This window comes from Nostoc sp. C96 (assembly GCF_059384975.1).
This window is the reverse complement of record NZ_CM182020.1, coordinates 1,593,015-1,708,357: the sequence shown is the minus strand read 5'-3', so window position 1 is coordinate 1,708,357 and position 115,343 is coordinate 1,593,015. Positions and strand designations below refer to the sequence as shown.

The following is a 115,343-nucleotide window of genomic DNA, read 5'->3' as shown; positions in this document are numbered from 1 at the left end:
TGAAACGGCTGAAGACCGTGTATCGATGTTGCACACCCTGGCAAACCTCAATCCTCATCCAGAGTCAGTTCCAATTAATATTCTTTCCCAAGTTGAAGGTACACCCTTAGAAAATCAACCAGATGTCCCCATTTGGGATGTTGTGCGGATGATTGCTACAGCACGTATTGTTATGCCAACTTCTGATGTACGTTTGAGCGCTGGCCGTGCCAGACTTTCTCAAGTTGAGCAAGCTTTCTGTTTTATGGCAGGAGCTAATTCTATATTTTCCAGTGACGACAACAAAATGCTCACTGTCACCACTCCTTGTCCAGATTATGATGCTGACCAGGAAATGTTGAACTTGCTGGGTTTAGAAATGCGTCCGCCTGTGCAAAGAGCAAATCAGATTGCTAGTCCTGCGGCTGTGGGATAAGTAAATCGAGTGTAAGGGTGTAGAATTTTGCCTAACTTATACCCTTACACCTTTATACCCTTAATTTTTAGAGGATTTTAGCAGCACGTAGACCGAACAACAGACCAGCTGCGATCGCTGTAAATAAACCTAAAAAACCGACGTAAGCAACTATTGCAAACATTTTGATGCTTCTCCACAATACTTCACTAAATCTATTGAACCATTAGTCAAGGGTCAATGGTCAATGGTCATTTGTCCTTTGTTATTACTTCTCCACCCTACTCATCTGCCTCTCTTTTGTTCCCAGATTGCGTTAAAATACAAGCCCACGGGCGCTTTTTAGGGTTGGGCAATGACTTCTACTATTAACGTTAATTTACCGCAGCAGTCTTACGAGATTGCGATCGCACCTGCCAGCTTAGATCAACTTGGTCAAAGTATGGCCAATCTCAAGCTAGGGCAGAAAGTAGTGTTGGTTTCTAATCCATCTATTTTCAAGCATTATGGCGAAAGAGCGATCGCATCACTCAAATCCGCAGGATTTAACGTGGCGAGTTATTGCTTACCAGCCGGGGAACGCTACAAAACCCTCAACTCCATCCAAAAACTCTATGATGTCGCCTTAGAAAACCGCCTAGAACGTTCCTCGACAATGGTAGCCTTGGGGGGAGGCGTGATTGGTGACATGACTGGTTTTGCGGCTGCTACTTGGCTACGAGGAATTAACGTTGTCCAAGTACCCACCACGCTTTTAGCAATGGTAGACTCTGCTATTGGCGGCAAAACAGGCGTAAATCATCCCAATGGTAAAAACTTAATTGGCGCATTTCATCAACCGCGCTTAGTTTTAATTGACCCAGAAGTATTGAAAACTCTACCTGTGCGTGAGTTTCGTGCAGGTATGGCAGAAGTTATCAAGTATGGTGTGATTTGGGATGGGGAATTATTTACCCAAATGGAAGCTAGTAAACATCTCAATCAACTCCGGTACATGAAGCCGGAACTGTTGAATGAAATATTAACTCGTTCTTGCCAAGCTAAAGCCGATGTTGTCGGTAAAGATGAGAAAGAAGGTGGACTCAGGGCAATTCTCAATTATGGACACACTATCGGTCATGCGATCGAAAGCTTGACAGGTTATCGATTAGTTAATCATGGCGAAGCAGTTGCGATCGGTATGGTAGCGGCTGGACAAATTGCTGTCAATTTAGGTATGTTGCAACAAGCCGAAACTGACCGACAAAATGCGATCGTTCAAAAAGCAGGTTTACCCACCAAATTACCTGCGGGTGTGGATATTGCCGCAATTATCGACGCACTGCAACTAGATAAAAAAGTCAAAGCAGGTAAAGTGCGGTTTGTGTTACCGACTCAAATTGGTGTAGTTACAGTTACCGACCAAGTACCAGCAGATGTCATCCAGCAAGTATTACAAGGAATGCAATAGATTAGCTAGATAAATTGAGCAAGGAGAATGTACAGGGGCAATTCGAGGATATGAGCTTTATTGCCTGTTTTTAGGAAGCAATTAGTTATAGAATCAATCCTGAAGATAGCTTAAGCTCTTCTTTATTATGTCTTAGGTTTAGGGGTCAGATTGGTTAGATTGTATACTTTGAAGAAAATCTGGTGATTTAGAGAAATCCTGAAAAGCTGTCAAAGTCTCTCTCAGTGACGTTAGAATCCACATGAGTTCTTCCAGTTGAGCTAATAGACGGGGGTTTTGTTCATCTAAAACAGTGATTAAATTACGGTAATCTTTTATAGAGCTAATATCAATCAATGCTAAGTCTTGATGAATTAATTTATTTCGCTCAGTCACAATGTTTTTAAGCGCACGTTTTTGCTCTTTTAAGAAATCTGGATTATTATAATTAACCTTCAATGAGACAGAAATACCTACTTCAGAAAAGTCTGTTGTAGGCTCGGATTGATTAGCATCTGCCAAAATATTTTTATGAAATTCCTGAACTAAACGACCCAATGTTTGTTTTCTGAGTCTGGTCTGATTTTTACGTAACTGTTCGGAAATAGTTTTTTCTTTTCCTTCTAAGTGACCCACAGAAAGCAAGTATTTTAATCCAGCTTCGATTTTAGAAAAATTAACTATGTTCCTGCCAAGTTTTCTTAGTGCTTCAGATCTAATTACTTCAATATCCACTGACTCATTCATCACAGCTAAGTAACATCCTATGAAGCAATTCCCAAATAAATTAATCGAATAAGTGTAGAAGTTTATCAAACCTATTCTTCTTCCCAAGAAAAATAGAATTACGTTTCCAGTGTATGCCGAAATCAGTCTAGTTACAATTAAACTAGCTAACAGATGGTTTGCACCATGATTCTTCAAAGCAAAAATCAATTAACTTTACAAGAGTTTTTACATCTTCCTTCTGGTGAAGGAGATACTACCTATGAACTTGTGGATGGTCAAGCTATTGTCAAAATGTCACCGAAAAAATTTCACTCTAAACTGACTCGCGTCCTGCTCAACTTGATTGAACAATTGTGTGGCGCTAATGGAGAAGTATGCCCAGAATTAGCTGTTTCTTTAACTCGTAGGGGACAAGATTGGGTTCCTGTACCTGATATTTTATACATCTCGAACGAACGTTTGCCCTCGGACTGGGAAGAAGAAGGAGTATGTTCTGTTCCGCCAGATTTAGTTATTGAAATAATTTCACCAGGGCAAACCTTTGGTCAAATGATAGCTAAAGCCCAAAATTATTTAGATGCAAAAGTACTGCGAGTGTGGGTAGTTGATAGCAAAGCCAGAAGTATTACTGTGTTTTTCCCAGATGCAGCACCACAAACATATATGGGAGATGAAATTCTCAAAGATGCGCTGTTCCCAGGGTTGGAATTTACAGTTGAGCAAGTATTTCTACAGGCAAAAATTCCGTTAAAGTAATTATTTTGCAGTTATGAATTATTAGTAAAGTGCAAGATTCCCGCTTTTTAAAAGAATTCGGAGATCTGATAGATACAACCTCAGTACAATTACTAATACTAGTAAGAAGAAATGATTAATCACCCCATATTTAAGGTTATGGCTGTTACCCTAGTGTATATATGACATGAAGTGAAAGAAAGCATAACACTCAGGGATTACTCCATGAAAACATTCATTTACGTATCGATAATCTCTTCTTCATTGATGAGTGTGGGATGCCAAGTAGCTCTTTCTCAAAGTTCCAATCATGATGTTAAAGCGGGGTTAATTACTTCACAAACATTATCTGAGTTAAATACAGCTAATATTGTGAAATTTGCTGAATTGACTAACAAAATTGATGAAGATAGAGCTTTGAATTTAGTGTGGAAGTTACCACAAGTACAACGCAAAGCTAAGGAAATTGAACGGCTTTCTAAAGGCACTATTAAATTAGGTGCGATCGTTGACGGTTCTCCTACTCCCAATGAACCTTACTATAAAATTCGGATATTTGAAAATCAATCAGACTATGATTCCACAATTTATTGGTTTCGGGTGTTTAATAACAGCGGACTAATAGAAGTTCTCGATGTGATAGAGAATAAGTATATTAGTTTAGATGAATGGCGAGAGCAATTAAAGCGATAAAGAACGTTATTATCTTCGCTTACATTATCTTTCACTATCTACTTGATTGCAATTAAAGTCAGGTGGACAATGTAGAAACTTCGCTTGATGCTTGAGTTTTATGTGGCAGATATTGCCCACCTGACCATTACTGAGAATAGTTCAAGATGTTATTTCAAGTATAATTTTGCCGATCGCAACTGGTGAAGTATAGTCACATAAACAAATTACATATTAATCATGAGTAATTATTAAGTTATTTATTACTTTTTCTTGGCAATTAGACTTTGTGCTTTATCTTCCATTTCTAAAAGTTCTGGAACAGTCACAAAACGGTATCCTTGCTTGCGAAATCTATTAATAATCTCTGGTAAAGCTTGCACAGTGCGGGAACGATTTCCACCGCCATCGTGCATCAGGACAATACCCCCTGGTTTAGCTAACCGAAAGACATTATCAATCAGCTTTGGTACAGTAGGCTGGGAATAGTCAATCGAATCAGACGACCACATCACAATGGCATACTTGGCATTTTTAGCGTATGCGGCTACGCCATTGTGCATTATTCCTCCAGGTGGGCGAAACAAATTTGTTTTGATACCTGTAGTCTGGTAAATCATGTCTGTTGTATGCTCAATTTCATAGGCCGCTGCCTGTTGATTCATAAAATGATACCAGTGATGCCAAGTGTGGTTAGCAATGACATGACCTTCAGCACTTACCCGCTTGAGTAAGTCTGGGAAATTTTTGACGTTTTGACCAACGACGAAAAATGTGGCTTTAATATTATTCTGTTTGAGAATTTCTAGTACTTGAGCCGTACTTTCAGGCCAAGGCCCATCATCAAACGTTAGTGCGATTACTTTTTGATTTGGACTGAGTTTAGCCTCTTTAATTACTGCCCCTTGAAAGCGTGTAGCTAAAGCATAACCAAGACCTTTAGCTTGTGCTTCTTGTTGCCAAGTCGTTAGCATTGCAGCTTTTAAGCCCTCAATCCGCTTTTGAGTACCAACTTTAGCAACTAAATTATTATTTATATTTATACGCTGATTGCTTTGTGCTTCAGAAGCATTTGGTCTCAGAAGCATCATAACAGCAATGCTTAATGTAGCACCCAAGGCAAGCAAAGCAATCAAGATACCTTGCGGCCAAAGTAACGATTTATTTTGTTCCACTTCATAACTCCTTCAAGGGTCGAACCATTATGTATGGTTCTGACGGTAATTTATAGCACACTTTTATCTAAAATTTAGATACTCAAATACTTTCCCTTAATCCTGAAAATTGAGTTCAGTTTTACAGAAGTTTATCTTTGAGTTATCCAGATAAAAAGGTAGTTACACCATAAGTAATTTTACTTAGTGCCAATACTCATTGCAGTGACAGCCATTACATAAACACTGATTTTTGTTGCTAAATTGTTATTTCCCATACTGACAAGCAAAAAAATTCTACTTTCATTGAGAAACTAATCAATTTCTTTAGCTTCGAGAAGCTTCCTAGAGAATTTCTAGAAATGAAGAAAAACTCATGTTCTACAAAATTTTTATCTATATTTGATGATTTCGTGAGAGTTGGTTATTTACCCACAAGCTCCGCCAATAAATACCCAGTTTTTATTTAATATTGTATATTTTACTGCTAAAAAATATTCTTTAATGTTGAAGAAAAAATTAACTTCTTGCTTTAGCATGAGTTTTTCTGTGCTTTTCATCGATCTATATGCTGGCAATCAACAAAAGCTAGTTTCTCATTATTAAGGAATCATAAGCCGTTAGTTTATATACTCTTTAATCATTCATTTTAGATGATATGAGTAATTCATGATTTTAAATATATTTTAGTCTAATTATAATACTATTTAAATTCGTTTTTTATAAAAAGTTAAACAAAATTTAATATTAATTCACTCTATGTGTATAATATAGATAAATCAATTAGCTCTATTAATAATTAGATTTTCACAATTTATTATCTAACCATGTAATAACCTCATCAACTAGAGATTTTATTTCCGCCAAACTACTAATATTACACCCACTACAATAAAGCCCAAACCAAACAAACGTATTAGAGAGATAGGTTCTTTCAATATCCAATATCCTAGCAAGACAGAGAAAATATATCCTATAGAGATAGATGGGCCAGCAACACTGAGATTAACTCGTGTGAGCAGCAGAATATAAAACATAGCACCTATGCCATAGCAAGTTAATCCGATTAAAAGTTCTGGTATGGTTATAATACTGAAAATGTGATTAATTGCGTTCCCTAGATGAACCTTCCCTAATTTGTTTGCACCTATTTTCAAAAAGAATTGTCCTGCTGAACTGATGAGGACTGATATAATTAATAAACTAAATTCTTGCGGGGTCATAAGTTGTTACATACCTCAATTTGACGTTCAAACCGCAGGGTAAATAAATTGACGTTTTTCTCCTAAATTAAAAAATGCAAGTTAAATATGCAGCAGTTTAGGCAGGTAATTGCTGTTGCTTAACTGGATTTAAAGGTGACTATTTAGACTGCATTTCTGAGATTTTAATCAAACCACCAGTTTCTTTGACTGTATATATAGGGCGGGCTTTAACTTCTTCGTAAATTCGCCCAATATACTCGCCTAAAATACCAATACAAATTAACTGTACAGAACCGAGAAAAAATATAGCAATTGTAATCAAGCTGTAGCCAATTAAAGGACTAGTATGGTCAAATAAACGCCAATACAGTACTAGGAGGATCATCAATAGAGCGATCGCAGCTGCTACCATACCTAAATAAGTAGCTAACTTTAATGGCACTGTGGAAAAGGAAATAATGCCATCAATGGCTAAAGCCCAAGACTTACCAAAGGTATACTTAACTTTGCCAGCAAAACGCGGTTCTCGTTCAAAAAGTACAGAAGTTTGGCGAAAACCCACCCAAGCGCGTAAACCGCGAATGTAACGGTTACGTTCGGGCATAGCATTGAGAATATCTACAACCTGTCGGTCTAGTAAACAGAAATCTCCTGTATCTGTTGGGATATCGACATGAGATAAACGCCGGAGAATACGGTAAAAAGCATAAGCAGTAAAGCGTTTTAGCCAACTTTCTTGTTTACGCGATAGACGTTGAGCATACACTACTTCATAGCCTTGTTGCCATTTTTCCAGCATCTGGAAGATTAGCTCTGGGGGATCTTGCAGATCCGCATCCATAATAATTGCACATTTGCCTTGAACAAAATTTATCCCAGCGGTGACAGCGATTTGATGACCAAAATTTCGCGCAAAACTGAGGTAACGCACTCGACTATCGAGATGGCGGAGTTCTCGAATCATACTCAAAGAGCGATCGCGGCTACCATCATCCACTAAAATTAACTCAACTTCACCGTCTAATTGCTCTGCCACATGATGCAGACGACGATACATTTCTGTAATATTTTCTTCTTCGTTATAAATGGGAATTACTAAAGAGTATATTGGTTGAATCACAGTTTTTATCAAATTATTCAATCAAAGCAGCAATACAAGGCAAGTTTTCCGACAGATATGTACTATAAAATTATTTATATAGTTTTTTATATAAAAATCCTTCTGAAGTAATTGAATCTCAAAATTATATCTAGTTATCGCAATCAATAAACACTCGATTAAATAATTACACTAAATTTCTATATGCGCCCATTCCGAGAAAAAGAATGGCTATTTTGCTTGCTACTGGGTTCTTTACTTCTGTGGCTGCTGTGTTTAGGAAATTCACCCTTACGAGACTGGGATGAAGGTACAGTGGCGCAAGTCGCCCGTGAAATTTGGCGTGCATCTTTTGGTTCTTTGCATTGGCTATATCCAACTTTATCTGGTGAACCTTATCATAATAAGCCGCCCCTAATGCACTTGTTAATTGCTTGGTCTTACTCTTTGGGAGGTGTGAATGAATGGACAACACGCTTACCAGGTGCTGTGTTAACAGCGTTGGGAGTGCCTTTACTTTATTTAGTGGGGGGTTTGCTGTTTAACGATAGTTTATCAGCTTTGTTTGCGGCGTTAGTTTACTTAACAACTTTGCCTGTAGTGCGTCATGGACGCTTGGCAATGTTAGATGGTACCAGCATTACGTTTTTTTTACTATTGTTATTTTGTTTATTAAAGTCACGTCAGCAGAAACCTTGGGCTTTAGGTGTGGGATTTTGTCTGGGATTAATTACTCTGATTAAGGGAATGCTAGTTTTGTTGCTGGGTGGTATTGCCGGATTATTTATTTTGGCATCATCGCAATTAGCTGTATTTAGTAACATTTATTTATGGACAGGAATTTTGTTAGGAATTGCGCCGGCGATCGCTTGGTATATTGCTCAATGGCAGTATTATGGTGGTAACTTCTTACAAATCAATCTACAAGCCCAAACTTTTGACCGCATATCCCAACCTGTTGAGGGTAATACAGGCGCTCCTTGGTATTATTTACTGGAGCTATTGAAATATGCTTTTCCTTGGTTGTTATTTTGGCCAGAAGGATTTTATCTAGCTTGGAAAAAACGGTATTCTAGCTGGGGTAGCTTAGTTTTAGTAGGCACGACTATTTATTTTCTAGCTATTTCTTTCATCACTACAAAACTGCCTTGGTATGTTGTGCCTATATACCCATTTTTAGCATTGGCAATTGGCGCAAAAATCAGTAAAATTTGGCAAAAAAAAGCATTTAATCCTAGAATTTGGTTAGTATTTATAGTTATTATGGCGCTTGCAGGTTTAGGCGGTATTGTTTACTTTACTGTTGCACAAGAAGAGCCTGTATTAATCGCTATGAGTATTGTTTTAACAATTAGTATGAGTGTGGTTGCATGGTTAATTTATAATCGCGATCGCAGATTTATTCCTGTGTTATTTTCTGGGATGTATTTCGTCTTATTACTATTGATGAGTTCCCAATCTTGGATTTGGGAATTAAATGAAAATTTTGCTGTCAAACCAGTTGCAAAATTGATTAGCAAACATGTTTTACCAGGAACAACAATTTACACATCCTTTGCTTATAGTCGTCCTAGTTTAAATTTTTATTGTGATTGCAAAGTTGTACCTCAAAATCCTGGGGAATTAGAAAAAATGTTGTCTCAATCATCTTATTTACTTATAGATAACACCACTTTAAAAAAAATTACTTTAGCTAATAGTCAAAATCTTGGTACGGCTGAAGGATTTAATTTAATTGCACCAGCTAATAAGCTATAAATTAGACTTTTGAAATAACAAAACATCATCACGCTGATATGTCAGTTTAAAATCTTGGCGGCTTTGCAATAATTTAAATAAATCTTGGTCAAACTCTGGTTTACTCGATAAACCAGGATGACGCAGGTTTAGCAATACATAATCAAATATATTTAAATTAATTTGTGCTGCTGGAGTAGCTATTAACTTAATTAATTGCCTATGAGTTAAATGAGGCGCAATTTCATCTGTAGTAAGAACACTTTTATCTGGCTGAATTTGAACGATGGCTTCTTTTGTAGCTTGCCAAGTATCCAAAGATTGCAGATATTTGCCACCAAAATAAGTAAACTTTGCCAAACTCAAAAATGCTACCATTGACCACATAATAATTGCACGTTTATTTTGGAACAATCCTTTACCTAAAGATAAACTTGCAATCACTGATAATATCAAAAATGGTAAAGCCGGAACAGAATATTGATGAATCAAATCTTTTTGTGGTTGATAGTCAGCCAATAAGTTTAGCATTACACAAGGCAATGCTGCAATTAGAGGTGCTATTCCTTGCCAGCAAATACCCCAAACAATTGGGATAAGTAATAATATTAAATATGCCAAATTATCCCAAGAAAAAAGTTTTGGCAAAACTAATCCAGGTTGAAACAACAAATTATTAATTAATTCTGTAAAAGATTTTCCCAAGTATTGATAGCGAAAAAGATAACGGTCTATTGAAGCTGCATCGCCACCAATTAGAGGAATAATAATTTTGTTAGCGATCGCATACCAAGCAACACCACTAATAATTGCGATTGCTCCATATAAACGCTTTTCAAATAATAGTAACCAAATGCCTAATCCGACAACTGTTAAAGCTAATATTGCCTTACATCCCAACACCAATAAAATACTGAAACAAAACCACCCAAGTTGTTGATTTCTCATTGCTAAAACTGCCCATAAAAGTACTGGTACAGCTATAACTTCTGGATGAAAATCAAACAAGTTAACATTAAATACTAAAGGATACAGTAGGTAAACAGCAGCAATAGTTAGCCCTTGGCTTTCGTTCAATTTAGCTTGGCGTGCTAAATGGTAGGTAGGTAATGCACCTAAGGCTAATGCAATTGCTTGCACAGCAAATAACCAATAAACACTGGGGTAAATTTTGTATAGTAACGCCAGTGGATACCAAATCCAAGCTGCATGATCACCAAGAATATGGTAATTAGTAAAGGAAGAAATTGGTGTTTTGCCTTGACTAATTAAATAAACACCTTGGTCAAACATACCTAAATCTAAAGCAGTTGATTGAAATAACAAATGTCGTAAGCTGCTACATAAAAATAAAATTACAGCACTCGTACCAATCATCAACCAGAGAGTATCAGCTTTACGTATTTTTTTCATAAAGTTATTTTTTAATGAATAAATAAACATGATTACGCTGATACTTTAAATCAAATATTGTGGACTTTTTTAGTTGATTTACTATGCTAATAGCCGCATCTGAAAAATCTACCCAGCCAGGATGACGGAGATTTAGCAATACATAATTAAAAGTATTTAAGTTATCAATATTTGCCTCATTAGCTGAGGTTGTTTGAATTAATTCTCTATGAGTTAAATGTGAAGCAATTTTTTCTGTAGTTATTACACTACCTTGAGTTTTCACTAAAGTGATCGCCTGTCGCGTAGCTTGCCAAGTATCAAGGTAATGAAAATATTTGCCAAAAAAATGCGTATATTTTGCTAGACTTAAAAATGCTATCAATGACCATATAATAATTGCTCGTTTATTTTGGATTAATCCTTTTCCTGCTGCCAAACTAGAAATTAAAACTAACAATATAAATGGTAAAGCTGGTAAAGAATACTGGTGAACTAAATCTTTCTGTGGTTGATAATCAGCAATTAAGTTAAGTGCCAAGCAAGGAATAGCAGCCACTAACGGTTTCAGTCCTACAAATGAAAAACCCCAGATTACAGGTAACAATAGCAGTAATAAATATTCTAAGTTGCTTAAGACAAATACTTTTCCTGCAATTAACCCTGGTTGATAAATTATATTTTTAGCAATTTCTACAACTGAGTTACCTAAATAGCTATAACGTCCAACTGCTGCTGCTTCTGCACCGCTAAAATTAGGAATAATTAATTGAGTTGCAATTAACAACCAAGCCACTCCAGAAAAAATGGCGATCGCACCATGTAACCGCCGCTTTTCAAACAACAGTAACCAAAAACCCATCGCAGCAACTGTAAATGAAAGTACAGCTTTACACCCTAATATGAGAAATATCTCTAAGCAAAACCACCCTATTTGATTAAGACGTGCTGCCAAAGCTGCTGCTAATATTAGCGGTAAAGCAATTACTTCTGGGTGGAAATCAAACAAATTAACATTAAACACTAAAGGGTATAGCAAATATACAGCAGCCATTGCGATCGTTTGACTGTCTTTTAACCCAGCTTGACGCGCTAACATCCACGTAGGTAAAGCACCTAAAGCCAATGCAATTGCTTGCACAGCGAATAGCCAGTAAACACTAGGATAAATTTTATAAAGTAAAGCCAAGGGATACCAAATCCAAGCTGCATGATCGCCAAGAATGTGATAACCCATGATTGTAGAAATCGGTGGTTTTCCTTGACTGATTAAATATGCTGCTTGGTCAAAAATTCCTAAATCAAAAGAGTTGGATTGAAACAATTCGTGCCGTAAACTGCTAGATGCAAACAAAATTATGGCACTAATGCCCATCATCCAAGTTACAGGATGATTTGTTGGCGATCGCATAATATTTTTCAATTATTTTTTACTGAAAATTTTTATAATTTCAATTAATTTTTCTGTGCCATTAGCACAACAGATACCCCAAAAGGTAAACTGAACCGATTCAACAAGTAACGTTCACTGGCAAATAACAAAGTTAAAAACTTATTGATAGGTTTTGCAGGTAAATTTAAATCACTACTGGCAACAGATTTCTGATCAATTTTCAAGATTTTTTTTAATAAACGTACTCCAGCAACTAAGGGAAATAACCAAGTATTAAAATAGCTACCATAGCAGACAGTATAGCCAGCTTGTTTCACAACTCGTTGTAATTTTTTCAATGTATAACGGCGTTTATGATGATTAATTTCATCATGGTAACTCCATAAAAATTGATAAGCTGGCACTGTAATTAATAACCAACTATTTGGATTTAATCTACTAGACAATGCTTCTAAAGCAGCTAAATCATCATCAATATGCTCTAAAACATCTAAGATCACAATTAAGTCATACTGGCTAGTAAACGGAATTTTATCAGGTAAGCTACCTTGTTGTACTGTAGTGACTCGCCGTTCGTTAGCCAACAGACAAGCAGTTTCATCTAACTCCATTGCGGCAACTTCACCGTAACGAGCTAACATACTTAAGTTACCACCAGTGGCACAGCCAGCCTCTAGAATTTTGGCTTGTTTGGGAAGTTTGAGTTGACGAATCAATGCCTCTACAATTCGACGGCGACCAACAAACCACCAATGTTGATCCTCAACGGCAGCATACTGTAGATAAAAATTTTTATCCATTCAGATATTTGGTGTCTGAGCAATAATGCCAATATTTTCACACTTTTTCGTAGCACTTAGAACTTTTGATGAATGATTGTAGGGATTGCTGTTATATCTGAGTCCCAAGCAATTTATAGTGGGAGTTATCTGTAAATCCTTAAGCAATTGTGAAAGCTATTACTCTTCTTGGTTCCACAGGCTCAATCGGTACTCAGACTTTAGATATTGTCGCTCAGTACCCAGATAAGTTTCGGATTGTGGGATTGGCAGCAGGGAATAATGTGGAGATGTTTGCGGAGCAAATTCGGCAGTTTCGGCCGAGTATAGCAGCGATCGCAGCTGAAGATAAATTACCCGCACTCCAAGCAGCCATCCAAAACCTCAATCCCCAGCCGATTTTACTAGCTGGTAAAGCCGGAGTGATTGAAGTTGCTCGCTATGGCGATGCCGAAACTGTTGTTACGGGTATTGTTGGTTGTGCTGGTTTATTACCAACTATCGCCGCCATTGAAGCGGGTAAAGATATTGCCCTCGCCAACAAAGAAACTTTGATTGCTGGTGGCCCTGTAGTTCTACCCTTGGTGGAAAAACATGGGGTCAAACTCTTACCTGCTGATTCTGAGCATTCAGCTATATTTCAGTGTCTGCAAGGCGTTCCTCAAGGCGGCTTACGCAAGATTTTACTGACAGCCTCCGGTGGTGCTTTTCGTGATTGGCCTGTAGAAAAGTTGCCAGAAGTCACAGTGGCGGATGCACTCAAACATCCTAACTGGTCAATGGGCAAAAAAATTACGGTAGACTCGGCTACTTTGATGAATAAAGGTTTGGAAGTAATTGAAGCTCACTTTCTGTTTGGCTTAGATTACGACAATATCGAAATTGTCATCCATCCCCAAAGCATCATTCACTCGTTAATCGAGTTACAAGATACATCAGTCTTAGCCCAACTTGGCTGGCCGGATATGCGTTTACCCCTGTTATATGCTTTATCTTGGCCTGATCGCATTTACACCGATTGGGAACGCCTTGATTTAGTCAAAGCTGGCAGTTTTACCTTCCGTGAGCCAGATCATCAAAAATATCCTTGTATGCAGTTAGCATATAGCGCAGGTAAGGCAGGTGGCTCTATGCCGGCTGTGTTGAATGCCGCTAATGAGCAAGCTGTAGCTTTATTTTTAGCAGAGAAAATTCGCTTTTTAGATATTCCTCGTTGTATTGAATGGGTATGCGATCGCCATCAAAATGATAACTGTACAAATCCTTCTTTAGATGACATTTTGGCAGCCGATCAATGGGCAAGACAAGAAGTTTTAACAGCAACTAAAAATTTAGTAACTTCCCCACAGATGATTTCTTTGCCATAAAAACTCAGATATAGCAATCCTATTTGATTTGTAAAAATTCAGAAACTCAGATCCCCGACTTATCCCATGAAGTTGGGGATCTTGTTTTTATAAATTTTTTCTAAAGAATAGCACCAGTCATGAATTACTGTTTCAATTTCCGGTATTATTACCAAACAATAGTTTTATAATCTTTCCCCATTACGACTTATAAATTACGAATTACAAATTATTATGATTCCCACTTTAATTATTGCTTGGATTGTATTTACAATATTGTGGAAGATTGTCAAAACAACTGTGAGTAATGCCTTAACTATTGCGGCAATTATTGTTTTACTACAAGTGGGTTTTGGCATTACACCACAAGATATTTGGCATCAAATAATTCAGTTTACTCAAACTCTTTCGCAGATTCGTGTTAATAAGTAATCAGACTTTAAGCAAAAAGTCTGACCATCTTCTTTGGGTACAGGGAACAGCTTTGAAAACCCACCCGAATATTAGATACAAGCTCACACCAGTTTATGCAAGTCGGGAAACCCGTCCATACAAATGGCTCCCTAATTTTCAGATGGGTATTTCCCTATTATCTGTTGTCCGTTCCCTGTGCCTTGTTAATTAAGAATTCTAACTTCTGAATTCTTAATTAATTACTATGTAACGCAGAAATCCTAGCCAGTGCATCCTTAACGCTTACAGGTAGCTGACGCATAATCTTACCTCTTTCTCGATCTAAAGCTACCAAGGTTACTTTAGCCGTGACATACAATTGCTGTCCATCAACTGAGACAATTGCATAATCCCAGTTAATGCGGACACCAGTCACTTCAGTCATACGAGTTTTAACTACAGCCTGCATACCCAATTGAATGGAACGGTGATAGCGTACTGAAAGTTCTACCACTGGTAAATCGCAGCCTAGTGCAACTAAATCAGCAAATTCAATCCCAATAGAACGTAAACACTCTACTCTTGCTTCTTCCATCCAAGTTAGATAAGTCCCATGCCAGACAATACCTGCATAGTCTGTATGATGGGGTTGCACTCTGATGGGATATTCAAACCAGCTTTCAAAAGCACGACTATCTGTAATTTCGATAGCATCGGTTGGTGGTAGTGCTGGGTTTGGTTGTGATTCAGACATTTTCCAGTTTGTGAAAAATTATAGTTTTCCACATCTGGGATATCACAAAAAGGAGACATCTATGCCACAAAATCGCCAAAATTATCTGGCGATCGCAAGGCATAATTCTCATCACCATCCTGCAAAATATATCTCAGTTGCCTGACGCTAACATCACAGATACAGCAACCAAAAATTCAATGATTTTCAATGTCACACAAAACAATGACATCACCAATAGTACTTGCTTGGTAAATTCGCCATTTTTTTCAAGATGACAGTGATTTATCTTCACTATCGCAGATGCACAAAATCTGAAAAATTTTTTCTATCTTAGTTCACGGACACAAAACATTTCACAATCTAGTCATTAACTAATCTTATTGAAGGTAATGGTGAATAGGTAATGGGGGATGAAAAACCCTGCCACAATTACCAATTACCAATTACCAGTGAGCCATTGTTAATGAGCAATTTATTCTGGAAGTTTGTTAGAAAATAACCCATCCGATCTAGAAATCCTTAACTCTTTTTGGCTAAGGCTTTACCACTCGTATAAGCTGGTGCGGATTGCTTCACAAGATTTGCCAGTTCCTGTAACTGGTTAATTGCTTCTGCTCCTTCTAACTTCATTAATTCGCGGTCATCCCGCATTTCTGTCCAAGTAATCCCATAATCTGATACCAAAAATCTAATCAGATGGTTGTTTCCTAGACTCACCATAAATGAAGCACTATTCATTTGGTCGCCACAGGTATAACAAGACGCAGGATAACCGCGTCGTTCTAATACAATAGCCAAGGCTTGCAGGTTCATTACCAAGTCTTGAACAAATTGTCTATGTTGATGCGCTAGTCTCAGAAACACGTTTTTCCTCCAGACACCACAGTCATTTTAGTCACTTTTATATTTTTTTTAGATTTTCTCACCCACTGGTATTGTAAACTATTCATTACAATTCCCGGATATATTTGCAGTAGTTAATTAACTACCTAGCTTAGGGTATGAGATAACTGTTAAGTTTGCCGTATCAAACTATTCAGTTTGCAAGTTTAATCTTTCAGACAGAAATCCAAAAATTATTGTTTCTTCATGTACTTCTGTGAGTAAAGATGATACCTTGCAGCGATCCGCTTTAAGAGTACCCAGATTTAGTACTAGGCAACCACAGAGAAGTTACGGATATCGTGTTTACCAGCTATGTGTAGCCTAACCTATGATGGGCAAAAGCTTTAATACCCTTTAATGTTCTTTACGCCTTTGTTTGGCTAGTCAATGAAGAGTATAGTTAAGTCCTAGTTTAGTACTACCTAAATGTTGGGTAATAAATAATTTACGCCTCCTAAATAAATATATGGAGTTCGGTAGAAAAACTTGCAGAGATGAGATGCTGATTTCTATCGATATTAATAGATTGGCAGAAAATTTTGATACAGAAAGTGTTCTGAGACACTAAGATAATTTTTTACCCAACTATCTCTAGACTAAACCCAGAGAATAACGAAACTCAGAATAGGGATGTTGCCATTTTGCCAGGTTGTGATCAAAACAGAATTAAAAATTGAATTTTGCGTGCCTGGCGAAAGAGTAAGCGGGTGTACTTATGTTCCTTTAAATAGGAGAACTTATTTTTACAGAAATTCTGTTATCCTATAGTATTTGAGACTTAAGGTTTGTCACTCTAACAATAGTTAGAGATTAATGCAACAAATCTCTGTATAACTTCAGCAAATCTTGATTAATCAAAATTCTATATTTTTAGAGGGCGATCGCCAAAAATTTTCTCTCAAAGCGTTTTTAGGCATTTTCTCAGGCGATCGCCAAACTTAATGAAATAATAGGACATCACTCAAGAAAATTTCTGCGTTCACAAATATGTGAAACACATCACCGCTTACTAACCAGGAAGTTGCTTTTTCAATGCTTCCAAACCAGCCCAGCGGTTATCAACAGGCTTTTCTGAACTCTCATCAACACTACTCAAAATACCTGGACAATTCAGGTCACACAACTGTCGCTGAGGTATTTCTAAGCACATTTGCTCATAAAGCCATTCACTAGGAGAAAAATATCCATTGGGTGACAGGGTTTCTAGCAAGTCTTCCAGAGCTATTTCCCGTTCTAGGGGCAAGTCTTGTGGTTGATTGGCGGCCTCATCCAACCAAATAATTTCTTTGGTGTTCAGCGCTAACCGACGATTGTACTGTTGCAAACAGCGGTTACATGTACAAGTAATAATAGTTTCTGCCTGACCGGACACTTCTAGGTAATTGCCATGATGTTGTACACGGACACGACCTCGAACTGGTGTCAACGTTTCTAGTCCAGGCAGAAACTCTTGAACCTGAATTTCCTCTGTCCGCTCCGGGGCTTTGGTGAGCTGCGGAATAAAAATTGCGTCCATAGGATTTGTGAGACATCCTCACTAAACAGTTATGTTTCTCATCAGCAATTGTGCTGATATTACATCTTTATTTTAGCTCTTAGAGGAACAGTCAAAATTGTTGACTGGGTGAGCTTTCATATTCCCCAGCCGGACGCACAACCAAATGACGATGTGGTTCTTTGCCACGGCTGAAGGTTTCTAAATCAGAAAATTCCTTGAGGAAGGTGTGGATTTGCCGCCGTTCAGCTGAACTGAGGGATTTAATTTCCACTTCTCTAGCAAAGGTTCGCACTTCGTCAGCTGCTGCTTCAGCTAAAGCGCGAATTTCTGCTTGTCTTTTGACGCGATAACCATTCAACTCAATAGTGTAGGATGCTTGTTCTTCCTGTGGTTGGTTCAGGTTAAGGACAGAATTAGCTAGATACTGAATTGCATCTAGCACAGAACCATCAGCACCGATGAGAACTTGAATTTGCGTCGATGTTAAGTTGGTTTCTTCAATTGTCAACCAGTAATTATCTGGTTCTGGGGCATCGTCATATTGAGGTTGGGCTACTTCTATATCACCCCGAATCTCCGCAGAGACCCCAGTAAGCTCCAGCAGTGATTTTAACCACTGCTGACCTCGCTGCATGGAACTGTTACTCATCTATCAACCTGTAGCCTTTTTCTTAGAACTTTTTGGTTCAAAAGGTAATGACTTTTGTTCTGCTACTGTTTCTTTCTCTTGGATAGCTACAATTTTTTGCAGTTCCTCTGATAAGGGTTCACGAGAGAGAATATAAGTTTGCAGAGTTTGAAAAATATTACCAATCACCATATACATCAGCACCCCAGCAGGTAAGGGGAAGAACAAAAACATTCCCGAAAAGATCACTGGGGTGATTTTGTTGACTGTATCTTGTTGTGGGTTGCCACCGCTGGAGTTCTGCCCTGAAAGAATTTGGCTAACGTAGAGACTGATACCAAAGAAGATCACCATAGCTACAATATCCCAGTGGATCGTACCGTCGGGATCAACTGCGCCAACTCTACCCAAGGCATCGATAAACAAAAATCCTTTGTCTGCTGCTAGTCCGGGAATTGTGCCTTGAAGTGTCACATCTCCTGGTTGTAAGGCTTCGATGTTACCTTGAGCATCAACTGTGATTCTTTCTTCCCCTTTAATGATTTTCCATTCTGGGGTGAGTTTTGTTTCTGGATGTTCTGTCAATAAGACATCAAAAGGTTTGCCTTCTAAAGTCTGATATTGTATTTTTGTTTTTTCTCCCACTGCTAGTTTGTTACCGCTAGGGAGGATAGCAGTTACTTTATGGTGTTCTCCATCAGCCACATAAATGTTTTGTGGGGCAGTAGCAAAGGCTTGTGGTTGAATTCTTTCTATTTGTTCAGATGGCAAGATTTGGAGGTTAACGGAGTAATTCACGCCTGCAAAAGGTGATCCCCGTAAAGTGGCAAACAGCGCTAACAACACAGGCATTTGTAACAGCAATGGCAAACATCCTGCTAAGGGGTTGCCGAACTCCTTTTGGACGTTCATCATTTCTTCTTGCTGCTTTTGTGGGTCGTCTTTATAACGCTCTTTGATTTCTGCCATCCGCTTTTGCATGAGAGGCTGCACAATTCGCATCCGCCGCATATTGCGGATTGAGCCAGCACTCAGGGGATAAAGCGCAAAGCGGACTATCAATGTCAAGGCAACGATCGCCAATCCATAGCTCGGCAAAATGCCGTAGAAAAAGTCTATGATTGGCAACATGACGTTGTTTGAGAGGAAGCCGATACCAAAATCCATTATTCTGAATTCAACCTGAGGTACTGTAAATTTAACTGAATCTAATTTATCTAAATCGTGATTCGGCTGCGACTATATCTCGCTACGGATAGCCGCACATTAAGAAATTTGGGGAGTGGGAAGTGGTGAGTAGGTAGTTTTTGATAAATGGGAAGTTTTGAATTTTTTATTTTATACAAAGCAGTTATTGCTTTCCCTGTTCCCTACTCCCTACTCCCTACTCCCTATTTTTTATTTAGCACCAGTGTAAGTGGGGTTTTTAGTAGCAATTCTTTCATTGATGTAGTCATATACTTCGCGGAAGTTGGGAACTGCCCGCATTTCTAAACGACTGCCATTTCTGAGGGTGACTACCATGTCTCCCCAAATACCAACGCCACGGGGAACTTTGACGATTTTGACAATTTCTGAGTAAATGATGTCAGTGCGATCGCGCCCCATCCAACCGCCTGTCAAAGAAATTCGACGATCTGTAATTCGGTAACGCAGCCACAATGCTCTGACAATCGCCCCAACTGTTAAAGGGATACCTACAACAGTTAATCCAATCAGTAAGTTGAGAATTAAGTCCCCAATGTGAGGGCCGCCTTCATAATAAACTTCTTCACGAATGCCCATTTAGTACCTCAGCTTGTGCCAACAACTGCTCTAATTCTTGCAGAAATTGTTGGCTTCCGCACTTAGATTCTGCTGCTGTGGGTTTTACCACAAATACCAACCGCCATCCTGGAGATAATTTTGGCAACAACTGATGCAACGCTGCTGCCATTTGACGTTTTATTCGGTTACGCACTACGGCCTTTTTACTGACTTTAGTGCTGATCGATATGCCAATTTGTGTACTAACAACTTTTTTAACTTCAGTTGCTAGTGTAGTTGTTGTGGCAGTATCACCAGAAGGTTCTGGAGAATATCTCGGTCGTAAAGCTCTCAAGGTGAAGTGAGAGCTTTGTCGCCGAATTCCTTCTCGGAAAACTGCCTGAAAATCTTTGCGAGATTTTAATCGATTCGCCTTGGGCAAAGCCACAGCCCCTCTAGTTGCTGAAAACGCTCTAAACGCTCAGACGATAACGTCCTCTTTTTCTTCTAGCTTTAATCACGTTTCTTCCGTCTGGTGTCCGCATTCTGGCACGAAAACCGGAGGTTCTTTTTCTCTTACGGCATGTGCCGCCCAGGGTTCTTTTCATACTGTTGTCCTCTAAGGCGATTCTTATAAAAAGTCACAATCTATAATCTTACTATTGTGTATAGTCAATAGTCCAGAGTCCAGAGTTAAAAAGCAGAAAGTTGGGAAGCTAAGAATACAACAGCTAACAAGTGACTATTGACCATTGACTCGTGACTTAGCTGATACTTAAAATCCAAGACCCTACATAACGCAGTAGTGGGGTATCTCCTGGTGAGAGAACCTGACAGTTGAAATAGTAAACTCCACCGAAGGAAGGGTTCTGCACATTAGATAAAACTAATTCAACGCTGCGACCTGCGGGGACTGGTTCTTGGGGAAATATTTCGATAATTCGACCTTCTTTATCCCATTTAACTTCCGAAAGAGGCACTTTTTTACCTTTGACGCGCACTTCTATTTTTTTGGGATCAAAACTGCCTTTGTAGTAATTGGGATAGGTAATGGCAAATTGAGCCACTGCCAATTTCATTTTTTGTTGGGGAATCCTCAGAATGTATCTATCGGTGCTGTTAGTTTGTCCACCAAAATCTAACCGGAAAGGCAGCTGGTTTTCAGCTTTCACGCCGCTGAATAGGGTTAATCCAGGTAAACTTTGTGCAAAGACCTGAGTTGTCAATCCTGTGACTAGACAGCTAGTTACAGCTAAAGCCGAAAGAATTGCTACTTGCGGCTTGCGTCGAATCCAATTGCCAAAATGTAAACTTTGCATAGTTAGGCTCCTCTAGCAGATATAGCTGGTTGATGTAAATACTTTAGTTGAGTATTCGTAACTAAACTTTACTACTGAATTCTTGACAATGGACGACTAGCGAAAATAAAAAGTGCCATAGGAGGCTGATAGCAGTCCCTATTGGGACTAGATACTAGTCTGTTTACTCAGCACTCAGCACTTTTAAAAATGTGTATGTTGCTAAATATGTACGAGTGTATCTAAATTTTGAGAGCTTTGTTATAAAAATTGAGCTATAAAATTAGCGATCGCTCTGGAGATTGAGCTAAATTAATAAAAATAAGTAGCCATCAATGAAATAGTAATCTTTAAAAAATCATCAAATTATTAAGCTTTAAAACTTTTACGAAGATTCCACTGTGTAAGTAAGGCAAAATTTTTCAATCTGGAAAATAACCTAAAGACAAAGATGTAAACTGGGGAATCAACATAGCATTAGCAATATGTAAACCTATCGGTCACGATCAGCAAGTGTGACCTATACCAGGGGAAAAATCCGGCTTTAGCCTGAGAACTAAAAGTAGGAAAGATAAAGTTCAAGGTTCAATCTACAAATTCAAGCGATCTCTAGCAATAATGGCAGCTTCACTAGGTAGGAGTAGGAGACATCCCTAAATAGGGACACAGATTTTGCAGAGATGTAAGTATTTATCTCTAGGAGATTTCATGAGAATAGCAGTTGCTAAAGAAATAGAAGTTTGTGAACGTCGTGTGGGATTAAATCCTGACACTGTTGCTCGATTAGTTAAACAAGGTTTAGAAGTCTGGGTAGAAAAAGGTGCAGGAGAACGTTCCTTTTTTAGTGATTCTGCATATCAAGCAGCAGGCGCTAAAATTATTAGTGATACTGTTCAATTGTGGAACGAAGCCGATATTTTATTAAAAGTTAGTCCACCGCAAGAAAGAGAAGATGGACGCTCAGAAATTGATTTATTACGAGAAGGATCTATTTTAATTAGCTTTCTCAATCCTTTAGGAAATCCGGTGGTGGCGCAGCATCTAGCCAACCGCAAAGTCACAGCTTTGAGCATGGAATTGATCCCCCGCAGCACCAGAGCGCAAAGTATGGATGCTTTGTCTTCACAAGCTTCACTAGCAGGTTACAAGGCAGTATTAATCGCCGCCGCCGCATTACCAAAATATTTCCCGATGCTGACAACAGCCGCCGGCACGATCGCCCCAGCAAAAGTATTTATTATGGGTGCAGGTGTGGCAGGATTGCAAGCGATCGCCACCGCCAGACGTTTAGGCGCAGTTGTCGAAGCCTTTGATATTCGTCCCGCTGTGAAAGAAGAAGTCCAAAGCTTAGGGGCAAAATTCGTCGAAGTCAAACTCGAAGAAGAAACCACAGCAGCTGGTGGTTATGCCAAAGAAATTTCCGAAGCCAGTAAACAGCGGACTCAAGAAGTTGTGGCTGAACACGTCAAAAATGCTGATGTCGTTATTACTACCGCCCAAGTTCCAGGAAGAAAAGCCCCATTGTTAGTCACAGAAGAAATGGTGGCACAAATGAAACCCGGTTCGGTGATTGTCGATTTAGCAGCGGAACAAGGTGGTAACTGTGCTTGCACCGATCCCGGCAAAGATATTGTCTGGAATGGCATAACCATTATTGGCCCGATTAATCTCCCTTCATCCATGCCAGTTCACGCCAGCCAACTGTATGCCAAGAACGTGACATCGTTGATGCAACTTTTAATTAAAGATAAAGCTTTGCAGATTAACTTTGCTGACGACATCGTTGAAGCAGCTTGCATTACCCATGCAGGCGAGATTCGCAATCAACGTGTCAAAGATGCCCTGCAAGCCTTAAGCAGCGTAGGTGCAACTTAATGAAGTTTGTCAGTTGTTAATAGTTAGTTGCTATTGACTATTAACTGTTGACTATTGACTATTGACCAAGGAGTTTTTATTTCATGACAGAAGCATTACTTGCTGCTTTGTTTGTATTTGTTTTGGCATCTTTTATCGGTTTTGAAGTCATTAACAAAGTCCCTCCAACCCTACATACACCCTTAATGTCCGGTTCAAATGCAATTTCTGGCATTGCGGTACTGGGGGCGATAGTGGCGGCTGGTGCTAGAGAAACAAGTGTTTCGGTAATTCTCGGTTTGATTGCGGTGATCCTCGCCACAGTCAACGTTGTGGGTGGTTTCCTCGTCACCGACAGAATGCTGCAAATGTTCAAGAAAAAGGAGATTAAGGCGTGAGCGACTTTTTACCAACTGGAATTCAGCTGACGTACTTAGTCGCTGCATCCTTATTCATTTTCGGTTTGAAAAAGCTGGGTTCCCCCGCCACAGCCCGGAATGGGAATGTGATTGCCGCTGTGGGTATGCTGTTGGCAATTGTGGCAACAATGCTAGACCAGCATGTGTTGAATTATGAAATGATTTTGTTAGGCTTGGCGATTGGTTCAGGCATTGGTGCGATCGCAGCTTACAAAGTCCAAATGACCGAAATGCCCCAAATGGTGGGGTTACTCAACGGTTTGGGCGGTGCAGCTTCGGCGTTAGTCGCTGTGGCAGAATTTTGGCGGTTACTAGAACACTCCCAACCCATCCCTCTAGATGTCAACATTTCCATGTTATTGGATGTGTTAATTGGGGGTGTTACCTTCACGGGTAGTTTTCTCGCATTTGCTAAATTACAAGGTTTAATTAGCGGTTCCCCCATTACCTTTCCCTTCCAGCAACCATTTAACTTGTTGCTGCTAGGTGCTTATCTAGCTGGTAGTGCTTACTTAATCGTCACACCAGATAGCCTACCCATATTTTTGGCGGTGACTGCTGTTTCTTTAGTATTGGGTGTAATGTTCGTCATCCCCATTGGTGGCGGCGATATGCCTGTGGTAATTTCGCTGCTGAACTCCTTGTCAGGTGTAGCAGCGTCCGCCGCCGGGTTTGTGGTAATGAACAATATGTTAATTATCGCCGGCGCATTGGTGGGAGCCTCTGGACTCATCCTGACAGAAATCATGTGTAAAGCGATGAACCGTTCGCTATTCAGCGTGTTGTTCAGTGCTTTTGGTACAGGTGGTGCGGCTGGTGGTGCGGCTGCGGCTGGTGCAACAGATCAAACTGTCCGCAGCATTGATCCCGAAGAAGGCGCGATGATGTTGGGTTATGCCCGGAACGTGGTCATTGTACCTGGTTACGGTATGGCAGTTGCTCAAGCCCAACACAGTGTGCGGGAATTGGCAGATCAATTAGAACGTATGGGTGTAGATGTGAAGTATGCCATTCACCCTGTAGCGGGAAGAATGCCCGGACACATGAACGTGTTATTGGCAGAGGCGAATGTGCCTTACACCCAGTTGTATGACATGGATGATATCAATCCCCAATTTGAGCAAGCCGATGTAGCTTTGGTAATTGGCGCGAATGATGTGGTAAATCCAGCGGCGCGTAGCGATAGTAATAGCCCCATTTACGGAATGCCAATTTTGGAAGTAGATCGGGCAAAACAAACAATTGTAATTAAGCGCGGGATGAGTGCAGGTTTTGCTGGTGTAGATAATGAATTGTTCTACAAAGATAAAACCACAATGTTGTTTGGTAGCGCGAAAGATATGGTGGCGAAGTTGGTTTCGGAAGTGAAACAACTGTAATGAACCGCCTATTACGCTAAAAGCATGAATAACGAATAAGAAAGTTAGCTTGCCTTAGGAATGTATGCTCCTGAGGCAAGTTTTTTATGCAAAAAATATCTATATTAAATGAGCTATGTGTAATATAAAAGACTTTCTTAGTTAATACTGTTAAACTGAAGTAAAATTATTTCCTAACTCTGTTTTAGTTCTTGTAAATCTAAAGTGTAAATTTTATCTAACTTAGTCTAGAATAGTACAAAAATATTGTATTAATTATAGTGGCAAAAAGTTTATGATAAGAAATACTTATTATGATACAGCACAAATTTGTTTGAACGGACATGTAATGAATACAAGGGCTGTTACATCTCCACAATATAACCAAAAATTCTGCGAAAAATGTGGTGTGGAAACTATTACTAGTTGTCTACATTGTAAAATCAATATTAGGGGTTATTATCATATTCCAGATGTAGTTTATATTTCTGATTTTGATTGTCCAAAGTTTTGCCAAAATTGTGGAAAACCCTATCCTTGGACAGAAACTCAACTAGAGGCAGCTAAAGAATTAGCAGATGAAACCGATAATCTAACACCAGAAGAGAAAGCTGCTTTAAAGGTGAGCATTGATGATTTAGTAAAAAATCCTCTGAACGTAGAAGTTGCTTCCTTAAAGTTCAAGAAGTTAGTGGCTAAAGCAGGAGGAGTTACAGGGGATCTTTTTCAGAAAGTTTTGATTAATATCATTAGTGAAACAGCTAAAAAACTTATATGGCCTTCTTAGTATTAATTCAATAATTTTCAAAATGCTAGGAATATACTAGTACTTATACAAAGAGTTTTTGCCCTAAAAAATATTTACGCTGTGAGCGCTTCCTTTTCCTCTGCGTCCTCTATGCCTCTGTGGTTCGTTAAAAACAGCGATCGCTCATCAGTAACATGATATAAATCTAATCATGATAGACCACGATCGCCTGTTCAAAGAACTACTCACCACCTTCTTCTGGGAATTCATCGAGTTATTCTTCCCAGAAATTACTGCTTATCTGGAAAAAGACACCATCACCTTTCTTGATAAAGAAATATTTACTGATGTTACGGCTGGCGAAAAATATGAAACTGACATAGTAGTTAAAGCAAAATTTAGACAACAAGAATCGTTTTTCTTAATACATCTGGAACATCAAGCATATTATCAAGAAGCATTTGATTTACGGATGTATCGCTACTTTGCCCGATTGTATGAGAAATACGGCTTACCAGTTTATCCTATTGCTTTATTTTCTTACGAGCGCCCCAAAAGAGCCGAACCAGATTTTCATCAAGTCGCATTTCCCAATAAACTTATCTTGCAATTCAACTATGATGTGATTCAGTTAAATCGTCTGAATTGGCGAGAATATCTGCAACAGCAAAACCCCGTAGCTAGTGCGCTCATGGCTAAGATGAATATAGCGCCACAAGACCGCCCCAGAGTAAAATCTGAGTGTTTGCGTCTGTTAGCTACATTGCAGTTAGATCCCGCGCGGATGCAGTTAATTTCTGGGTTTATTGACAGCTACCTACGCCTAAATGCCCAAGAAAAAGAAATATTCCAGGCGGAAATTGCCCAATTTGAACCAACTCAACAAGAGGTAGTTATGCAAATCGTCACTAGTTGGATGGAGGAAGGGATACAACAAGGGCTACAACAAGGAGAATTGAAAGTAATTCAGCGTCAATTAACAAGACGCGTTGGTACAATTACTCCTGAATTACAAGAACAACTGCGGGGATTATCGTTAACTCAGTTAGAGGATTTAGCAGAAGCTTTACTGGATTTCTCTAATGAAGCTGATTTAGTAGCTTGGTTGCAACAGCAATAAGTCGTTTATTTTAGCAGGCGATCGCTCTTCTGTGTTCTCTGCGCCTCTATGATTCGTAAAAAAAGCGATCGCTTTGCCAATTGTTTGAATTTTTCCTACAAAGTGCGATCGCAAGCTAAACTGTGACATGAGAAATCCAATTAATTAAAAATAAAAGGACTAGATTAACCAGTCCTTTTGGAGAATTATTTAATTTTTTATTTTAATAACGGGATTTTTTGTTTTTGAGTTTTTGCTTTTGCTTTCGTTTTGCAGAAGCAGCAACTGCCAATTCTACCGGATAACCGACCACAGGAATTACTTGATACTTGCGCTCGTCTTCTAAGTTTCTTAATTCTGTGTAATCTACCCAATGGATGCAATCAACGGGACAGGTGTCAATTGCTTCTTGGATAACTTCTTCTGCGTCCCCATCTTGACGAATTACGCGCGATCGCCCGTAATCTGGTTCAATGTAAAAAGTATTTCGTGCTACATGGGCGCAGTGTTTACAGCCAATACAGGTAATTTCATCAACATAAACACCTTTTTGCCGCAACACTCCACCCAATTCCGGTTCCAAACCAGAACGTTCTGGGTCATCCCGCAAAAAACCGCCTAATTCTGGTTCCAAACCGGAACGATTATCTTCCTGTTCTTCCGGCGAAGGCAGAAAATCAGCCATTACGCACTCCAGCGTTGTACTACTAAGCGAATAGAACCGTCGGCATTTTTCTGTTGTTCAGCAACTTGAAAGCCAGCCAGCGCAGTTTCTTTCACAACTGTTTGATAAGCATAACGCTGGGTTACTTGGCGTAAGAAACCATCTACAGACAGATTTTGTTGCCAATATTGCAAGTCAGCAACTAGTTCATATTCTTTGCCATTCCATCTAAAGCCGATGTCATAGCCATTTTCTTGCTCGATGGTCACTTCCGCAGGATGGGTTTGACCACGATAACCACGTACCTCACGGGGGCCGGGTTTCCAGTCGATGCCCAATTCAGTCAGTGCATCTTTTAAGGAATCAAGGTTACGGATTTGAGTCTTAATTTGGCTAAAGTGTGACATGGTGGTTGTAAATCAACGACAATAAACTGCTGGAAAACTTACCATTCGCTGTAAGTAGCTTGCGTATTCGCCAGATTGGATTGTTGTACTTGATTGGCGAAAAATTCTGAGGTTGGCTCTTGATTAAGTACTTGCCCCAGTTGTGCTTCAATTGCCGCTGTTACCTCAGCACAAGAAGCACCCACAATGCCAGTGACTTTCTCTTGTACGCGACCGTCTGGATAAATTATGAATTCTAATGTCTCCATGCTCTTGGCCAACCACGATAGTAAGCTTAGACTTTACTCCTTAGCACAATGCTAAAAAGCCTGTCCAGGGAACATTGTTACTTAGACACAAACTTGCCATTTTTTAACTAATGTTCCATCTCTCAAAATAAATATCTCAGAAAATTTACAAAAATTATTAGTTTAATAAGTCCGCACGTCTGTCATTAGTTAGTTTCTCTTAACCTTCTGGAATAGTCAAGTTTATAACTGAGCTTGTAAAGTCAGGGATAAATGCTTGATAAATCAGCACTCTTCGGTAGTATAGCTAGATAGGTTAGTCATAAAACTATGTAATTTATTGAAAAAGTTTATCATTATTATTAAATTAAACCTATTCTCTCTAGGGGTATAAATTATGAGAGTCAGAGGATGAAATGATTTTTGATGACAGATTGAGCATCAAGACAGCAGGTGAGGATGAAGTGCTTTGCTTGCTGCCATAACCATCGTCTAGGGCTTATTTTTGACTAATGAGTTTAGCGATCGCCATTGCTAAGTCAAGGGGATCAACGGGTTTGGGGATATGTCGTTGAAAACCTGCGGCCATTGCTTGTTTGTAGTCGATTTCACCAGCATAGGCTGTTAGGGCGATCGCGGGAATCTCCCCGCCTTTGTCTGGGGGTAATTGTCTCACTTGGCGCAGCAACATATAGCCATCCATAATGGGCATTCCAATATCACTTAATAAAATATCTGGCTGCAATTTCACGAGTGCTTCTAATGCTTCTGCTGCGGAGGCGACTGCTGTGACTTCCGCCCCATATTGTTCTAAGGCAAAGCTGAAAAATTCCAACACATCAGCTTGATCATCAACAAACAAAATTCGCACTCCCGCTAGTAATATATCTTGGGTTGCTAAATCCATCTGTACTGAGTTTGTCGTACTGACAGATTCAGCACTTTTATGTAGAGGGAGTCGGACTGTAAAAATTGCCCCTTGTCCTTCACCTGGGCTATCTGCAAAAACTGTACCACCGTGGAGTTCTACTAAATGGCGGACAATCGCCAGTCCTAACCCTAGCCCACCAAATACTCTGGTGGTTTTGCCGTCGGCTTGGCGGAAGTATTCAAAGACGTAGGGTAAAAATTCCGGGGTGATTCCCTTCCCGTTATCAATGACTTGAATTTGCGCTTCCATACCAACTTGCGCTAAACGCACTTCTACCCATCCCTCAGCCGGGGTAAACTTGACAGCATTGGATACTAAATTCCAGACAATTTGTTGCAAGCGATCGCCATCACCCATCACTTCGACGCTATGCTGCGACAGTACTGTTTGCAGTTGAATTGACTTGGCTTCGGCGGCTAAACGCACTGTTTCTAAGGCGGCGGTAATTGTGCTGTTTAAATCTACGGTGCGGATATGTAGACTCAATTTACCCCGCAAAATCCGCGACACATCTAATAAATCTTCTATCAGCTGGGCTTGTAACTTAGCGTTGCGCTCAATGGTTTCTAAAGCCCGAACTATTGTGGCTTCGTCGTTTTTACGGGTGCGGAGTAGTTTTGCCCAGCCCAAAATCGGGTTGAGGGGTGTTCGCAATTCATGAGAAAGCACCGCCAGAAATTCATCTTTGATGCGGTTAGCGGTTTCAGCTTCCGAACGGGCATAACTTTCGGCTTCGTAGAGTTGAGCGCGAGCGATCGCCTGAGCGCATTGTTGCCCCAATGTCAACATAAATCCTTGATCTGCTTCAGAAAAAATTTGGGTATGACTAAAGCTCAAGCCTAATGCCCCAATTACTTGTTTTTCTAAAATCAAGGGAATGCAGGCAAAGGCAGAATTTCCTGTGACTGAAGGCAGTTCTGCTAAGTGGGGATAATTTGCGGCGAAGGCTGCTGAACTTTCGATAAAAATTGGCTTTCCCGTTCTGACTGCTGCTGCTAAAGGTACAGCCGCCATCACAGAAAAACTTTCCCAAGCCTCAAGCACTGATGACGGATAGCCAGTGGCTTGGACAACTTTGAGACAACTGCCTTTTTCTGCTAACAAGCTAACAGAACCAGCACTAGCACCCAAGGCGGCAATTCCCTGGTTGACGACAACATCAGCCACCTGTTGCGGTGTGATGGCTTCGGAAAGGGCGGCGGTGATTTTTTGTAAACGTACAGTCCGGTTAACAGCTAATTCTGCGGCTTGTTTTGCCTGCTGAGTTTTTTGGTAAAGTTTAGCGTTATCAATGGCTGTGGCTGCACGATGAGCCAAATCTTCGGCTAATGTCAAGTCTGCTGAGTTGTAGGCACAGCTAGATTCGCCTCTGACTAAAGAAATTACGCCAAATACTTTCCCGCGTAAATGCAGGGGAATAATCATTAAAGAATTCATCCCCAGGCTTTGGAGTAATTTTAAATGCTCCTCGTCTTCAGCCATCTGTGCCAGAAGCTGATCTGGCAGTGCGGGATAAAAGACTGATTGCCTGCGTAGTAATGTTGCTCGAAATGGGCTGTTGTTTTCGTACTTGGGGGGATAAAGTCGTCGGAGTTCTGTTAATATTTCTTTCTGCGCCGGATTGGCAGAGATCATGGCTATTTGTTCAATGACATCATTTTCTCCCAGCACATCAACCACACACCAATCGGCTAGGGTAGGCACTAGCAAACTAGCCACATTATTGAGAGTGACTTGATAATCTAGAGAGGCAGCTAGTAAGCTACTGGCTTCTACTAAAAAAGTTTGAGCTATTTCTGCTTGTTGGCGATCGCGTAGTGCGGCTTGTCGTTCGCTAATATCTTCAATAATGCCGACTGCATACTTCGCTTGTCCATGAATATCCCAAACTGCGGAAGAAGTCAAATTCACCCAAACTACTGAACCATCTTTGCGGATGTAACGTTTCTCTAAAGAATAACCACTAATTTCTTTAGTTAGCACTCTCCCAGCTTGTTCCCAATCAATTGCCAAGTCATCAGGGTGGGTAATATCTTGAAAGCTCATCTGGATTAATTCTTCTTGGCTGTACCCGGTAATGTCACACAACGCCGGATTCACTTGCAAGAATTTGCCATTTAAAGCTACCAAAGCAATCCCCACTGCGGCTTGGTTGAACATAGCCCGAAATCTAGATTCACTTTCGCGCAAAGCAACCTCGGCAACTTTGGTGGCTGTGACATCCGACAGCATAATCCCAATACCCACAGTTTCATCTAAGGCATTGCGAACCGGATAATAGTTACCCAACCAATAGCCATATATTCCCTGTTTTCCTGGTATTTCTCCACTAATTTCTACATTTAGTAAGGGTTCGCCTGTTTCTAGCACCTGCTGTAACTGAGCTTCAAACTCAGTTGCCATGCTGGAAAAGACATCGCCAAATTTGCGTCCTAGATGTGCTTCGATGGGGAAACCATTAATGTCAGCTAACACCTGATTAATTCTGACATAACGCAATTCGCGATCTAAAAAGCAGACAGCCACAGGTGCGCCGGCTAACAAAGCATCTAACAGCGAGAGAGATTCGGCATAGTTAATTAAAGCTTGATGATTATCTCGATACAATTGGGCATTTTCTACGGCTAAGGCGGCACGATAGGCGATATCTATGGCCAAATTTAAATCAGCTTGATCGTAGCAACGATTGGTATGGGCGATCGCAAAGCTAATACAGCCCAGCACTCGCTGATGGGCGATTAATGGCACAACCATTGCCGACTTCACCCCCATTTGCCGGACAATTTCTAAATGTTCCTCGTTCTGTGTAGCTTCTATCAACACAGAATCAGATACTTCCGCAATTAATTCGGGAATGCCTGTTTGCAGTACTCTAGCGATCGGATGTGTACTTTGAGTATTCGGCACATACTCCTGAAGTTTTTGGGCTAAATCTGCCTGAGATGGATCTGCATAAGCCAGAGGTAAACGGCGAATTGTCCCCTCGTCTGTGATAATTTCCACACTGCACCAGTCAGCTAGTTGGGGGACAGAAATTTTGGCAATTTGCTGTAAAGTCTCTTCATAATCTAATGAAGTAGAAAGTAAACTACTAATTTCCGCTATGTAACGCAGTTGATCTTCCGCGTGCTTGCGCTCTGTAATATCAATTACAAAAAAAGCGCCTCGTTCTAAAGTTCCTTCATGGCGGCTACCACCGATTAAAACAGGGAAGCGAGTACCATCTTTGCGGATATATTCTTTCTCAAAGGGAATGCAAAAGGAACTGTCTGGAAATTGCGCCAGTGCTTGTTCATCTAGTCGTCGATACTCAACAGGTGTTAAATTTCGCCAATCAAGTTTTTTGTCAACTAATTCTTGGCGGCTGTAACCTAACATCTTCAGCAAAGCTTCATTGGCATCTGTGATTCTGCCATCACCCTCCCAAAAGCCAATCCCAATCATATTAGACTCAACCACACTGCGAAACTTGGCTTCGCTTTCTCGCAATGCTTGTTCAGCTTTTTTTACAGCAGTGATATCAACACCAGTGATCCCCACTCCCAGCAATTTTCCATCTGGTAAACTGACCGGATAGTAACTCACCAAACCATAACGATACACCCCAGATGGATAAGTTTCACCGTTGATTTCTTGGTTAAGTAATGGCTGTTTGGTTGTGATTAATTCTTGGAAAATCGGCTCTAGTTGCGATGCCCAGTCTGGTAATACTTCTGAGAGTGTACGACCAATATGTTGATTTTGTGGTATGCCGTTAATTGCCGCTAAAGCTTCATTAACATAAACATAGCGCCATTCCGTATCCAGAAAGGCCAGTGCCATTGGGGAACTCATTAACCAAGCATTCAGTAACGCTAAAGTTTCATCTTTTTGCTGAAGGGCTTGCTGAAGTTGGCTTTGTAAGTTCGCTTTTTCTAGTTCTGTTTGCTTGCGCTGGGTAATATTTACGCCTACACAAGTTACGCCACCGTCGCCTCCGAGGGGTTCTACAAGCAAGTCGTAATAAAGGACTTTTCCTCGCAGCGTTATACAAACTTCTTCACGAGCCGAAATATTTTGTTCTACAGCCCTCCGTTTAATGGCTGTTAATTGCTGCGCTATGGCAACTGGAAACAGTTCATAATCAGTTTTACCCAGTAATGCCTCGGCGGTGCCTATACCCTGAAGATTATGAACCCACTGATAACGAAAATCTCGATCTTGCTGAAAAACAACAATATCTGAATTACTCAGGGCTACCCGAAATCGCTCCTCGCTGAGTTTAAATTTCTGGAGATTAATTTCCGCTTTACGTTTAGCGTGCCTTAATTCTTCACACAGAAAACTAAACAGTAGTCCCTGTACTGCAAATAAGAGTATCTTTACCCCATTAGATACGCTTAAGCTGAGGGCGTAATGCTCAGAAAGAAAAAAGTAATCGCTGACTATGACTGATAAAAAGGTTGCCAAAACTCCTGATTTCATCCCACCGTGCCAAGCACTCACCATCACAGCACCAAAAAATAGCAGGAATGGCGTTCCCTTCATATCTAATAGAGGGTCAAGTAATAGCATGATTACTAGTGCTGTGGCGACAATTACCACCACAAAGCCATAACGTAGTAACTGCGAATAAGGAATGTAGGGCATGAAAACACTTGCAAACAACCAATACTTGTGGTGAGGGCTATACATACCCTAAGCTAGTTTACAAGTTTTTATAATTCGTCTTCAGATAGATTCTTTATTAAGATAAAAAGTATCTTTTGCTAGTGGTAATTTTCTCGATAATATTGTATGTGTATTAGGAAAGTTGTAATAGTACAAAATTTTATTAATAGTCAGTTATTAATTTTAAACAAACTCATTTTTCTATATTTATCTTAAATTATATAGCAGTCATATATTATTTCATATCTACTAGGAAAGACAGATAATAGTGAAGAGGCAAAGTGTTGGGCAACATTGCCTATTTCTTGAGTGAAGTTCGTTCATTGGCAGTAGATAAGGCTTGCCATAAAATGCCAAATTTTGCTTTAACAGCAATAAATTTGGTACTGATTTTTATTTGTCGGCTGTTATCAGATGGCTATTTACTAAAAAAATTCATCCTATGTCTAGATATTTTTTCCGTTTTCCTGTTTCTTGAATACACAAATAGTTTCGTTAATCAAACCGGATGCTTATATTTAGGATGATCAAACATTACGAGTTAATCAGTATTTCTTAATACAGCAACTAATTTTTCTATCTGTGCTGTTGTATGAGTAGCCATCATAGAAATTCTGATGCGACTAGTAGGTACGGTGGGCGGACGAATTGCCGGGGCAAAAATGCCTGCATCTTTAAGGTGTTGAGCAACTCGGAGTGCATCACCTGGACTGGGTAATTGAAAACAGAGAATGGGTGATTCTGTAGGTAGCAATTTGAGGTGAGGTAGCTGCTGTTGCATTAAACTTTTCAGGTAATCTACATTACGCCACAATTGAATCCGCCTTTGAGGTTCTTGCTGAACAACTTGAATTGCGGCTAAGGCTGCTGCTGTATCCGCAGGTGAAAGTCCGGTGGTGTAAATCCAAGTTGGGGCGCGATTGCGGAAAAAATCAATCAGATTGGCACTTCCAGCTACATAACCGCCTAAACTACCTAAAGCTTTGCTCAAAGTCCCAATTTGAATTAATGGTTTACCAGTACAGCCAAAATGTTCCACACAGCCAGCGCCAGTTTTGCCTATTACCCCAGTGGCATGAGCTTCATCAACTAGCAGCATACAGTTAAATTCTGCGGACATTTCTAACAATGCTGGTAATGGACATAAGTCGCCATCCATGCTGAAGACGCTATCGGTAATAATTAAACAACGGCGGTAGTTTTGTCGCTGTTGGCTGAGTTGAGTTTTTAAAGCCACAACATCACAGTGGGGATATTCTATGATGGCAGCACCACTGAGAACTGCACCATTTTTTAGGCTGGAATGATTATATTGGTCAGAAAGAATTAAATCGCGTTTACCAACGACAGATGCGATCGCTCCTAAGTTTGCCAGATATCCTGAACTAAAGACAATAGCATCTTCTGTTTGTTTGAGGGATGCGATCGCCATTTCTAATTCTCGATGTAATTCTCGATGTCCACTAAGTAATCGAGAACCAGTGCTACCAGTACCCAATTCATGAATAGCCGTTGTAGCAGCAGCAATTAACCTTTCATCTCCAGCTAATCCCAAATAATCGTTACTAGCAAAATTAATTACCTTTCGCCCCGCCAAAACCACAGTTGCACCAGGGCGATCGCTTAATGTCTGTACTGAACGATACCAATCTGCCCGCTGAATGGTTATTAATGATTTTTCTATCCAAGCATAAGGGTCTGTGGTCATAGACTAAGGATGAAAATTATACTCCACACTTTTGTAGCTTAACTAAATATTGACACTCAGCACTCTTGATTACAGTGCTTCAGGTGGGGCAATATCTGAGCCTATACGAATTCCGTTACTAGTGGACTTGATACCTGGTTTGGCATTTGTTTCTGGAGTTTGGGTTGATTGGGAAATCGACGAAGACGGGGTGACATCTGGATTAACAGTTGTGTCAATTTTTCCTGGCTGAGACACGACAGATAATCCTCCCACAGTTCCAGCCACCAGTGCTGTATAGCCTAAATACAAATGTATGGGTCGTACTTCTAAACCCGATTTTGGGGAATTATGTTTAGGCTGAGACCAAGAAGGTATAACGGATGGTACGGTGTTAACCATAGGTAAAGTATTCGCTAAACTTGTGCCATTTAGCCCCAAAGCGTTACCCATCACTCGGATAAAGCCTCTCACTAAAATATCCTCTGGTAATAAATTTAAGTCGCCATTTTCTACTGCTTCCATTTGATGGATTGGTAGGTGAGTAAAGAGACTCAAATCTCGCAAACGAAAACCTTTGGCTTCACGGGCTTGACGCAGTTGTTGACCAATTTGACCCATAATGGCTAAACGTTGTTCTGCTAACTTTTGCTTGGCTAGTTCAGCGTTAGCAGTTTTTTGATTGGGTTTTAGCCAATTCATTAGTGCTGGGAAATGATGTTTATTCGCTGAACTGTCTGCATTCTTTATCGAAGTATTGCTGACATCTTCAATTACCACAGATGTTGATGATGAATCTGTTAGATGATTAGTAGTCAGGTTAGTTTTGACATCACTAGAGTGTGCTAATTCTGTATCTGTCTGTTGGTTGCTATCGGAAATTTTGGCATGATTGGCAAATTGCTGAAATGCTAAACCAATCGCTTCTCTACCTACAGCTTTCAACAAAGTTTTAGCTTCTTCGGAAGAATCCAGTAACTTTTGAAATGTCGCTATAGCTTGGCGATAAACCTTACTGCGATGGAGTTCTGCCTCAATTCCACCCAAGAGCGATCGCAGTTCCTCTTGGGAAATTTCCATAGCAGGATTTCCCAGAATTTTGAATAAATATGCAGGTGTATTAGCCATGATAGAATTTGCTCCTCATACCGCAATATAGCTGTATAAATTCTCCTTTGAGGAAAATCTTATATCCGGATATTTATGTATGAAACTAGCTAATTTTTGGTTGTGATGATGTTAGGGTTGAGAGGTGTAAAGGAAAGAATTCACAACTCAGTAATCATACAGAAAAATTCTGGCTAATCCCTAACATCTCTGCGTTTATTTAGAGTTAAATATGAGAATGATTACGTAACTGAACTTTTTGAATAAATGACTGTACCCATTGCAGATATTTGCCACCAGAGACTACAGCTACATCGTTATGTTCTGCACCGGGAACTAAAATTAACTGCTTTGGTTCAGGCGCAGCATCATACAGTTTTTGACTCATCAAAGACGGGACAGTAGAATCACCAGTTCCGTGAATAAATAAAACGGGCATTTGTAACTGTGATACTTTTTTGATAGATTCAAAGCGCTGTGTCAGGATTAAATTGATGGGGAATATCGCAAACCATTTCCGAGTCGATACCATATCGTACAGAGATGTAAACGAGCTTTCTACAATCAACCCAGCGGCTTGGGGGTGTTTAACTGCCAAATCAATAGCGATCGCACCACCTAAAGAATGACCATAAATAAAAATGTCCTGGGGGGGAATCTGCTGTTGTTGGGTGAGATATTCCCAAGCTGTCGCAGCATCTTGATATACCCTCATTTCATTAGGAAAATCCCCTTGACTGCGACCATATCCCCGATAATCAATCAGCAGCACCGAAAATCCTAGTTGATAAAATCGATGGGTATGAGCTATATTTGCGCCAATATTAATGCCGTTCCCGTGCAGATATAACAACACCTTGGCATCAGGCTGATTAGCTTTAATCCACCAACCGTGGATTTTTTCCACCTTTCCCAAGCTAGTTTTTACAGGTAGCCAAACTTCTTGATAAGGCAGATTGAATAACTCTGGTGTTTTTTCGATGACACGGGAGGGAAAAAAGATGAACTTAGGTTGCTGGACAAAGAGAAATATACAGATGCTACAGTAAGCGATCGCTACAATTATTCCAACAACAAGTAGCCGCCTCAACCCTAATAACAATAACAATTGCTGCTTGTGGATTTTCATGTGGGCAATTTTATGCTTTAAAGAATCCTTGTATAGCAGTTTTTGCTTTTTTCGTATAGGGGCAAAAGCAATTTTAGATTGACCTCCTAGATTTATCTGGAGGCTGATTGAGCATCTTCACAAGCAAATAAATAACTTAAAAGTTTAATATATTGTTTGCCAATTAGAATTAAAATAGTCAAAAAATTGGTATTAATTTAGTAATTCCTCTGTTAAATGGTAAACATGAGTCAATTTTAGGAGAAGATTGTGAGCCTCTTACAAGAAAATCAAAAAGAACAGTTGCAAAAAATAAGTAATACTTTAAGACAAGTAAGACAAGAAAAATCTATCCAACTCGAAGAGATAGCACTAAAGACAAATATTCGACTTGCTTGCTTAAAAGCTTTAGATGCTGGTAAATTCGATGACTTACCTGAACCTGTTTATATTCAAGGATTTATCCGTCGTTATGCAGATGTTATCGGATTAGATGGTGCTGCTTTGTCCAAAACTTTTTCAACTGAAGTTAATCCTCTCGCACTTGATAAAAATTTTAGTCAAAACGTAGAGAAGAACTCAAGATTTTCTTTACCGCTGTTTATTCCTTACTTCGTCTTGTTATTAGTTGCGGCTGCTGGGCTTATGTATGTACTTAATCCCCAATTTTCGGCAGAATCTCTCGTAAAAAAATTCAACTTTGGCACACCCAAAAAACAAACAACCGCAGCATTATCTACACCTGCATCATTACCAACAGAGCAATCTTATCCATCTGCCAATCAGGCATCAACCTCAATATCTGCTCAAAATCCCCCAACTCCGTTACCTGTCATCGCATCGCCTAAAGACAGCCTGAGTCAACCTGTAGCCGTCACCTTAGAGCTTCAAGGTAAATCGTGGTTACAAGTCAAAGTTGACGGCAAAACTGAATTTGTGGGCAACTTAAAAAAGGGAGTACGTAAAACCTGGACAGCAAAAAAACAGTTGACTGTTCGTTCTGGGAATGCGGGTGTTGTCTTAGTTTCTGTAAATAATCAACCAGCAACACCCCTAGGAACTCTGGGTAAAATCAAAGAAGTCACATTCACTCCAGAAGTAAACAGTCAAGGATCAAAGATCAATGGTCAATAGTCAATGGTCATTTGTCCTTTGTAATTATCCTACAGTACTCAGCACGGGCTGAGCGCCCCGCTACCACTAACAGCACTCAGTACTATAGTTCCGGTTGACGTAGATGCCAAGTAGTTGATTGTTCATAAGCGTAAGCTACTTGAAGAATTTGGTCTTCTCTGAGAACATTACCAATTACTTGCAAGCCAATGGGTAAGCCATTGTCATCAAAACCACAGGGTACATTTATCCCAGGTAAACCAGCCAGATTGACGGGAATCGTCATCAGGTCATTTAAGTACATACTCAAGGGATCTGTGGTTTTTTCCCCAGCTTTAAATGCTGTAGTGGGTGCGGTAGGAGTAACTAACACATCAACTTTTTTAAACGCATTTTCAAAGTCTTGCTTAATGAGGGTGCGGACTTTTTGAGCTTTGAGATAGTAAGCATCATAATACCCAGCAGATAGGGCATAAGTGCCAATCATAATCCGGCGTTTGACTTCTGTACCAAAACCACTTGCACGGGTACGAGTGTACATAGACAGCAAATTATCTGCATCTGGTGTACGCAAGCCATATTTTACGCCATCGTAACGAGCGAGGTTGGCTGACGCTTCAGATGGGGCAATTATGTAGTAGCTAGGTAAGCCATAGCGGAAACGCGGACAAGAAATTATATGAATTTCTGCTCCCAACATTTGTAATTGATCGATGGCTTTAGTCACAGCCGCCTCCACAACTGAGTCTAAGCCTTCACCAAAAGTTTCTGTAATTACCCCAATTCGCACCTTTCGTCTAGCTTTGAGGTCTGGTTTTAGGGTAGCAGCATAGTCAGGAATTTCTACTTTTAGGCTGGTGGAATCTTTGGCATCATAACCTGCGATCGCTCTGAGCAAAATTGCTGTATCTTCAACAGAGCGTCCAAAGGGGCCAATTTGATCCAACGATGAAGCGTAAGCCACCAAACCGTAACGAGAAACTAGCCCATAGGTGGGTTTCATCCCAACTACGCCACAAAAAGATGCAGGTTGGCGAATGGAACCACCAGTATCAGAACCAAGGGAAACAACACATTCTCCCCCGGCGACGGCTGCGGCTGAACCTCCAGAAGAACCACCTGGAACCCGTGTTAAATCCCACGGATTTGCTGTGACTTGGTAGGCAGAATTTTCTGTGGAACTACCCATCGCAAATTCATCTAAATTGGTTTTACCAACCATCACAGCCCCAGCATCTAGCAGTTTTTGTGTCACTGTTGATTCATAGGGTGGCACAAAATTTTCTAAAATCCGAGAAGCACAGGTGGTGGGAATTCCCTTGGTACACATATTATCTTTGATGCCAATAGGAATCCCTGCTAGGGGGCTAATTGCTTCACCAGCAGCGATTTTGGCATCTACAGCACGAGCTTGATCTAACGCCTGTTGTGCCGTTATGTGCAGGAAACTGTGCAGTTTCGGCTCTAATGCTTGAATTTTGTCCAAAGCTTCTTGGGTAATTTCAACGGCAGAACGTTCTTTTTTAATTAGCTGTTCGTGCAACTCGCGTATGGATGCCATGACTGCTCTCTTGGTAACTCAAGTCATTGATTTTAGTACATATTGCGGGCTATTAGGAAAGTCTGAAGTCTGAAGAGTGAAGTCTGAACTGGAGAAATACGCGATTATCTCCCAACCCGCCAGCGTGAATTTTGTTGGTATAGCCTCAGACTTCAGTTTGACGGGCTATTTATTTCATACTTTCCCAAAACAGCAAATACATACTTGATAACCGCATGTTTGCAAATTATAAAATTTGGACTATTAACTTAGCTATAAATTTCAGTTATTGTCGTGTAAGAGGATAGTAGTGCAACTTAGGCAAGCAAACTTTTAAGTCTAGCTATTGATGGCTAATTGAAGTAATATTATGCAATTTTATTAATTTTGTTGCGAGGGAAAGGAAGATGGTCAAAATAATTACTCGTAAATATATTGGTCAAGCAAATGTCTATGATATTGGCGTAGAGCAAGACCATAATTTTGTCATTGAAAATCGTTTAATAGCATCTAATTGCTTTAATAAATCGCACTCAACGGCTTATGGATATGTGACGTATCAAACTGCATATTTAAAAGCGAATTATCCATTAGAGTATATGGCCGCCCTGTTAACTGCTAACAGTGGGGATACAGACAAGGTACAGAAATATATTTCTACTTGTTTGAGTATGAATATTCAAATAGAGCCTCCGGATATTAATCGCTCTGGTGTAGATTTTACACCCGTGGGGGGCAAGATTTTATTTGGATTTTCCGCGGTACGGAATGTGGGACAAAACGCCATCGCCTGTATTTTAGAAGCCCGTGAGCAGCAAGGCGAGTTTAAATCACTGTCTGATTTTTGCGATCGCGTCGATTTGCGTGCAGTTAACCGTCGGACTTTAGAATCGCTGATTTATTGTGGAGCTTTTGACAAAATAGACCTCAATCGCCACCAATTAATTAAAGACCTAGAGCTTGTTTATGATTGGGCGCAATCCCGTGCTAAAGATAGAGCCAGTGGCCAAGGTAATTTGTTTGATTTATTAGGCGGTTTTGCTCCTACTGCTAAACCAGTTAATAATGTCTTTGATTCTGTCCCCAAAGCTCAACCTGTACCCGATTTTCCGCCGCAGAAAAAGTTGCAGATGGAAAAAGAAATCCTAGGATTTTATGTCTCAGATCATCCGCTGAAATCTATTAAACACTCATCTTCTATTTTAGCGCCAATTAACTTATCACAACTAAGTGAGCAGAAAGAAGACACGCTACTTTGTGCAGTTGTGATGTTAAATAACGTCAAGAAAGTCATGACCAAAAAAGGTGATCCAATGGCAATTTTGCAGATAGAAGATTTAACTGCACAATTAGAAGCAGTCGTCTTTCCTAAAACTTATGAACGAGTCAGTAATTCCCTAGAAGTTGATGCCAGATTAATTATTTGGGGTAAAGTCGATAGAAGAGATGAACAAGTACAATTAATTGTGGAAGATGCTGAACCAGTCGAAACAGTACAACTGGTGATGGTAGAGTTGACTCCTCAGCAAGCAATCACAATTGAAGAACGCCATAAATTAAGAAATATTCTGAAAGAACTGTCAGGGGATAAAGAAAATGCCAAAGTCCCTGTGATTGGAATTGTCCAGACTGGAAACTCTCGTCAACTTGTCCGGTTTGGACGACAATTTTGGGTGCAAGATTCACGCTCAACAGTTTTAGCACTACAAAATGCTAGATTCCTGGCTCATGTAAAACAATTGACTAGTAGTTGAGCAGAGATTACGAAATAAATTGTGTAATAAAAATTACCTGGATTTAAATCACATAAACTACTTAATATCTAAAATACTGCTTCGTCAACAGTATATTGTCGTAGCAATACTGTCGTTAACTCGTTTTTTTAGTGACTTATGCGGATGATGTTTTCTGGGAGATAATGGTATTTTTTTATGCCATAAGGAGTTGAATATTGCTAAGTGAAGGAGCTAAAGCTGGATGATTGCAAATGACTTACATAGATTTGTTTCTTATTGTAAAAAAATTCAACCACAAACCCAAGAAGACATCAAACAGTTTTTTGAAGGGGTAATAGTTTTTCCTTACGATAAGGAACTACTGTTACAAGCTTATCTATTTTTAAATATCAAGAATTTGTTTCCTGAATGTTGTGAATTACTTTTATTTGAAAAGTCGCCAATTGCCGATTACACCGATTTAGGAAAATGTGATTTTGTCTATCTGACATTACAAGGAAATCTGTTGCTGATCGAAACTAAATTTATTGATACAGAAGCAACTGGTGCCACAGAAAGAAAAAGACGCAATAAACATCGCAACAAAGTATTTGAACAAGTCATTACTTTGAAAAACCGATTTAGTGAATATTGGGATATTAAGCTGAATCAATTAGAATGTGGTGTTTTCACTACGGATGCAGACGTTGAATGGCGAGGTAATGGTATGAATGTAATTACTAAGTCAATAGCGATTGATCAACTAGAAAAGTGGCGTAGAACCTACAAAAGAAGCATTTAACTATTGTTTTAATCCTATTAATTTTTCACTTAATTTGTATTAAACTATATTTTGATTTTATGTTAATAACAAATTCCTAGAGACGCGAAACTTCGCGTCTCTAATGTTTTGATTAATCTTTTTTATATATACGTAGTGGCTAAAAGAGATAAACAAGCGTGTTTAAGCACTGTTAACTAAACACAAAGACTATCCTAGAAATAGGAGATAAATAAAGTGATAACTGAATATTTATGACAACTATCTCAATGACCGATTCTCTAGTTCCTAATCCTGTACCAAAATCGGCAATCATTCGTTTAGAAAATATCTTTAAAGTCTACGGTAGTGGCGAAACTGAAGTCAAAGCCCTGAATAATGTTAACTTAATTATCAACGAAGGCGAATATTGTTCAATTATGGGGCCTTCTGGTTCAGGTAAATCTACAGCTATGAATATTATTGGCTGTTTAGATCGTCCCACAGATGGACATTATTATTTAGATAACGTCGATGTTGCCCAAATGAATGATCAAGCTTTAGCACATATCCGTAACAAAAAGCTGGGGTTTGTCTTCCAACAATTTCACCTTTTACCCCAACTTACCGCCTTAGAAAACGTGATTTTACCAATGGCTTATGCTAATGTTAACCCGACAGAAAGACGCGATCGCGCCGTTGTTGCTCTCACACGCGTTGGCTTAGAAAAACGCCTCAACAATAAACCAAATCAACTCTCAGGCGGACAACAACAAAGAGTAGCGATCGCTCGTGCAATTGTCAACCGTCCCGTGGTTCTCCTCGCAGATGAACCCACAGGCGCACTTGACTCTCGCACCACTCAAGAAGTGTTAGATATTTTCACCGAGTTAAACGCCAGTGGTATCACCGTTGTCATGGTTACTCACGAACCAGAAGTAGCCCGTCAAACCCAACGCATCGTTTGGTTCCGTGATGGTGAAGTCATACACTCTCATCTCACACCAACCGATTTGACTAAATTGGCTGTTTGAGCAAAACTTAAGAATTCTTTTTGTCAAGCTCCCCGACTTCTTAGAGCAGTCGGGGAGCTTGTTTCTCTCGAATGATTAAAGACTTGAAGTTTTGCCAGTTTCTGCTTGTGTTTCAATTGGCTTCACGTCACTATAGCCCATTTCGCCCGCAATGGTTCTAAAAACTGACATTTGCGCTTCAAAATCTAATCCTTCAATTTGAGACAGCAAATCATTAATTGCCTTACCTGGTTCATAATCATCGGGAAAATCAACTACAGATTCACCCATAGCTACTGCCCAAACATACCAAACTAACAATTGGTTATTTTCTTTTAATGCACCATAGGCGCGAGAATATTCTGTGTCTTTGCGGTTAACTATGTCCCGCATAACATTTAATTGCTCTTCCTCAGAAAGTAGCAAATAGTCATTTAATAAAAGAGGTGCTAATTCAGGTTCTGCCGCAGCCGGAGCCGCAGGAGTAATGGAATCACCCATGTTTTCATAAACAAAATAAAACCATGCTAATTTAGCATCAGTTTCTAACTTATTAAAGGCTTGTACAACATTTTGGGTTTCATTACTTAATGCTTGAGGAGCGCTTTTATCGTAACTTGCAGTCATAATTTATCACCGGGAAATTAACATATCAAACTAAGAGTTAACAAATTTTGATAATTATGATCTCCCTCCTAGAGAAAGACTTATTTTAATTTGTAATTAAAACTTATATCTATCTTTTAATAGAGGTTAGAATCCCTCCCTAGATGGCAGTAGTTCAGTAATTTATCTTGCTAGAATCGCCCCAGCATTTAATAAAAATTACACAAGTGTTAAATTATGGCTGATACAATAAAACCGAATCCCAATGAAGCTACTACCCACGATGCACAATTAGCCGCAGAAAATATGGCTAGTGGTGAAGAAAAAGTACAAAAAGTAGATTTTGATGCAGATTACGCCGCCGCACAACAATTTAGTGTCAGTGAAATAGATCGTACTCCTGAAGGAGCCGCCGCTGCTGAAACAGCAACCGCACCTAAATTTGAAGTTCCAGAAGCAGAAGATAGAACTACTGAAGCGCAGCCTACAGGTAATCCTGATGATTATTTAGACTTAGCTAAAGAAGTTGGTGGTTCTCGTAACGAAGGTGTCTCAAATGTTAGCGATGATTTAGTCAAACAAGCTATCGAAAAGGGTCAACCTCAAAAATAGTTAATAGTCCAAAGTCAATAGTCAATAGTCCAAAGTCATGAATGATTGCTTCTCTTCCTCATTTTAATTTCTTAACAAAGAAAAAATGACGGAGGACTATTGGCTAATGATCAACAATTTTGTACAACATCTAGTAGTTCACTTGGATGGTGAATTAGAAAGTCAGGCTTTTGCTTTGATAATACTTCTGGAGAATTAAATCCCCAAGTGACTGCAACTACTTTAATATTAGCCTTCCTGGAAGCTTCTATATCTCTAGTTTCATCACCAACATAAATCACGGCTTGAGTTGAGAGTTGCTTTTGCTTTAATACGTTATTTATGATTGTAGTTTTGCCAAAAATAGTTACTCCTGAATAAATAAAATCAAAGAGGTTATCTAAATCGTGATTTGTCAGGAAAGCTGTAACATTTTCCTTAGAGTTAGATGTGATAATCCCTAACTTATAACCTTGATTTTTCAGTTCTGTGAGTGCTTCTTTAATTCCTGGAATTGGATGAAATTCGTGAATTTTATTTTTCAGTTCTGATTTAACTTTTTTGAGTAAAAAGGGAATTTTTAGTAGAGAAACACCTGAATATTTAATAATTTCTCTAGAAGTTAAATTCCTTAAATAAGCGAGTTGTTCAGGAGTGATTTGTTTATAGCCAAACTCTGTAGCTAAACGATTGGCAATACCTATAAGAGCATCTACTGTATCTGCAATTGTGCCATCAAAATCAAAAACAATTACTTTCTGAGTCATTATTTTGCTGGGATGCGTCAAGATTAGCACGGGCATTCCGTCTTAACATTTCTGGCTTAATCCGCCGCAACGCTGATGCCGGAAATTGTCTGTCCCACTCCTCATCTGAGATTTTTGCTAATTCTATCAGCTTGGGCGCAATATTCCCAGGATAAGGCTGAAAATCTGCTACGTCAGTTGTCTTGGCAAATCGTTGATTCCAAGGACAGACATCTTGGCAAATGTCGCAACCCGCCACCCAGCCTTGTAAGTGTGGTGCGATCGCTTCTGGTAATTTTTCCCCCCGATTTTCAATTGTATGATAAGCAATGCAGCGATTAGCATCCACGACAAAGGGTTGGGTAATTGCACCTGTGGGACAAGCTGTTAAACAACGAGTACAGCTACCGCAATGTTGTGTATGGGGGCGATCGCATTCTAGTTCTAAATTTGTCACAACTTCCCCTAAAAACACCCAAGAGCCATACTCTCTAGTAATCACATTCCCATTTTTGGCAATCCAACCAATTCCCGCTTTTTGCGCCCAAATTTTATCTTGTACCGGGCCAGTATCTGCATAGTATCTTGCTTTCACGTCTTCACCTAGTGATTCTAGCCAAGTCGTCAACTGCTTGAGTTTTTTGTGCATCACCTTGTGATAATCTCGCCCCCAACCATAGCGAGATATTTTGGCATATTCTTCACCTTCTGGGCGCTGATGTGGGGTGTAGTAATTCAGCGCCACACACACAAGCGATCGCGCCTCTGGCATAACTAAACGAATATCTTGCCGCTTGGGGTTATCCATCCATTTCATATCAGCGTGATAACCTAGCGCTATCCATGCTTGCAGTCTCTGAACTTCTGTATTATCTACTTCGTCTACAGCAGCAATTCCAACTTTGTGAAAGCCTAAATCTAAAGCTTGTTCTTTTACTGTCCTACTGCTGGTTGCAGAACTTTGATTCATGTTTTTGAGCTAAATTCTGCCCACATTTGGGACATTTAATTATACAGTATACAGTCAAATCTGCCATAGAAAATTTACCTTCTAACCTATTTGTAAATTTTATTTGCAATTTGTAAATAAATGATGCAACATTGGAGAGTAAGAGGAAAAGTAACAAAAAGTAATGTGAACCTCCAACTATTGCCAGATCCTCCCAACCTCAATGATTTACCAAAAACTGTTCCCGGATTTTTATCTGGGAACAAGTTCTTTCTTAAGAAATAGCCTAAATTAATAATTTACCTCGACAGTTGCTTTTTTATCTTGACTTTTAGATTCAAAATAATTTTCAGTACGTTTAATATCTGGTACTTTTATGAAAACTGCTGAATCTATAGAAGCAATTAAAATTGCAGGAATTTCAGAGCCTTCTATCTTAAATTATTTTGCTACTTTAAATGCTGGTCAATTTCAACAAACAGCTTCACTGTTTGCCGAAGATGGTGTGATGTATGCGCCCTTTGAATCTGGTATTGTGGGCGAAGCTGCGATCGCAGCTTATTTACAACAAGAAGCCCAAGGTATTAAAGCCTATCCCCAACAAGGAATTATTGATAATTTAGAAAATAACCAAATTCAAGTTCAGGTGACAGGTAAAGCTCAAACCTCTTGGTGTGGTGTGAATGTCATCTGGCTATTTATTTTGAATCAACAACGACAAATTACTTATACCAAAATTAAACTATTAGCTTCTCCCCAAGAATTATTAGCTTTGCGGCCAGAAAAATAGCTTCCGTCCGCTGCAAGGGGTTTGTTATGCAGCATCATTTCAAGCTGCCAGACCTGTCAGCTGCGTTTGCATTTATATTTTAACTAAGTCAATCGCTACTTACTTTATCTATAGACAGCAGGAATTAATTCGCCGCAGATTGAGCTTCTTGATACATGATTTCCTGAAACTGGATCATGTCTTTTTGTGGATCAGCGATGCTCACTTTTACTAATAACTGTTCGCCTAATGTCGCCGAACGTTTAAAAATCATTGGTAACTGCAAGCCCAAATCTTCTAATAAAATTAGTGCTAAGTTACTGTCTTCTCGCAACCACATTAAAACTGTGACTGACCAAACTTGTTCTGGATGACGACGGAGATATTCTAAAGCCCAATATCTATTAGTTTGTCGTTCTACCATTGTTACTTCTTGGGTAATGGTAGATACGGTCATCATCACTTCTTTGAGTTGGTCGGCGGAAAATGGCAAAACTTCACCCCGCAAGTGGGCTTTAAGTTGAAAATGGGTGAGTAAATCACTGTAGCGACGGATGGGAGAAGTTGCTTGAGTATAGGTATCTAAACCCAAACCTGCATGACGAAGAGGTGTGATACTCATTTCACTTTTGGGCATACACCGCCGCATTGCACAAGCACGGACAAACCCGGCTGGTAGCTGAATTAACTCTTCTTCTGGCGGTAATTCTGGCTGTGGCTGACCGCGAAAAGGTAAGGGTATATTATGAGTTTTACCGTAACGCGCTGCTACTTCACCTGCAAGAATCATCATTTCTGCTACTAATTGCCGCGATGATGAATCATCTAAAATATCAATACTAATATCGTCGCCTTTGACTTTAATCATCGCCTCTGGCATATTAATGCTGATGGCTCCTTGGTTGTAACGCCAAGACTTACGTTTTTTTGCCCAATTGGCGATCGCTTCAATTTCTGGTTCTGCTTGCACGCCTATTTGCACCATCTCATCCACATCTTCATAGGTGAGGCGATAAGTTGGTTTAATCAAGCTGGCATGAATGCTGTAATCTTCTACTGCTCCATTGCTATCTAAAATAATTCCAAAGCTTAGAGCGCAACAAATTTTTCCCTGTACCAAACTCATCGGCCCAGTCGCCAATATTTCTGGGAACATAGGAACCATACCTGTGGGCAAATATACTGTACTGCCCCGTTTTCTGGCTTCTAAATCTAAATCATCTTCTGGTTCTAACCAGCGTGTGGGGTCAGCAATATGTACCCATAATCTTTCTCTACCATCAGAAAGTGATTCCCAACTCAGACCATCATCTATCTCAGTTGTACTTTCATCATCAATTGTGTAAACCTTCAGATGAGTCAAATCTAGGCGATTTGTATCTAAGTCTGTTGTTGGGGAATCCAAACGCTGTTGCGCCACTTCTAATACCTTGCTAGGAAACTGAACTGGAATTGACGAACGACGCAGGAACAAGTTTTCATAAGGACTCCACCAGCCCAGGTCTATTAATAATTGAAAAGCTCCTTGAGGGGTGGCCGGCCGCCCCAGCATATTCATCGTTTCTAAGACTGGTGCTGGAGGAGGGTAAGCCCTCGCCAGGGCATCATATTTTACTCCCTCCCGCACAATATCTGCCATTAAGGCTGCGTATTTTTCTAATGCTTCTAGGCGATGGCGATCGTGCCGTTGCCATTCTACCGCTTCACCTTTGAGTGCTTCTTCTACCCGCACTAAAAATTCTTGCTGTCCCTTAGCTTTGAGGGTTTCTACTTCTATTTGGTGTTTTCGTTCTGCTACCTGCGCCGTTGTGCGCGGTTCGTAAGCATCACCTTTTTGCTTGAAGTAGAGTTTATCATCTGATAGCAAGCAATGGGCTGCATAACAAGGGGCTGGTTCTGATTCGGAAAACAGCAGATTCGCCATTTGCGATGGTGTGACTGCCTCTCCGTCCTCCACCAATAATTCCCAAGCCACTTCTAAACTAGATGGGTCTAAATAAGGCTTGATTTCTTCTAGAAATTTAGGAATTTCAGCGGACTTATAGGTTTGTCCGTTAACTGTATATGTAATTTGTCTCGGCGCGAGGCTGTGGGATTGACCGCGTTCATCTACCACAAACCAACGGGTCTTCCCATCTGGACGATCTACCACACCCAGACGGCGATCGCCTTGAACCCTAAATTCAACTAGCGTCCCCTTCTCCACAACTCTCGCACTCTTATAATTTTAGATTTTGGATTTTGGGTTTTAGATTAAATAATCTCGAATCCCAGAATTTTTATGTAGGAACCAATTTTACACTTTATTATTCAGATTTGAGATTTTGGACTCAGAAAGACAAAGCTATTAAATCAGCTTTCCCTGTTAATCCAAAATCTAAAATCCTAATTTTAAAATTGATTTAGGCTTCAGCGTTGATGAATGGCAACAATGCTACAATCCGCGCCCGTTTAATTGCTAATGTTAGCTCTCGCTGTTGCTGACAAGTCAGCCCAGTAATCCGCCGAGGTAAAATTTTTCCTCGTTCGGTAATGAACTTACGCAATAAATCAACATCTTTGTAATCGATTGGTTCCCCTGGCTTAATTGGAGACAGACGACGACGATAATAACTCATCTTTACTTGATTTCCTTGTGAACGGTATGTTTGTTGCAGTGGGTACAGAACTTGTTCAGTTCTAAGCGGTTGGTCGTATTACGACGGTTCTTCATGGTGGTATACCGGGACACACCAGGAGAACGCTTGTCAGGATTACTACGACACTCGGTACATTCTAGTGTCACAATTATGCGGACACCTTTACTCTTAGCCATAATCTTACAAACAATAAAGCCTGAAGAGAAATTTACACAAATGACTATCTTCGCACATTTCGTTGCAAAGTATCAACTAGACGCTTGATTTTTATATCGAGCGAGTAGCCCCGACGCGACGAAACTATGAACGTTTTGGCATAACGGTCATGCAACGCTTGTCGCAACTGGTTATCAGAGAAAGCTGCACCACAGTCTATTGCAAGAGGAAGCAATAGCAGTATAGCAGTGGGATTAGCTCGAATGTTGCCGAGGGCGATCGACACCAACAAAGCACCAAAGCCAATTATAGCTTCTCGCTTCACCAGTGCCAGCAACTCTGGAATTCTCCCCACGACTTGGCCATTTTCCACTTCTAAGATTTTCAAGTCAAAAGCCCAGCGTCCTAAACTTTGCCCTCGATTGTTAAATACCACTACTACCCGCAAAATCAGCCAACAAAAGATAAAAACTAATATTTGAACAAATTGAATACCGAAACTATTACTACCAAATAACGAACTGATTAACCAAGCACCCAAGAAATCCAGCCCCAAAGCCATACCGCGCCGCCAAATCTCAGCTTTGGGATAGTGTTTTTGCGGAATCCTTTCGATAGTCATATCAATAGGTATTTTTATTTAGAGGTTGGTAAATAATCTATGCTTCTGCTTTTAATATTAAGGTGATATTTTGCAGGTGCAGTACCGGAGTCTTTCGTTATGTTGCCAGTTAGTGATGCAGAAGTAATTATTTTAAATTTGGTGCAACCGTTAGATGATCAGCAGGATATAGAAATTGTAGATTTATTGGCAGCAGGCGATCGCATTCTGGCAAATCCTATCACTAGTCAGCTAGACTTTCCCCATTGGGATAATTCCGCAATGGATGGCTACGCAGTCCGTTACGCAGATGTACAGCAAGCTAACGCCCAGCAACCAGCTATCTTAGAAATCGTCGAGGAAATTCCCGCCGGATATCAACCTAAAATCACAATTCAGCCAGGACAAGCAGCACGAATTTTTACTGGTGCGGTGATTCCAGAGGGTGCAGATACCGTAGTGATGCAAGAAAGGACAAGCCGCGAGGAAAATCGAGTTTTTATTCAAGCCGCACCCCAACCGCAAGAGTTTGTCCGCCGCAAAGCATCTTATTATCAAGCTGGAACCCAACTTTTACCAGCAGGAATCAAATTAAAAGCGGCGGAAATTGCTGTATTAGCAGCAGCCCAGTGTCCCCAAGTCAAAGTTTACCGCCGTCCTAAAGTAGCAATTTTTTCTACTGGTGATGAATTAGTCACACCAAATACACCACTAAAAACAGGCCAAATTGTCGATTCAAATAATTATGCCCTGGCGACTTTAGTTAAAGAAAGTGGTGCAGAGCCTTTATTATTAGGCATTGTGAAAGATAATCCAGTTGCTTTACAAGAAACAATTGCTTACGCCATAGCGAATGCTGATATTGTGCTTTCTTCGGGTGGAGTTTCTGTTGGTGAATATGATTATGTTGACAAAATTCTTGAAGCTTTAGGAGCAGAAATTCAGATTCGGGCTGTAGAAATGACACCAGGTAAACCATTAACTGTGGCGAATTTTCCTAATCAAAACTCAGCAATTTATTTTGGTTTACCAGGGAATCCTGTTTCAGCTTTGGTAACTTTTTGGCGATTTGTACAACCAGCAATTAAAAAATTGGCTGGGCTTACTGAAGGTTGGGAGCCACAATTTATAAAGGTGCGATCGCATCATGAATTACGCGCCAATGGTAAACGCGAAACTTATATTTGGGGTCGTTTAAATTTAGTTAACGGCGTTTACCAATTTCATAAAGGTGTTGGTAGTAATAGCTCTGGCAATTTAATTAACCTAGCTCAAACTAATGCCTTAGCTGTTTTACCAATAGGTCAAACATTAATTGCAACAGAAGAGGAAGTGCAAGTTTTATTAATTACTGAGATGTAAATTATGAGCTACGACAACGTTTGTAAGGTATTAGCTGAAAAATATCCAGTAGAATTTGTTAATTGGTTACTTCCTGAAGAACCGACAAAAGTTAAAGTATTAAAAACAGAATTAAGTTTAGAACCAATTCGTGCCGATTCTGTTACATTTCTGCAAACTACTAATCGAATTTTGCATATCGAATTTCAAACCCGCACCATCTCAAATCCTCCGCTACCATTCAGGATGCTAGATTATTCAGTGAGATTAATACGTCAATATAATGTTCCTATAACCCAAGTAGTAATTTTTTTGCAAGAGACAAATAACGAAGTTGCTTTTATCGAAGAATATGTAAATGAGACAACTACTCACCGTTATCGAGTTCTACGAATGTGGGAGCAAGACTCAGCAATATTTCTCGATAACCCTGCATTATTACCTTTAGCACCATTAACACGCACAACCTCACCTCAACGGTTGCTGTCACAGGTGGCCCAGAGTCTTGCTAGAATTCCTGATAGGAATACTAGGCAAGACATTGTAGCTTACACAGAGATTTTAGCTGGTTTGAAGTTTGAAAAGGGATTGATTCGTCAATTTTTAAGCGAGGATGTTATGCAAGAGTCAGTAATTTATCAGGATATTTTACAGAAGGGAGAAGAACGAGGAAAGCAACAAGAAGCCTTTCGGTTTTTGATGCGTCAGTTAACTCGACGTTTTGGTGAGATAGATTCGTCGATTATTGAGCGTATGCGAGGATTAGCTACTGAACAATTGGAAGTATTGGGAGAGGAATTTGTGGATTTTTCTACAATATCTGATTTGGTTAATTTATTAGAACAGCAGGAAAATAGTTAAGAAAGTAACAATAATTTAAACGCAGAGTATCGCTGAGGTAAACGCAGCGAAAAGTTGCGTGCGGAGGTTCCCCCCGTTGAGCAAACTTTTCAAGACAAAGGCACGCGGAGTTTGGTTTAATTTTTTTATTGCACTAAGGCTCTCACATCATTTGCAGAATCTAATTGTAAGGCTGTTGCTACGATCGCCTGGGCTTGAGCTAAAGTTAATTTTGCGATCGCCTGTTTAATTATCCCAATAGCTTGGGGATTGACGCTCAATTCATCTAACCCTAAACCTAATAAAATTCCTGCGGCTGAAGGATCGGCTGCTAATTCTCCACATAATCCTACCCAAATTCCGGCAGCATGGGCTGCTTGTACAGTTTGCTGTATCATTCGCAACACGGCAGGGTGTAAGGCATCGGCTAAATAAGCTACTCTGGGGTTATTGCGATCGCCTGCCATGACATACTGACTTAAATCATTAGTCCCAATACTGAAAAAGTTGACTTCTGCGGCTAAATGATCAGCTATGACGACTGCTGCGGGGACTTCTATCATTACACCCACTTCCATATTTTCATTGAAGCCTATACCAGCCTGCCGCAATTCTGCTTGTACTTCACCTAAAATTGCCTTAGCTGCACGTACTTCTGTCACACTGGCAATCATCGGAAACATTACCTTAATATTGTGTTCTGCACTGGCGCGTAAAATTGCCCTCAACTGAGTTTTAAACAATTCTGGATGATCTAAACAGAAACGGATACCCCGCCAGCCTAAGAATGGGTTAGCTTCGTGAAAACCAACTCGCAAATAAGGTAATGGCTTGTCACCGCCGACATCTAAAGTGCGAATAATTAACGGACGGTTATCTAAAACTTGGGCGATCGCTTGATAAACTGCTAGTTGTTCTTCTTCTGTTGGATCTGTAGTTCTATCTAAATATAAAAACTCTGTCCGCAGCAATCCTACGCCTTCAGCACCACCAGCTACCGCCGCTTGTACATCTGCAATGCTGCCAATATTGGCAAGGACATTTATCTGTTTGCCATCACGGGTAATTGCTGGTTGATGTGCCTTGGCAAGTGCTTCTTGTTTAGCAGTTTGCCAAGCTTCTCGTTTCATTTCCAGTGTAGTAAGAATATCTGCTTCTGGTTCTACCCAAGCTTTGCCGCTTTCACCATCCAGTGCCATCAAAGTACCATCTTGCAACCGCAACACTTCAGGATTGACACCCAAAACGGCGGGAATTCCCAATGTCCGAGCAATAATCGCACTGTGAGATGTGGCACTTCCAGCAACCGTACAAATACCGATTACCTTGCTGGGATCTAATGCTGCTGTGTCTGAAGGTGTCAAGTCTGAGGCTACGACAATCGCTGGTTCCGTAAGATGCAAGCTAGTAGCAGTATTTCCAGCTAACAGTCGCAGCACTCTTTGTCCGACATCTAAAACATCTTCTACTCGTTCTCGCAAATACGCATCTTCTAGGGTGCGGTAGGAAGTTGCAACTTCATCAACTGCGGCTTGCCAAGCTGCTTCTGCATTTAAGTGATGTTCCATGATGCGTTGCTGCACACTTTCTAGCAACACAGGATCTTCTAAAACTAGTAAATGAGCATCAAAAATTGCGGCTTCAGTGTCACCAATTTGCAAAGATGCTTGCGAAAAAATTGTCTGAATTTCTTGTTGCGCTGTGTGAATTGCTGACTGTAAACGTTGCCATTCTGACTCCGGGTCATTGACGTGGTATTCTGTAACCGTCACCGGGGCTGGTTGATAATGAATTACAGGTGCGATCGCAACTCCCGGAGAAGCCGCAATTCCTGAAAGTTCGCCACTAGTTGCTGGCTTTGCTTCCTGCTGTGTTGTTGGTGGAGATACAACAGCAGTATCATCTTCGCCAAAGTTATTAGCAAATAAGGTTTGTAATGCTGCTAGTGCTGCATCCGCATCAACACCAGCCGCAGTAATCAATACTTCATGTCCTTGACGCACACCTAAAGTTGTCACTTGGTTAATACTGTCACCTCGGACAACGGCGGTATTTCTCGTTAAATTCTGCACATGAATTCGAGATTGAAATTTCGCGGCTGTCGCGACAAACTGCGCCGCCGGACGCGCGTGTAAACCTAAACGATTGCTCACAATCAGCCGAATTTCTTTACTGAGGTAAGCCGCGTTCGTTGGTAATTGTGTATTATTACTTGTTTCTAAGGTTAGATTAATAACACCTAATTGTGTAGCTTTGGCGGTTAATGCTCCTCTGGCTTCTGTTATTACCTGTTCGATATTTTTACCTATGGCTGAGGCGACGGCGGCGGCGATCGCACCTTCTACCAGTGGTGCTTCACAGAGGTATACTTTTTCTTGATGTGCTTCTGGTAGGAACTCCACAGCCATTTCTGCATTCATGACAGCACTACCGAGATCCATCAGCACTACTACACCATCATCGCTAAATACAGATGCGATCGCCTCATAAATCTTCAGCGCATCCGTACCAAGTGGATTTTCCGCATCGTCAATACCAGCCGCCACCGCAATCGCCACTTTGCTCTGAACCATTTGTGCAGCGAGTTCCTGCACACCTAGAGCCAATTGTTTACTATGAGAAACAATAACTATTCCGACCACTGCAACACCATCAACCTTGTTGAGAGTCTAATATTTAGCCAATTACCCGTTATATTTACCCTGGCGCACCACCAAAATAGCATCAATACTTCATTGCCATTGCAATTGTCCAAAAATTTTTAGAATGATGGGTTGGTTAGGGTAAAGATGCGATTTTGATCAGCCTATTCTTCTACTAAATAACTAGCTTCTAATTGGTAAAATTCTTACTCTTGAACATCGCTCGTCTTGCTTGGAAAAAATACATAGCGATGTCTTACGACAAGCCACTTCGTGTCTACGCCATTTTTAACACATCCCACAAAGTGGGAAAGTATGACCTATGATATCAACCTTAAAGCCAAAATCAAATAGCCGTCTTAATTTTCTTCCACTACTTCCATCAAATCTTCTATCGATACACTAAAGACACGCGCCAACTTCAGCACAGAAATTAAATTAACCATCGTCATTCCTGGAGAGTTTGCGTAAGTTGCGACAGTGCTGTAAGGAAGTGCAGAACGCTCAGATACTTCCTTGAGTGTCCAACCCCGCGCCGCCGCAAATTCTTTAATTCGCAATTTAAACACGCATCATCCTGACTTGACAGTATCGAGATTTCGATTTTTAATAGTTTTAACCTCAAAAAATCGAGATTTCGATTTTTTGAGTAAACACATCAAAAGCGATCGCTCTCAAGTTTTCCAGGCAAGACGAGCGATCGCTATTCCTAACACATCCCACAAAGTGGGAAAGTATTCACCTATGATATCAATCTCAAAGCCAAAATCAAATAGCCATCCTTGGTGTATTATTCGGCAACTACCAAATATGCAACGGATGGTAGTAGCTAGATTTCATCGTCGCCATGATGCAGATGCTTATCGGCAAATTCTTCAGCGATTATTACCCACAGCTAACCATGTGATCATCTTTGATCCAACAATTTCAGAAATAGCAGAAGACATTGAAAAAACTTTAGTAAAGCAAATGTCTTAGAACTTAAGCAAAAATTTTCTCAACTTCTCATTCCTCCGTGATCCTCTGCGCCTCTGCGGTTCGATTTTCCATTAGATTTCTGACATAAATATTGTTTCGCGCAAAGGCGCAAAGACGCAAAGAAAAGTACATAGTTTTTGATAAATTACTAAGTTCAACAAAAAACCGAGAAACTGTTATGTTTCCCGGTTTATTTTTAATATTAAAACCCTCAGTTTAAGGAAACACAAAAGTGTCCCCTATAAATTTTTAGCTAAATTAAACTTTAGCAGCAGCCTTGGTGACAGCGTTTAATTCACCTTTAGCATATTTAGCAGCAAACTCTTCCAGAGAAACTTGTTTAATCTTGCTTGCGTTACCAGCAGTACCGAACTGTACATAGCGTTCAGCACAAACCTTCTGCATATATGTAATAGAAGGCTTGAGGAAGTGACGGGGGTCAAATTCCTTGGGATTTTTTGATAAAGCTTCGCGCACAGCTGCGGTAATAGCCAAACGGTTGTCGGTGTCGATGTTCACCTTACGAACACCACTCTTGATACCTTTTTGAATTTCTTCTACAGGTACACCGTAGGTTTCAGGAATAGCACCACCGTACTCGTTAATCAAAGCAATTAAATCTTCAGGTACAGAAGAAGAACCGTGCATTACCAAGTGGGTGTTAGGTAGACGACGGTGAATTTCTTCAATGCGGCTAATTGCTAAAATTTCGCCAGTTGGTTTGCGGGTAAACTTGTAAGCACCGTGGCTAGTACCGATAGCTACAGCCAAAGCATCTACTTGGGTTGCTTCTACAAAGCTAACAGCTTCATCGGGGTCAGTTAGCAATTGGGAATGGTCAAGAGTACCTTCAAAACCGTGTCCATCTTCAGCTTCACCCGCGCCGGTTTCCAGAGAACCCAAGCAACCGAGTTCACCTTCTACACTTACGCCCAAAGCATGAGCTACATTTACAACTTCGCGGGTAACATTAACGTTGTACTCGAAGCTGGCAGGGGTTTTAGCATCAGCTTCCAAGGAACCATCCATCATCACGCTGGTAAAGTTGTTCTTGATAGCTGAGTAGCAGGTAGAAGGAGCATTACCATGATCTTGGTGCATCACAATGGGAATGTGAGGATAGGTCTCTACAGCAGCCAAAATCAGGTGGCGCAGGAAGTTTTCACCTGCATAGTTACGAGCGCCACGGGAAGCTTGCAAAATTACGGGGCTATCTGTCTCGGCAGCAGCTTTCAGGATTGCCTGAATCTGCTCCAAATTGTTAACGTTGAAAGCTGGGATGCCGTAACCGTTCTCAGCTGCGTGATCCAAGAGCAGCCGCAATGGTACAAGCGCCATAGATAGTCCTCCTAATAGTGATTTTCAGCTAGTCGTTATGAGACAAGCGTAATCTTTACGCTAATCTTAAGAGTTTTTTCAACTTATAGGAAATTATAACTAGTGTAGGGTGTTTATGTTGAAAAAGTTTGCGCCACCTCTCATCAAGATGACCTATTTTTGACCTAAACTGCTGTCAAGTATGCTACGTTACAGTTATTTGCTTTGGTAGTGTGGTAGTCCAGATAGGTAATTAATCTACTGCTGATTATTTAAACAAATATACAGGCGATGCCTGCGGCTGGCTTTGCCTACACACCTCATTTCAATTCCAGCTTCTTAACAAACGCTTGGTGTTCAGGAGATTGCAAGCCTGCTTGTAAAGCATTCAACACAGCCAGCATATTTCCAACTAATAACTCTGTTACCGCTAACCACAAACCTGGAAAAACCTGACTTCGTAGAATCTCATGATTATCAGGTACTAATTCCAAATATTCGCCTTTTTCCAAATAAAACCAACTCAATTTCTGCTCAAGTACTTGCCAAACAATATATTCTTTGACACCATTGCGGCGATAAGCCTGTTTTTTAGCATGAAGGTCAATAGCCACACTACTAGCAGCAATTTCAATAATTAACTCTGGAGCGCCTTCGATATAATCATCTTCGTTCAGTCTTGTTTGACCTCCCGCTTCTGGTGCGATGAGCAGAACTGCATCTGGTTGAGGTTCGTTATCTAAGTCTAGACGCACAGTTGGTTCAACTCCCAAAGCTACACCAGGTGTAGCGGCTTCGTAAGTAAATAACCAACCAGTAATCCAACCATGCGGTTGACCGTGGCTTCTAAAACGTAACGCAGCAGGCATTATATATACAATTCCTTCGATTAATTCAGCTTTTTTGACGTTAGGCGTAGCGTTGTAGCGACGCTCAAATTCATAGCGGGTTAGTTTGTCGCCGTTTTCTAATTGGTGAATTGTTCTATGTTGCGGAGGTGTTTTTACCATGACAATGGTATCTGGGGTTAGCTTATGCCTATCCTACCGAATTGAGAATATTTCTTGTAGCTTGTGTGCGTAGACACAAAGCGGTAAGGTACTCGCAGTCTTGGCTGTTTCCGTTGGTTGCGAACTACCGTTAGCGCAGATCGCCTATTCAAAACTCCTACATACAAAAAAAACTTGCCGCAACTTCAAAGTCTTAGCAAGCGTTTTTTCCTTTTATATGGGTCGCCCGGGATTCGAACCCGGAACTAATCGGTTAAAAGCCGAGTACTCTACCGTTGAGTTAGCGACCCGTGCGTTTCTTTTCGCAACTTTGCCATCATAGCACAAACATCGGTAGAATTGCAAAGGTTTTTTAGAAAAAGTTTGCAGTGAGTCTAACAGATGCGGTGTAGCTGGCTCCTGGTTCTACCACAGTCAGGTTTTCGCCTGTGTTGAGGGAGTTGCGGGGAGCGCTCCAAGGTTCTAGACAATAAAATTCTTTTCCCTTGACTGTCCAAAATACCACGACGGGAAAATCATCGCCGTAATCTAATGTCAATTTTAACCTACGGCTATTGTCGGTGACTGTAGCTGATTTAGCAGTTAAGTGCTTGAAGGCAGCATCAATTTCATCTAAATTAAAATCAAAATTACCGTTAAAGGTTCTGATTTCCTTGGTTATGTTGTCTTGATACTCGTGACCTGCAATTTCTACCTCTAGCTGTGTTTTATCTGGTGCTTGGAAGTAAGGATGAAACCCAGTGGAAAAAGGTATGGATGTTGCAGAAGAGTTATGTAAATATTGCTGAATTTCCAGGGTATTGCCGTTGATTTTGTAACTAAAACGCAAATGAAAATCAAAGGGATATACAGCTTTTGTTTGCTCATTACTAGCTAAATGAACTTTGAGATAGGACGTATTTTCCGCAGATACTTCCTCAACGTCCCACGGTAAGTCACGGGCAAAACCATGCTGTTTGAGAGTGTATTGCTGCCCGTTGTGAGTATAGGTGTTATCTGGCAAGTTGCCACAGATAGGAAACAATATGGGATTCCCACCCCTAACACTCAAATCAGGGTGAGTAAAGCGCTCTTTATCCAAATAGAAAATTTCTTGACCTTGAACACGCCAACCAGTAATAATCCCGCCACGTTCTGGGACAACTTCTATTTGAGTGTCGGAGGTTTCATCAGAAAGGATATAGGTTTTGTACTGCTGCTGTTGAATGGTAATTGTCGGCACAAGATTATTCCTTAGAGGTGAGAAGTGAGAAGTGAGAAGTGAGGAGTCTAAACATAAATCATATCTAGCCCCTACTTCTCACCCCTTACTCTCTAACATTTACTCGTCTTCTGCAAATATAAAGCGATACAATTCGCTAGGATCAGGTTCAGGACTACTTTCGGCAAATTTTACAGCTTCATCAATGACATCCTGAATCTTCTGGTCAATGGCTTTAAGTTCTGCTTCACTAGCCAAATTTTGTTCCACCATATAAGCAGCCAGTTTCTTAATTGGGTCACGGGAGAACCAAAATTCTTTTTCGGCTTTGCTGCGTAATTCATCTGGGTCTGCTAAGGAGTGACCACGGAAGCGGTAGGTGAGGGCTTCAATTAATGTTGGCCCTTCTCCAGCACGGGCGCGGGCGACGGCTTCTTGAGCAACAGAATGTACTGCGAGTACATCCATTCCGTCTACTTCCACACCCACCATGTTAAATACGCTGGCTTTCTTATAAATTTCTGGCTGGGAAGTTGCCCGTTCGTGAGCCATCCCAATTGCCCACTTATTATTTTCTACCACGAAAAGAATTGGCAGTTTCCATAAGGCTGCCATATTCAAGGTTTCAAAAAACTGTCCGTTGTTAGCAGCACCATCACCAAAGAAGCAAGCGGTTACTTGGTCTGCTTTTGGGTCTCCCAAAACTTCGCGGCGGTATTTGCTTTGAAAAGCTGCGCCAGCCGCAACCGGAATGCCTTCTGCGACAAAGGCATAGCCACCTAATAAGCCATGTTCGGCAGAGAACATGTGCATGGAACCGCCGCGTCCTTTGCTACAACCTGTAGCTTTGCCAAATAACTCCGCCATGACTTCTCTGGCGGGAACTCCTGCACTCAGGGCGTGAACGTGGTCACGGTAGGTACTGCTAACAAAATCTTCCCCCGGACGCATTGCCTTGATAACGCCAGACGAAACAGCTTCTTGACCGTTATATAGGTGGACAAAACCAAACATTTTGCCCCTGTAGTACATTTCTGCACATTTATCTTCAAAAAAGCGTCCTAACACCATGTCTTCGTAAAGCATTAAGCCTTCTGCTTTGGTGATTTGAGCGCTGGCAGTATCAAATTTAGGTAACGTCCGTTCTTGAACCATTATTTTTTTAGTATCCCTGTTGTAAAACTGAAATTTACCATGTTAAATAGGCCGCTTTGTGACAAATCTGCTGGTTTGTCTAAGCTAGGTTGTGCTAGAGACCAAAACTAAAAATTTATGCACTAAGGAGAATTATGGGAAAAGAGGAAACAAAGGGTCTAATTTTGGCACTTTATCAGTCACTATCGGCGATTTTTACACCCTAACTGCAATAAATAAAAATGATTCTATTCTTTGATGGTAAAAGCCCCAGGATTTATCCGTGGGGTCAATCCAAAATCTAGAATCTAAAATCCAAAATTGTCTGACCTCTCATGATGCTGCCCTTTGAGGATTTTCAGTCCCAACTCCTGGAGAAATGCTATCAATCAGGATAGCTCGGTTTCTGCATATCTATTAACAATTTCCCACAAATAAACATCGAAACTGAATTTATCTTGCGAAATAGTTGTCATTAAGATTTAAGCATGGTAGCATTTTATTCCTTGATATTATTAACATCTACCATTAGCAGTATTACTATTATCACCGCATAGCCAGGGCAAACACTTACGTAAAAGTCAAGCAGATAAGCTTATAAGTTAGGTATGACTAGTATGATTAACCATCGCAATACAGTTTTGCTGTGTCTCATGGCTGATAGCAGTTATACACAAGTAAATACTAAGAATTAAGACAAAGTTTCCCTCTGACCTAGGCGAAGTCAAATTAATAGTACTAAAATGTGTCTCAAAATTTCAGGGGGAACAAAATTAATTGTTGCACTATACACTTATAGTGTAAGTCCGGCACGGTATTATTCACCGTAATATTGTGGCACGGTTTTACAGGCCTGGAATGCTCTAGGTGGGTTATGTTGATCACGGTGCAGGGGAAGTAGGCTGTGCGAATTCCGCTAGATTACTACCGAATTTTAGGACTACCGTTAGCGGCAAGTGAGGAACAGTTGCGACAAGCGTATAGCGATCGCATTGTACAATTGCCGCGACGGGAGTATTCTCAAGCAGCAATTGCTTCTCGTAAACAATTTATAGAAACAGCTTACGTGGTTTTATCCAATCCGAAAGAACGTAGCAGTTACGATCAGCTTTATCTGTCCCACGCTTATGATCCTGATGGCACTGCTACAGCTACAGTTACAGCAGGCAAACGCACAGAGACTAATCGCGATCTTGATAACCAAGGTCTCAGTATTGAAATTCCCCAACAGGAATTAGTTGGTGCGTTATTAATCTTGCAAGAGCTAGGGGAATACGAGCTTGTACTAAAACTAGGTAAAACATATCTAGCTAATCATAGTGTCACCTCTACCAAAATCGGCACGAATCTCCTTGAGGAAGATTTTCTCGCAACTAGTGACCATCCTGATATTGTCTTGACTGTAGCTTTGGCTTGCCTAGAATTAGGCCGGGAACAGTGGCAACAAGGCTATTACGAAAATGCCGCAGTGTCTCTAGAATCTGGGCTAGAAATGTTGGCCAGTGAAGGGATATTTGCGAGTGTGCAAGCAGAAATCCAAGCTGATCTCTATAAATTGCGTCCTTATCGGGTTTTAGAATTACTCGCACTACCTTTAGAAAAGACTGTACAACGCCACCAAGGCTTGGAATTGTTGCAAAGCATCCTGGAAGATCGTAGCGGTATTGATGGAACTAACAACGATCAATCGGGCTTAAGTATAGATGACTTTTTGCGATTTATTCAACAAATCCGCCACTACTTAACAGTCGCCGAACAACACAAGCTATTTGAAGCTGAAAGTAAGCGTCCATCTGCTGTAGCCACTTATTTAGCAGTTTATGCCTTGATTGCTAGAGGATTTGCTCAACGTCAACCAGCCCTAATTCGTCAAGCAAGACAAATGTTGATGTATTTGGGTAAGCGCCAAGATGTACATCTAGAACAGTCACTCTGTGCGCTATTGTTGGGTCAAACCGAAGAAGCAACCCGTGTTTTGGAAATGAGCCAGGAGTACGAAGCCTTAGCTTTTATTCGGGAAAAATCCCAGGACTCTCCTGATTTGTTACCGGGGCTGTGTCTGTATGGTGAACAATGGTTACAAAATGAAGTTTTTCCCCATTTTCGTGATCTGTCAAGACAGCCAGCGGCGCTTAAAGATTACTTTGCCAACCCCCAAGTGCAGGCTTATTTAGAAGCACTACCGACTGATGCGGAAACTAGCAACGAGTGGGGTGTAATTAATCGCCAACCTTTTGCTTCTCCACAATCTCAGAATCAGCATCCACAAAATCATTCTGCGGGAAATTCTCGCCAGAATCACGGAAAAATTCCTGATCTGGATTTACCAGAACCAAGTAATTATAAAGTACCTGATTATTCTAATTCGTCACTGCCTAGAACGAATCCACCACCTGCACCACCTACAGCTAATCATCACCAACCGCCAGAAATACCTGTAGCATCGTTTACGCCACCAGAAAGAACCAGCAGCACAACCAGCCATAATCTCAATGGTAAAACTGCTACACCTCGTCCTACCCAAAAACGCAGACGGCGTAAGCCTCCTAGTCAACCTGTTAACCGAGAACATAGGTTAGATAATAATAGCGATCGCCCGACACGGCAACGGCGTACAGTCAGCAGCAGTCTAGATAGGAAAACCAGATTAGTCTGGACGGTATTTGCTTCCTTAGCGGGAATATTAGTCTTCTGGTTAATAGTGTCCACAACCTTTGGTTGGTTAAAAGATATCTTTTTCCCCCGTCCCGGTGTGGAAGGTCAACCTTTAGCCATCCAACTCAATCAACCACCTGTAGAAATTCCTAACGGCTATAGCGATGTACTCCCACCGGATGGCCCTTTAACAGATCAAACAGCCGAAGAAGTGATTCAGACTTGGCTTTCTACCAAAGCTATAGCTTTAGGCCCAAACCATGATATTGACAGTTTAAACGGCATTTTGACTGGTTCATCTCTATCTCAATGGCGATTAATTGCCCAGCAAGATAGAACCGATAACCGCTATCGCAGGTACGACCACAGCGTTAAAGTAGAATTTGTGACTAAAAATGACCTAGACCCAAATCGCGCCGTCGTTTTAGCTACTGTCAAAGAAGCAACACAATTTTATGAAAACGCTCAAAAGAAAAAGTCTTCTAACGAAAGTTTGCGGGTTCGCTATGATTTAATTCGCCGAGAAGGTACGTGGCGAATTCAAAGTATGTATGTTGTGAATCAAATTAGTATGAGCTTTTAATGCCATTTAAACTTAATTAAGTGTGAATGAATTCTGCACTAGGTAAGGTCGCCAGATTTATCACAACTGTTGTAGAGATGTATACAAATATCTAGCAATCTGTTGCTTAGTAGCAAAAAAATTTGTTTGCTGTTTACATCCTTTACGGAAATTTTATCAATCCCATAAAATTGCTATCTGTATATTTAGTTTAGTTAACTGAGATGAAAATATTTGCAGTTTGTAACATTAATCCCAGAGCTTATTGCAGTTTGTAAATATTTTGTGTAACTGAAAGGAATATTCCTTTAGACTGAATCTCAATCGGAAAATATTGGGATCGAGGCAAATGCAGTCGATGAATTTTTTGTGTCATGAATTTGTAGTTGCTGTCTCATTTGGTGCTTGTATTCTTGGTTTAGTAATGCTTTGGGATGGTAAGCAACCAAAAGATGACATAGAAGAAACAGAGAAGATTTTATTTAGAATGAGTTTTTCTTACTGGCTCGTATACTGTGTTGCTTTTGCGTTAGAAAAAGTAATTTTACCTGATTGGGAATCTGTAATGGTTTCTTTGAAAATCACAACAGCACTGTCATATTTTTTAACTTTTTCTTGTATTTTGAGTTTACCGCTACATAAATTTGCAGTACATAGAGTTGAAGAATAGTCAGATCAAGTATGAAGTGTGAAATGGAATCAACTAGACAAAAACGGACTAGTAACTGTTAAGTTGATTGATGTTTCATGGCGATCGCGATCGCTGTTTGCAGTTCATCCTGGACTAAACTAGTCAGGATGAACACCTCTTGGACTGTCTTACCTTGTCTAGCAATGACTTTGTAACCGCCGCGAATTGGTACAGATATACGCAATTGCATTTTTGGGCTATGACCTCTCACCCTGCCAATTACGCCTGGGGTAACAGTATAAATACCATCTTGCTGACAGAGAAGTTCTAAAATACGGATAAGACCGGGAAGATGGGTAGAGTGATTCCAGACTAGTCTGCCATCTTTGCGGTTATTTGGTTTTTGGGACTCTGGCTGAGATTTATTCATGATAACTAAGCTGCTTCTAGGGGAGCCATCGTTAAACCGGCTCGCCGCAGCTGTTGGTGATACAATTCTGCTGGTTCTTGGGGGCCTACCCACACTATGGCTTGCCCTTCATAATGTACTTGATTAGTTAAATCCCAAGCGCGATCGCTGGTCATATTCGGTATATACTTCATCAAACACTCAGCGACATGTTGAAAAGTATTGAAGTCATCGTTTAAAACGATAACTTTGTAATTAGGATACGGTTTACTAATAGTTTGACTAGACCGTTCAGGCGTAACAGTTGGTGCGGTACCCATCCCGTACACAGCTGCTGAAAGTCTTGTAAGCATAAGACAGTTAGCTACTAGGATTTTACAGAACTACATTATAAATAAATAGTTTAGTCCATAGAACGTATGAAACGTTGTCTTTTAAGCTGTTGACTCTGGACTGTTAACCAAAAATAGATAAACCTAGCAGGTAGCACATCACAAACCGCCTGCTAGGAGATAAAAATCTATATCTCGCCATGTTTGAAGGGTAGAGCTTATTTGTAATTAATAATGCCTATCCTTAGTTAGAATAACCAAATTGCTGAGACAACAGGGTTAAGAAAAGTCAATCAATTAGTTAACTCTTGGAAAAAGGGAACAGGTTCCCGACTGCCCCAATAATGGCAAGATCATAGAGTGAACAATACCTCATAATATTAAACAGGCGCTTCATACTTCTTAACTATTTAGTTTTATTAGAACAATGGCGAGAGATTTGCGGGGATTCATCAAAATTTTAGAAGAAAGAGGACAATTACGGCGGATTTCTGCCTTAGTTGACCCAGAATTAGAAATTGCGGAGATTTCTAACCGGATGCTGCAAAAAGGCGGGCCGGGGTTGTTGTTTGAAAATGTCAAAGGTGCTTCTTTCCCGGTGGCGGTGAATTTGCTGGGGACTGTGGAAAGAATATGCTGGTCGATGAATATGCAGCATCCGCAGGAGTTAGAAACTCTGGGGAAAAAGCTGAGTATGCTACAGCAACCGAAACCACCGAAAAAGATTTCTCAGGCGATAGATTTTGGTAAAGTGCTGTTTGATGTCATCAAAGCCAAACCCGGAAGAGACTTTTTTCCCGCTTGTCAGCAAGTGGTAATTCCAGGCGATAATTTGGATTTAAATACTTTACCCTTGATTCGTCCTTATCCTGGTGATGCTGGCAAGATTATCACCTTGGGGTTGGTAATTACTAAAGATTGCGAGACAGGTACACCAAATGTTGGTGTCTATCGCTTGCAACTGCAATCTAAAAATACCATGACAGTTCATTGGTTATCGGTGCGGGGTGGGGCGAGACACTTGCGAAAAGCGGCAGAACGTGGGAAGAAATTAGAGATAGCGATCGCTCTTGGTGTAGATCCATTAATTATCATGGCAGCTGCTACACCCATCCCAGTCGATTTATCAGAATGGTTATTTGCTGGGTTATATGGTGGTTCTGGTGTGCAGTTGGCAAAGTGTAAAACTGTTGATTTAGAAGTTCCGGCTGATTCTGAATTTGTGTTAGAAGGGACAATTACCCCAGGGGAAGTTTTACCAGACGGGCCTTTTGGCGACCACATGGGTTATTACGGCGGTGTGGAAGACTCGCCCTTAATTCGCTTCCAGTGTATGACGCACCGCAAAGACCCGATTTATTTAACCACATTTAGCGGTCGTCCACCCAAAGAAGAAGCGATGATGGCGATCGCACTTAACCGTATATATACCCCAATTTTACGACAACAAGTCTCAGAGATTGTGGATTTTTTCTTGCCAATGGAAGCTTTGAGTTACAAAGCCGCCATTATTTCCATTGATAAAGCCTATCCCGGACAAGCACGCCGCGCCGCTTTAGCCTTTTGGAGCGCTTTACCACAATTTACCTACACCAAATTTGTGATTGTCGTTGATAAAGATATCAATATCCGCGACCCCCGACAAGTTGTTTGGGCAATCAGTTCTAAAGTTGACCCCACCCGTGATGTGTTTATTCTGCCAAATACACCCTTTGATACTTTAGATTTTGCCAGTGAAAAAATTGGTTTAGGTGGACGGATGGGAATTGATGCTACTACCAAAATTCCCCCAGAAACCGAACATGAATGGGGCGCACCACTAGAATCAGATCCAGATATTGCTGCAATGGTAGAAAGAAAATGGGCAGAATATGGTTTAGGAGATTTACAGTTAGGAGAAGTTGATCCTAACTTATTTGGTTATGACATGAAATGAGTTTTAGGAAATAAAAGATAATACTGTATTTTCCTACCTGAATCAGGTAGGATTTTTTCTATCAATCAAAAGCTGGCGAACATAACCGAATATAAATCTCTCTTTTATCATCTGTAAATGCGCGTCTCCCGTGCATAATTCTTGTATTATCTATCATTAAAATATCTCCTTTTTTCCAGACAATATTTGTAGTTAGTTTTTCAGCAATTAGATTTAGTTCAGCAATAACCTCAGCCGGAATTTCTGAATCATCCTCAAATTTCAGGACTTGAGGATTTAACTGTATTGTTGGCAAAAGGCTATTAATAAAAGCTTGGTATTTACCACATTTACTAGTACTTACTGCGAAAAAAATATATTCAATACGAATTGATTCATCTGGGTATATATGGAGATAAGTATAGTTCTGATTACAAATTTCTTTAAGTGTATTAATATCTTCTGTTTTGTATTTTTTCTGCCATTCTGCTTTATCCATCAGCACAGTAAATTTCAATTTCTTCTGAAGAAATAAACTTTTTAGCTCATCACTAAGAGTTTCAAAAAATTGCCTACCATCACAGACAGTTGTTTCACCATTTTCGGAGGCGGGGTGAGCGCAGAAAAACCACAACATCAATGGTATCTGCTTTTGGTAGTACATTTCTCCATGTAACTTAATATCAAATTGATAATCGTTCACACTTAAAATAGTTTTGTCACCATTAATAACCCGTCTATTGAAAGCACCGCCAGCATAATCAAGAAAATCTGTACTAAATAAATTAGTAAACTCTCTAAAAATACTCGTATCAGTTGTGAATCCTCGAAATAGTAACACACCATAATACTTAAATAGACTGATAATTTCTGCTTTATTAAGGTCTAGAATATTTTTATAATTAGTATTAATAATTTGCTGACCTATGGTTGCTGAGATTGGCTGTTTAGAAAAATTCATATAATTCAACCAAAACAATATTTACTATTTTTTATTGCTGTAGACTCTTGATGAGAATTTCGCGTCTATCAGAGAATATCGGCAATTGATTTATGATTAACTACAGACATTAGTTTAATTGTACCTAATCGATGCCATCTTGCAAGAAAGTTAAATCTAAATGATATAACTCCAAACATAAGTTATAAATAAAGCAGATTTTCTCGCCAGTCTAGTAAAAAGAAAGTAAATATGCAGAAAAACATCTATTATTCCCTATCAAAACTAGTAATTACATTAGGGCTTACGAGTATAAGTGTATTTGTAAATACTGGAGTCTTTGAGCAAATTGTTTTCGCAAAATCAATTAATGTTAAAAAATGCGACATTTCCGCTTATGTGACTGATCCAGATCCGCAAGGCTTAAATGTGCGGAATGGTGCAAGTTTGCGGCACAAAATTTTGGGACAAGTACCCATCAACGAAACAGTTCAGATTATTGCAACTGCCAAAAATTGGGTAAAAATTACGAATGCAAGTGCTGGTTTTTCTGGAACAGGATGGGTATCTGTAGCAAAATTAGGCTTATCAAGTCGTGGTTACGCTACTAATGGTGTGAATCTTTACGCTAGTGCTAATCAGCAAAGCTTAAAAATAGGCAAGGTTCCGGCTAATGCGACAATGAAATTATTAGGCTGTCAAGGAGATTGGGCGCAAGTAGAATATCAAGGTAGCAAGGGTTGGTTAGTTAAAGAAGATCAGTGCGGTGCAGCCTTAACAACTTGTTCGTAATATTGTCGGCAGTGAAGAAGGCAATTTAAACTAAGTTTTAGTGGGGAGAAGTTTATCTAGAACTATTTAGCTACTATAAGAATTAGTACTTATAGTCCCATATAATTACGTTTGAGGTAAATAAATGCCTTCTCCCTTTCCCGGAATGAACCCATATTTAGAACATCCTAACTTGTCGCCAGGATTACATCACTGGCTAATTATTGAAATTGCTAGACTACTATCTCCTCAGTTACGTCCCAAATATCGGGTAGCCGTAGAAGTTAGGATGTATGAAACAAGTGGGGGAAATTCCCTGTTTGTTGGTATTCCTGATGTCACAATAAAACGCCTATCAAATGTGACAGATTCAACAAAAACAAATGTCGCAGTTGCAGAACCAATCACCAAACCTATAAAAGTGACAATTCCCAGAACGGAAATAATCAAAGAAGGTTATTTAGAAGTGCGAGAAGTTGGAACTGAAGATGTAGTTACTACCATAGAAATTTTATCACCAACTAATAAACGCCGAGGTAAAGGACGGGAAACTTATGAAGAGAAACGTCAAGATGTACTAGGCAGTAAAACTCATTTGGTAGAGATTGATTTACTGCGAACAGGGGAGGCAATGACATTTTTTGATACTGATATTGAAAGTCATTATCGCATTTTAGTTTGTCGTGGCGATCGCCGTCCTTATGCTGATTTATATGCTTTTAATTTACAAGAAGTAATTCCAGCTTTTCCCTTACCTTTACGTCAAGAAGATACGGAACCAATTATTGATTTACAAAAATTGTTAAATGAAGTATATGATATTTCTGCCTACGATTTAGTTATAGATTACAATCAAGCGCCATTTCCACCATTGTCAGAGGCAGATGCAGCCTGGGCAAATGAAATGTTACAGGATAAAGGATTACGCTCAACAGCCGACAGTCCAGAAATCCCCAACTAAAATTTAAAGTTAGGGATTCTCTTAACTTAGACTCATGACATTTTCTGCTCGTTTGCTTTTGCTTTGTAGCCTAGTCAATACATTAGGACTAGCATTCACACTGCCAAACTTAGAAATAGCTCAGGCGCAAGCTGCTAACTGTCCGACTCCGGCGTTAAATCGCTTTCAGCGCCATAAAGTTGCTCGTGGTGAAACATTAGAGAGCATAGCACAAAGCTACAATCTTGCTCCCGAAACACTCATTGTCATGAACCCGAATGTGAATAATGGGCGTGTGAGCGTGGGTAGTGAATTGCAAATACCTCCCTACAACGGCATTGTTGTAGAAGTGCCGAGTGGGCAAAATTGGCGAGAAATAGCAGCAAAATATAAAGTCCGTCCTGATGCACTATTTGAAATTAATGGTTGTCAACAAAACCCTAAAATTGTCTTTGTACCGGGGTTAAATTGGTTGCCAAATCCTCCGCAAACAACATCTCTAATACAAGCAAATTCAAATACACAAAGCGGTGTGTCTATCAGTGGCTATCCTTTAACGCAAGCGGCAACAGTGGGGTTAGGGTATGGTTGGCAAATTAGTCCTAAGAATGGAGAGGTGTTTTTTCACAGTGGTGTAGATTTGTTAGCCGCAGTGGGTAGTCCGGTAGAGGCGATCGCACCTGGTAATGTAGTATTTGCTCAAGAGCAAGGTAGTTATGGTCAATTGGTGATTGTTAACCACAGTGGCGGAATGCAAAGCCGCTATGCTCATCTTGGTACTATTAAGGTGAAGGTCGGTCAGCAAGTCAAGACCGGAGATTTATTAGGAACTGTAGGAACAACTGGCGAACCTTCTGCTAAAGAGCCTCATCTCCATTTTGAAATGCGTTCTAGTTCATCTCAAGGATGGGTGGCGCAAGATCCTAAGAGTTATTTGAGGAAGTGATTAACGCAGAGTGGCGCGGAGGTTGACGCAAAGGAGCGCAAAGAGGAGATGGAGAATTAGATGAAATCGGTTGTTTTAATGATGTGCATCCCGGCTTCAGCAAACCTCGAAAAAGCTGCGTCTGCTTGTTCGGTATAGTCTACAACTCCTGGAACTACAACCGGGGAAGTGGAATCTTCTAAGAGATAAACTTTTTTGGCAAGGGCAGCATCTACCTGTTTAATTTCTGTTAATAAATCGTCAATTGTCCAGGCCACACAATGGCTTTTTGCTTGACCGCCAATAATCACTACATCAAATTCTAAAAGTTGTTTGATGAGTTTTGTATTCTTGTGGGCGAGGGGATTTTGATCGTAGCCAATTAAAACTTCTGGACGTAATATGGAATAGTTTTCTGTTAAGGCATTCTCACCTTTCAGTTCAAATTGTGTTTGGCTTTGACGGGCAATACCATGAAAGAATATTGCTTCTTCCACAGAGGAAACTAAAGCATGACCAATTCCCCCCAACATAGAATGGTAAGGCCAAACAATTAGCGGATATTTACCATTTTGACTTAGCTGATTAACGTAGTGATAAGCTTGTTTTTCTAATAGTTCGTAGTCGCCATTGGCGATGCTGACAACTGCGGGGTTAACTTTCCAAATACCTTGGTTAATATCGGCTGGAGTAATATTTGTAGCGGCTGGTATTGGGTGTTTTCCTTCAGGATTCACCCAAAAAATCGGGTGAAAAATTTGCATTGCTGTATGTGTATCTAGGGTAGGAATAATTGTGGTGATTTTGCCTAAGTTGCGATAGATGAATTCACATAATCGCTGATTATCTTCAACTGCTGCTTGTCCAGATTTGCCCCCAACAAATAATTCAAATCCTGGAATACAAAAGGTATTTTGGACATCAATTAATAGCAGGCAAATTCGAGTTTTATCGGCAGATGATGGTGATATATTATATTGCTTCGCCCAATTTTCGGCTGTGTCTGCACATTCTTGGTAGGGTACGCGCCAAACTTCGCCGACTTTATTGGGGTTGAAGTGGGGGGGGATAGGTAGTGTCTGTGGAATTGTTGGATTCATAGTTTAGCTAGTGGTAAATGCGATTGAATTTCTGCTGCTGTGATAGCCGAATATTTTCATAAAGTCAACGCTTTTAACGCCACAAGCAATAAACATGAATAAAAATATTACGGAGAATTAAAATATTGCTATTGGCAAGGTGAAATAAAATGTGCTGCCTTCACCAAGGGTACTATTTGCCCAAATACTACCACCGTGTTGTTGAACAATACTTTGGCAAATAGCCAAACCAAGACCTGTTCCGCCTTTAGCACGTGCATCGGAGACATCAACCTGTTCAAAACGCTCAAATATTGTGTCTAGTTTATCGGCGGGAATACCTCGACCTTGGTCTTTGACTTGAAATAGTACCCAGTCGGCTTGCGGTTGAGCAGATAAAGTAATGGCTGAGTTGCGGGGAGAAAATTTGATGGCGTTGCTCAATAAATTGGTGAGGGTTTGGATAATTAAATCAGGATTAGCCCAGACACAAACAGTGGTAGGAATCATAGAAATTGTCAAGGCGGCTGTGAGGATGATAGGTTGTACTTCTTCTACGGCGCGTTGCATTAAATCTGTAGCATTGCAGACTTCTTTGACCAGCTGTACTTGCCCGGAAGATAAGCGTTCTAAGTCGAGAATATCATTGACCAAACGCACCAGGCGATCGCTATTTGTTAAAGCCTGCTGAATCATCCGTTTGGCTTTTTCTGGTTTATTATCGTAAATTCCCGTATTCAACAACCCTAAAAATCCTTGGATGGCGGTGAGTGGAGTCCGCAGTTCATGACTGACAATGGAAATAAATTCGTTTTTTATCTGCTCAATAGCTTGCTGTTCGGTGATATCTTGAATTTGCAGCACATAGTATAGTGGTTGATTTTGAAAATCTTGTACCAAGGATAAACTCGTTAGTCCCCAAGCAACTCGCCCGCCATTGCACAAGTAACGCAACTGAACTTGCAGACTGCGATTTTTGTTGTTCAAAACTTGCTCTATACCTTGTCTCAGATGATCAACATCTTCTGAGTGAACTAATTCAAATAAACTCAAACTGAAAAACTCTAATTCAGAATAACCCAGCATTTCACCTAATACCGGATTGATTTGCAGCCAGCGTAGATCTAATCCCAACAACGCCATTCCAATAGGCGCATCATAAAACGCATGGCGAAACCGTTCTTCACTCTCACGCAACGCTAACTCGGCTTGTTTGAGGTCAGTAATATCTAACAATACTCCATACCAAGCAACATCACCATTTTCCCGGCGTTCTGGGCGGGAGTTAGCGCGTACCCACTTCATCTTGCCAGAAGGGGTAACAATCCGCCATTCATGAGCAAATGCTTGTAGAGTTATGAGACTTTGAGTAGTTAACTGATTGTAGAGCAGCAAATCATCAGGATGCACTTGCTGATAGGTGAGTAAAGGATCTGTTAAAACTTGTTGGGGTTCTAATTCTTGAATTTCGCGTACACCTGAACTGATGTATTCATAACGCATGTCATGGGTATCTGGGTAATAGGCCAGAATGTAAATCTGTGCGGGTGAAGCAGCTGCAATTTTTTGAAAGCGAGCTTCACTTTTTAACAGTGCTGTTTGTGCGAGTTTGCGCTCATCAATTTCTTGTTGTAATTGCTGGTTAACTGTTACTAATTGGGCGGTTCTATCTTGTACTCGCTGTTCCAGTTCTTCTTGCAGTCGCCTCAGTTGGTTCTCAATTTGTACGCGTTCTGCAATTTGGCCTTGTAATGCTTTGTTTGCTTGTTTTAATTGCAGTGGGCTAGGTAGTGCTAGTGCTTGTGGCATTAATTGTACAAGTTCCATTGCTGTAAACAATGAAACAATTGCTGTCACTGCTTTCAGGATGCCTGATAGCCAATATGTAGGATGCCATAATGTCCAGATTTCGGCAATATGTGTTGTGCCACAAAAAATTATAAAAGCCGCAAATAATAAAAATATCCACGAAAAAGGTAAATCTTGTCGTTTGCGAACGAAGTAGAACAAAGTTAAGGGAATCGAATAGTAAGCCAACGCAATGACTGCATCAGAAATTATATGCAGCCAAACTAACCCAGGTTGCCATAGATAACAGTGACCATGAGGAATAAATAAGCGATCGCTAAATAAATTTACTATAAAATCTTGCATACCACACAAAACTAAGCTGGCGGAAATAATCAACCTCTTATATGAATTAGATTATCAACTTTTAAACAGATAAATTTATTGTTAATCTCTTCGCCTCTGCGTAAAATTAAAATTTTTGTGCAAGATATCGATTTTGTATTTTTATCTAAAATAAAAACCACAGATGAGTATCCATCTGTGGTCTAATTCTGGAAAAATCTGGTTTTATTGAATATTTTGATATCTTCCTAAAGCTATTAAAGGAAAATACTGCTGATACAGATGATATTTGAGATAAAAATGACAGGGGAAGCCAGTCCCAGTAAAGTCGGCTTCAAACCAAGTACCATCTGGTTTTTGTGTTGATACTAGATAATTAATACCGCGTTCAATTGCTGACATCGCAAAATTACCAGTCGCTTCACCTGCGGCTATTAGCCCAATTAACGCCCAAGCAGTTTGTGATGCGGTGCTGCGTCCTTGTCCTTTGAGGCTAGGATCGTTGTAAGTGCGACAAGTTTCGCCCCAACCCCCATCAGAATTTTGGCATCCGACTAACCAAGCCGCACCTTGTTCTATATTGGGCTGATACTTTTGCGGGTTAATTAAGGCTAAGGCGGAGAGAACACCGCTGGTACCGTAGATATAATTTACGCCCCAACGCCCAAACCAACAACCTTCCGGTTCTTGTTCTGCTAGGAGGTAAGAAAGGGCGCGTTCTAGGTTGCGAGAATCAATGGAAAGGTTACAAGCACCCAACATTTCTAAAACTCTGGCGGTGACATCAGCGGTGTTGGGGTCAATCATGGCTTTTAAGTCACCGTAGGGGATGGAATTCAGCCATTCTTGATCATTATCTAAATCAAACGCAGCCCAACCACCTGGGCGACATTGCATAGATGCAACCCAATTTAAAGCACGGGCGATCGCAGCTTGTTTTAAACTTTCGTTAGGCAGTTTGGCAAGGTGTAAAGCCATAACTACCACGGCTGTATCATCCACATCGGGATAAAAGCGATTGTCAAATTCAAACGCCCAAGCACCGGGTTTACCTTGACGATTTTTTACCGTCCAATCACCATAATCAAGAATTTGCTTTTGTAGTAACCATTCTCCGGCTTTGACAATCGCCGGATCATCGGGTGCATAACCAGAATCTATCAACGCCCGCATTACCCAAGCTGTATCCCACACCGGAGACACACAAGGTTGAATACAGTAGTTTTCTTCTGTTTCTATGGCAAAGTTATCAATGGCTTGAAATCCGCGTTCGACAATTGGGTCGTTTTGGCTATAACCCAAGCATTTCAACGCCAGCATCGAATTCAGCATCGCCGGAATAATCCCGCCCCAGTCACCGGTTGCTTCTTGGCGTTCTAAAATCCATTTTTCGGCAGCTTTAATTCCTTCTTGGCGGAAAGGAACTAAATTCAGACTTTCGGCTAATTTAAAACCTTGATCTAATGTCAGGAATAAATCAGTCCAATCACCTTGGCGGGGTAATTCATACTGGACTTGATCAACACCTTCAACGTATAACTCATCTAAATTAATCGCTTGATCAAGTTGAAAAATAGGTTTGCTGTCACACACAATTAACAGCGGTACAGTGCTAGAACGCGCCCAGCTAGACATTTCATAAATGTTGACAGGGAAAGCTGGCGGTAACAGCATAATCCACGGCGGAAGAGAAGGAATACCACGCCAGCTATAACAGCCAATCAAGGCTAAGTGTAATTTGGTAAAAATGCGAGTTTTGCTGATACCGCCCCGTTGGAGAATAAAATCCCGCGCCCGTATCAAGGCTGGGTCGGTTGCGGGTACACCCAACAGCCGTAGCGCCATATATGCTTCTACGGAAGTGCTGATTTCGCCACCGTCATCATAAAAGAGTTCCCAACCGCCATGCTGTCGTTGCTGAGAACGCAAGTAGGTTTCAATTTTATGTAATGGGCGAGTTTTGTCGGTTCCCCAAATTTTATGCAGTAGAACAACTTCCGCCGTAATGGTGACATTAGATTCTAACTCCGCCCACCAGTAACCTGCGGGATATTGCATCGACAGCAGGTATTTTTGGCTGGCTGCGATCGCATCTGCAACTTGATTGACTTGTACCCTGTCTTGTGTTTGCATCAACTGAAGTATGAAGTGTGAAGTCTAAAAGTATGAAAGAAAGATACCACGGATAGTTTTTCTGATTTGTGAAAGGTATAAAATACCTAGGTTTAATTCTTCATCTTTTCTTTAGTCATGGTGGCAATTGTACTAGGGTTGATGGTCTTATCCTTAATCATTTGGTTAGGATTACTGAGTTTAAGAGGACAGTTTTGGCGCTTAGACCAGCAATTAGAACTTACAACTCCTCCGCTAAAATCTTTACCGCAAGTGTGTGCGGTGATTCCCGCCCGGAATGAAGCGGATGTTCTGCCTATTAGTCTGCGATCGCTGTTACTGCAAAATTATGATGGTACTTTTAATGTATTTTTAGTAGACGATCGCAGTACTGATGGCACATTTGGCTGTGCAGAAGGAGTCGCTCACGCTGTAGACAAACCTCAGCAATTGCAAATTATCTCCGGTGAACCGTTACCTACTGGTTGGTCTGGTAAACTTTGGGCAGTTGAACAAGGTATTCAACAAGCACAAACCCTCGCCCCTGACTATTTTCTACTGACAGATGCAGATATTGAACATGATGTCAATAACCTGCGCCGACTTGTTGCCAAAGCCGAACAAGAAAATTTAGACTTGGTTTCGGTGATGGTGCGGTTGCGCTGTGATAGCCCTTGGGAAAAATTTTTAATTCCCGCTTTCGTCTTCTTCTTTCAAAAACTTTATCCTTTTCGCTGGGTGAATCATCCCCAAAATCCCACAGCGGCGGCGGCTGGCGGGAGTATTTTAATTCGGCGCACAGCTTTAGAACGAATTGGTGGTATTTCCAGTATTCGGCAAGCTTTAATTGATGATTGTGCTTTAGCTAAGGCAGTGAAATCAACTCAAGGACGTATATGGTTAGGGTTAAGTAGCTTAACTCGCAGTTTGCGACCTTACAATTCCCTCGAAACGATTTGGGATATGATAGCGCGGACTGCCTATACTCAATTAAATTATTCGCCTGTATTATTACTGGGAACTGTTGTAGCTATGACCTTGATTTACCTGATGCCCCCTTTGGGTGTGATTATCGGTGTAATTTTAGGTAATTGGCTCATCATAATTACAGGTTTAGCTACATGGTTATTGATGGCATTAGCTTACTTTCCCATTATCCGTTTTTATCAATGCTCACCTTTATTAGCTTTTAGTTTACCTGCGATCGCCTTTCTCTACACTTTAATGACAATAGACTCAGCTATCCGTCATTGGCAAGGACGAGGGGGCGCGTGGAAAGGACGAGTTTATCCTAGTTAAATTTGCCCCCTCGTCACTTGCTCACAACTCCTCGACAGCCTCACCGCTGCGCGTCTACGTCTCACTCGTAATGATGGAGTTATACCATTTCACGAAAAAAATGAGACAAATTTATGGGTTTTTCATTCTTTCCCCCTGCTCCCTGCCCCCTGCCCCCTGCGGTCTATTTGTATCAAACTTAAAGTGAAACGGTATTACGTTATTTTTGCGTAAGTCCTGAAATTATCTAATTAGCTCTTCTAAGGAGGGAAACAAAATTTTCTCCGCTTGATTGCGATCGCCACATTCTTCTGCTGGTAAATTACACATACAAGCAGATGTAATGTCGGTAATTTGACCGCGCAAACATTTAACACTCTCAATCAATAAATAAGCCGCAAAAACAGCAATCAGCACCGCCACCAATAAACTAATAACTCCATCCGCCCATGTCCAATTTAGCCAAATAACAGCGATCGCCGCTAACACCGCACCAACAGAACTGGCGACATCCGCCACCAGATGCAGAAATGCACCTCTAATATTCAGATCTTGATGACTGCATCCATGTAGATAAAAAGCGTTAAAGCTGTTAATTCCTAAGCCAATCAAGGCGGTTGTCAACATGGGTAAACCCATAATCTCAATATCGGGAGATTGCAGCCTTACCAGAGCTTCTTTGATAATCCAGCCAGCAATACAAGCTAGGCTGATCCCATTCACCAAAGCTGACAAAATATCTAATCGATAGCGTCCAAATATATTGTGTTTTGATATGGATTGAGATAGCCAGGATGCAATTAGGGCTAGACCCAACGCTGCTACATCCGTCAGAATGTGTTCAGCATCTGCTAGTAGAGACAGACTGTGGCTCCAAATTCCTACACTTAATTCCACACAAAAAAAGACACTGAGTAAAACTAAAGCAGTCCACAAAGCCTGAAATTTTTGCTTTACCTGGCTTGATTGCATTGAATCTGACCTGATACACCTACTGAAGTTTATCTCCAATGATAAGCTATAGCAGAAGGCAGGAGACAGAAGGCAGGAGGCAGGAGGAAAAGTCTTACTATTCCTCGCATTCAAGCTTTCAAGTTGTCACAACATATCTGACTATCGCTATATCAGTTACATACTCTCCGTCGGAAAGCATCATTCTAAGATACCTGAATACTTGGACATACCCGCATTTAATGTACCAGTACTCAGGTTAACGGTTAGGTAAATCAGGTTTAATGAAGGGTAAACGACAGTAAAAACTGGTAGATGTTATGTAACAATTATTATATTGCTTATAAAATATGGCGATCGCATCAATTAAGCTTGAGAAAATCGCCACATCACAAAAAATTAGCCCAAGATTTTGATTACGTTGAAGAAATACCCAGTTACTTATCTGTCATAGCGATCACTTCGGTTATATCTGTCGTTTCTGTCATAGCGCTCATTTCGGTTATATCTGTCGTCTCTGTCATAGCGATCGTTTCGGTTATATCTGTCGTCTCTGTCATAGCGCTCATTTCGGTTATATCTGTCGTTTCTGTTATAGCGATCGCTTCGGTTATATCTATCGTTTCTGTCATAGCGATCGTTTCTATTATTGCCAACTGCAAACTCAGCGCGGCAACCATTTCGCACCCAAACCCTATTTCCTCTCAAACCCCAATTGTCTCGACAACTGGCGTTAGACAATTGCCTCACAAATCTGACTCTACCTCTACCGGGTACTGTACAAGTATTTCTCTGATTATTCTGGCTGGAACAAGTTATAGTCTCTTGGGCTGAAGCCGGGGTAGAAAAGCCTAAAAGTGTACCGATGCTAACGCTGGCAGCCATAAAAGTAGCTGCAATGATAGGAAAACGTATAACCATATCAACTATTAAACTTCTTCAAGAGTTTTCAACAAGAACTATAGTAATTGTAGCGAATTCTATTAATAGGTAATTTTGCTATAAAATTTAGCTGCAAAGAATATTTGCATTCTGAAAACCATAGACTTTCGTAGCTAGGTATTTATCTATATCTAAGCATTAAATATTATTAACTACGTTTAAGCAACAACACTTTTTCCTAAATTAATAGTTATCTTGAACCTGACAGCAAAGTAGATTTGTGCTGCTGAGATATTTGAGCTTGTGCAAATTTAGCAGAGATATTATAAAAGGTATTTTAAAAAATAGCAGGTAAATTTGATTGAGATTTATGTAGAATTATTTGCCCATATTCTGGAATAAAATACCAAATTTAATATTTTGCTGCGGTGTGAAATATAAATAAAAAACTATCAATTGAGGAGTCTGCTATGGAACCGCTTGACCTGAAATGGATACGTAGCCAGTTTCCAGCATTAACGCAAAAAATCAACGGTCAGCCTGCTATTTTCTTCGATGGGCCAGGTGGTACTCAAGTACCTGGGGCGGTCTTAGATGCGATGAATGACTATCTGGTGAGGTCAAATGCTAATGCTCATGGGTATTTTGTCACCAGTGCGCGTACAGATGCTACCATTACCTCTGCTCGTGCAGCGATCGCCGATTTTCTGGGATGTCATAGCGATGAGGTGGTATTTGGTGCAAATATGACCACCCTCACCTTTGCTTTCAGTCGGGCAATTGGTCGAGAATTACACCCAGGTGATGAAATTATCGTGACGCGGCTGGATCATTACGCTAATGTTTCTTCTTGGTATGCCTTAGAAGAACAAGGTGCAACTATTCGCGTTGTAGATATTAATGTTGATGATTGCACCCTAGATATGAATGAACTAGAGCGGTTAATTAACCCAAAAACGCGGTTAGTTGCCGTTACTTGTGCTTCTAACGCTGTGGGTACAATTAATGATATTGCCGCGATCGCCCGTTTGGCTCATAGCGTTGGTGCTTGGGTATTTGTTGATGCAGTCCATTATGCCCCCCATGCACCGATAAATGTACATAACTTAGATTGCGACTTTTTGGCTTGTTCGGCGTATAAATTCTTTGGCCCCCACGTTGGCATTTTGTACGGAAAAAGAGAACATTTAGAACGATTGCAACCTTATAAGGTGAAACCTGCACCAGATGAAGTTCCCTCACGTTGGGAAACCGGAACTCTCAATCATGAAGGTTTAGCTGGAGTAGTAGCGGCGATTAACTATTTAACTAAACTCGGCTGTCATGTTTCGCCTGCAATTGATAACGAACTAGTTGCGGCTTTGATTGAAGCTGACAAAGAAGGATTACAAACATTTAGTTGTCCCCGCTTTCTCAAATCATCAGAACAAACAAGTCTTACCTCGGCTTATCACAGTCGCCGTGCGGCTTTAGTTACAGCCATGTCCGCCATTCAGCAATACGAACGCGAACTAAGTCACAAATTAATTTCTGGACTGTTAGAAATTCCTGGGTTAAGCTGCTATGGCATCACCGATCTGACTCGTTTTGCTTGGCGGACACCAACAGTAGGTGTAAGACTAGCTAAAAAAACGCCTGAAAGTATCGCTAAAGCATTAGGCGATCGCGGTATTTTTACATGGCATGGTCATTTCTATGCTCTAGGTTTAATAGAGAAGTTAGGTGTAGAAGCTAGTGGCGGCTTACTGCGAATTGGATTAGCGCACTACAACACCGTCGAAGAAATTCATCAGTTGTTGTATATGTTGCATGAAATAGCAGCGCTTCCTGATGATTAATTCTTCTTTTAAATATGCGGGGTTATTGTAACCCCGTGAGGCTTTATGGAAAATTATATAAAATATTACGATTTAGTACTACTAGATGCTTGGGTAATTGACCCCAGTCAATCACTCAATGGGCGTTTTGATATTGCTATAAGTGATGGTAAAATTGCTGCAATTTCCCGACAGTTGAAAACTTATAAATCCAAGTTAAAGTTTGCGGCAGGTAATTATTTAATCTGTCCTGGCTTTATTGATTTACACGCTCATGTTTATGAATGGAAGACAACTTTTGGTTTACCTGCGGATGATGTGGGAATTAATGCTGGAGTAACAACAATTGTTGACCAAGGTAGTAGTAGTCCGTTTACATTTTCTGGGTTTAAGTCAGATATTGTTGAGAAATCACAAACAGATGTCCGCAGTTTTCTGTTAGTTAATCATGCAGCTACCCAAACTATCGGTAACACCGTTTCCGGTTTAGAAAATCCCGCAAAAATAGATAAAGAAACCTTAATCAAAGTAGCGCAAGCTAATCCAGAGATTGTCCGTGGCTTTAAAGTACATGCTGATTCCGGCTCAATCTCACGTTGGGGAATGGGCGTACTCAAATTAGCCAGAGAAGTAGGCGATCGCACTAATTTACCTTTATATGTTCACACAGGCGAATTATTTCCGGTAGACGAATCTAATCGCCCCAACCCAGAAAAGGTAGTAGAAAATGCCTTGTCATACATGAAAGCCGGAGATATTCTCGGTCACTGCTATAGTTGTCAACCAGATGGTTTGATGGGAAACCGTCATCAAGTTCCAGAGTGGTTGTTTGCAGCCATTGAGCGAGGCATATTATTAGATTTAGGACACGGACTAAAATTTAGCTTTGAAACTGCACGGCGGATGATAGCCCAAGGAGTTTTACCCCACACTATTAGCAGTGACGCTCACGGTAATTTTAAACAAATGCACGATGATTCAACGCTGAATTATAGTTTATGTGGGGGAATTTCTAAACTCTTAGCGTTGGGCTTAAATTTAGCAGATGCGATCGCTGCTGTCACCATCAACCCTTCCCGCGTTTTAAAAGCCGAAGCAGAACTTGGCACGTTAAAAGTTGGTTCCATTGCAGATATCACAATTCTCAAGTTAGTAGAGGGTGATTGGTTATTTGTTGACGCTTTAGAAAAGCCATTAAAAGCTAAACACAAATTAATTCCCATTGGGGTGATACGTTCAGGAAAGTTACTTCAACCTAATTGTCGCTTGTTACGAGACTTAGTGGCGATCGCTTGACTTTCAAGATAGTCGCTAAATCTCTACGATATCACCACACTCAACCAATCATTTTCTTAACTGCAATTGAATTGCATCGACTCACAATTGAATTGCGTCAACTCGCAATTGAATTGCATCAACTCGCAATTGAATTGCATCAACTCACAATTGAATTGCATCAACTCACAATTTGATTGTATTGCCCCGCAATTGAATTGCATCGCCCCGTTGTTAGCGATGAAAGCATTGCAAAGGCTTTTATCGTTTAATGTCTTCACCCCTACACATTTCTACAGTTAATTGTTGCATTTTTTGCAACAACAACAGAAATATTTCCACAAATTAGTAAGATAACAACAGATTTTCCGCAATATCTCTGATGATAAGTAAATAGCGGTAGTCAGATCCCCGACTTCTTTAAGAAGTCGGGGATCTCTTAAGCCATTATCAAATTATGAATTACTAAACTTATACTGAGCGTAGCCAAAGTATTATGAATTACAAATTATTATTTTTGCCTTTACTGCTGAGTTCACTGCTGCTATCCGATGCAGTCAGAGCAACATCAAAAACACAAGACTTGCAGATAGCACAACAACCAACCCAATCAGACACAACCCGCGCCGCAGCAGAACAAGCATACAAAGAAGGATTTGATTTATACAAGCAAGGCACAGCCGAAAGCTTACGACAAGCACTGGCAAAATGGCAAATTGCCTTACCTCTGTGGCAGAAACTAGAAGATAAATCTAACGAAGCTGTGACTCTACTGTTTATTGGTCGAGTCTACGATTTATTAGGAGAAAAACAGCAAGCACTGTCATATTACAACCAAGTCCTGCCCCTGTGGCGTGTCGTGGGTGATCACTTTGGGGAAGCTACGACTCTCAATAACATTGGTCTAGTCTACGACGCATTAGGAGAAAAGCAAAAAGCCCTGTCATTTTACAACCAAGTCTTGCCCCTGTGGCGTGCCTTGGGCGAGCGCACTGGGGAAGCGACAACTCTCAATAACATTGGTGTAGTCTACGACGCATTAGGAGAAAAGCAAAAAGCCCTGTCATTTTACAACCAAGCCCTGCCCTTAATTCATGCGGTGGGCGATCGCACTGGAGAAGCTAGGACTCTCAATAATATTGGTCGAGTCTACGACGTTTTAGGAGAAAAGCAAAAAGCCCTGTCATTTTACAACCAAGCCCTGCCCCTGTGGCGTGCCTTGGGCAATCGCTCTGGGGAAGCGACAACTCTTAATAACATTGGTGTAGTCTACGACGCTTTAGGAGAAAAGCAGCAAGCTCTGTCATTTTTCAACCAAGCCCTGCCCTTAATTCGTGCGGTGGGCGATCGCACTGGAGAAGCTAGGACTCTCAATAATATTGGTCGAGTCTACGACGTTTTAGGAGAAAAGCAAAAAGCCCTGTCATTTTACAACCAAGCCCTGCCCCTATGGCGTGCCGTGAGCGATCGCTCTGGGGAAGCGACAACTCTCAATAACATTGGTGTAGTCTACGACGCTTTAGGAGAAAAGCAGCAAGCTCTGTCATTTTTCAACCAAGCCCTGCCCTTAATTCGTGCGGTGGGCGATCGCACTGGAGAAGCTAGGACTCTCAATAATATTGGTCGAGTCTACGACGTTTTAGGAGAAAAGCAAAAAGCCCTGTCATTTTACAACCAAGCCCTGCCCCTATGGCGTGCCGTGAGCGATCGCTCTGGGGAAGCGACAACTCTCAATAACATTGGTGTAGTCTACGACGCTTTAGGAGAAAAGCAGCAAGCTCTGTCATTTTTCAACCAAGCCCTGCCCTTAATTCGTGCGGTGGGCGATCGCACTGGAGAAGCTACTACTCTCAATAATATTGGTCGAGTCTACGACGCTTTAGGAGAAAAGCAAAAAGCCCTGTCATTTTACAACCAAGCCCTGCCCCTATGGCGTGCCTTGGGCGAGCGATCTGGGGAAGCGACAACTCTCAGTAACATTGGTCTAGTCTACGATGCTTTAGGAGAAAAGCAAAAAGCCCTATCATTTTTCAACCAAGCTCTGCCTCTATTACGTACCGTGGGCGATCGCACTGGGGAAGCGACAACTCTCAATAACATTGGTGCAGTCTACAACGATTTAGGAGAACAGGAGAAAGCCCTGTCATTTCTCAACCAAGCTCTGCCCCTATCTCGTGCTGTGGGCGATCGCACTGGTGAAGCTAGAACTCTCGCCAACATTGCTTCCGTAGAACAAAGCAAAGGCAACTTACAAACTGCACTCACCCAAATCGAAGCATCTATCAAAATTATCGAAGAATTACGCACCAAAATCGACAGTCAAGAATTGCGGACTTCCTACTTCGCCACAGTACAAGGCTATTACCAGTTTTACATCGATTTGCTGATGCAGTTGCATAAAAAAGAACCATCCAAAGGTTACGCCGCCCAAGCAATACATATTAGCGAACGCTCCCGCGCCAGGGTTCTATTAGAACTATTAACAGAAGCTAATGCCAAAATCCGCAAAGGCGTTGATCCTAAACTATTAACACAAGAACAAAGTCTGCAAGAACAAATTGATGCCAAAGATAAACTGCGTCGAGATTTAATCAGCAAAGCAGCACCCGCCACCGCAATCCAAAAACTCGAACAAGAAATTGCCAATCTTCTCAGCCAATATCAACAACTGCAAACCACAATTCGCACAACTAGCCCAAAATATGCCGCACTAAAATATCCTGAGCCATTAAAATTAGCGCAAATTCAGCAACAACTCGATGCAAATACTGTGCTGTTGCAATATTCATTAGGTCAAGAACGCAGTTATCTTTGGGTTGTAACTCCCAATTCCCTCGACAGCTATGAACTCCCGCCACAAGCACAGATAGAAAAAGCAGCAAATGATTTTCGCCAAAGTATAGTCAGAGTAGTAGCTTCCCCTAAACAACAAGCAGCCGCCGCAAAACAACTGAGTCAAATTATCCTCGCTCCAGTCGCCAACAAATTAGCAAACAAACGGTTGGTAATTGTCGCGGATGGTGCTTTACAAAATATTCCCTTTGCAGCCTTAACTGAACCAACTACTCAAGAATCTTATCAACCACTGCTAGTCAACCACGAAATTGTCAATCTTCCTTCAGCTTCAACCATCGCCATCCTCAGACAAGAAACGCAAAAACGCCCAAAAGCACCCAAAGCTATAGCTATTCTCGCAGATCCCGTATTTAGTGCAGATGACTCACGGGTGACAGGGAAACCAGAAAACAATTCCATTACTCCTGATTTAGACTTACAACGTTCTGCACTCTCCAGATCAGCAAGCAATCTTAACCGCAACGGTTGGGATAGATTAGACGGAACTCGTGAAGAAGCTCAAGCAATTCTCAAACTCAGTTCAGCAAAAGATAGCTTATCAGCATTTGATTTTGATGCTAATTATGATTGGGTAACAAACTCAAAACTAAGTCAATATCGTGTAATTCACCTTGCAACTCATGGTTTCGCTGATGATACTAATCCAGAGTTATCAGGCATTGTACTTTCATTAATAGACAAGCAAGGTAAACCCCAAAGAGGATATCTGCGGTTAAACGATATCTTCAACCTCGATTTTCCCGCTGATTTAATCGTGTTGAGTGCTTGTCAAACCGGACAAGGTAAAGAAGTTCAGGGAGAAGGATTAGTAGGATTGACAAGAGGATTGATGTATGCAGGTTCACCCAGACTTGTATTGTCTTTATGGAATGTGGATGATGAAGGAACGAAAGAATTGATGAGTGAATTTTATCGCCAAATGTGGCAAGAAGGGAAATCGCCTGTTGCTGCCCTCCGCGCCGCACAACTAAGTTTATGGCAAAATCCAAATTGGCGTAAACCTTTGTATTGGGCTGCTTTCACTCTGCAAGGCGAATGGCGATGAAGGAAATTCTGTTTTGCGACTTTGAAGAGAAATGCCAAGATAGATTTAGAGGTTTCAGAAAGTCTTATGTCTCTAAATATCCAAGACTTGGAGAAAATGCAGGTAGATTACCCTGACTATCGTATGGAATTGGTTGATGGGAATATAGTTGTCATGAGTCCATCAGGTTATGAGTCAGAAGAAGTCGGAACTGAGTTTGCAGCGTTGCTGAGAAACTGGGTAAGGCCACGCAAGTTAGGACGTGTAGTTGGTTCTAGTGCTGGCTTTAAATTACCTAACACAAATTTACGCGCTCCTGATGTCTCTTTTATTAAAGCCGAACGACTCAAACGTTCTACTGAAGATTATGCCGAATTGGTTCCTGATTTAGTAGTTGAAGTGAAATCAAAAACTGATTCTATAGATAAACTCCGTGAGAAAATTCAGGAATTTATCGGACTGGGGACACAAATCGGGATTTTAATTAACCCCAAAACTAGAACTATAGAAGTCTACGACGGTTCCGGGGAACAAGTCATATTACGAGATGGCGATGTGTTGACACTTCCAGATTTATTCCCTGGTTGGGAAGTTGCGATTTCGGAGATTTGGTCGCCAGTGTTTGAGTAGAGAGTGGAGAGTTACGATTTTAGATATTTCAGGAATTGTTATGTCTTTAAATATCCAAGACTTGGAGAAAATGCAGGTAGATTACCCTGACTATCGTATGGAATTGGTTGATGGGAATATAGTTGTTATGAGTCCATCAGGTTATGAGTCGGAAGAAGTCGGAACTGAATTTGCCCGAATTTTGGGTAACTGGGTGAGGCCGCGCAAGTTAGGACGTGTAGTTGGTTCTAGTGCTGGTTTTAAATTACCTAACACAAATTTACGCGCTCCTGATGTATCGTTCATTCGCGCCGAAAGACTCAAACGTTCCACAGAAGATTATGCCGAATTGGTTCCTGATTTAGTAGTTGAGGTCAAATCAAAAACTGATTCTGTAGATAAACTCCGCGAGAAGATTCAGGAATTTATCGGACTGGGGACACAAATCGGGATTTTAATTAACCCCAAAACTAGAACTATCGAAGTCTACGGTTCTGGAGAACAAGTCATATTCCGAGATGGCGATGTGTTGACACTTCCAGATTTATTCCCTGGCTGGGAAGTCACAATTTCGGAGATTTGGTCGCCAGTGTTTGAGTAGAGAATCAGGATTTGAGAAACAAGCTGCTTTCATGTCACTATGGACAATTGACCATTGACCATTGACCATTTAGTTATGACAAATCAAGCTCAGATTCCCGTAATTATCAACGGTGCTGCTGGCAAAATGGGTCGTGAGGTAGTCAAAGCAGTAGCACAAGCACCTGATTTAACTTTAATGGGTGCAATTGACCGTAACCCGGAACATCAAGGTAAAGACGCTGGGGAATTAGCAGGTTTAACGGAACCTTTAGAAGTGCCAATTACTGACCAATTGGAACCAATGTTAGGTTACGTGGCTGGTGAAAGACAACTGCCGCCTGGGGTAATCATCGACTTTACCCATCCTGATTCAGTGTATGACAATGTGCGGAGTGCGATCGCCTATGGTATTCGTCCGGTTGTTGGTACTACAGGCTTAAGTCCAGAACAAATTCAAAATTTGGCAGACTTTGCCGAAAAAGCCAGTACAGGTTGCTTGATTATCCCTAATTTCTCCATTGGGATGGTGTTATTACAGCAAGCCGCCATTAGCGCATCGCAATATTTTGACCATGTAGAAATTATTGAACTGCATCACAACCAAAAAGCTGATGCACCTAGCGGGACAGCAATTCAAACCGCGCAGTTACTAGCAGAGCTAGGTAAAACTTTTAACCCAGCCCTTGTAGAAGAAACCGAGAAAATACCTGGAGCTAGAGGCAGTCTAGCCGATGAAGGCATTAGAATTCATAGTGTACGCTTGCCGGGACTAATCGCCCATCAAGAAGTTATTTTTGGGGCGGCTGGTCAAATTTATACATTACGTCATGATACAAGCGATCGCGCCTGCTATATGCCCGGCGTATTACTGGCAATTCGCAAAGTCTCACAGTTAAAGTCGTTAGTGTATGGTTTAGAAAAGATACTCTAAACACTAGCACTTAACATCCAGCACCCATGCTTGTCCCACTGACTCGCCAGAAATTTGAACAAGTTATCCCCCTCATTGCTACTGGTCAGCAGTACAAGTACTATTGGGGGAAATTTTCTAATTTTTTACAGCGACTATTAGTTTCTGTAGTTTCTGTAGTTGTGATTTTACTAGTAAAAGCTCTATTTGGGCTGGATTTTGGCCCCATCCTGTTTTTTTTGGGTGTACTTGGGGCAATGTTTTGGCTGTGGTACCCCGTATTTCAGGCAAGTATTCGGAATGCAAAATGCCGGCGTTATAAGTACTGCGGCTTTTTTCGGGGGCGAATTATAGATTGGTGGATTACAGACAAATTGATGGGTAAACAAGAAACTGTCAACAGCAAAGGAGAGTTAGTAATTGTTGAAAATCGAGAAAAACGGATAAATTTAGAAGTTGGCGACGATACTGGATTCAGCGTCGAGTTAGATGCACCACTACGGCCTTTTCATAAAGCGATCGCCCGTGGTCAAATCGCTGAAATGATCGTTATGTCAAATCGTCCAGATTTAAGCACCATTGAAGATTTCAGCGATGTTTACATTCCCAACCGTGATATCTGGGTAAACGATTATCCCTATCTCCGCAGAGACTTCTTTTCTGAAGTCAGTCGCCGCTTACGGGAAGGACAAAATGACAGACCACGCCGTCGGCGAAAATATGAAGATTAAAAAAGTTAAAATTCAAAAGTTAAAAGTGTTACTTTTGCCTTTTGCATTTTTACTTTTAACTTTTCCTAGCTTTGCCGATTCGCATTCTGCCCATAAGCTTGCCAAGCCAGATCTACTAATCCATCAACAACCGCAGCCGCTACAACAGCATTGCCTTTGCGACTTTCAATTGTAATACAAGGAACTAATGAGTCTTGCAGTCGGCTTTTAGCAGTATCCACATCCACAAATCCCACTGGAGTAGCAATTATTAAAGCTGGCAGAATTTCTTCAGCTTCAATCAAATCCACCAGTGCTGTTAATGCGGTTTGTGCCTGACCAACAACAAAAATCCCCTCTGGATAACGCTTGGCTAGGGTTTCAATTCCCCACGCTGCTAAAGTTTTTTCCTTTTGAGGGCGTGTGACAGTTTCCATACTGCAATAGACTGGGTTAGCGAACGTGTTCTGGATGTCGTAAGCGATACCTACTTGTACCATTGGCACATCTACTACGATTGTGGTGCGTGCTGCTAACGCCGCTGCACCAGCTTGCAAAGCATGTTCCGAAAAGCGGATTAAAGACTTATATTCAAAGTCGGCTGTGGCGTATATTACCCGCCGCACAATTTCATACTCTGCGGGTGAAAAGGCATGATCGCCAATTTCACTATCAATGATTGCTAAACTTTGAGCATCAGTTACGTGCCATTCCATCACTATTCAGCGCTGATATACCAGCTTTCAGCTTATCAGCTTCAGTGAGTGCTGAGTCATTTGAGGTCAAAAGTCAATGGTCAAAAGTCAATGGTTTTTACTCTGGACTGTTGACTCTTGACTAAAGACTCAGCAATCACAACTCAGGACTAGAAGAAGGACGACTGAAAACAGGAGACAGATAAGCAACTAAAGCACCGATAAAAAAGCCAGAAATATTCCGAACTAACGGTAGCCAATCACTAGTGCGAGTCACTACTGGCCCAATACCAAAGGCTATGAATAACATTCCCCATAAAGGAGAGAAAATTAATGCCCATTGCCAAGCCACAATTTGTTTGTCGTTGCGGGGTTGGGCGGCAAATCCACAAATTATCCCGCCAATGACGGAGGTAACTAGGGTGAGAATCCATTGTTCTCTGGGGAGTCCCGGTACAACATTACAACCGCCTTTGATTAAGCAGCCTTTAACTGAGTCTAAGGCTTGTAAAATTGATTGGTCTTCACCTTGTTCTCGCACAAAGTACAAGTTACCAAAGCGAGTTTGTAGTTCTATCCAAAATGTACGGGGTAAAAGTTCGTAAACTGCATCACCAACGCTAAAGCTGAGAATATTCCCGCCACGAGAGTCAGCAACGAGCAGGATACTTTTGTCATCTAAACCCCAATAATTGATCACTGCTCGGCCAGGAGTGCGATCGTACTGTGTCAATACTCGCAGTTTCCAGCCAGTTTCGGTTTCAAATTGCTTTAAATCGGAAACTAGCTTGTCTTCTTGAATGTCAGTGAGAGTTTTTGCCAAATCAATAACTGGAGTTTGGAAATTAGGTAACAAGTCAGGGTTGTCATAGGCTAGTGCTGCGGAAGGATTGGCTACCCAAATTGACCCAGCCACGAAAAATATTGCAATAGATACGAGAATTCGTCGCCAAAAACAAGACTGCATGGATGCTCTTATACAAATATAAACAGTAAAAGTGAACAAGTTGTTTTAAAAAGTAGGAGAGAAAAGTGATACTTCTTTACACTTGTTTACTTTACTCTAATATTAGGGTCTAAGAAAAGTATTGAGTGTGAGAGATTTGTGGCCTATCGCCCAATAACCATTAAGACCATGATAGCGATCGCTGTTTCTCGGTTTAGTGCTTTGTAATGCTGAAATTCAGATTTATTGTTTACCCAGTCCAGCAAAATCACATTGCAGACGACTGTAGGCGATCTCCTATTCTCTACATTCCCAAACAGCGATCGCACTTTCCATCGGCGTTGCATAATAGAGGGATGACTTGAGGGTATCTACTGTGCAATGTCCATACTGCGGATCTACGAAAATTCGTAAGAACGGAAAGCGAAGAAGTAAACAAAATCACATTTGCGTATCATGCGCTCGCCAATTTATTGATTTGTACGAGCCACCAAAAGGATATTCTGAGGAATTGAAACAAGAATGCTTAAAAATGTACCTTAACGGTATGGGTTTTCGTGGGATTGAACGAGTCAAAGGAGTACATCATACTACTATTATTTATTGGGTCAAACAATTGGGAGAGAAACTTCCGGACGTACCGAAAGAAGATGTAATTCCAGAAGTTGGAGAACTTGATGAATTAGAGACATTTGTTGGTTCAAAAAAAACAAAATTTGGTTATGGACAGCAGTAAATCACTTTACTCAAGGTATTTTAGCCTGGGTTTTGGGAGACCATAGTGCCGAAACTTTTGAGCCATTGTGGAAAATTGCTAAACAATGGAAAAGCTATTTTTATGTGACAGATGGCTGGAAAGTTTACCCAAGCTTTATTCCAGATGGAGACCAAATTGTCAGTAAAACATATATGACACGAGTTGAAAATGAAAACACTAGGCTTAGACATTATTTAGCACGCCTTCACCGAAAAACTTTATGCTATTCCAAGACAGAAGAAATGCTGAGATACTCGGTTAAATTATTACTTCATTATTTGAAGTATCAAACTGTACCTACATAAATCGATTCATCCCTTCATTCAGCAACGCCGATTTCTTCTATACCATCTTTTGTATATATATGATGGCTACCGCGAATGCGCTCATCAAACCCTAGTTTAATTAGTAGTTGGCACAACTGCTCAAAGGCAATGTTTTTGTCTGATGTTCCTGATAATATCTTAGCCAGTAGTTTATCTGCTTGACTCATGATTTAGCATAAGCGATCGCTGATTATATGATTGCATTGTGAGCGATCATCTGTTTGTCAGGATGAGTAATCACCCTTTATACAATACTAAAGCGATCGCCTGTTTATCAGGATTAGCGATCACACTCCACATTCCCAAATGCAATCACATATCCTCTATTAATCTATTGGGAGAGATACAGGAACCTCTGCTTTAAGAGTAGCTTCGACTGCTGGGTTAAAATTAACCGTATACTGACGAAGCTTATCTAATTCATCCCAAGTTAACCGACCTTCTTCCCGTTGCAATAGCATCCTTAATAAATCTGGATCATGGTCTAATTTCCTCTGCTTCAATAATGCACTGCTATTTTTTCGGAATTGTGCAATAATCTCTTTGTGAAGATAGTCTAAGGGGTCAACATCTTCTGGTAATGACTGCATTTTGCTTTCTTCAATACGCTCTAACATTTCACCAAAGTAATACAACATTGCATAAGTAGTGTATGGCCATTGTCCACATACTACCAACCAGCGAATAGTTGCAAAAGGATTATTTAATATGAACTCTTCTCCCCTATATTCTGCTAAAGTACGAACAAGACGATAGACATTAATCAATCTTTTTAAATGGCGAGGGTTTGGTCTTAGGTATCGGACAAAATGCTGGAATGCTTCTAGTTCATCATAGCTAAATGCTTCTAAAGAAGGTTGTTCATCAGGTTTCACTATGGGATTTTTAACAATTTCATCTTCGGTTTTTAAAGCCTGGGGCTGAGTAGTGTTTATATCAAACTGTGAGTCATTGATTGTACCACTATCTGGAGTTTGTACAGTTTGAACAGAGGTATTGGGTAAAGAATTGTTAGAAACTGATGGTTTTTGAGGATTTCCTAATTGTTCTGAAATGAACAATTTAATTTCGTCTGGGTTAGGTTCTGGAATGCGGAATGGTATTTGTACAATTTTGTCTAGATATTCATAGCCAGAAGCTCCTGCTACACCTAACACATTGCTATAATGTTTTTCTACTGCCCGTGTAATAATACGAGCATCAATACCCAGACACACAATAAAGCTCTTAAAGTTAAGAAGTAAATTTACAGCTTGTAAAACTTCAACAGCTTTCTGTGGTTCACATCGATCTAAATCATCTATGATTATTAAGACTCTACCATTATTATTTTTCAGTCTCCGTGCAAGTAATTCTAGATCAGAATGAATTTCTTCCATATAATTAATCTGTTTCCCATAGTCAGTTCCTTTTAATACAGCTTCAATCCACTGACTAAGAGGTTTAGATAATGTATCAGCTACAAGCTTGAATAATCCAGTGGCTCCTAATGCTAATAACGCGCCCCAAATTAGCTGAAAATTAAGTTTAAACTTAAAAATATTTAAAACTAAAAATCCTGATAATATAGCGAAAAATAAAATTATTTTACTTTTATTATCTTCAAACTCACGTTTCAAGTTGAGTAAAAACTTCTTTCCAAATAGTCCAGGGAAACCCCAGTAAAGCTCTTTTTCTAATTGATTCATTATTTTCCGCACAAGCCCTGGCCAAATGTGTTTTGCTGCACTATATTCCCAAGCATTGAACTTGACAATATGAACAAATGGTATAGGTGTATTAGTTTGCAGTTCTTGAGTTTTGCAACGCTTTTCCTGACGTTTCTGTAGTTCTCTAGTAATGTGGTCAAGTAAAAACGACTTGCCCATACCCCACGATCCAAAGATGCCAATAGTTAAAGGAGGCTTGGTATAGGGTGATTCAATGAGGTCAGTAAAGGCTTTAACATAATGATGAAAACCAAGATAATCATTATCAGCAACTACATCATTTCCTGCGCCCCTAAGTTTACCAATTTGATAAAGCTTGAGAACCTTTTCAGTTTGATTGATATTAGGATTTATAGTAGGTATCTGAGCAGTATCTATTGAACTATCTTCCGTAATTAGTTCCAAGCCATCTTCTGTAGTTAATCTTGAACCATCTTCTGTAATAAGGTTGATTACATTTCTTTCTTTAATTGGTGCTTTAGCTATAAGGATGTTATATCCTTCCTTATCAACAACAATCTGTGGTGTAATGTTAGGCTGTACTTCTTGAACTTTTGCCTTAGCGTAATTGTGCAGTTCAAATATATAAATATTTCCATCGTTGTCTGTGTCTGCTGCGCCAGTTTCAATTCCCTCAACTAAATATTGAGTGTAGAGTGACAGTATTGAACCTTCTTGTTCAAAAGATAGTTGAGTCGCACTAGAAGAAGTGAGAACAACTCGCCCTTCAGCGCCTAACTGCTTTTTGATATCGATACCAACACTTTTCGTTCGCCAACTTCGAGCTATCGCACCACTGTAGCAAGCATCTAGAATCAAAACTTGCCGTTTAGCATAGCAATTATTGGATTGTCCTTGGATAAAATTTGCGTCTACAGCAGTGGCTTCAAAATCATCTTTAGAAGTGTTTCGAGTTGCTAAATAGAGATGAGCGTCATCATTAGTAATACCATGACCAGAGAAAAAGAATAATACTAAGTCGTCTTTTGCAGCTTCTCTAAACAGCTTGTGAATTGCTTTTCGCATTTCAACTGCATCGGGATTTAGCAGCTTTTCAACTTGCTCAAAACCTCCCAGGTTGGGGTTTTGCAAAACTCGCTGCATAGCTTCCACATCATTGAGTGCTGCTGAGAGGGAGGGGATACCTTCACCGTACTCACTTACTCCAATCAGTAATGCCACCTTAGTCATTCGGGATATCTTATTAGAGTAATTTTCCTAGAAATTTCAACCAAAAAAAGGAGCCTTTGGTGGCTCCGATGTATATAATATCAGTTTTAAAGATTAGAAAAATACTTACTAATCCAATCTACTCAATCCCCTCAATTCGGTCTTCAACTTCTTGGTACAACTCGCGGAGGCGGTCTAAATTCTCCTCGCTAGTTTCCCAATAACCGCGACCATTCACTTCCAACAAAGTGGAAACCATCTTGCGGAAAGAATGGGGGTTGAGGTTCATCAAACGTTTCTGCATTTCTTCATCTTTGATGAAGGTTTCGTTGGTATCTTCGTAAATCCAGTTGTCAACTGCACCAGCTGTTGCACTCCAACCCATTGTGTTTACCAACCGTTTGGAGAGTTCGCGCACACCTTCGTAACCGTGAGACAGCATACCTTCATACCACTTGGGATTTAACAATTTGGTACGAGCATCTAAGCGCACGGTTTCCGATAATGTGCGGACTTGGGCGTTGGCTGTGGTGGTGTCTGCAATGTAGGATGAAGGTTTTTTACCATCACCACGCAGACTTGCTACCAGCTTGGTGGGGTCTGAGTCAAAGTAGTGGGAAACGTCTGTCAAGCTAATCTCGGAGGAATCCAAATTTTGGAAAGTCGCATCAGCAGTTTTCAAGGTGCTTTCAAAAATCTGCCGAGATTCGTCCATCATTCCGGGGTTATCGGAATTGAAGGAGAATGACTTGCGCTTGAGGTACATTTCCTGTAATTCGGCTTCGCTATCCCAAGTGCTGTTTTCTACTGCCAAGTTGATATTTGACGAGTAGGAACCAGAAGCGTTAGAGAAGACGCGGGTTGCTGCTTGACGCAGATTAATTCCCATTTCTTCAGCTTGCTGCATGGCGTGTTTGCGAACAAAGTTCATTTCTAATGGTTCATCCGCTTCCGCCGCCATCTTCACCCCTTGGTCTAGGAGGTTCATCTGGTTGATGAACAAGTCGCGGAATACACCAGAACAGTTAATCACTACGTCGATTCTGGGTCGTCCCAACTCTTCTAAGGGTATTAACTCCAACTTGTTTACCCGTCCCAAGGCATCGGGAACCGGACGCACACCCACCATCCACATGATTTGGGCTAGGGATTCGCCGTAGGTTTTAATGTTATCGGTTCCCCAGAGAACACAAGCGATGGTTTCTGGCCAGTTACCGTTGTTTTCGGCTTTGTTGCGTGCCAATAGCCTATCAACAACAATTTTGGCTGATTGGACAGCCGCCGCAGTGGGAATCGATTGGGGGTCGAGGGCGTGAATGTTCTTACCAGTAGGCAATACATCTGGGTTGCGGATGGGGTCGCCACCAGGGCCGGGAAGAATATATTCGCCTTCTAAACCTTTGAGTAACGCGCCGAGTTCGTTGTCTGCACAAACTTGTTGTAAGCAGAATTCTAAATACTCGAACAGGGGTTTTAAAGCAGAACCATCGACTTTGGGATAACCTGCTTTGTGCAGTGCTTCTACCCAAGGTTCCTTTTTGCCCATGTTGAAGAAATTCAATCGGGAAACTAGGGAAACCCTTCCTTCAGCATCGGTTTGTTCTTGGACTAACGCCCCAACAGCGGCGCGAGTAGCTAGGGTGATTTCTTGTAAGAGTTGGACATCTTCTAAAATACCGCGATCGCTATTTTGGTAAATCTCGTCAATATCTCGCCCTAAACTATTGGCAATAATCCGGGGTAAGCTGAGAATTTCTTCTTCTTGACGGTCTAAGCTGGCGATATTCACCAGAGTCGCAACGGCTTCCTCAGCTGTTGGCGGTTTACCAATGACGTGCAAACCACAAGGTAACAACCTCGATTCAATTTCCATTAACTTGCGGTAGACGCTGCCCACAATATTATCCCGTTCTTCGGGTGTCATATCTTTGGCATCGGTTTCAGGCAAGTTAATATCTTTATCCAGGTTGACGATGCGGCATTTATCCATAATCGTGTTAACGATGGGGATACCGCGACCGCTATCTTTTAAGGTTTGGTAAGAAGCAATTAACTCGCTGAGTTCTTTCAAACCTTTGTATAAACCAGCGTTTTCAGCAGGTGGTGTCAGGTAAGAAATTGTCTCGGCGTAACTGCGACGCTTGGCAATTGTGGCTTCGCTGGGGTTGTTGGCAGCGTAATAGTACAGGTTAGGAATATTCCCAATCAAGTTATCGGGGTAACATTCACCCGACATCCCCATTTGCTTACCCGGCATGAATTCCAAGGAACCGTGTGTACCAAAGTGCAGTACAGCATCGGCACCCCAAACTCTTTCTAGGTAGGTGTAGTAAGCTGCAAAGCCGTGGTGAGGGCTGGCGGAACGGGAGAACAACAACCGCATTGGGTCGCCTTCGTAACCGAAGGTAGGTTGAACACCGATGAAGACGTTACCGAATTGCTTACCGTAAATCAGCAAGTTTTGTCCATCGCTGTTGAGGTTTCCTGGTGGTGGCCCCCAGTTTTCTTCTAGGCGTTGGGAATAAGGTGTCAGTTCTTCATATTCTGGGACTGACATCTTATAGGCAATGTTGAGTTCGGGGCTAGCGTACTGTGCCTGTGCATCGTGGATGACTTCCTGCATCAAAGCTTCAGCCGATTCTGGTAACTCTGGCAAGTCATAGCCATTGTTTCTCAGTGCCTTCATCACTTCGTAGATGGAACCGAATACATCTAGGTATGCGGCTGTACCTACGTTGCCTTTGTCAGGAGGGAAGCTGAAAACGGTGATGGCAACTTTTTTGTCTAGTTTAGGTTTGCGGCGGAGATTTGCCCACTTTAAGGCGCGTTGGGCTACGGCTTCGATGCGGTCTTGGAGGGCGATCGCCTTTCCTGTCGCGCCATCTCTACCCGATAATATGATGGGTTCGATTGCCCCATCTAATTCGGGAATCGCAATTTGTAAAGCTACTTGAATGGGATGTAAGCCTAAATCGCTGTCTAACCATTCTTCGGTGGTTTGGAATACCAAGGGTAATGCCACCATATAAGGGCGATTTAAGCGTTTGAGTGCGTCAATTGCCTTGGGATGGTCTTGTCTAGCTGGGCCACCAACTAACGCAAAACCAGTTAAGGAAATGACTGCATCAACTAACGGTGTATTTGTAGTTGGTTCGTAGAAGTAGGCATCCACAGGTTTGGAGAAATCCAAACCACCAGCAAACACAGGTACTACCCGTGCGCCTAGTGATTCCAACTCCTGAACCATCGCCACGTAATGGGCATCATCACCTGTAACTAGGTGAGTGCGTTGTAGTACTAATCCGACACAGGGGGCTAATGGATCTTTTAAATCTTGGGGGATATCTCGACGGGCTGTGTACCAATTGAGATATTCTCGGACATCCTCATACATGGTTGTGGCTAAAGGATGCCAAATGCCCATATCAGGGTAGACAACTGGTGCTTCATATTCAATAGAGGCAGAACTTTTTTTGTCTACGCCTTTTAATACATATTTGTCAGCCAGCATCAGCAAGAAGTTTTCCAAGTTTTCTGGAGAACCACCTAGCCAATACTGAAAACTCAACATAAAATTGCGTGCGTCCTGTGCCTTGTCCATTGGCAAGAACTTCAGCACTTGGGGCAGTGTCCGCAAAAGTTTCAGCATTCCATCTTGGAATCCTGCACCGGATTTTTCTTTGCGTTTCCGCATGAATTGTGCGATCGCACTTTTTGATTGACCCAACTGTGCCAAGGAAAAACTGCCCATTTTATTTAGGCGCATTACCTCTGGCATTGATGGGAAAACAACGGCAACGTCTAAATTATCGCGGTACGGTTCTACGGCTGTTACTACTTTTTGTGCTAAGTCTTCGATAAAAATCAGTGAGGCAATAAAAATATTGGCACTTTGTATATCCCGTTGGAATTCTTCGTAATTTTCAGGGTCTCGAAGTTCCTCTATTAAGTACCCGCTGATTTCAATCGCCAGATCCGGACTGTTCGCGTTAATCGTGCGAACCGCTTGCGACAATGCACTCTGGTACTGGGACTCAAGCACGACATAGACCACCTTAATTAAATTACGTCCGCGCAGGTTTTCAGGCGCAATGTGTCTAATGGTGGACTTGACGTGGGTGAACATGCTTCCTCTGCTCCTTTGATGCGTGTTCTCGACTAGAAGTTTTTGATGGCTGATAACGCCACTAATTACTTCTTTTATTCGGCAATAAGAGTTTTTTATCAGAAAAACCTTGCCCAGAGAGCATTTTGCCTGATTTCTGACACAAATTGATATAAAAATCGCAAACTTTGTTAACAAACGTTAATAAATAATAAGAGCCAATACTCAAAATATGTAACAAAAGCTTAATATTTTGAGAAATTGGTTAAGAGGGACTAGGGATTGGGGAGTGTTGAATATGGTTCAGGCTTTACTGCAAAGCCAATTTTTTAAGTGTAAATACTGTAATAATAAGATAAATAAATCACAAATAATTAAGAATTTAGATGATTGTATAGTTAAACTAAAGTTTTTTATAATACAAAAAGAATACTTATAACTTTGCCGATTATAAAGAAAAAGTGATAGATTTATTGCTGCGAGTCTGGACGGTGAGTGTAGAGACAATGGAGATTATTAGAGAATAAAGGCTATAGTTTCAGACTTAAATTCTTCTTTCAGCCATGATTACACAATATCTTGATCAATCACAGATTTGCTTTTAACACTAATAAATGTGACTATGTTCTGTCTGAGCCTATAATTTTTGCACCTGCTCAACAGTTAAACCAGTAAAGTGAATAATTAATGCGATCGCCATACCTTTACTTAGCATATTTCTGGCAATTTCCTGAGTTTTTTGCTCTAACCCTAGTTTAAAACCTATTTCATAACCCAGTGCAAAACCTTCTTGATACCATTCTTGCCAAATCTCTTGATCAATAACCGATTCACGCATAAGGTTACTGGAGTTGAATGTCTTCTGTTTGAGTCTGTAATTTTTGCACCTGTTCAATAGTTAAACCTGTGACATCGACAATTATTTCCAGACTAATACCCTTATTAATCATTTTGATGGCAACAGCTTGAGCTTTTTGTTCAATCCCCTGTTCAATCCCCTGTTCAATCCCCTGTTCAATCCCCTGTTCAATCCCCCGTTCAAAGCCTTCTTTAAGCCCTTCTTGCAAAATATCTTGATAAATTACAGATTCGCGCATAATATCACTCCGCAAAATTCTTTTAATCACGTCCTTATTTAATACTAATCCAGATAACACTGCTGTTGATGCAGCAAGATTACTACGGATGCGGGTGTCATTGATCGCTTCAATAATTTGAGCTACTTCTTGTAAAGTTCGCGTTTGGTCATCGGTTTGGCTTAAAGTTGCAAACGGTAGCAAACCTGGGTAATTGAAAAATACTTCCGTTGGCTGTTCCCACAGTCGAATTACATCAAATCTGTGCCAGCTATTTTCTAAAACAAATTCCGTTTGATAAACTAGCTCAGAATCACTTGGTTGTAAATAAATTACCACCTGACGCATTTTTTTCTGAGGAAATTTTCGATACCCGCGTAAGCGATAATCACTCATACGAAAGGGAATATCAGCTTTTGGTCTGGTTTGAAATTCCAGATGAAGAATAATTTCATCGGACTGTAACAAAATTAGCGCATCTGCTCGTATGGGTTCGAGGGATAATTCCGATGGACTTAGTTGAGTTAGTGCAATTGGTTCATTCAGCAGCCAAGTTGCAAAGTCACTGGCAAATGATTCAGCAAGGAACTTACAGACGTTATCATACATAGGTTGTAATTTTATCAGTACCCTCTGAATACAGTAGTTTTTTATATAAATGTTTACTGTTAACTGATGTATTTAGTAGATATTCTCATTCTCTCCAAGTACAACTGTAGAAAATTGGGATTGGAGCGATCGCGGTGTCATTATATTCTTTAGCGGACAATCAAAAGATTTATAAAGAAAATCGCCCATAGTACTGTATTCCCGACAACATAATTAATAGATTTAAGCCAATTTTTCTCCAAAAGCTTAAGGAGGGCCTGATGGTTACAACAACAGTACCGAAGCAACAGGTCAAAATCGGCCCAACCAAACTGCTGATTAATAATGAGTGGGTAGATAGTGTCAGCAGTCGCCGATTTGTAACGATTAATCCAACTACAGGTGAAACTATCTGCGAAGTAGCAGAAGCAGATGCGCCAGATGTCGATAAAGCAGTGCAAGCAGCCCGTAACGCCTTTAACCGTGGGGAATGGCGTAATATGTCTGCTACCCGTCGCGGCGAGTTGCTTTATAAGTTAGCCGATTTAATTGAGCAGAATATTGACGAGTTAGCGCGACTAGAAACTTTAGACAATGGCAAACCATTACAAAATTCTTTAGGAGATTTGGGTTTAGTTATTGCTTGTTATCGCTACTATGCAGGTTGGGCTGATAAAGTCCAAGGTAAAACCATCCCCATTAATGGGCCATATTTTTGTTACACGCGTCATGAACCTGTGGGGGTAGTTGGTCAAATTATCCCGTGGAATTTCCCACTGCTGATGCAGGCGTGGAAGTTAGCACCAGCTTTAGCTACTGGTAATACTGTAGTGATGAAAACAGCGGAACAAACACCGTTATCAGCATTGCGGGTGGGAGAGTTAATTATTGAAGCTGGTTTTCCCCCTGGGGTAGTTAATTTATTATCAGGATACGGCCCAACTGCTGGGGCTGCGATCGCTCACCACATGGATATTGATAAAGTCGCTTTCACTGGTTCTACGGAAGTTGGACACTTAATTATGGAAGCGGCTGCGAAAAGTAACCTCAAGCGCGTGACTCTGGAATTAGGGGGAAAAAGCCCGAATATTGTGTTTGCAGATGCAGACATGGATGCTGCGATCGCAGGCTCTCACGATGCTTTATTCTTTAACCAAGGTCAATGCTGTTGCGCTGGTTCGCGGCTGTTTGTTGAAGAAAAATGCTACGACGAATTTGTTGCTAAAAGTGTCGAAAAAGCTAGACAGCGAATTGTCGGCGATCCTTTCGATTCCGAGACAGATCAAGGGCCACAAGTAGACCAAGAGCAATTTAACAAAGTCATGGGTTACATCGAATCTGGGATGCGGGAAGGCGCTCAGATGCTTTGTGGTGGACAAAGAGTAGGCGACAAAGGTTACTTCATTGCCCCTACAGTCTTTGCTGATGTCCGGGATGACATGAAAATTGCCCAAGAAGAAATCTTTGGCCCGGTGATGAGCATCATTAAGTTCAAAGATATCAACGAAGTCATTAAGCGGGCAAATAACACTATGTACGGACTCGCCGCTGCCGTGTGGACTCAGGATATTACTAAAGCCCATGCGATCGCTAATAATTTACGAGCAGGTACAGTCTGGGTAAATTGTTACGACGTATTCGATGCTGCTGCGCCCTTTGGTGGTTTCAAGCAATCAGGCATCGGCCGCGAACTAGGTGAATATGGCTTACAGCAATACACCGAAGTTAAGACTGTTACCATCAAACTGTAAACTTAAATGTATTAAAGCTCTTGGGCAAGTTGGGCTTTTGCCTGTTGCCAGAGCATCTCCAACTCATCCAAACTGTATTCAGAAAGGGGGCGGTCAACCACTGCCTCCATTTTTTGTAACCGTTGCACAAATCGCTGATTTGTCCCTTGCAAAGCAGCGCTAGGATCAAGATTATACCAACGGGCTAACTGAATCACCGCAAATAATAAATCGCCTAACTCTGCTTGCTGACGTTCTGGTGTTTCCTTTGCCAAAGCTTGCTGAAACTCTCCTAACTCTTCGTGAAATTTTGCCCAAACTCCATCAATGTTTTCCCACTCAAAGCCTACTGCTGCTGCTTTATGCGAAATTTTCATTGCCGCCATCATTGGGGGCAAAGTGCGCCCGTAGCGGCTGAGTTTGGCACTCAGTTGTTGATTTTCTGGGGTTGGTTCACCTTTTTCTGCTGCTTTGATTTGCTCCCAGTTTTGCCGAACTTCATCGATATTCTGCACCGACACATCACCAAATACATGGGGATGGCGGCGAATGAGTTTTTGCGAAATACCTTGGGCTACTTCTTTGAGGCTGAATTGTTTGTATTCGCTGGCGATTTGGGTTTGTAAGACAACTTGTAAAAGCAAATCGCCTAATTCCTCAGAAATTGCGCCTTGATTACCACTTTGAATTGCATCTACCACTTCATAAGCTTCTTCAATCACGTATGGTATCAACGTTTCGGGAGTTTGTACCAAATCCCAAGGACAACCACCATCAGGCGATCGCAATTTTGCCACCACATCAATTAATTCTTGTAACGCCGCCAATGTTTCAGCATTTTCGTGATTTATTTCCATAACTCACCTGTCAGCCATCTAAATACTTCTTTACCTTAAGCAAAGCATGATAAGTATTCAACTGAAAGCGATATTACGCGATTTAAAACCCCTCTCCAAACCTCTCCCCTGGCAGGAGAGAGGCTTTGATTCTTGTTCCCCTTGCCTACAAGGGAAGGGGTTAGGGGTTAGGTTTGAGAGAAATTTACACAAGATTTCATATTACTTCTCTATAGCTACAGCACTCACGCCATCTCTCACAAGATGACCATCTTCCATGTAAATAATCCGGTCGGCAATATCTAAAATACGGTTGTCGTGGGTGACAAGCAAAATTGTACAACCTTGTTCTTTGGCAAGTGATTGCATTAACTCCACGACATCGCGCCCAGATTGTTTATCAAGGGCGGCTGTTGGTTCGTCTGCCAACACTATTTTAGGCTGACTGACTAATGCACGCGCGATCGCTACCCGTTGTTTTTGTCCGCCTGAAAGGCTATCTGGATAGTAATTTAGCCGTTGTTCTAACCCAACTGCGGCTAACATAGCTTGTGAACGTGCCAGCATTTCTTGAGGTGAAATTCTTGGTTGTAATTCCAAACCCATACGCACGTTTTGAACGGCTGTTAAACTACCGTGTAAGTTATGAGCTTGGAAAATATAACCGTTGCTACGTCGTGCTTGGGTGAGTTGTTTAGCACTAGCACCACAAAGTTCTCTACCTAATACTTGTAAACTACCAGACTGGGCAGAACGTAAGCCACCTACTAAGGTTAATAATGTAGTTTTACCGGAACCAGACGGCCCGGTCATAATGATAATTTCACCTGCATTAATGGTGAGGTTGATATTAAATAAAACCTGTTTGCGGAGTTGACCTTTACCAAAGTAATGGTCAAGATTTTGAATAGATATGACAGGTTCGGAAGAATAATTAGTTTCCATAAATAAGATTTTTGATCACGCAAAGGCGCAAAGAAGATTCTCCAATTTTGTCTAAATTTATATTTTCATTACCTCCTGCCTTCTGCCTTCTGCCTCCTGCCTCCTCAAAACATATCGGCGGGGTCGGCGGATTGGAGTTTGCGAGTGGCGATCGCCCCAGAAATCATGCACATAATGATAGTTATTATTAAGACTGTTACTGCTCTGGCTGCTGTCATATATATGGGCAAATCTGTAGCGTTTCGAGTCAAGCGATAAAGTCCTAAAGGCACTGCAAATCCGGGGATAAAGCCTAATAATGCTAAGATAATTGCTTCTTCAAAAATTACACCCAACAAATATAAATTGCGATAACCCATTGCTTTAAATGTGGCGTATTCTTTGATATGGGCATTTACATCGGTAGACAGAACTTGATAGACAATAATTACACCAACAATAAATCCCATTCCCACGCCTAAACCAAAAATAAAACCGATGGGGCTTTCGCTTTTCCAATAATTTTCTTCAAATTGGACAAATTCTTCGCGGGTTAGTACTTTAACATCTTGTTTTGGCAGGTAGAGTTTTAATATTTCGGCAATTTGTTTTGAGTCATAGCCTGGTTCTGTATAAATCAAACCTAGATTGACGCTCCCCGCCAATTGTCTGGGAAAGATGCGTAAATAATTATCATCACTAGAAATTAATGTACCGTCGGCGGCAAAAGATGCACCTAATTTAAATAAGCCATCAATGGTAATGGTGCGTTTATCTACTTCTGTGGTGACGGTATTACCAGCTTCAACTTGGCTAAATACTTGATCATATTGACCTCTAGTAGCACGGTCAAAGATAAATGTATCAGGCAACTTAATTTTATCTAACTGGGCGTTGACTTCTGGTAAGTCTATGGCAGGCTCGTCAGGATTAAACCCAATTGCTTGGAGTGCAGTTGGACGGTGCGTTTGGGGATTCTTCCAGGTAACTAAACCGATATACATGGCTGCGGTTGATCTCACACCCGGTACATCAGCCGCTTGAAGCAGTCGCCGCCGTGAAAAGGTAGATAAATTGAGAGTGTTACGGCTTTGGGTACTCATCAAAATTATGTCTGCACGTAACACACGATTAAGGCGGGTGTTGCTGTCATACAATGCATTTTGAAAGCCCAGTTGCATAAAAATTAAGACATCAGCAAAGGCAATACCTGATATGGCAACCAACAGGCGGCTTTTATGATGACTTAGTTGCAGCCATCCTAGAGGTGTGCGGCGTTGTATTTCCTGAATCAATCCCATCACAACGAAATCACCGCCTTGACTTGCAAATTAGTAAATTTGGCAGCTTTTATGCTGGATGCTTCCGCTAACCGCACATGAACTTCGACTACTCTAGAATCAATATTTTCACTGGGGTCAGCGTTGATAATATCTTGGCGCTGCACTTTCCAGCCAACCCAATCGACTCTGCCGTATAACTCGCCTGGAAGAGAATTGCTGGATATCCGCACTTGTTGTTGGGGACGCACTTTGCGGACATCACTTTGATAAACTTCTACGACAGCATACATTTGGCTGGTTTGTCCAATTTCCACGATGCCTTCTTCAGACACCATCTCCCCAGAACGTGTATGAATGTCTAAGATTACACCATCTTGGGGCGATCGCACATAAGCTTGTTCTAAATTTGCCTTAGTTTGTTTAGCAGCCGCTATGGCCTTATCTACTTCTGCTTTTGCTGCTTGCACATCAATAGGACGTACCTCTGCTATTTGATTTAAGGTAGCGACAGCAGAACTAAGTTGCTCGTTACCAGTTGCATTAATCCGAGCTAGAACTGTTTTGGCTTCGTTAATTTGCTTGCGTCCGGTTTTATCAATGCGGTTGAGATCTGCTCTGGCTTCACGTAATTGTTGGGTGAGGGTATCTACAGTCAGGCGTTTGCTATCAAATAAAGACTGAGAAATTGCTCCTTCAGTATAAAGCTGTTGATAGCGGCGAAACTCGACTTGGGCATTGTTTAATTCTGCCGCTAGTTTATTGATTGTTGCTTGTTGAGCAGCTGTCTCGCCTTGCCATTGTGCCTCTAACCTAGTAACTGCTTCCCTTTGCTCTCTTTCATCGCCTAATATTTGCGCTTGAATACGAGCAATTTCAGCTTTTTGGGCTTCGATTTCGCCTTCTTTTGCACCTGCTTGCACTTTTGCTAAATTTATCTGTGCTACTTTCACCGCTTCTTGGGCTTCTTGAAAAGCTGCTTGGAGACGAGTTCGGTTATCCAAAATTGCGATCGCCTGGCCAGCATTAACTTTAAAACCTTCATTTACCAAAAGCGTTTCCACCCGACTACCTTGACTGGATGCGGGTGCTGACAATTTAATTACTTGTCCTTTTGGCTCTAGTCTGCCCAAGGCCGTTACCGTTTTGATTGTTGGTATGGTCACAGTTTTAACTGTATTAGAAGCCTGTGATTTTACGTGTAAAAATCTTGTAATTCCGGCGATCGCAAATCCTACCGCTAACACCAGCAGAATTCGTTGGCGAACGCTAGGTTTAGAGGATTCCGAACCTCTCTCTCCTACTTCAGGCACTTTCAGCCCCCTTTTAATCAGTACGTTAATTAAACTACTTAGTTTAACTGTACTGTAATTAAACTATACGGTACATTACAATCATGTCAAGACTTCTCGGTAGAATTAAAGTTTCGGACAAGTTTGATAGACTGTTGACCACTGGCTGTCAAAGACCTCAACTAGTTGATTTAGAGCATGATCAAGAAGAGGAGAGACACAGAAAAAACCAATCAAGACCGTTTACCATCAGCAGAAAAAGTTGATGCTATCTTTGCTGGTGCAATGCAAGAGTTTTTAGCACACGGTTACGCGGCGGCAACAATGGACAGGGTTACAGCCGCAGCAGGTGTATCGAAAACCACGATTTACAACTACTTCCAAGATAAAGAAAGCTTATTTACTGCTTTAATTGAGCGACTAGCCAAGGAAAATTTTCGAGAAGCGTTTAGTCCGCAAGACTCGCAATTTCTGCAAGGAGAACCTCATGTTGTACTGCGACGCATAGGAATCAATGTTGTCGAGCAGATTAATCATAGACAAGAATTGCTGAGTTTGGTGCGGCTGATTATTGGTGAGTCTGGACGTTTCCCTTTACTAGCCCAAGTTTTTATCAGCAACGTCGATAAACCCCTTTTAGAACTGCTCATTCAATATTTTGCGGCTCATCCAGAATTGCAACTGCCCGACCCAGAAGTAACTGCGCGGATTTTTCTTGGCACATTAATTCATTTCACAATTGTCCAAGAGATGCTGCATTGTCAAGAGATTTTACCAATGGAGCGCGATCGCCTCATTGATAATCTGATTAACTTAATTACCAACAACCAAATTCCTCAAACCGAAATTACAGACCAATATTCCGGTACAAAGCAGAAAACACCCAGGCGTAAACGCAATTCCTCCGGTAAATTTCAACCTGATTATGGCTCAGAACCCAAACAATTAAGGTCTATCAGACTCACAGATACAGCTTGGGAAAACTTGGCACAGTTGGCAGCTAAACATAACCTTACCCGCAGCGAAATAATCGAAATTATTACCCGTCAAGACAGTTTGGAAGCAGGGGGGCAAGGGAGCAGGGACGCGGGGGAGCAGGAGAACACAAGGCAGGAGGCAAAAGGGGATTAATATTATTGTATATACATGGAAAACCATAGGTAATAGTATGTATATACATGGATATATTGATTATATAAATCAACAACTCATCTCCCCCGCACCCTTGCCCCTCTGCTCCTCTGCCCCCCTGCCTCCTGCTTCCGTTCGCCGGCATTTGAGTAAATTTGCTAGAGTGACACTAGGATTTTTCAGTTAAATCTCTGAAATTCAGCCAGCAGACGAGGCTACCCATGCTTACAAATACCCTACTTCTCTCGAACCAACTACCGACTTTACAATACTCCTCCACAACAGAACGATTCGATGAAACGTGGGAAGCCCCCCTGGCAACCCTTTTGGGACTAGGACGCGCCGCTGGTGCTGACTTCATCGAATTTTTCTTAGAGCGTCGCAACTATATTAGTTGCTTGGCAGAAGATGATGCTATCACCAGCATTTCACCGAGTTTGGCGACAGGTGCAGGTGTGAGAGTATTTCGCGGCAAAGCTGACTGCTATGTCAGTACAAACGACCTTTCCTTTTCTGGGCTGAAAGCAGCTTTAGAAAAAGGACTTTCTATTTTAGGCTTACAATTACCCGCGCCTTATTCTTTTATCCCAGAAATCAACCTCGAATTATTGCGAGACTACGCCACAAAAAGAGGTAAAGATAGCTGGTTAGGGCTGTGTAGCTCTATCCGTGAAATGGGCGAAGTCCTTTTAGATGGTACTGCTGCTTTGACGCAAAAAGCCAACCATGTGCAATCTCGCCGCGCAACTTATTTCCGAGATTGGCAAGAGGTGTTAGTAGCTTCTAGTGATGGTACCTTTGCCCGTGACATTCGCCTCACCCAGTCGGTAGGATTTAACTTATTATCTGCCGATGGTGCCAATCGTTCTTCTATTGGGGAACGAGCAGGAAACACCAGCGATGCTAACTTCCTCAGAACTTGGGATTATACCCAAGCCGCCGAACAAATAGCTGAATCTGCTGGCAAAATGCTGTATGCAGATTATGTGGAATCGGGTAATTACCCCATCATCATGGCTAATCACTTTGGCGGGGTAATCTTTCACGAAGCCTGCGGACACCTGCTAGAAACCACCCAAATTGAGCGTAATACTACCCCTTTTGCCGACAAAAAAGGCGAAAAAATTGCCCATGAAAGTTTAACAGCTTGGGATGAAGGGCGTTCTGACAATGCCTTCGGGACAATTGATATGGATGACGAAGGTATGCCGGCACAAAGAACTTTACTCATAGAAAAAGGCATTCTCAAAAACTTCTTAGCAGATAGAGCAGGTTCTTGGCGTACCGGACATCCCAGAACAGGTAGTGGCCGCCGTCAAAATTACACTTTTGCTGCTGCCAGCCGGATGCGTAACACATATATTGCAACTGGCGAATACACCAACGAAGATTTATTTGCCTCTGTTGATAAAGGTATTTACTGTAAAAAAATGGGTGGCGGTAGTGTTGGTGCTACAGGCCAATTTAACTTTAGTGTTGATGAAGCTTACTTAATTGAAAATGGCAAAATCACTAAGCCATTAAAAGGAGCAATTTTAATTGGTGAAGCTAAGGAAATTATGAATAAAATTTCCATGTGTTCCCAAGATTTAGAATTAGCCCCAGGTTTCTGCGGTTCTGTCAGTGGCAGCATCTACACCACAGTCGGACAACCACATATCAAAGTTGATTCCATAACTGTCGGTGGTCGTTAATCATTCATATATCAAACCACAGATGTACAAAGATATCTGCGTTCATCTGCGGTTAAATTAAAATCCAAAATCTAAAATTCAAAATTCAAATATGCCAAATATCGAAGAAATCGCCAATTATGCCAAGGAAAATGCTGATAAACTTGGCATCAAGAAATTTGACATTTATGGCTCAACCATAGACGAAACTAGTGTGCAAGTAGATCAGGGTGAGCCAAAACAAGTTAAAGCTTCAAATCGCTCTGGTGTTACCGTGCGTGTTTGGAATGAGCAAAACACAATTGGCATTACTAGCACTACAGATGTAGATCCCAAAGGATTAGAATTAGCACTCAAAACTGCATACGATGCTAGTTTCTTTGGTGTCAAAGAAAATGTCCCAGATTTCAGTCCAGAGGCGACAGTTCCTATTGCTCAAACACCAAAAGATAAAGCGCCCCAAGCCCCAGTTGCTGAACTGATAGATAAATTACTGGTAGCAGAAAAAGAATTACTGTCGGCTCATCCAGCTATTAAAGGTGTACCTTACAACGGTTTAGCTCAAAGAGATATTGACAGGTTTTATCTCAACAGTGATGGTGCAGTCAGAACCGAATCTCACTCCATCGCCTCAGTTTATCTTTACAGCAAAACTGAAGAAGAGGATAAAAAGCCTCGCAGTGGTAATAGTTTTAGAATTAGCCACAGTGTTGATGAGCTTGATATTAATGGTTGCATCAAAGAAGCGGCAGACAAAACTATCAGTCACTTAAACTACGAAAAAGTCAAGTCTGGTAAATATTTAGTTGTTTTCTCGCCTGATGCTTTTTTAAGTTTATTAGGTGCTTTTTCTAATTTATTCAACGCTCAAAGCATTTTAGATAAGCAAAGTCTTTCTACTCCTGATGATTTAGGCAAAGAAATTGCTTCTCCTTTGCTTTCTGTTTATGATGATGCTCTGCACCCTGCTAATGTTGGTGCGGAAACTTTTGATGGCGAAGGTACTCCGACTCGGAAGGTAGCGTTAATTGAAAATGGTGTGTTAACGGGATTTTTACATAGTGCGGGTACAGCAAAAAGAATGAATGCTCAACCCACAGGTAATGCGAGTATTGGTGCTAAAGTTAGCGTTAGTCCCAATTTTTATCATGTATTTGCGGCGACAAACCCTGAGCAGGAATTTAGTTTAGCCACAGCAGAAAATGTAATCTTAATTGATGATTTACAAGCTTTACATGCTGGTGTGAAAGCTTTGCAAGGCTCGTTTTCTTTACCGTTTGATGGTTGGTTAATTAACAAAGGTGAGAAGACAAGTATTGAATCAGCCACAGTTGCTGGGGATTTTTTGCAAGTTCTCAAGTCTATTGTGTATTTAGAAAAAGAAGTCGAATTAACCCCAGGCGGTGTTTCTCCGAGAGTATGGGTTGAGGGACTTTCAATTACTGGGGAATAATATAGGAATAATTGCTGATTTTGGAGTATAAACTCCAAAAAAATTAGGTTTGGTGGAGGTGCATGAAAAATATTTAGTTGCGCCTCCACCAAACAATAAATTATGAAATTTTTGGAGAAGATTTCATGATGTAAAACAATTGTCGGTTTAATTTAATATTGCCTAAACCTGCAATGATTTCAGCCATTTATTGACTAGGGTATTGGCCGTTTTCATTGCTGTATTGAAGTTTTGCTTTAGCTGATGCTGGCGATGCCATTTTTGAAAAGCAATTTCATAGGCTTCACCCTTAGCATAAAAGTTATTCCAAAAGTCTAGACCAACAGTCAAGCCCCAAAATAGACAAATACCTAGTGACCAATGAATACTAGGAATAATTAGAAAAAAATTAACTAATATTAAAACACTATTGACAATGACAAAATTACCCAAACGTCTTTTAAATCTTGCGAGACGGTAAGTATCGAAAGCCTGACGTTGTTGAATTTCGCTTTGTTGCGATCGCCAGTCTGTTTCGGCTAATTGTAAAGACTCTGGTGATATATCTAACTCACCAGCGATTTCTAATAATAATTCATAAGAAAATTCCTTATCTTGGTCATCAGATTGACGGGCGATCGCCAACTGAAGAATGCGTTGGACATCTTCTTGACTATAAGAACGATTGCTATGAGGTTCAAATGGTGCCATAGTTTTTATTATTCATAAACCTTGTTAACTTTGTTTTTTAACGCGGTGTATCGCTGAGGTGGCGCTGAGTATTACTATGTCTACACTAGCAAATCTAGAGAATGCTTTTAGGTAGCCTAAAAACATAAATATCTTTGATTATTTGCACCCAACCATCAGATACAGATTCTAGGATGCGATCGCCTTTTTCTTTGGTTGCGGTTGTCGCATCACCAATCACACCACTTTTACTAATATCTTGTGTCGTCCAAGATACAGGTAATTGACCTTCCCAACTAATTAAAGTACTTTCTGGCTGTTCTGGAGGATATTCAGCCACGGCTTTTGCGAGTTTTACCTGTTCTGGTAATATCGCTAACATAATGCTAGTTTCTGCATCTCCGGCGTGCATACCGAGTTTAGCTTCTTTGGGTGTGAGCAATTCTTTGGTAATGTTAGGCGCACGCCAAGTAAACAGCGGAAATATTAAAAAGTCATCATATTTAACGTGTAAATCTCGCGCCGCCATTTGCATGATTTGCGGTTGTCCGCCGTGGGAGTTCATCAAGACGAATTTTCTAAACCCAGCGCGGTAAATACTTTCTCCCACTTCCATAATTGTGGCTGTTAGGGTTTCGGAACTGAGAGTAATTGTGCCAGGAAAGTGCCAATGTTCGTTAGATTTACCATAATAGAGAGTGGGCAAAGAGTATGCAGGGATGTTTGCATCTAGCTTAGTCAGGGCTTTTCCCAGAACACCAACACTAATCGCTGCGTCCACAATTAATGGTAAATGGGGGCCATGTTGTTCAATTGCGCCCACTGGTTGAATTATTACCACATTTTCTTTATTGGGCATATCTTGGATATCAGTCCAAGTCAGATAAGGAAAAAAGCGTTCTGGGGGAATAAAGCTGTGCATATCACTGCGATCGCGCCATCTGATTTTTAGGTGTTGTGAAGACTCTCAACACATCAGGATATTACCAGAAGCAGGGACGCATAATAGCCAAAGAACAAGTAGTCACAAGGAAGAACTTAATGGTTGATGAAAATGGTTCCATCCGCACTTTATCAGTTGATATTGGTGGTAGCGGTGTCAAAGCGATGGTTTTGGATATCACCGGAACTCCCCTGACAGAAAGGGCGAGGGTAGATACACCATCACCAGCTAAACCCGATGTGGTGATTAATGCGATCGCCGTTTTAGCCGCCGCCCAAGGTGATTTTCATCGCGTTTCTGTGGGTTTTCCTGGTGTGGTGCGCTGCGGAGTTACAGAAACAGCAGTTAACTTACATTCTGATTGGGTTGGTTTTGACTTGGCAACAGCATTGTCTCAACGTTTAAATAAGCCAGTACGGGTAATTAATGATGCAGATATGCAAGGCTTAGGTGCGATCGCCGGGAAAGGTGTAGAGTTAGTTATTACCTTGGGAACTGGCTTTGGTTCAGCTTTATTTGTTGATGGTAAACTTGTCCCAAATATGGAAATGGGACACCATCAGTTCCGCAAAGAACAAACTTATGAAGAACAATTAGGACGCGCGGCTTTACAAAAGCACGGCGAGAAAAAATGGAACAGACGCTTAGAAAAAGCGATCGCGTCTTTGCAGCATTTGTTTAATTATGATTATCTTTATATCGGTGGTGGTGAAGCTGTGAAAATAAATTTACAACTACCACTGAATGTCAAACTTGTTCCGAATGTGACAGGTCTGTTAGGTGGAATTGCTTTGTGGCGTGATTAGAAATTGTCAAAAGTCTGAATTAATTTAACCTGAGTTAGACAGACTCAAATAACCCTTTCCTTGTAGGCTAAGGTGTATACATAAGTCAAAAATTTTCATGTTGAAGCCATTCCCGCCTAAAACTAAAGTTCCAGGCTCATAGCAAAAGTCTACTGAAGTAGACTGGAAGACATTTTTGGTTGAGTCATCTTAAGATGACTTGCGCTATGAGCCTCGGAATAAATTCCGAGGCGGGACAGATGCACTTCATATTTCCTAACGGTAGGGGCGAACGGCCGTACCCTGCGGGAACGCTAAGAGCGAACGCCCCTACTTTTATTGTTTATTAAACAGTCTGTGTAGAAGCCGCTTTTGAGTCGGCGGTTGATTTTAACCGGGTAATGATGGCTTTACGAATGCGATCGCTTTTGCGTACTCCGCCTGTCATTTCGTATTCTCGGCTGTCTTTGCCATATCTCAACACCACACCACTAACCAAGCGTTCGGAAGTTTCACGAATAGTCTTTTCAAGGGTTTGTATGTTTGCTTTTGCTGTGTCAAGGGCAGTTAGCATCATATTATATTGGTCAAGCTCCTGGCGGAGTTGCCCTGTTAACTCAGTTAAATTGTTTAAACTGATGGAATCACCAAAGTCAAGGCTGGAATCAATTGATTTAAATCCGATTAATCTCTGTTCTGCTTTTTCTAGCACCGGAGAGCTTCTTTGTTTCCGTGGCATCAATAAATACTCTTTACTAAACTTCATCTTTCTAGGGTGTCTCAATAGGGCGATTTTTTGGTTCAGTAAAAATTACAAAATAAGATGTTTTTTGTAATAAGCTTAGATGACTATTTCAGTAATTTTACGACAAAAAATAATAAATCGTTCAGAACAGATTTGTGTTCTGAACAAATGAACTTATGTTCTGAACGAATAGACTTGTGTTTTGAATAAATAAACTTGTATTTTGAAAGAATAGACTTGTGTTTTGAATGAATAAACTTGTATTCTGAATGAATAGACTTGTGTTTTGAAAGAATAGACTTGTGTTTTGAACGAATAAGCTTGTGTTCTGAACTAATAATGTTTGCAACAGATACACCAACCGTGCGATCGCTCATCTTCTACGATGTACCCACAAGTCGAAAATAGGCAGTATGAAATGTATCCCGCCTAGAACTAAAGTTCCAGGCTTATAGCAAAAGTCTACTTAAGTAGACTGGAATCAATTTTTTTTTGAGTCATCTAAAGATGACTTGCGCTATAAGACTCGGAATTTATTCCGAGGCGGGACAGATGCACTCAACCCAGATTTGTGTGTACACCGTAGCTTTGCAAGGAGTAGCTGGTGATATTATTGCTCCTCAGAACGGGAATGTTTGGGTAATAAGCTCTTTTTCTGTTTTTCTTGCAAACTGCTGGCTTGTTTCAGGACTGGAATACACTGGTTAATCATCCACATTAAAACCTCAATTGGTGAGTCTCCTTGCTGAAGGCGGTTCTCGGCATTTACGCCAATTAACATTGATTGCAGAATTAGCAAGAAAGTAATTGCTTTTTGACTGACACTTTTACCAGATTTTTTAGCTGACATCTGAATTAACCTTGTTTTTGGGTTTACAAGGTCAATTATTTTTTTGGGTATTTCCCCAGACACATCCCCCACGCAACATTTATAATGCTTGTATCGTCAGGTTTTGCGGCTTGGGTAAGCTTGTTTGTTTGGGTAATTTAAAATTATTTCAGACTGATGTCAAGAAATATTCGTGCAGATGAATCAGTTTTAGA

108 protein-coding genes and 1 tRNA gene (2 of these 109 cut by a window edge) are annotated in these 115,343 nt (G+C 40.9%); 43 read left to right on the top strand and 66 right to left on the bottom strand.

The window, feature by feature from the left end; all coding sequences use genetic code 11:
- On the top strand, window positions 1–415 hold the 3' end of the coding sequence (bioB, locus tag AC504W_RS07375) for a biotin synthase BioB (protein WP_494877086.1). The gene continues 596 nt to the left of window position 1, outside the view; 415 of the gene's 1,011 nt are visible here — the last part of the coding sequence; the start codon falls outside the window, past its left edge; it ends in the stop codon at window positions 413–415.
- 67 nt (window positions 416–482) lie between these two features.
- Here bioB and petL read toward each other — a convergent pair whose 3' ends face one another.
- Window positions 483–578: a cytochrome b6-f complex subunit PetL gene (gene petL / locus AC504W_RS07370; protein WP_096582566.1), complete on the bottom strand. Its 96-nt coding sequence runs from the start codon at window positions 576–578 to the stop codon at window positions 483–485.
- A 171-nt stretch (window positions 579–749) separates the two neighbouring features.
- On the opposite strand from petL, the gene aroB reads away from it, so the two are divergent.
- On the top strand, window positions 750–1,844 hold the full coding sequence (gene aroB / locus AC504W_RS07365) for a 3-dehydroquinate synthase (protein ID WP_494877084.1): 1,095 nt from the start codon (window positions 750–752) through the stop codon (window positions 1,842–1,844).
- A gap of 138 nt (window positions 1,845–1,982) precedes the next feature.
- Here aroB and AC504W_RS07360 read toward each other — a convergent pair whose 3' ends face one another.
- Window positions 1,983–2,558 (bottom strand): hypothetical protein, encoded by a 576-nt coding sequence (locus AC504W_RS07360; RefSeq protein ID WP_494877083.1) that lies wholly within the window; start codon window positions 2,556–2,558, stop codon window positions 1,983–1,985.
- Between the two features lie 177 nt (window positions 2,559–2,735).
- Between AC504W_RS07360 and AC504W_RS07355 the strand changes: the two genes are divergently transcribed.
- Both AC504W_RS07355 and AC504W_RS07350 read left to right on the top strand, forming a co-directional pair.
- Window positions 2,736–3,308, top strand: coding sequence for a Uma2 family endonuclease (locus tag AC504W_RS07355; RefSeq protein ID WP_494877081.1), 573 nt, complete (start codon window positions 2,736–2,738; stop codon window positions 3,306–3,308).
- Between the two features lie 204 nt (window positions 3,309–3,512).
- Window positions 3,513–3,980 carry a hypothetical protein gene (locus AC504W_RS07350; RefSeq protein WP_494877080.1) on the top strand — a complete coding sequence of 156 codons (468 nt, stop codon included), beginning with the start codon at window positions 3,513–3,515 and terminating at the stop codon, window positions 3,978–3,980.
- 242 nt (window positions 3,981–4,222) lie between these two features.
- On the opposite strand, the gene AC504W_RS07345 is transcribed toward AC504W_RS07350, so the two are convergent.
- From AC504W_RS07345 to AC504W_RS07330, 4 genes are all read right to left on the bottom strand, one after another.
- Window positions 4,223–5,134, bottom strand: coding sequence for a polysaccharide deacetylase family protein (locus AC504W_RS07345; RefSeq protein ID WP_494877079.1), 912 nt, complete (start codon window positions 5,132–5,134; stop codon window positions 4,223–4,225).
- Window positions 5,135–5,541: 407 nt separating this feature from the next.
- Window positions 5,542–5,673, bottom strand: a complete 132-nt coding sequence (locus AC504W_RS07340) for a hypothetical protein (RefSeq protein ID WP_494877078.1) — start codon at window positions 5,671–5,673, stop codon at window positions 5,542–5,544.
- Window positions 5,674–5,967: 294 nt separating this feature from the next.
- Window positions 5,968–6,336, bottom strand: coding sequence for an EamA family transporter (locus AC504W_RS07335; protein ID WP_096582580.1), 369 nt, complete (start codon window positions 6,334–6,336; stop codon window positions 5,968–5,970).
- Between the two features lie 139 nt (window positions 6,337–6,475).
- Entirely contained in the window at window positions 6,476–7,438 is a 963-nt protein-coding gene (locus AC504W_RS07330) for a glycosyltransferase family 2 protein (protein WP_494877077.1), read from the bottom strand.
- 183 nt (window positions 7,439–7,621) lie between these two features.
- On the opposite strand from AC504W_RS07330, the gene AC504W_RS07325 reads away from it, so the two are divergent.
- The gene (locus AC504W_RS07325; RefSeq protein ID WP_494877076.1) at window positions 7,622–9,175 is read left to right on the top strand and encodes an ArnT family glycosyltransferase; all 1,554 of its coding nucleotides are present in this window, start codon (window positions 7,622–7,624) and stop codon (window positions 9,173–9,175) included.
- Here AC504W_RS07325 and AC504W_RS07320 read toward each other — a convergent pair.
- The 3 genes from AC504W_RS07320 to AC504W_RS07310 are packed head-to-tail and all read right to left on the bottom strand — an operon-like array spanning window position 9,170 to window position 12,739.
- Window positions 9,170–10,567, bottom strand: coding sequence for a DUF2079 domain-containing protein (locus AC504W_RS07320; RefSeq protein ID WP_494877074.1), 1,398 nt, complete (start codon window positions 10,565–10,567; stop codon window positions 9,170–9,172). The two genes, AC504W_RS07325 and AC504W_RS07320, sit on opposite strands and share 6 nt — an antisense overlap.
- Window positions 10,568–10,571: 4 nt before the next feature.
- Complete coding sequence (locus AC504W_RS07315; protein ID WP_494877073.1) at window positions 10,572–11,957, bottom strand: DUF2079 domain-containing protein; 1,386 nt, start codon at window positions 11,955–11,957, stop codon at window positions 10,572–10,574.
- A gap of 44 nt (window positions 11,958–12,001) precedes the next feature.
- Complete coding sequence (locus AC504W_RS07310) at window positions 12,002–12,739, bottom strand: class I SAM-dependent methyltransferase (protein ID WP_494877072.1); 738 nt, start codon at window positions 12,737–12,739, stop codon at window positions 12,002–12,004.
- Between the two features lie 149 nt (window positions 12,740–12,888).
- Between AC504W_RS07310 and dxr the strand changes: the two genes are divergently transcribed.
- Both dxr and AC504W_RS07300 read left to right on the top strand, forming a co-directional pair.
- Window positions 12,889–14,085 carry a 1-deoxy-D-xylulose-5-phosphate reductoisomerase gene (dxr, locus tag AC504W_RS07305; RefSeq protein ID WP_494877071.1) on the top strand — a complete coding sequence of 399 codons (1,197 nt, stop codon included), beginning with the start codon at window positions 12,889–12,891 and terminating at the stop codon, window positions 14,083–14,085.
- A gap of 213 nt (window positions 14,086–14,298) precedes the next feature.
- Window positions 14,299–14,496 (top strand): hypothetical protein, encoded by a 198-nt coding sequence (locus AC504W_RS07300; protein WP_044500417.1) that lies wholly within the window; start codon window positions 14,299–14,301, stop codon window positions 14,494–14,496.
- Between the two features lie 217 nt (window positions 14,497–14,713).
- Here the strand turns inward: AC504W_RS07300 and AC504W_RS07295 are convergent, their stop codons facing one another.
- From AC504W_RS07295 to AC504W_RS07255, 9 genes are all read right to left on the bottom strand, one after another.
- Window positions 14,714–15,211 (bottom strand): acyl-CoA thioesterase, encoded by a 498-nt coding sequence (locus AC504W_RS07295; protein ID WP_096582592.1) that lies wholly within the window; start codon window positions 15,209–15,211, stop codon window positions 14,714–14,716.
- Window positions 15,212–15,712: 501 nt separating this feature from the next.
- Window positions 15,713–16,057, bottom strand: coding sequence for a DUF1815 family protein (locus AC504W_RS07290; RefSeq protein WP_096582594.1), 345 nt, complete (start codon window positions 16,055–16,057; stop codon window positions 15,713–15,715).
- A 1,030-nt stretch (window positions 16,058–17,087) separates the two neighbouring features.
- Entirely contained in the window at window positions 17,088–17,594 is a 507-nt protein-coding gene (locus tag AC504W_RS07285) for a YceD family protein (RefSeq protein ID WP_494877069.1), read from the bottom strand.
- A 91-nt stretch (window positions 17,595–17,685) separates the two neighbouring features.
- Window positions 17,686–18,225 (bottom strand): Jag family protein, encoded by a 540-nt coding sequence (locus tag AC504W_RS07280; RefSeq protein WP_494877068.1) that lies wholly within the window; start codon window positions 18,223–18,225, stop codon window positions 17,686–17,688.
- Window positions 18,226–18,228: 3 nt separating this feature from the next.
- Window positions 18,229–19,371: a membrane protein insertase YidC gene (gene yidC / locus AC504W_RS07275; RefSeq protein ID WP_096582600.1), complete on the bottom strand. Its 1,143-nt coding sequence runs from the start codon at window positions 19,369–19,371 to the stop codon at window positions 18,229–18,231.
- Between the two features lie 231 nt (window positions 19,372–19,602).
- The gene (locus tag AC504W_RS07270; RefSeq protein ID WP_096582602.1) at window positions 19,603–19,989 is read right to left on the bottom strand and encodes a PH domain-containing protein; all 387 of its coding nucleotides are present in this window, start codon (window positions 19,987–19,989) and stop codon (window positions 19,603–19,605) included.
- Window positions 19,976–20,398 (bottom strand): ribonuclease P protein component, encoded by a 423-nt coding sequence (gene rnpA / locus AC504W_RS07265; RefSeq protein WP_096582604.1) that lies wholly within the window; start codon window positions 20,396–20,398, stop codon window positions 19,976–19,978. The genes AC504W_RS07270 and rnpA overlap by 14 nt, the downstream gene beginning before the upstream one ends.
- Before the next feature lie 25 nt (window positions 20,399–20,423).
- Window positions 20,424–20,558, bottom strand: a complete 135-nt coding sequence (gene rpmH, locus AC504W_RS07260) for a 50S ribosomal protein L34 (RefSeq protein WP_015111131.1) — start codon at window positions 20,556–20,558, stop codon at window positions 20,424–20,426.
- Between the two features lie 156 nt (window positions 20,559–20,714).
- Window positions 20,715–21,269: a DUF2808 domain-containing protein gene (locus AC504W_RS07255; protein ID WP_494877066.1), complete on the bottom strand. Its 555-nt coding sequence runs from the start codon at window positions 21,267–21,269 to the stop codon at window positions 20,715–20,717.
- A 687-nt stretch (window positions 21,270–21,956) separates the two neighbouring features.
- Between AC504W_RS07255 and AC504W_RS07250 the strand changes: the two genes are divergently transcribed.
- The 5 genes from AC504W_RS07250 (at window position 21,957) to AC504W_RS07230 (ending at window position 26,747) form a co-directional block, all read left to right on the top strand.
- Window positions 21,957–23,123: a Re/Si-specific NAD(P)(+) transhydrogenase subunit alpha gene (locus tag AC504W_RS07250; RefSeq protein WP_494877065.1), complete on the top strand. Its 1,167-nt coding sequence runs from the start codon at window positions 21,957–21,959 to the stop codon at window positions 23,121–23,123.
- Window positions 23,124–23,206: 83 nt separating this feature from the next.
- Window positions 23,207–23,500, top strand: coding sequence for an NAD(P) transhydrogenase subunit alpha part 2 (locus AC504W_RS07245; protein WP_015111134.1), 294 nt, complete (start codon window positions 23,207–23,209; stop codon window positions 23,498–23,500).
- On the top strand, window positions 23,497–24,900 hold the full coding sequence (locus AC504W_RS07240) for an NAD(P)(+) transhydrogenase (Re/Si-specific) subunit beta (RefSeq protein ID WP_494877063.1): 1,404 nt from the start codon (window positions 23,497–23,499) through the stop codon (window positions 24,898–24,900). Before AC504W_RS07245 ends, AC504W_RS07240 begins: the two co-directional genes overlap by 4 nt.
- A 274-nt stretch (window positions 24,901–25,174) precedes the next feature.
- Window positions 25,175–25,666, top strand: coding sequence for a DUF2321 domain-containing protein (locus AC504W_RS07235; protein WP_494877061.1), 492 nt, complete (start codon window positions 25,175–25,177; stop codon window positions 25,664–25,666).
- A 172-nt stretch (window positions 25,667–25,838) separates the two neighbouring features.
- Window positions 25,839–26,747, top strand: a complete 909-nt coding sequence (locus AC504W_RS07230; protein ID WP_494877060.1) for an Rpn family recombination-promoting nuclease/putative transposase — start codon at window positions 25,839–25,841, stop codon at window positions 26,745–26,747.
- Here AC504W_RS07230 and AC504W_RS07225 read toward each other — a convergent pair.
- The 8 genes from AC504W_RS07225 to AC504W_RS07190 all read right to left on the bottom strand — a co-directional run bounded on the left by AC504W_RS07225 (window position 26,721) and on the right by AC504W_RS07190 (window position 37,528).
- The gene (locus AC504W_RS07225) at window positions 26,721–26,876 is read right to left on the bottom strand and encodes a hypothetical protein (RefSeq protein ID WP_494877058.1); all 156 of its coding nucleotides are present in this window, start codon (window positions 26,874–26,876) and stop codon (window positions 26,721–26,723) included. The two genes, AC504W_RS07230 and AC504W_RS07225, sit on opposite strands and share 27 nt — an antisense overlap.
- Before the next feature lie 73 nt (window positions 26,877–26,949).
- Window positions 26,950–27,411, bottom strand: a complete 462-nt coding sequence (locus AC504W_RS07220; protein ID WP_096582614.1) for a ferredoxin — start codon at window positions 27,409–27,411, stop codon at window positions 26,950–26,952.
- Window positions 27,411–27,797, bottom strand: a complete 387-nt coding sequence (locus tag AC504W_RS07215; protein ID WP_015111140.1) for a DUF1257 domain-containing protein — start codon at window positions 27,795–27,797, stop codon at window positions 27,411–27,413. The genes AC504W_RS07220 and AC504W_RS07215 overlap by 1 nt, the downstream gene beginning before the upstream one ends.
- A 38-nt stretch (window positions 27,798–27,835) precedes the next feature.
- A complete protein-coding gene (locus AC504W_RS07210) occupies window positions 27,836–28,045 on the bottom strand; it encodes a DUF2997 domain-containing protein (protein ID WP_494877057.1) in 210 nt (69 codons plus the stop codon).
- A gap of 478 nt (window positions 28,046–28,523) precedes the next feature.
- Window positions 28,524–33,584, bottom strand: coding sequence for a PAS domain S-box protein (locus tag AC504W_RS07205; protein WP_494877055.1), 5,061 nt, complete (start codon window positions 33,582–33,584; stop codon window positions 28,524–28,526).
- 562 nt (window positions 33,585–34,146) lie between these two features.
- Window positions 34,147–35,313, bottom strand: coding sequence for an 8-amino-7-oxononanoate synthase (bioF, locus tag AC504W_RS07200; RefSeq protein ID WP_494877053.1), 1,167 nt, complete (start codon window positions 35,311–35,313; stop codon window positions 34,147–34,149).
- A 69-nt stretch (window positions 35,314–35,382) separates the two neighbouring features.
- Complete coding sequence (locus AC504W_RS07195; RefSeq protein WP_494877052.1) at window positions 35,383–36,420, bottom strand: helix-turn-helix domain-containing protein; 1,038 nt, start codon at window positions 36,418–36,420, stop codon at window positions 35,383–35,385.
- Window positions 36,421–36,625: 205 nt separating this feature from the next.
- Window positions 36,626–37,528 carry an alpha/beta hydrolase gene (locus AC504W_RS07190; protein WP_494877050.1) on the bottom strand — a complete coding sequence of 301 codons (903 nt, stop codon included), beginning with the start codon at window positions 37,526–37,528 and terminating at the stop codon, window positions 36,626–36,628.
- Window positions 37,529–37,777: 249 nt separating this feature from the next.
- Here AC504W_RS07190 and AC504W_RS07185 point away from each other — a divergent pair, with 249 nt between their 5' ends.
- On the top strand, window positions 37,778–38,641 hold the full coding sequence (locus AC504W_RS07185; RefSeq protein ID WP_494877048.1) for a helix-turn-helix domain-containing protein: 864 nt from the start codon (window positions 37,778–37,780) through the stop codon (window positions 38,639–38,641).
- 82 nt (window positions 38,642–38,723) lie between these two features.
- On the opposite strand, the gene gatA is transcribed toward AC504W_RS07185, so the two are convergent.
- Window positions 38,724–40,181: an Asp-tRNA(Asn)/Glu-tRNA(Gln) amidotransferase subunit GatA gene (gatA, locus tag AC504W_RS07180; protein WP_494877047.1), complete on the bottom strand. Its 1,458-nt coding sequence runs from the start codon at window positions 40,179–40,181 to the stop codon at window positions 38,724–38,726.
- A 386-nt stretch (window positions 40,182–40,567) separates the two neighbouring features.
- Here gatA and AC504W_RS07175 point away from each other — a divergent pair, with 386 nt between their 5' ends.
- The 3 genes from AC504W_RS07175 (at window position 40,568) to AC504W_RS07165 (ending at window position 43,669) form a co-directional block, all read left to right on the top strand.
- Window positions 40,568–41,914 (top strand): helix-hairpin-helix domain-containing protein, encoded by a 1,347-nt coding sequence (locus AC504W_RS07175; RefSeq protein WP_494877046.1) that lies wholly within the window; start codon window positions 40,568–40,570, stop codon window positions 41,912–41,914.
- 223 nt (window positions 41,915–42,137) lie between these two features.
- Entirely contained in the window at window positions 42,138–42,677 is a 540-nt protein-coding gene (locus AC504W_RS07170) for a hypothetical protein (protein WP_494877045.1), read from the top strand.
- Between the two features lie 233 nt (window positions 42,678–42,910).
- Window positions 42,911–43,669, top strand: a complete 759-nt coding sequence (locus tag AC504W_RS07165; RefSeq protein ID WP_494877043.1) for an ABC transporter ATP-binding protein — start codon at window positions 42,911–42,913, stop codon at window positions 43,667–43,669.
- Between the two features lie 75 nt (window positions 43,670–43,744).
- Here the strand turns inward: AC504W_RS07165 and AC504W_RS07160 are convergent, their stop codons facing one another.
- Window positions 43,745–44,275: an orange carotenoid protein N-terminal domain-containing protein gene (locus AC504W_RS07160; RefSeq protein ID WP_494877042.1), complete on the bottom strand. Its 531-nt coding sequence runs from the start codon at window positions 44,273–44,275 to the stop codon at window positions 43,745–43,747.
- A gap of 216 nt (window positions 44,276–44,491) precedes the next feature.
- Here AC504W_RS07160 and AC504W_RS07155 point away from each other — a divergent pair, with 216 nt between their 5' ends.
- Window positions 44,492–44,866 (top strand): hypothetical protein, encoded by a 375-nt coding sequence (locus AC504W_RS07155; RefSeq protein ID WP_494877041.1) that lies wholly within the window; start codon window positions 44,492–44,494, stop codon window positions 44,864–44,866.
- A 110-nt stretch (window positions 44,867–44,976) separates the two neighbouring features.
- Here the strand turns inward: AC504W_RS07155 and AC504W_RS07150 are convergent, their stop codons facing one another.
- On the bottom strand, window positions 44,977–45,612 hold the full coding sequence (locus AC504W_RS07150; RefSeq protein ID WP_494877040.1) for an HAD-IA family hydrolase: 636 nt from the start codon (window positions 45,610–45,612) through the stop codon (window positions 44,977–44,979).
- Window positions 45,587–46,561: a tRNA epoxyqueuosine(34) reductase QueG gene (queG, locus tag AC504W_RS07145; protein WP_494877038.1), complete on the bottom strand. Its 975-nt coding sequence runs from the start codon at window positions 46,559–46,561 to the stop codon at window positions 45,587–45,589. The genes AC504W_RS07150 and queG overlap by 26 nt, the downstream gene beginning before the upstream one ends.
- A gap of 355 nt (window positions 46,562–46,916) precedes the next feature.
- Here queG and AC504W_RS07140 point away from each other — a divergent pair, with 355 nt between their 5' ends.
- Window positions 46,917–47,330: a ketosteroid isomerase family protein gene (locus AC504W_RS07140; RefSeq protein WP_494877036.1), complete on the top strand. Its 414-nt coding sequence runs from the start codon at window positions 46,917–46,919 to the stop codon at window positions 47,328–47,330.
- 124 nt (window positions 47,331–47,454) lie between these two features.
- Here the strand turns inward: AC504W_RS07140 and AC504W_RS07135 are convergent, their stop codons facing one another.
- The 4 genes from AC504W_RS07135 to AC504W_RS07120 form a co-directional block, all read right to left on the bottom strand.
- Window positions 47,455–49,515, bottom strand: coding sequence for a ribonuclease catalytic domain-containing protein (locus tag AC504W_RS07135; protein WP_494877035.1), 2,061 nt, complete (start codon window positions 49,513–49,515; stop codon window positions 47,455–47,457).
- Between the two features lie 196 nt (window positions 49,516–49,711).
- Window positions 49,712–49,927 carry a 30S ribosomal protein S18 gene (gene rpsR, locus AC504W_RS07130; protein ID WP_494877033.1) on the bottom strand — a complete coding sequence of 72 codons (216 nt, stop codon included), beginning with the start codon at window positions 49,925–49,927 and terminating at the stop codon, window positions 49,712–49,714.
- A 2-nt stretch (window positions 49,928–49,929) separates the two neighbouring features.
- Window positions 49,930–50,124: a 50S ribosomal protein L33 gene (gene rpmG, locus AC504W_RS07125; protein ID WP_083468823.1), complete on the bottom strand. Its 195-nt coding sequence runs from the start codon at window positions 50,122–50,124 to the stop codon at window positions 49,930–49,932.
- Between the two features lie 44 nt (window positions 50,125–50,168).
- Window positions 50,169–50,726, bottom strand: coding sequence for an RDD family protein (locus tag AC504W_RS07120; protein WP_494877031.1), 558 nt, complete (start codon window positions 50,724–50,726; stop codon window positions 50,169–50,171).
- Between the two features lie 99 nt (window positions 50,727–50,825).
- Here AC504W_RS07120 and AC504W_RS07115 point away from each other — a divergent pair, with 99 nt between their 5' ends.
- Together AC504W_RS07115 and AC504W_RS07110 are read left to right on the top strand one after the other, a co-directional pair.
- On the top strand, window positions 50,826–52,067 hold the full coding sequence (locus tag AC504W_RS07115) for a molybdopterin molybdotransferase MoeA (RefSeq protein ID WP_494877029.1): 1,242 nt from the start codon (window positions 50,826–50,828) through the stop codon (window positions 52,065–52,067).
- A gap of 3 nt (window positions 52,068–52,070) precedes the next feature.
- Window positions 52,071–52,907, top strand: a complete 837-nt coding sequence (locus AC504W_RS07110) for an Rpn family recombination-promoting nuclease/putative transposase (RefSeq protein ID WP_494877027.1) — start codon at window positions 52,071–52,073, stop codon at window positions 52,905–52,907.
- 125 nt (window positions 52,908–53,032) lie between these two features.
- On the opposite strand, the gene ptsP is transcribed toward AC504W_RS07110, so the two are convergent.
- Window positions 53,033–55,528, bottom strand: coding sequence for a phosphoenolpyruvate--protein phosphotransferase (ptsP, locus tag AC504W_RS07105; RefSeq protein WP_494877026.1), 2,496 nt, complete (start codon window positions 55,526–55,528; stop codon window positions 53,033–53,035).
- A gap of 359 nt (window positions 55,529–55,887) precedes the next feature.
- Entirely contained in the window at window positions 55,888–56,097 is a 210-nt protein-coding gene (locus AC504W_RS07100; protein ID WP_494877025.1) for a helix-turn-helix domain-containing protein, read from the bottom strand.
- Window positions 56,098–56,173: 76 nt separating this feature from the next.
- On the opposite strand from AC504W_RS07100, the gene AC504W_RS07095 reads away from it, so the two are divergent.
- Window positions 56,174–56,506, top strand: a complete 333-nt coding sequence (locus AC504W_RS07095; protein WP_494877023.1) for a hypothetical protein — start codon at window positions 56,174–56,176, stop codon at window positions 56,504–56,506.
- A gap of 258 nt (window positions 56,507–56,764) precedes the next feature.
- Here the strand turns inward: AC504W_RS07095 and fba are convergent, their stop codons facing one another.
- The 5 genes from fba to pdhA form a co-directional block, all read right to left on the bottom strand.
- Window positions 56,765–57,844, bottom strand: a complete 1,080-nt coding sequence (fba, locus tag AC504W_RS07090; protein WP_062296770.1) for a class II fructose-bisphosphate aldolase — start codon at window positions 57,842–57,844, stop codon at window positions 56,765–56,767.
- A 299-nt stretch (window positions 57,845–58,143) separates the two neighbouring features.
- Complete coding sequence (locus tag AC504W_RS07085) at window positions 58,144–58,833, bottom strand: Uma2 family endonuclease (protein ID WP_494877022.1); 690 nt, start codon at window positions 58,831–58,833, stop codon at window positions 58,144–58,146.
- Between the two features lie 218 nt (window positions 58,834–59,051).
- A tRNA-Lys gene (locus AC504W_RS07080) sits at window positions 59,052–59,123 on the bottom strand.
- 62 nt (window positions 59,124–59,185) lie between these two features.
- Window positions 59,186–60,055 carry an aldose epimerase family protein gene (locus AC504W_RS07075; RefSeq protein ID WP_494877021.1) on the bottom strand — a complete coding sequence of 290 codons (870 nt, stop codon included), beginning with the start codon at window positions 60,053–60,055 and terminating at the stop codon, window positions 59,186–59,188.
- Window positions 60,056–60,154: 99 nt separating this feature from the next.
- Window positions 60,155–61,189, bottom strand: coding sequence for a pyruvate dehydrogenase (acetyl-transferring) E1 component subunit alpha (gene pdhA / locus AC504W_RS07070; protein ID WP_494877020.1), 1,035 nt, complete (start codon window positions 61,187–61,189; stop codon window positions 60,155–60,157).
- A gap of 883 nt (window positions 61,190–62,072) precedes the next feature.
- Between pdhA and AC504W_RS07065 the strand changes: the two genes are divergently transcribed.
- Both AC504W_RS07065 and AC504W_RS07060 read left to right on the top strand, forming a co-directional pair.
- Window positions 62,073–64,406, top strand: a complete 2,334-nt coding sequence (locus AC504W_RS07065; protein WP_494877018.1) for an IMS domain-containing protein — start codon at window positions 62,073–62,075, stop codon at window positions 64,404–64,406.
- A 328-nt stretch (window positions 64,407–64,734) separates the two neighbouring features.
- The gene (locus tag AC504W_RS07060) at window positions 64,735–65,055 is read left to right on the top strand and encodes a hypothetical protein (RefSeq protein WP_187308222.1); all 321 of its coding nucleotides are present in this window, start codon (window positions 64,735–64,737) and stop codon (window positions 65,053–65,055) included.
- A gap of 58 nt (window positions 65,056–65,113) precedes the next feature.
- On the opposite strand, the gene AC504W_RS07055 is transcribed toward AC504W_RS07060, so the two are convergent.
- Window positions 65,114–65,446, bottom strand: coding sequence for a DUF2103 domain-containing protein (locus AC504W_RS07055; protein WP_494877016.1), 333 nt, complete (start codon window positions 65,444–65,446; stop codon window positions 65,114–65,116).
- A 5-nt stretch (window positions 65,447–65,451) separates the two neighbouring features.
- Window positions 65,452–65,778, bottom strand: coding sequence for an ATP-dependent Clp protease adapter ClpS (gene clpS, locus AC504W_RS07050; RefSeq protein ID WP_494877014.1), 327 nt, complete (start codon window positions 65,776–65,778; stop codon window positions 65,452–65,454).
- 406 nt (window positions 65,779–66,184) lie between these two features.
- Here clpS and AC504W_RS07045 point away from each other — a divergent pair, with 406 nt between their 5' ends.
- On the top strand, window positions 66,185–67,693 hold the full coding sequence (locus tag AC504W_RS07045) for a UbiD family decarboxylase (protein ID WP_494877012.1): 1,509 nt from the start codon (window positions 66,185–66,187) through the stop codon (window positions 67,691–67,693).
- Window positions 67,694–67,754: 61 nt separating this feature from the next.
- Here AC504W_RS07045 and AC504W_RS07040 read toward each other — a convergent pair whose 3' ends face one another.
- Complete coding sequence (locus AC504W_RS07040; protein WP_494877010.1) at window positions 67,755–68,633, bottom strand: TauD/TfdA family dioxygenase; 879 nt, start codon at window positions 68,631–68,633, stop codon at window positions 67,755–67,757.
- A 378-nt stretch (window positions 68,634–69,011) separates the two neighbouring features.
- Here AC504W_RS07040 and AC504W_RS07035 point away from each other — a divergent pair, with 378 nt between their 5' ends.
- From AC504W_RS07035 to AC504W_RS07025, 3 genes are all read left to right on the top strand, one after another.
- A complete protein-coding gene (locus tag AC504W_RS07035; RefSeq protein WP_340641213.1) occupies window positions 69,012–69,404 on the top strand; it encodes an SH3 domain-containing protein in 393 nt (130 codons plus the stop codon).
- Window positions 69,405–69,528: 124 nt separating this feature from the next.
- Complete coding sequence (locus AC504W_RS07030) at window positions 69,529–70,344, top strand: DUF4058 family protein (RefSeq protein ID WP_494877009.1); 816 nt, start codon at window positions 69,529–69,531, stop codon at window positions 70,342–70,344.
- Between the two features lie 34 nt (window positions 70,345–70,378).
- A complete protein-coding gene (locus AC504W_RS07025; RefSeq protein WP_494877007.1) occupies window positions 70,379–71,269 on the top strand; it encodes a LysM peptidoglycan-binding domain-containing M23 family metallopeptidase in 891 nt (296 codons plus the stop codon).
- A 56-nt stretch (window positions 71,270–71,325) separates the two neighbouring features.
- Here AC504W_RS07025 and AC504W_RS07020 read toward each other — a convergent pair whose 3' ends face one another.
- The 3 genes from AC504W_RS07020 to shc all read right to left on the bottom strand — a co-directional run bounded on the left by AC504W_RS07020 (window position 71,326) and on the right by shc (window position 76,593).
- Window positions 71,326–72,348 carry a cysteine hydrolase family protein gene (locus AC504W_RS07020; RefSeq protein ID WP_494877006.1) on the bottom strand — a complete coding sequence of 341 codons (1,023 nt, stop codon included), beginning with the start codon at window positions 72,346–72,348 and terminating at the stop codon, window positions 71,326–71,328.
- 117 nt (window positions 72,349–72,465) lie between these two features.
- Window positions 72,466–74,481: a PAS domain-containing sensor histidine kinase gene (locus AC504W_RS07015; RefSeq protein WP_494877005.1), complete on the bottom strand. Its 2,016-nt coding sequence runs from the start codon at window positions 74,479–74,481 to the stop codon at window positions 72,466–72,468.
- A gap of 204 nt (window positions 74,482–74,685) precedes the next feature.
- Complete coding sequence (shc, locus tag AC504W_RS07010; RefSeq protein ID WP_494877004.1) at window positions 74,686–76,593, bottom strand: squalene--hopene cyclase; 1,908 nt, start codon at window positions 76,591–76,593, stop codon at window positions 74,686–74,688.
- Between the two features lie 117 nt (window positions 76,594–76,710).
- Between shc and AC504W_RS07005 the strand changes: the two genes are divergently transcribed.
- On the top strand, window positions 76,711–77,871 hold the full coding sequence (locus tag AC504W_RS07005; RefSeq protein ID WP_494877003.1) for a glycosyltransferase: 1,161 nt from the start codon (window positions 76,711–76,713) through the stop codon (window positions 77,869–77,871).
- A 222-nt stretch (window positions 77,872–78,093) separates the two neighbouring features.
- Here the strand turns inward: AC504W_RS07005 and AC504W_RS07000 are convergent, their stop codons facing one another.
- The 3 genes from AC504W_RS07000 to AC504W_RS06990 form a co-directional block, all read right to left on the bottom strand.
- A complete protein-coding gene (locus AC504W_RS07000) occupies window positions 78,094–78,822 on the bottom strand; it encodes a cation diffusion facilitator family transporter (RefSeq protein WP_494877001.1) in 729 nt (242 codons plus the stop codon).
- A 238-nt stretch (window positions 78,823–79,060) separates the two neighbouring features.
- Window positions 79,061–79,189 (bottom strand): hypothetical protein, encoded by a 129-nt coding sequence (locus tag AC504W_RS06995; RefSeq protein ID WP_494876999.1) that lies wholly within the window; start codon window positions 79,187–79,189, stop codon window positions 79,061–79,063.
- Window positions 79,190–79,242: 53 nt separating this feature from the next.
- Window positions 79,243–79,722, bottom strand: coding sequence for a DUF3011 domain-containing protein (locus tag AC504W_RS06990; RefSeq protein ID WP_494876998.1), 480 nt, complete (start codon window positions 79,720–79,722; stop codon window positions 79,243–79,245).
- A gap of 431 nt (window positions 79,723–80,153) precedes the next feature.
- Here AC504W_RS06990 and AC504W_RS06985 point away from each other — a divergent pair, with 431 nt between their 5' ends.
- From AC504W_RS06985 to AC504W_RS06950, 8 genes are all read left to right on the top strand, one after another.
- Entirely contained in the window at window positions 80,154–81,521 is a 1,368-nt protein-coding gene (locus tag AC504W_RS06985) for a cysteine desulfurase-like protein (protein ID WP_494879580.1), read from the top strand.
- 45 nt (window positions 81,522–81,566) lie between these two features.
- Entirely contained in the window at window positions 81,567–82,796 is a 1,230-nt protein-coding gene (locus AC504W_RS06980) for an amidohydrolase family protein (RefSeq protein ID WP_494876994.1), read from the top strand.
- Entirely contained in the window at window positions 82,760–82,972 is a 213-nt protein-coding gene (locus AC504W_RS06975) for a hypothetical protein (protein ID WP_494876992.1), read from the top strand. The genes AC504W_RS06980 and AC504W_RS06975 overlap by 37 nt, the downstream gene beginning before the upstream one ends.
- A 299-nt stretch (window positions 82,973–83,271) precedes the next feature.
- Window positions 83,272–86,676, top strand: a complete 3,405-nt coding sequence (locus AC504W_RS06970; RefSeq protein WP_494876990.1) for a CHAT domain-containing tetratricopeptide repeat protein — start codon at window positions 83,272–83,274, stop codon at window positions 86,674–86,676.
- Between the two features lie 66 nt (window positions 86,677–86,742).
- On the top strand, window positions 86,743–87,285 hold the full coding sequence (locus AC504W_RS06965) for a Uma2 family endonuclease (RefSeq protein WP_494876988.1): 543 nt from the start codon (window positions 86,743–86,745) through the stop codon (window positions 87,283–87,285).
- A 40-nt stretch (window positions 87,286–87,325) separates the two neighbouring features.
- Window positions 87,326–87,865: a Uma2 family endonuclease gene (locus AC504W_RS06960; protein ID WP_494876986.1), complete on the top strand. Its 540-nt coding sequence runs from the start codon at window positions 87,326–87,328 to the stop codon at window positions 87,863–87,865.
- Between the two features lie 75 nt (window positions 87,866–87,940).
- Entirely contained in the window at window positions 87,941–88,777 is an 837-nt protein-coding gene (gene dapB, locus AC504W_RS06955; RefSeq protein WP_494876984.1) for a 4-hydroxy-tetrahydrodipicolinate reductase, read from the top strand.
- A 26-nt stretch (window positions 88,778–88,803) separates the two neighbouring features.
- Window positions 88,804–89,487, top strand: coding sequence for a DUF8619 family protein (locus AC504W_RS06950; protein WP_494876982.1), 684 nt, complete (start codon window positions 88,804–88,806; stop codon window positions 89,485–89,487).
- Window positions 89,488–89,552: 65 nt separating this feature from the next.
- Here the strand turns inward: AC504W_RS06950 and AC504W_RS06945 are convergent, their stop codons facing one another.
- The 3 genes from AC504W_RS06945 to AC504W_RS06935 form a co-directional block, all read right to left on the bottom strand.
- The gene (locus AC504W_RS06945) at window positions 89,553–90,182 is read right to left on the bottom strand and encodes a precorrin-8X methylmutase (RefSeq protein WP_096582711.1); all 630 of its coding nucleotides are present in this window, start codon (window positions 90,180–90,182) and stop codon (window positions 89,553–89,555) included.
- Window positions 90,183–90,318: 136 nt separating this feature from the next.
- On the bottom strand, window positions 90,319–91,128 hold the full coding sequence (locus AC504W_RS06940; RefSeq protein ID WP_494876981.1) for a TPM domain-containing protein: 810 nt from the start codon (window positions 91,126–91,128) through the stop codon (window positions 90,319–90,321).
- Window positions 91,129–91,271: 143 nt separating this feature from the next.
- Entirely contained in the window at window positions 91,272–91,454 is a 183-nt protein-coding gene (locus tag AC504W_RS06935) for a hypothetical protein (protein ID WP_494876979.1), read from the bottom strand.
- A gap of 29 nt (window positions 91,455–91,483) precedes the next feature.
- Between AC504W_RS06935 and AC504W_RS06930 the strand changes: the two genes are divergently transcribed.
- A protein-coding gene (locus AC504W_RS06930) for an IS1 family transposase (protein WP_494873060.1) occupies window positions 91,484–92,169 on the top strand; the annotation gives its coding sequence in 2 pieces (ribosomal slippage) (window positions 91,484–91,823 and window positions 91,823–92,169; 687 coding nt in all).
- Window positions 92,170–92,183: 14 nt separating this feature from the next.
- Here AC504W_RS06930 and AC504W_RS06925 read toward each other — a convergent pair.
- The 5 genes from AC504W_RS06925 to AC504W_RS06905 form a co-directional block, all read right to left on the bottom strand.
- Window positions 92,184–92,357 carry a type II toxin-antitoxin system HicA family toxin gene (locus AC504W_RS06925; RefSeq protein WP_494876978.1) on the bottom strand — a complete coding sequence of 58 codons (174 nt, stop codon included), beginning with the start codon at window positions 92,355–92,357 and terminating at the stop codon, window positions 92,184–92,186.
- Window positions 92,358–92,516: 159 nt separating this feature from the next.
- Window positions 92,517–95,090 carry a caspase, EACC1-associated type gene (locus AC504W_RS06920; RefSeq protein WP_494876976.1) on the bottom strand — a complete coding sequence of 858 codons (2,574 nt, stop codon included), beginning with the start codon at window positions 95,088–95,090 and terminating at the stop codon, window positions 92,517–92,519.
- Window positions 95,091–95,208: 118 nt separating this feature from the next.
- Window positions 95,209–99,195 carry a magnesium chelatase subunit H gene (locus AC504W_RS06915; protein ID WP_494876974.1) on the bottom strand — a complete coding sequence of 1,329 codons (3,987 nt, stop codon included), beginning with the start codon at window positions 99,193–99,195 and terminating at the stop codon, window positions 95,209–95,211.
- A gap of 616 nt (window positions 99,196–99,811) precedes the next feature.
- Window positions 99,812–100,012 carry an Rpn/YhgA-type helix-turn-helix domain-containing protein gene (locus AC504W_RS06910; RefSeq protein ID WP_494876973.1) on the bottom strand — a complete coding sequence of 67 codons (201 nt, stop codon included), beginning with the start codon at window positions 100,010–100,012 and terminating at the stop codon, window positions 99,812–99,814.
- Between the two features lie 4 nt (window positions 100,013–100,016).
- Window positions 100,017–100,859, bottom strand: a complete 843-nt coding sequence (locus AC504W_RS06905) for an Rpn family recombination-promoting nuclease/putative transposase (RefSeq protein ID WP_494876972.1) — start codon at window positions 100,857–100,859, stop codon at window positions 100,017–100,019.
- A 260-nt stretch (window positions 100,860–101,119) separates the two neighbouring features.
- Here AC504W_RS06905 and AC504W_RS06900 point away from each other — a divergent pair, with 260 nt between their 5' ends.
- Entirely contained in the window at window positions 101,120–102,589 is a 1,470-nt protein-coding gene (locus tag AC504W_RS06900; protein ID WP_494876970.1) for an aldehyde dehydrogenase family protein, read from the top strand.
- Between the two features lie 11 nt (window positions 102,590–102,600).
- Here AC504W_RS06900 and mazG read toward each other — a convergent pair whose 3' ends face one another.
- The 4 genes from mazG to AC504W_RS06880 form a co-directional block, all read right to left on the bottom strand.
- On the bottom strand, window positions 102,601–103,425 hold the full coding sequence (gene mazG / locus AC504W_RS06895; RefSeq protein ID WP_494876968.1) for a nucleoside triphosphate pyrophosphohydrolase: 825 nt from the start codon (window positions 103,423–103,425) through the stop codon (window positions 102,601–102,603).
- Window positions 103,426–103,626: 201 nt separating this feature from the next.
- Entirely contained in the window at window positions 103,627–104,349 is a 723-nt protein-coding gene (locus tag AC504W_RS06890; RefSeq protein ID WP_494876966.1) for a DevA family ABC transporter ATP-binding protein, read from the bottom strand.
- A gap of 104 nt (window positions 104,350–104,453) precedes the next feature.
- The gene (gene devC / locus AC504W_RS06885) at window positions 104,454–105,632 is read right to left on the bottom strand and encodes an ABC transporter permease DevC (protein ID WP_494876964.1); all 1,179 of its coding nucleotides are present in this window, start codon (window positions 105,630–105,632) and stop codon (window positions 104,454–104,456) included.
- Window positions 105,629–106,921 (bottom strand): ABC exporter membrane fusion protein, encoded by a 1,293-nt coding sequence (locus AC504W_RS06880; protein WP_494876963.1) that lies wholly within the window; start codon window positions 106,919–106,921, stop codon window positions 105,629–105,631. Before AC504W_RS06880 ends, devC begins: the two co-directional genes overlap by 4 nt.
- 177 nt (window positions 106,922–107,098) lie before the next feature.
- On the opposite strand from AC504W_RS06880, the gene AC504W_RS06875 reads away from it, so the two are divergent.
- The 3 genes from AC504W_RS06875 to AC504W_RS06865 all read left to right on the top strand — a co-directional run bounded on the left by AC504W_RS06875 (window position 107,099) and on the right by AC504W_RS06865 (window position 111,157).
- A complete protein-coding gene (locus AC504W_RS06875; RefSeq protein ID WP_494876961.1) occupies window positions 107,099–108,031 on the top strand; it encodes a TetR/AcrR family transcriptional regulator in 933 nt (310 codons plus the stop codon).
- 221 nt (window positions 108,032–108,252) lie between these two features.
- Window positions 108,253–109,725 carry a TldD/PmbA family protein gene (locus AC504W_RS06870; RefSeq protein ID WP_494876959.1) on the top strand — a complete coding sequence of 491 codons (1,473 nt, stop codon included), beginning with the start codon at window positions 108,253–108,255 and terminating at the stop codon, window positions 109,723–109,725.
- A gap of 91 nt (window positions 109,726–109,816) precedes the next feature.
- Window positions 109,817–111,157, top strand: coding sequence for a TldD/PmbA family protein (locus AC504W_RS06865; RefSeq protein ID WP_494876957.1), 1,341 nt, complete (start codon window positions 109,817–109,819; stop codon window positions 111,155–111,157).
- 162 nt (window positions 111,158–111,319) lie between these two features.
- On the opposite strand, the gene AC504W_RS06860 is transcribed toward AC504W_RS06865, so the two are convergent.
- Both AC504W_RS06860 and AC504W_RS06855 read right to left on the bottom strand, forming a co-directional pair.
- Window positions 111,320–111,847, bottom strand: coding sequence for a 2TM domain-containing protein (locus AC504W_RS06860; protein WP_494876955.1), 528 nt, complete (start codon window positions 111,845–111,847; stop codon window positions 111,320–111,322).
- A gap of 94 nt (window positions 111,848–111,941) precedes the next feature.
- A complete protein-coding gene (locus AC504W_RS06855; protein WP_494876953.1) occupies window positions 111,942–112,748 on the bottom strand; it encodes a creatininase family protein in 807 nt (268 codons plus the stop codon).
- Between the two features lie 119 nt (window positions 112,749–112,867).
- Between AC504W_RS06855 and AC504W_RS06850 the strand changes: the two genes are divergently transcribed.
- Window positions 112,868–113,575 carry an ROK family protein gene (locus AC504W_RS06850; protein ID WP_494878599.1) on the top strand — a complete coding sequence of 236 codons (708 nt, stop codon included), beginning with the start codon at window positions 112,868–112,870 and terminating at the stop codon, window positions 113,573–113,575.
- 325 nt (window positions 113,576–113,900) lie between these two features.
- Here AC504W_RS06850 and AC504W_RS06845 read toward each other — a convergent pair whose 3' ends face one another.
- A complete protein-coding gene (locus tag AC504W_RS06845) occupies window positions 113,901–114,293 on the bottom strand; it encodes a hypothetical protein (RefSeq protein WP_494876951.1) in 393 nt (130 codons plus the stop codon).
- A 616-nt stretch (window positions 114,294–114,909) separates the two neighbouring features.
- The gene (locus tag AC504W_RS06840; RefSeq protein ID WP_494876949.1) at window positions 114,910–115,149 is read right to left on the bottom strand and encodes a hypothetical protein; all 240 of its coding nucleotides are present in this window, start codon (window positions 115,147–115,149) and stop codon (window positions 114,910–114,912) included.
- A 156-nt stretch (window positions 115,150–115,305) separates the two neighbouring features.
- Between AC504W_RS06840 and AC504W_RS06835 the strand changes: the two genes are divergently transcribed.
- Window positions 115,306–115,343 carry the 5' end (the start) of a HEAT repeat domain-containing protein gene (locus AC504W_RS06835; RefSeq protein ID WP_494876948.1) on the top strand. It continues 3,862 nt past the right edge of the window, so the window shows 38 of its 3,900 coding nt (coding positions 1–38); the start codon lies at window positions 115,306–115,308; its stop codon lies off the right edge, out of view.

Coding starts and splice junctions, on each gene's coding strand:
- petL (WP_096582566.1), bottom strand. CDS start 578: ATGTTTGCAATAGTTGCTTACGTCGGTTTTTTAGGTTTATTTACAGCG.
- aroB (WP_494877084.1), top strand. CDS start 750: ATGACTTCTACTATTAACGTTAATTTACCGCAGCAGTCTTACGAGATT.
- AC504W_RS07355 (WP_494877081.1), top strand. CDS start 2,736: ATGATTCTTCAAAGCAAAAATCAATTAACTTTACAAGAGTTTTTACAT.
- AC504W_RS07350 (WP_494877080.1), top strand. CDS start 3,513: ATGAAAACATTCATTTACGTATCGATAATCTCTTCTTCATTGATGAGT.
- AC504W_RS07340 (WP_494877078.1), bottom strand. CDS start 5,673: ATGAAAAGCACAGAAAAACTCATGCTAAAGCAAGAAGTTAATTTTTTC.
- AC504W_RS07335 (WP_096582580.1), bottom strand. CDS start 6,336: ATGACCCCGCAAGAATTTAGTTTATTAATTATATCAGTCCTCATCAGT.
- AC504W_RS07325 (WP_494877076.1), top strand. CDS start 7,622: ATGCGCCCATTCCGAGAAAAAGAATGGCTATTTTGCTTGCTACTGGGT.
- AC504W_RS07320 (WP_494877074.1), bottom strand. CDS start 10,567: ATGAAAAAAATACGTAAAGCTGATACTCTCTGGTTGATGATTGGTACG.
- AC504W_RS07315 (WP_494877073.1), bottom strand. CDS start 11,957: ATGCGATCGCCAACAAATCATCCTGTAACTTGGATGATGGGCATTAGT.
- AC504W_RS07310 (WP_494877072.1), bottom strand. CDS start 12,739: ATGGATAAAAATTTTTATCTACAGTATGCTGCCGTTGAGGATCAACAT.
- AC504W_RS07300 (WP_044500417.1), top strand. CDS start 14,299: ATGATTCCCACTTTAATTATTGCTTGGATTGTATTTACAATATTGTGG.
- AC504W_RS07295 (WP_096582592.1), bottom strand. CDS start 15,211: ATGTCTGAATCACAACCAAACCCAGCACTACCACCAACCGATGCTATC.
- AC504W_RS07285 (WP_494877069.1), bottom strand. CDS start 17,594: ATGGACGCAATTTTTATTCCGCAGCTCACCAAAGCCCCGGAGCGGACA.
- AC504W_RS07280 (WP_494877068.1), bottom strand. CDS start 18,225: ATGAGTAACAGTTCCATGCAGCGAGGTCAGCAGTGGTTAAAATCACTG.
- yidC (WP_096582600.1), bottom strand. CDS start 19,371: ATGGATTTTGGTATCGGCTTCCTCTCAAACAACGTCATGTTGCCAATC.
- AC504W_RS07270 (WP_096582602.1), bottom strand. CDS start 19,989: ATGGGCATTCGTGAAGAAGTTTATTATGAAGGCGGCCCTCACATTGGG.
- rpmH (WP_015111131.1), bottom strand. CDS start 20,558: ATGAAAAGAACCCTGGGCGGCACATGCCGTAAGAGAAAAAGAACCTCC.
- AC504W_RS07255 (WP_494877066.1), bottom strand. CDS start 21,269: ATGCAAAGTTTACATTTTGGCAATTGGATTCGACGCAAGCCGCAAGTA.
- AC504W_RS07250 (WP_494877065.1), top strand. CDS start 21,957: ATGAGAATAGCAGTTGCTAAAGAAATAGAAGTTTGTGAACGTCGTGTG.
- AC504W_RS07245 (WP_015111134.1), top strand. CDS start 23,207: ATGACAGAAGCATTACTTGCTGCTTTGTTTGTATTTGTTTTGGCATCT.
- AC504W_RS07235 (WP_494877061.1), top strand. CDS start 25,175: ATGATAAGAAATACTTATTATGATACAGCACAAATTTGTTTGAACGGA.
- AC504W_RS07230 (WP_494877060.1), top strand. CDS start 25,839: ATGATAGACCACGATCGCCTGTTCAAAGAACTACTCACCACCTTCTTC.
- AC504W_RS07225 (WP_494877058.1), bottom strand. CDS start 26,876: ATGTCACAGTTTAGCTTGCGATCGCACTTTGTAGGAAAAATTCAAACA.
- AC504W_RS07220 (WP_096582614.1), bottom strand. CDS start 27,411: ATGGCTGATTTTCTGCCTTCGCCGGAAGAACAGGAAGATAATCGTTCC.
- AC504W_RS07215 (WP_015111140.1), bottom strand. CDS start 27,797: ATGTCACACTTTAGCCAAATTAAGACTCAAATCCGTAACCTTGATTCC.
- AC504W_RS07210 (WP_494877057.1), bottom strand. CDS start 28,045: ATGGAGACATTAGAATTCATAATTTATCCAGACGGTCGCGTACAAGAG.
- AC504W_RS07205 (WP_494877055.1), bottom strand. CDS start 33,584: ATGCCCTACATTCCTTATTCGCAGTTACTACGTTATGGCTTTGTGGTG.
- bioF (WP_494877053.1), bottom strand. CDS start 35,313: ATGACCACAGACCCTTATGCTTGGATAGAAAAATCATTAATAACCATT.
- AC504W_RS07195 (WP_494877052.1), bottom strand. CDS start 36,420: ATGGCTAATACACCTGCATATTTATTCAAAATTCTGGGAAATCCTGCT.
- AC504W_RS07190 (WP_494877050.1), bottom strand. CDS start 37,528: ATGAAAATCCACAAGCAGCAATTGTTATTGTTATTAGGGTTGAGGCGG.
- gatA (WP_494877047.1), bottom strand. CDS start 40,181: ATGGCATCCATACGCGAGTTGCACGAACAGCTAATTAAAAAAGAACGT.
- AC504W_RS07175 (WP_494877046.1), top strand. CDS start 40,568: ATGGTCAAAATAATTACTCGTAAATATATTGGTCAAGCAAATGTCTAT.
- AC504W_RS07170 (WP_494877045.1), top strand. CDS start 42,138: ATGATTGCAAATGACTTACATAGATTTGTTTCTTATTGTAAAAAAATT.
- AC504W_RS07165 (WP_494877043.1), top strand. CDS start 42,911: ATGACAACTATCTCAATGACCGATTCTCTAGTTCCTAATCCTGTACCA.
- AC504W_RS07160 (WP_494877042.1), bottom strand. CDS start 44,275: ATGACTGCAAGTTACGATAAAAGCGCTCCTCAAGCATTAAGTAATGAA.
- AC504W_RS07155 (WP_494877041.1), top strand. CDS start 44,492: ATGGCTGATACAATAAAACCGAATCCCAATGAAGCTACTACCCACGAT.
- AC504W_RS07150 (WP_494877040.1), bottom strand. CDS start 45,612: ATGACTCAGAAAGTAATTGTTTTTGATTTTGATGGCACAATTGCAGAT.
- queG (WP_494877038.1), bottom strand. CDS start 46,561: ATGAATCAAAGTTCTGCAACCAGCAGTAGGACAGTAAAAGAACAAGCT.
- AC504W_RS07140 (WP_494877036.1), top strand. CDS start 46,917: ATGAAAACTGCTGAATCTATAGAAGCAATTAAAATTGCAGGAATTTCA.
- rpsR (WP_494877033.1), bottom strand. CDS start 49,927: ATGAGTTATTATCGTCGTCGTCTGTCTCCAATTAAGCCAGGGGAACCA.
- rpmG (WP_083468823.1), bottom strand. CDS start 50,124: ATGGCTAAGAGTAAAGGTGTCCGCATAATTGTGACACTAGAATGTACC.
- AC504W_RS07120 (WP_494877031.1), bottom strand. CDS start 50,726: ATGACTATCGAAAGGATTCCGCAAAAACACTATCCCAAAGCTGAGATT.
- AC504W_RS07115 (WP_494877029.1), top strand. CDS start 50,826: ATGTTGCCAGTTAGTGATGCAGAAGTAATTATTTTAAATTTGGTGCAA.
- AC504W_RS07110 (WP_494877027.1), top strand. CDS start 52,071: ATGAGCTACGACAACGTTTGTAAGGTATTAGCTGAAAAATATCCAGTA.
- fba (WP_062296770.1), bottom strand. CDS start 57,844: ATGGCGCTTGTACCATTGCGGCTGCTCTTGGATCACGCAGCTGAGAAC.
- AC504W_RS07085 (WP_494877022.1), bottom strand. CDS start 58,833: ATGGTAAAAACACCTCCGCAACATAGAACAATTCACCAATTAGAAAAC.
- pdhA (WP_494877020.1), bottom strand. CDS start 61,189: ATGGTTCAAGAACGGACGTTACCTAAATTTGATACTGCCAGCGCTCAA.
- AC504W_RS07060 (WP_187308222.1), top strand. CDS start 64,735: ATGCAGTCGATGAATTTTTTGTGTCATGAATTTGTAGTTGCTGTCTCA.
- AC504W_RS07055 (WP_494877016.1), bottom strand. CDS start 65,446: ATGAATAAATCTCAGCCAGAGTCCCAAAAACCAAATAACCGCAAAGAT.
- clpS (WP_494877014.1), bottom strand. CDS start 65,778: ATGCTTACAAGACTTTCAGCAGCTGTGTACGGGATGGGTACCGCACCA.
- AC504W_RS07045 (WP_494877012.1), top strand. CDS start 66,185: ATGGCGAGAGATTTGCGGGGATTCATCAAAATTTTAGAAGAAAGAGGA.
- AC504W_RS07040 (WP_494877010.1), bottom strand. CDS start 68,633: ATGAATTTTTCTAAACAGCCAATCTCAGCAACCATAGGTCAGCAAATT.
- AC504W_RS07030 (WP_494877009.1), top strand. CDS start 69,529: ATGCCTTCTCCCTTTCCCGGAATGAACCCATATTTAGAACATCCTAAC.
- AC504W_RS07025 (WP_494877007.1), top strand. CDS start 70,379: ATGACATTTTCTGCTCGTTTGCTTTTGCTTTGTAGCCTAGTCAATACA.
- AC504W_RS07020 (WP_494877006.1), bottom strand. CDS start 72,348: ATGAATCCAACAATTCCACAGACACTACCTATCCCCCCCCACTTCAAC.
- AC504W_RS07015 (WP_494877005.1), bottom strand. CDS start 74,481: ATGCAAGATTTTATAGTAAATTTATTTAGCGATCGCTTATTTATTCCT.
- shc (WP_494877004.1), bottom strand. CDS start 76,593: ATGCAAACACAAGACAGGGTACAAGTCAATCAAGTTGCAGATGCGATC.
- AC504W_RS07005 (WP_494877003.1), top strand. CDS start 76,711: ATGGTGGCAATTGTACTAGGGTTGATGGTCTTATCCTTAATCATTTGG.
- AC504W_RS07000 (WP_494877001.1), bottom strand. CDS start 78,822: ATGCAATCAAGCCAGGTAAAGCAAAAATTTCAGGCTTTGTGGACTGCT.
- AC504W_RS06990 (WP_494876998.1), bottom strand. CDS start 79,722: ATGGTTATACGTTTTCCTATCATTGCAGCTACTTTTATGGCTGCCAGC.
- AC504W_RS06985 (WP_494879580.1), top strand. CDS start 80,154: ATGGAACCGCTTGACCTGAAATGGATACGTAGCCAGTTTCCAGCATTA.
- AC504W_RS06980 (WP_494876994.1), top strand. CDS start 81,567: ATGGAAAATTATATAAAATATTACGATTTAGTACTACTAGATGCTTGG.
- AC504W_RS06970 (WP_494876990.1), top strand. CDS start 83,272: ATGAATTACAAATTATTATTTTTGCCTTTACTGCTGAGTTCACTGCTG.
- AC504W_RS06965 (WP_494876988.1), top strand. CDS start 86,743: ATGTCTCTAAATATCCAAGACTTGGAGAAAATGCAGGTAGATTACCCT.
- AC504W_RS06960 (WP_494876986.1), top strand. CDS start 87,326: ATGTCTTTAAATATCCAAGACTTGGAGAAAATGCAGGTAGATTACCCT.
- dapB (WP_494876984.1), top strand. CDS start 87,941: ATGACAAATCAAGCTCAGATTCCCGTAATTATCAACGGTGCTGCTGGC.
- AC504W_RS06950 (WP_494876982.1), top strand. CDS start 88,804: ATGCTTGTCCCACTGACTCGCCAGAAATTTGAACAAGTTATCCCCCTC.
- AC504W_RS06945 (WP_096582711.1), bottom strand. CDS start 90,182: ATGGAATGGCACGTAACTGATGCTCAAAGTTTAGCAATCATTGATAGT.
- AC504W_RS06940 (WP_494876981.1), bottom strand. CDS start 91,128: ATGCAGTCTTGTTTTTGGCGACGAATTCTCGTATCTATTGCAATATTT.
- AC504W_RS06935 (WP_494876979.1), bottom strand. CDS start 91,454: ATGCAACGCCGATGGAAAGTGCGATCGCTGTTTGGGAATGTAGAGAAT.
- AC504W_RS06925 (WP_494876978.1), bottom strand. CDS start 92,357: ATGAGTCAAGCAGATAAACTACTGGCTAAGATATTATCAGGAACATCA.
- AC504W_RS06920 (WP_494876976.1), bottom strand. CDS start 95,090: ATGACTAAGGTGGCATTACTGATTGGAGTAAGTGAGTACGGTGAAGGT.
- AC504W_RS06915 (WP_494876974.1), bottom strand. CDS start 99,195: ATGTTCACCCACGTCAAGTCCACCATTAGACACATTGCGCCTGAAAAC.
- AC504W_RS06910 (WP_494876973.1), bottom strand. CDS start 100,012: ATGCGTGAATCGGTTATTGATCAAGAGATTTGGCAAGAATGGTATCAA.
- AC504W_RS06905 (WP_494876972.1), bottom strand. CDS start 100,859: ATGTATGATAACGTCTGTAAGTTCCTTGCTGAATCATTTGCCAGTGAC.
- AC504W_RS06900 (WP_494876970.1), top strand. CDS start 101,120: ATGGTTACAACAACAGTACCGAAGCAACAGGTCAAAATCGGCCCAACC.
- mazG (WP_494876968.1), bottom strand. CDS start 103,425: ATGGAAATAAATCACGAAAATGCTGAAACATTGGCGGCGTTACAAGAA.
- AC504W_RS06890 (WP_494876966.1), bottom strand. CDS start 104,349: ATGGAAACTAATTATTCTTCCGAACCTGTCATATCTATTCAAAATCTT.
- AC504W_RS06875 (WP_494876961.1), top strand. CDS start 107,099: ATGATCAAGAAGAGGAGAGACACAGAAAAAACCAATCAAGACCGTTTA.
- AC504W_RS06870 (WP_494876959.1), top strand. CDS start 108,253: ATGCTTACAAATACCCTACTTCTCTCGAACCAACTACCGACTTTACAA.
- AC504W_RS06865 (WP_494876957.1), top strand. CDS start 109,817: ATGCCAAATATCGAAGAAATCGCCAATTATGCCAAGGAAAATGCTGAT.
- AC504W_RS06860 (WP_494876955.1), bottom strand. CDS start 111,847: ATGGCACCATTTGAACCTCATAGCAATCGTTCTTATAGTCAAGAAGAT.
- AC504W_RS06855 (WP_494876953.1), bottom strand. CDS start 112,748: ATGCACAGCTTTATTCCCCCAGAACGCTTTTTTCCTTATCTGACTTGG.
- AC504W_RS06850 (WP_494878599.1), top strand. CDS start 112,868: ATGGTTGATGAAAATGGTTCCATCCGCACTTTATCAGTTGATATTGGT.
- AC504W_RS06845 (WP_494876951.1), bottom strand. CDS start 114,293: ATGCCACGGAAACAAAGAAGCTCTCCGGTGCTAGAAAAAGCAGAACAG.
- AC504W_RS06840 (WP_494876949.1), bottom strand. CDS start 115,149: ATGTCAGCTAAAAAATCTGGTAAAAGTGTCAGTCAAAAAGCAATTACT.